The 115,343-nt window shown below is 37.3% G+C and carries 114 protein-coding genes, 4 tRNA genes and 1 pseudogene (1 of these 119 running past the window's edge); 61 read left to right on the forward strand and 58 right to left on the reverse strand.

From position 1 onward, the window contains the following. The 7 genes from ACXPAV_RS07815 to rppH all read right to left on the reverse strand — a co-directional run. On the reverse strand, nt 1-82 hold the 5' end (the start) of the coding sequence (locus tag ACXPAV_RS07815) for a heme ABC transporter permease (RefSeq protein WP_039160543.1). 656 nt of this gene lie to the left of the window's left edge; the window shows 82 of its 738 coding nt (coding positions 1-82); its start codon is at nt 80-82; its stop codon lies off the left edge, out of view. A 30-nt stretch (nt 83-112) separates the two neighbouring features. Next, the gene (ccmB, locus tag ACXPAV_RS07820) at nt 113-775 is read right to left on the reverse strand and encodes a heme exporter protein CcmB (RefSeq protein ID WP_458003160.1); all 663 of its coding nucleotides are present in this window, start codon (nt 773-775) and stop codon (nt 113-115) included. A gap of 2 nt (nt 776-777) precedes the next feature. Further along, complete coding sequence (gene ccmA, locus ACXPAV_RS07825) at nt 778-1,425, reverse strand: cytochrome c biogenesis heme-transporting ATPase CcmA (RefSeq protein ID WP_458003161.1); 648 nt, start codon at nt 1,423-1,425, stop codon at nt 778-780. Nucleotides 1,426-1,724: 299 nt separating this feature from the next. Continuing rightward, a complete protein-coding gene (locus tag ACXPAV_RS07830; RefSeq protein ID WP_458003162.1) occupies nt 1,725-2,576 on the reverse strand; it encodes a thymidylate synthase in 852 nt (283 codons plus the stop codon). Continuing rightward, nucleotides 2,560-3,375, reverse strand: coding sequence for a prolipoprotein diacylglyceryl transferase (gene lgt / locus ACXPAV_RS07835; RefSeq protein ID WP_018345561.1), 816 nt, complete (start codon nt 3,373-3,375; stop codon nt 2,560-2,562). Before lgt ends, ACXPAV_RS07830 begins: the two co-directional genes overlap by 17 nt. Nucleotides 3,376-3,382: 7 nt before the next feature. After that, nucleotides 3,383-4,171: a sulfite exporter TauE/SafE family protein gene (locus tag ACXPAV_RS07840; protein WP_039134181.1), complete on the reverse strand. Its 789-nt coding sequence runs from the start codon at nt 4,169-4,171 to the stop codon at nt 3,383-3,385. A gap of 2 nt (nt 4,172-4,173) precedes the next feature. After that, the gene (gene rppH, locus ACXPAV_RS07845) at nt 4,174-4,776 is read right to left on the reverse strand and encodes an RNA pyrophosphohydrolase (RefSeq protein WP_458003163.1); all 603 of its coding nucleotides are present in this window, start codon (nt 4,774-4,776) and stop codon (nt 4,174-4,176) included. A 186-nt stretch (nt 4,777-4,962) separates the two neighbouring features. On the opposite strand from rppH, the gene ACXPAV_RS07850 reads away from it, so the two are divergent. The 9 genes from ACXPAV_RS07850 (at nt 4,963) to ACXPAV_RS07890 (ending at nt 13,727) form a co-directional block, all read left to right on the forward strand. Continuing rightward, nucleotides 4,963-5,691 (forward strand): SanA/YdcF family protein, encoded by a 729-nt coding sequence (locus ACXPAV_RS07850; protein ID WP_458003164.1) that lies wholly within the window; start codon nt 4,963-4,965, stop codon nt 5,689-5,691. A 96-nt stretch (nt 5,692-5,787) separates the two neighbouring features. Further along, nucleotides 5,788-6,369, forward strand: a complete 582-nt coding sequence (rsxA, locus tag ACXPAV_RS07855; protein ID WP_039134177.1) for an electron transport complex subunit RsxA — start codon at nt 5,788-5,790, stop codon at nt 6,367-6,369. Further along, the gene (gene rsxB / locus ACXPAV_RS07860; protein WP_039173026.1) at nt 6,369-6,965 is read left to right on the forward strand and encodes an electron transport complex subunit RsxB; all 597 of its coding nucleotides are present in this window, start codon (nt 6,369-6,371) and stop codon (nt 6,963-6,965) included. The genes rsxA and rsxB overlap by 1 nt, the downstream gene beginning before the upstream one ends. 22 nt (nt 6,966-6,987) lie before the next feature. Continuing rightward, nucleotides 6,988-9,312, forward strand: a complete 2,325-nt coding sequence (rsxC, locus tag ACXPAV_RS07865; protein ID WP_458003165.1) for an electron transport complex subunit RsxC — start codon at nt 6,988-6,990, stop codon at nt 9,310-9,312. Continuing rightward, nucleotides 9,305-10,375, forward strand: coding sequence for an electron transport complex subunit RsxD (gene rsxD / locus ACXPAV_RS07870; protein WP_039173032.1), 1,071 nt, complete (start codon nt 9,305-9,307; stop codon nt 10,373-10,375). The genes rsxC and rsxD overlap by 8 nt, the downstream gene beginning before the upstream one ends. A 9-nt stretch (nt 10,376-10,384) precedes the next feature. Continuing rightward, nucleotides 10,385-11,017, forward strand: a complete 633-nt coding sequence (gene rsxG, locus ACXPAV_RS07875; RefSeq protein ID WP_039134168.1) for an electron transport complex subunit RsxG — start codon at nt 10,385-10,387, stop codon at nt 11,015-11,017. Between the two features lie 15 nt (nt 11,018-11,032). Then, nucleotides 11,033-11,710, forward strand: coding sequence for an electron transport complex subunit E (locus tag ACXPAV_RS07880; RefSeq protein WP_458003166.1), 678 nt, complete (start codon nt 11,033-11,035; stop codon nt 11,708-11,710). Further along, complete coding sequence (nth, locus tag ACXPAV_RS07885) at nt 11,710-12,345, forward strand: endonuclease III (RefSeq protein WP_065230648.1); 636 nt, start codon at nt 11,710-11,712, stop codon at nt 12,343-12,345. Before ACXPAV_RS07880 ends, nth begins: the two co-directional genes overlap by 1 nt. Nucleotides 12,346-12,362: 17 nt before the next feature. Beyond that, nucleotides 12,363-13,727: a sodium-dependent transporter gene (locus tag ACXPAV_RS07890; RefSeq protein WP_458003167.1), complete on the forward strand. Its 1,365-nt coding sequence runs from the start codon at nt 12,363-12,365 to the stop codon at nt 13,725-13,727. On the opposite strand, the gene priC is transcribed toward ACXPAV_RS07890, so the two are convergent. Together priC and argS are read right to left on the reverse strand one after the other, a co-directional pair. Continuing rightward, nucleotides 13,719-14,288, reverse strand: coding sequence for a primosomal replication protein PriC (gene priC, locus ACXPAV_RS07895; protein WP_458003168.1), 570 nt, complete (start codon nt 14,286-14,288; stop codon nt 13,719-13,721). The genes ACXPAV_RS07890 and priC overlap by 9 nt on opposite strands. A 54-nt stretch (nt 14,289-14,342) precedes the next feature. Then, nucleotides 14,343-16,070, reverse strand: a complete 1,728-nt coding sequence (argS, locus tag ACXPAV_RS07900) for an arginine--tRNA ligase (RefSeq protein ID WP_458003169.1) — start codon at nt 16,068-16,070, stop codon at nt 14,343-14,345. Between the two features lie 100 nt (nt 16,071-16,170). Between argS and ACXPAV_RS07905 the strand changes: the two genes are divergently transcribed. From ACXPAV_RS07905 to ndk, 4 genes are read left to right on the forward strand one after another with little or no spacing between them, the layout of a single operon-like run. Further along, nucleotides 16,171-16,749: a VOC family protein gene (locus ACXPAV_RS07905; RefSeq protein ID WP_458003170.1), complete on the forward strand. Its 579-nt coding sequence runs from the start codon at nt 16,171-16,173 to the stop codon at nt 16,747-16,749. 12 nt (nt 16,750-16,761) lie between these two features. Next, nucleotides 16,762-17,232: a glycine zipper 2TM domain-containing protein gene (locus ACXPAV_RS07910; protein WP_458003171.1), complete on the forward strand. Its 471-nt coding sequence runs from the start codon at nt 16,762-16,764 to the stop codon at nt 17,230-17,232. Nucleotides 17,233-17,290: 58 nt separating this feature from the next. Beyond that, entirely contained in the window at nt 17,291-18,592 is a 1,302-nt protein-coding gene (gene pepB / locus ACXPAV_RS07915; RefSeq protein ID WP_458003172.1) for an aminopeptidase PepB, read from the forward strand. A gap of 9 nt (nt 18,593-18,601) precedes the next feature. Then, entirely contained in the window at nt 18,602-19,021 is a 420-nt protein-coding gene (gene ndk / locus ACXPAV_RS07920; RefSeq protein WP_039168198.1) for a nucleoside-diphosphate kinase, read from the forward strand. A 60-nt stretch (nt 19,022-19,081) separates the two neighbouring features. Here the strand turns inward: ndk and ychF are convergent, their stop codons facing one another. The 3 genes from ychF to birA all read right to left on the reverse strand — a co-directional run bounded on the left by ychF (nt 19,082) and on the right by birA (nt 21,781). Further along, complete coding sequence (gene ychF, locus ACXPAV_RS07925; protein ID WP_458003173.1) at nt 19,082-20,173, reverse strand: redox-regulated ATPase YchF; 1,092 nt, start codon at nt 20,171-20,173, stop codon at nt 19,082-19,084. 9 nt (nt 20,174-20,182) lie between these two features. Beyond that, nucleotides 20,183-20,770 carry an aminoacyl-tRNA hydrolase gene (gene pth / locus ACXPAV_RS07930; protein WP_458003174.1) on the reverse strand — a complete coding sequence of 196 codons (588 nt, stop codon included), beginning with the start codon at nt 20,768-20,770 and terminating at the stop codon, nt 20,183-20,185. A 66-nt stretch (nt 20,771-20,836) separates the two neighbouring features. Beyond that, the gene (birA, locus tag ACXPAV_RS07935) at nt 20,837-21,781 is read right to left on the reverse strand and encodes a bifunctional biotin--[acetyl-CoA-carboxylase] ligase/biotin operon repressor BirA (RefSeq protein ID WP_458003175.1); all 945 of its coding nucleotides are present in this window, start codon (nt 21,779-21,781) and stop codon (nt 20,837-20,839) included. Between the two features lie 124 nt (nt 21,782-21,905). On the opposite strand from birA, the gene ACXPAV_RS07940 reads away from it, so the two are divergent. The 13 genes from ACXPAV_RS07940 to ACXPAV_RS08000 all read left to right on the forward strand — a co-directional run bounded on the left by ACXPAV_RS07940 (nt 21,906) and on the right by ACXPAV_RS08000 (nt 34,312). Beyond that, complete coding sequence (locus ACXPAV_RS07940) at nt 21,906-22,340, forward strand: type II toxin-antitoxin system RatA family toxin (protein ID WP_285097682.1); 435 nt, start codon at nt 21,906-21,908, stop codon at nt 22,338-22,340. After that, nucleotides 22,330-22,647, forward strand: a complete 318-nt coding sequence (locus tag ACXPAV_RS07945; RefSeq protein ID WP_432419502.1) for an RnfH family protein — start codon at nt 22,330-22,332, stop codon at nt 22,645-22,647. The genes ACXPAV_RS07940 and ACXPAV_RS07945 overlap by 11 nt, the downstream gene beginning before the upstream one ends. A 14-nt stretch (nt 22,648-22,661) precedes the next feature. Continuing rightward, a complete protein-coding gene (locus ACXPAV_RS07950; protein ID WP_458003176.1) occupies nt 22,662-23,867 on the forward strand; it encodes a JmjC domain-containing protein in 1,206 nt (401 codons plus the stop codon). After that, a complete protein-coding gene (gene xseA, locus ACXPAV_RS07955; protein ID WP_458003177.1) occupies nt 23,857-25,224 on the forward strand; it encodes an exodeoxyribonuclease VII large subunit in 1,368 nt (455 codons plus the stop codon). Before ACXPAV_RS07950 ends, xseA begins: the two co-directional genes overlap by 11 nt. A gap of 35 nt (nt 25,225-25,259) precedes the next feature. Continuing rightward, nucleotides 25,260-26,432 (forward strand): XylR family transcriptional regulator, encoded by a 1,173-nt coding sequence (locus ACXPAV_RS07960; RefSeq protein WP_458003178.1) that lies wholly within the window; start codon nt 25,260-25,262, stop codon nt 26,430-26,432. 283 nt (nt 26,433-26,715) lie between these two features. Beyond that, a complete protein-coding gene (gene nrfA, locus ACXPAV_RS07965) occupies nt 26,716-28,209 on the forward strand; it encodes an ammonia-forming nitrite reductase cytochrome c552 subunit (RefSeq protein WP_458003179.1) in 1,494 nt (497 codons plus the stop codon). Between the two features lie 63 nt (nt 28,210-28,272). Beyond that, on the forward strand, nt 28,273-28,863 hold the full coding sequence (gene nrfB / locus ACXPAV_RS07970; RefSeq protein WP_458003180.1) for a cytochrome c nitrite reductase pentaheme subunit: 591 nt from the start codon (nt 28,273-28,275) through the stop codon (nt 28,861-28,863). Beyond that, on the forward strand, nt 28,860-29,537 hold the full coding sequence (nrfC, locus tag ACXPAV_RS07975) for a cytochrome c nitrite reductase Fe-S protein (protein ID WP_026210921.1): 678 nt from the start codon (nt 28,860-28,862) through the stop codon (nt 29,535-29,537). Before nrfB ends, nrfC begins: the two co-directional genes overlap by 4 nt. Further along, a complete protein-coding gene (nrfD, locus tag ACXPAV_RS07980; protein WP_458003181.1) occupies nt 29,534-30,493 on the forward strand; it encodes a cytochrome c nitrite reductase subunit NrfD in 960 nt (319 codons plus the stop codon). Before nrfC ends, nrfD begins: the two co-directional genes overlap by 4 nt. Before the next feature lie 85 nt (nt 30,494-30,578). Then, the gene (locus tag ACXPAV_RS07985; RefSeq protein ID WP_458003182.1) at nt 30,579-32,486 is read left to right on the forward strand and encodes a heme lyase CcmF/NrfE family subunit; all 1,908 of its coding nucleotides are present in this window, start codon (nt 30,579-30,581) and stop codon (nt 32,484-32,486) included. Then, nucleotides 32,483-33,046, forward strand: coding sequence for a DsbE family thiol:disulfide interchange protein (locus ACXPAV_RS07990; RefSeq protein ID WP_458003183.1), 564 nt, complete (start codon nt 32,483-32,485; stop codon nt 33,044-33,046). The genes ACXPAV_RS07985 and ACXPAV_RS07990 overlap by 4 nt, the downstream gene beginning before the upstream one ends. Continuing rightward, the gene (nrfF, locus tag ACXPAV_RS07995) at nt 33,046-33,498 is read left to right on the forward strand and encodes a heme lyase NrfEFG subunit NrfF (RefSeq protein WP_458003184.1); all 453 of its coding nucleotides are present in this window, start codon (nt 33,046-33,048) and stop codon (nt 33,496-33,498) included. Before ACXPAV_RS07990 ends, nrfF begins: the two co-directional genes overlap by 1 nt. Beyond that, nucleotides 33,491-34,312: a TPR domain-containing protein gene (locus tag ACXPAV_RS08000; protein ID WP_458003185.1), complete on the forward strand. Its 822-nt coding sequence runs from the start codon at nt 33,491-33,493 to the stop codon at nt 34,310-34,312. The genes nrfF and ACXPAV_RS08000 overlap by 8 nt, the downstream gene beginning before the upstream one ends. Before the next feature lie 48 nt (nt 34,313-34,360). Here the strand turns inward: ACXPAV_RS08000 and metC are convergent, their stop codons facing one another. Then, nucleotides 34,361-35,554 (reverse strand): cystathionine beta-lyase, encoded by a 1,194-nt coding sequence (gene metC / locus ACXPAV_RS08005; protein ID WP_458003186.1) that lies wholly within the window; start codon nt 35,552-35,554, stop codon nt 34,361-34,363. Between the two features lie 172 nt (nt 35,555-35,726). Here metC and ACXPAV_RS08010 point away from each other — a divergent pair, with 172 nt between their 5' ends. The 4 genes from ACXPAV_RS08010 (at nt 35,727) to ACXPAV_RS08025 (ending at nt 40,494) form a co-directional block, all read left to right on the forward strand. Then, a complete protein-coding gene (locus tag ACXPAV_RS08010) occupies nt 35,727-36,329 on the forward strand; it encodes a peroxiredoxin C (RefSeq protein WP_039173097.1) in 603 nt (200 codons plus the stop codon). 261 nt (nt 36,330-36,590) lie between these two features. Continuing rightward, entirely contained in the window at nt 36,591-37,310 is a 720-nt protein-coding gene (gene cpxR / locus ACXPAV_RS08015) for an envelope stress response regulator transcription factor CpxR (protein ID WP_458003187.1), read from the forward strand. A gap of 216 nt (nt 37,311-37,526) precedes the next feature. Further along, on the forward strand, nt 37,527-38,936 hold the full coding sequence (cpxA, locus tag ACXPAV_RS08020; protein WP_039173107.1) for an envelope stress sensor histidine kinase CpxA: 1,410 nt from the start codon (nt 37,527-37,529) through the stop codon (nt 38,934-38,936). 145 nt (nt 38,937-39,081) lie between these two features. Beyond that, nucleotides 39,082-40,494, forward strand: coding sequence for an alanine/glycine:cation symporter family protein (locus ACXPAV_RS08025; RefSeq protein ID WP_458003188.1), 1,413 nt, complete (start codon nt 39,082-39,084; stop codon nt 40,492-40,494). Between the two features lie 66 nt (nt 40,495-40,560). Here the strand turns inward: ACXPAV_RS08025 and prlC are convergent, their stop codons facing one another. The 7 genes from prlC to ACXPAV_RS08060 form a co-directional block, all read right to left on the reverse strand. Then, nucleotides 40,561-42,603: an oligopeptidase A gene (gene prlC, locus ACXPAV_RS08030; RefSeq protein ID WP_458004406.1), complete on the reverse strand. Its 2,043-nt coding sequence runs from the start codon at nt 42,601-42,603 to the stop codon at nt 40,561-40,563. Nucleotides 42,604-42,716: 113 nt separating this feature from the next. Continuing rightward, entirely contained in the window at nt 42,717-43,694 is a 978-nt protein-coding gene (locus ACXPAV_RS08035; protein WP_458003189.1) for a 2-hydroxyacid dehydrogenase, read from the reverse strand. 12 nt (nt 43,695-43,706) lie between these two features. Then, a complete protein-coding gene (locus ACXPAV_RS08040; protein WP_458003190.1) occupies nt 43,707-44,651 on the reverse strand; it encodes a sugar kinase in 945 nt (314 codons plus the stop codon). 10 nt (nt 44,652-44,661) lie between these two features. Beyond that, on the reverse strand, nt 44,662-45,666 hold the full coding sequence (locus ACXPAV_RS08045; protein ID WP_458003191.1) for a LacI family DNA-binding transcriptional regulator: 1,005 nt from the start codon (nt 45,664-45,666) through the stop codon (nt 44,662-44,664). Nucleotides 45,667-45,680: 14 nt separating this feature from the next. Next, nucleotides 45,681-46,955 carry a TRAP transporter large permease gene (locus ACXPAV_RS08050; RefSeq protein WP_039086391.1) on the reverse strand — a complete coding sequence of 425 codons (1,275 nt, stop codon included), beginning with the start codon at nt 46,953-46,955 and terminating at the stop codon, nt 45,681-45,683. After that, nucleotides 46,955-47,434 (reverse strand): TRAP transporter small permease, encoded by a 480-nt coding sequence (locus ACXPAV_RS08055; RefSeq protein WP_065230626.1) that lies wholly within the window; start codon nt 47,432-47,434, stop codon nt 46,955-46,957. The genes ACXPAV_RS08050 and ACXPAV_RS08055 overlap by 1 nt, the downstream gene beginning before the upstream one ends. Nucleotides 47,435-47,436: 2 nt before the next feature. After that, the gene (locus ACXPAV_RS08060; protein ID WP_458003192.1) at nt 47,437-48,444 is read right to left on the reverse strand and encodes a TRAP transporter substrate-binding protein; all 1,008 of its coding nucleotides are present in this window, start codon (nt 48,442-48,444) and stop codon (nt 47,437-47,439) included. A 218-nt stretch (nt 48,445-48,662) separates the two neighbouring features. Here ACXPAV_RS08060 and ACXPAV_RS08065 point away from each other — a divergent pair, with 218 nt between their 5' ends. Beyond that, complete coding sequence (locus ACXPAV_RS08065; protein WP_458003193.1) at nt 48,663-49,490, forward strand: MurR/RpiR family transcriptional regulator; 828 nt, start codon at nt 48,663-48,665, stop codon at nt 49,488-49,490. 60 nt (nt 49,491-49,550) lie between these two features. On the opposite strand, the gene ACXPAV_RS08070 is transcribed toward ACXPAV_RS08065, so the two are convergent. Further along, the gene (locus tag ACXPAV_RS08070; protein WP_458003194.1) at nt 49,551-51,455 is read right to left on the reverse strand and encodes a bifunctional 5-dehydro-2-deoxygluconokinase/5-dehydro-2-deoxyphosphogluconate aldolase; all 1,905 of its coding nucleotides are present in this window, start codon (nt 51,453-51,455) and stop codon (nt 49,551-49,553) included. Nucleotides 51,456-51,797: 342 nt separating this feature from the next. On the opposite strand from ACXPAV_RS08070, the gene ACXPAV_RS08075 reads away from it, so the two are divergent. Genes ACXPAV_RS08075 through ACXPAV_RS08085 form a run of 3 tightly spaced genes read left to right on the forward strand, consistent with a single transcriptional unit; the run spans nt 51,798 to nt 54,575 of the window. Then, nucleotides 51,798-52,763: a TRAP transporter substrate-binding protein gene (locus ACXPAV_RS08075; protein WP_458003195.1), complete on the forward strand. Its 966-nt coding sequence runs from the start codon at nt 51,798-51,800 to the stop codon at nt 52,761-52,763. 22 nt (nt 52,764-52,785) lie between these two features. Continuing rightward, a complete protein-coding gene (locus ACXPAV_RS08080; protein ID WP_458003196.1) occupies nt 52,786-53,271 on the forward strand; it encodes a TRAP transporter small permease in 486 nt (161 codons plus the stop codon). A gap of 2 nt (nt 53,272-53,273) precedes the next feature. Continuing rightward, nucleotides 53,274-54,575 carry a TRAP transporter large permease gene (locus ACXPAV_RS08085; RefSeq protein ID WP_458003197.1) on the forward strand — a complete coding sequence of 434 codons (1,302 nt, stop codon included), beginning with the start codon at nt 53,274-53,276 and terminating at the stop codon, nt 54,573-54,575. Nucleotides 54,576-54,927: 352 nt separating this feature from the next. On the opposite strand, the gene iolB is transcribed toward ACXPAV_RS08085, so the two are convergent. Next, nucleotides 54,928-55,758 carry a 5-deoxy-glucuronate isomerase gene (iolB, locus tag ACXPAV_RS08090; RefSeq protein ID WP_458003198.1) on the reverse strand — a complete coding sequence of 277 codons (831 nt, stop codon included), beginning with the start codon at nt 55,756-55,758 and terminating at the stop codon, nt 54,928-54,930. 217 nt (nt 55,759-55,975) lie between these two features. On the opposite strand from iolB, the gene ACXPAV_RS08095 reads away from it, so the two are divergent. Next, entirely contained in the window at nt 55,976-57,490 is a 1,515-nt protein-coding gene (locus tag ACXPAV_RS08095) for a CoA-acylating methylmalonate-semialdehyde dehydrogenase (protein ID WP_458003199.1), read from the forward strand. Nucleotides 57,491-57,820: 330 nt separating this feature from the next. Here the strand turns inward: ACXPAV_RS08095 and ACXPAV_RS08100 are convergent, their stop codons facing one another. Next, nucleotides 57,821-59,485: a putative transporter gene (locus tag ACXPAV_RS08100; protein ID WP_039086192.1), complete on the reverse strand. Its 1,665-nt coding sequence runs from the start codon at nt 59,483-59,485 to the stop codon at nt 57,821-57,823. A 181-nt stretch (nt 59,486-59,666) separates the two neighbouring features. On the opposite strand from ACXPAV_RS08100, the gene ACXPAV_RS08105 reads away from it, so the two are divergent. Further along, nucleotides 59,667-61,445: an ABC transporter ATP-binding protein/permease gene (locus tag ACXPAV_RS08105; protein WP_458003200.1), complete on the forward strand. Its 1,779-nt coding sequence runs from the start codon at nt 59,667-59,669 to the stop codon at nt 61,443-61,445. Between the two features lie 18 nt (nt 61,446-61,463). Here ACXPAV_RS08105 and deoR read toward each other — a convergent pair whose 3' ends face one another. From deoR to ACXPAV_RS08125, 4 genes are all read right to left on the reverse strand, one after another. Beyond that, nucleotides 61,464-62,219 carry a DNA-binding transcriptional repressor DeoR gene (deoR, locus tag ACXPAV_RS08110; protein WP_065230707.1) on the reverse strand — a complete coding sequence of 252 codons (756 nt, stop codon included), beginning with the start codon at nt 62,217-62,219 and terminating at the stop codon, nt 61,464-61,466. Nucleotides 62,220-62,290: 71 nt separating this feature from the next. Next, nucleotides 62,291-63,739: an FGGY-family carbohydrate kinase gene (locus ACXPAV_RS08115; RefSeq protein ID WP_458003201.1), complete on the reverse strand. Its 1,449-nt coding sequence runs from the start codon at nt 63,737-63,739 to the stop codon at nt 62,291-62,293. Nucleotides 63,740-63,769: 30 nt separating this feature from the next. Beyond that, a complete protein-coding gene (locus ACXPAV_RS08120) occupies nt 63,770-64,795 on the reverse strand; it encodes an ABC transporter permease (protein ID WP_458003202.1) in 1,026 nt (341 codons plus the stop codon). A gap of 16 nt (nt 64,796-64,811) precedes the next feature. Next, on the reverse strand, nt 64,812-66,305 hold the full coding sequence (locus tag ACXPAV_RS08125) for a sugar ABC transporter ATP-binding protein (RefSeq protein WP_458003203.1): 1,494 nt from the start codon (nt 66,303-66,305) through the stop codon (nt 64,812-64,814). Nucleotides 66,306-66,546: 241 nt separating this feature from the next. Here ACXPAV_RS08125 and ACXPAV_RS08130 point away from each other — a divergent pair, with 241 nt between their 5' ends. Then, complete coding sequence (locus tag ACXPAV_RS08130; protein ID WP_458003204.1) at nt 66,547-67,488, forward strand: substrate-binding domain-containing protein; 942 nt, start codon at nt 66,547-66,549, stop codon at nt 67,486-67,488. A gap of 17 nt (nt 67,489-67,505) precedes the next feature. On the opposite strand, the gene hpaC is transcribed toward ACXPAV_RS08130, so the two are convergent. The 4 genes from hpaC to aroQ all read right to left on the reverse strand — a co-directional run bounded on the left by hpaC (nt 67,506) and on the right by aroQ (nt 70,488). Beyond that, on the reverse strand, nt 67,506-68,036 hold the full coding sequence (gene hpaC, locus ACXPAV_RS08135) for a 4-hydroxyphenylacetate 3-monooxygenase, reductase component (RefSeq protein ID WP_458003205.1): 531 nt from the start codon (nt 68,034-68,036) through the stop codon (nt 67,506-67,508). Between the two features lie 57 nt (nt 68,037-68,093). After that, nucleotides 68,094-69,440, reverse strand: coding sequence for an acetyl-CoA carboxylase biotin carboxylase subunit (accC, locus tag ACXPAV_RS08140; RefSeq protein WP_458003206.1), 1,347 nt, complete (start codon nt 69,438-69,440; stop codon nt 68,094-68,096). 63 nt (nt 69,441-69,503) lie between these two features. After that, nucleotides 69,504-69,971: an acetyl-CoA carboxylase biotin carboxyl carrier protein gene (gene accB, locus ACXPAV_RS08145; protein WP_039134069.1), complete on the reverse strand. Its 468-nt coding sequence runs from the start codon at nt 69,969-69,971 to the stop codon at nt 69,504-69,506. Between the two features lie 64 nt (nt 69,972-70,035). Further along, nucleotides 70,036-70,488 (reverse strand): type II 3-dehydroquinate dehydratase, encoded by a 453-nt coding sequence (gene aroQ, locus ACXPAV_RS08150; protein ID WP_013746257.1) that lies wholly within the window; start codon nt 70,486-70,488, stop codon nt 70,036-70,038. Between the two features lie 218 nt (nt 70,489-70,706). Between aroQ and ACXPAV_RS08155 the strand changes: the two genes are divergently transcribed. Then, nucleotides 70,707-71,693 (forward strand): 2-hydroxyacid dehydrogenase, encoded by a 987-nt coding sequence (locus tag ACXPAV_RS08155; protein WP_013746258.1) that lies wholly within the window; start codon nt 70,707-70,709, stop codon nt 71,691-71,693. Nucleotides 71,694-71,800: 107 nt separating this feature from the next. Then, a complete protein-coding gene (gene trxA, locus ACXPAV_RS08160) occupies nt 71,801-72,127 on the forward strand; it encodes a thioredoxin TrxA (RefSeq protein WP_302508244.1) in 327 nt (108 codons plus the stop codon). A 49-nt stretch (nt 72,128-72,176) separates the two neighbouring features. Here the strand turns inward: trxA and smpB are convergent, their stop codons facing one another. Continuing rightward, nucleotides 72,177-72,656 (reverse strand): SsrA-binding protein SmpB, encoded by a 480-nt coding sequence (smpB, locus tag ACXPAV_RS08165; protein WP_039093971.1) that lies wholly within the window; start codon nt 72,654-72,656, stop codon nt 72,177-72,179. Nucleotides 72,657-72,801: 145 nt separating this feature from the next. Between smpB and ACXPAV_RS08170 the strand changes: the two genes are divergently transcribed. The 3 genes from ACXPAV_RS08170 to ACXPAV_RS08180 are packed head-to-tail and all read left to right on the forward strand — an operon-like array spanning nt 72,802 to nt 76,897. Further along, on the forward strand, nt 72,802-74,109 hold the full coding sequence (locus ACXPAV_RS08170) for an acetyl-CoA C-acyltransferase (RefSeq protein WP_458003207.1): 1,308 nt from the start codon (nt 72,802-72,804) through the stop codon (nt 74,107-74,109). Next, entirely contained in the window at nt 74,109-76,259 is a 2,151-nt protein-coding gene (locus tag ACXPAV_RS08175; protein ID WP_458003208.1) for a 3-hydroxyacyl-CoA dehydrogenase NAD-binding domain-containing protein, read from the forward strand. Before ACXPAV_RS08170 ends, ACXPAV_RS08175 begins: the two co-directional genes overlap by 1 nt. 5 nt (nt 76,260-76,264) lie before the next feature. Then, nucleotides 76,265-76,897 (forward strand): class I SAM-dependent methyltransferase, encoded by a 633-nt coding sequence (locus tag ACXPAV_RS08180; protein ID WP_458003209.1) that lies wholly within the window; start codon nt 76,265-76,267, stop codon nt 76,895-76,897. Nucleotides 76,898-76,920: 23 nt separating this feature from the next. Here the strand turns inward: ACXPAV_RS08180 and cpdA are convergent, their stop codons facing one another. The 4 genes from cpdA to ACXPAV_RS08200 all read right to left on the reverse strand — a co-directional run bounded on the left by cpdA (nt 76,921) and on the right by ACXPAV_RS08200 (nt 79,620). Then, complete coding sequence (gene cpdA / locus ACXPAV_RS08185; RefSeq protein WP_458003210.1) at nt 76,921-77,748, reverse strand: 3',5'-cyclic-AMP phosphodiesterase; 828 nt, start codon at nt 77,746-77,748, stop codon at nt 76,921-76,923. A 141-nt stretch (nt 77,749-77,889) separates the two neighbouring features. Further along, nucleotides 77,890-78,522, reverse strand: coding sequence for an ADP-ribose diphosphatase (gene nudF / locus ACXPAV_RS08190; RefSeq protein ID WP_458003211.1), 633 nt, complete (start codon nt 78,520-78,522; stop codon nt 77,890-77,892). 10 nt (nt 78,523-78,532) lie between these two features. Then, on the reverse strand, nt 78,533-78,964 hold the full coding sequence (gene psiE / locus ACXPAV_RS08195; RefSeq protein WP_458003212.1) for a phosphate-starvation-inducible protein PsiE: 432 nt from the start codon (nt 78,962-78,964) through the stop codon (nt 78,533-78,535). After that, on the reverse strand, nt 78,964-79,620 hold the full coding sequence (locus ACXPAV_RS08200; protein WP_458004407.1) for a 4'-phosphopantetheinyl transferase family protein: 657 nt from the start codon (nt 79,618-79,620) through the stop codon (nt 78,964-78,966). Before ACXPAV_RS08200 ends, psiE begins: the two co-directional genes overlap by 1 nt. Nucleotides 79,621-79,837: 217 nt before the next feature. On the opposite strand from ACXPAV_RS08200, the gene leuS reads away from it, so the two are divergent. From leuS to holA, 3 genes are all read left to right on the forward strand, one after another. Then, nucleotides 79,838-82,420 carry a leucine--tRNA ligase gene (leuS, locus tag ACXPAV_RS08205; protein ID WP_458003213.1) on the forward strand — a complete coding sequence of 861 codons (2,583 nt, stop codon included), beginning with the start codon at nt 79,838-79,840 and terminating at the stop codon, nt 82,418-82,420. A 128-nt stretch (nt 82,421-82,548) separates the two neighbouring features. Continuing rightward, a complete protein-coding gene (locus ACXPAV_RS08210) occupies nt 82,549-83,040 on the forward strand; it encodes an LPS-assembly lipoprotein LptE (RefSeq protein ID WP_458003214.1) in 492 nt (163 codons plus the stop codon). An 11-nt stretch (nt 83,041-83,051) separates the two neighbouring features. Then, complete coding sequence (holA, locus tag ACXPAV_RS08215; RefSeq protein WP_367400868.1) at nt 83,052-84,089, forward strand: DNA polymerase III subunit delta; 1,038 nt, start codon at nt 83,052-83,054, stop codon at nt 84,087-84,089. Here the strand turns inward: holA and mutT are convergent. The 3 genes from mutT to secM form a co-directional block, all read right to left on the reverse strand. After that, nucleotides 84,086-84,493, reverse strand: coding sequence for an 8-oxo-dGTP diphosphatase MutT (gene mutT / locus ACXPAV_RS08220; protein WP_039088782.1), 408 nt, complete (start codon nt 84,491-84,493; stop codon nt 84,086-84,088). The two genes, holA and mutT, sit on opposite strands and share 4 nt — an antisense overlap. A 56-nt stretch (nt 84,494-84,549) precedes the next feature. Further along, complete coding sequence (gene secA / locus ACXPAV_RS08225; RefSeq protein WP_458003215.1) at nt 84,550-87,267, reverse strand: preprotein translocase subunit SecA; 2,718 nt, start codon at nt 87,265-87,267, stop codon at nt 84,550-84,552. A 68-nt stretch (nt 87,268-87,335) separates the two neighbouring features. Beyond that, nucleotides 87,336-87,668, reverse strand: a complete 333-nt coding sequence (secM, locus tag ACXPAV_RS08230; RefSeq protein ID WP_458003216.1) for a secA translation cis-regulator SecM — start codon at nt 87,666-87,668, stop codon at nt 87,336-87,338. A 90-nt stretch (nt 87,669-87,758) separates the two neighbouring features. On the opposite strand from secM, the gene ACXPAV_RS08235 reads away from it, so the two are divergent. Then, nucleotides 87,759-88,100: a DciA family protein gene (locus tag ACXPAV_RS08235; RefSeq protein WP_065230604.1), complete on the forward strand. Its 342-nt coding sequence runs from the start codon at nt 87,759-87,761 to the stop codon at nt 88,098-88,100. Here ACXPAV_RS08235 and ACXPAV_RS08240 read toward each other — a convergent pair. From ACXPAV_RS08240 to ACXPAV_RS08270, 7 genes are all read right to left on the reverse strand, one after another. After that, a complete protein-coding gene (locus tag ACXPAV_RS08240) occupies nt 88,060-88,959 on the reverse strand; it encodes a Dam family site-specific DNA-(adenine-N6)-methyltransferase (RefSeq protein ID WP_458003217.1) in 900 nt (299 codons plus the stop codon). The genes ACXPAV_RS08235 and ACXPAV_RS08240 overlap by 41 nt on opposite strands. A 3-nt stretch (nt 88,960-88,962) precedes the next feature. Next, complete coding sequence (gene aroB, locus ACXPAV_RS08245; protein WP_458003218.1) at nt 88,963-90,054, reverse strand: 3-dehydroquinate synthase; 1,092 nt, start codon at nt 90,052-90,054, stop codon at nt 88,963-88,965. A 33-nt stretch (nt 90,055-90,087) separates the two neighbouring features. Beyond that, entirely contained in the window at nt 90,088-90,615 is a 528-nt protein-coding gene (aroK, locus tag ACXPAV_RS08250; RefSeq protein WP_039093960.1) for a shikimate kinase AroK, read from the reverse strand. 219 nt (nt 90,616-90,834) lie between these two features. Then, on the reverse strand, nt 90,835-91,977 hold the full coding sequence (gene pilQ / locus ACXPAV_RS08255; RefSeq protein ID WP_458003219.1) for a type IV pilus secretin PilQ: 1,143 nt from the start codon (nt 91,975-91,977) through the stop codon (nt 90,835-90,837). After that, a complete protein-coding gene (locus ACXPAV_RS08260) occupies nt 91,977-92,507 on the reverse strand; it encodes a hypothetical protein (protein ID WP_458003220.1) in 531 nt (176 codons plus the stop codon). The genes pilQ and ACXPAV_RS08260 overlap by 1 nt, the downstream gene beginning before the upstream one ends. Beyond that, nucleotides 92,507-93,061, reverse strand: a complete 555-nt coding sequence (locus ACXPAV_RS08265) for a hypothetical protein (protein WP_458003221.1) — start codon at nt 93,059-93,061, stop codon at nt 92,507-92,509. Before ACXPAV_RS08265 ends, ACXPAV_RS08260 begins: the two co-directional genes overlap by 1 nt. Beyond that, the gene (locus ACXPAV_RS08270) at nt 93,051-93,725 is read right to left on the reverse strand and encodes a hypothetical protein (RefSeq protein WP_458003222.1); all 675 of its coding nucleotides are present in this window, start codon (nt 93,723-93,725) and stop codon (nt 93,051-93,053) included. Before ACXPAV_RS08270 ends, ACXPAV_RS08265 begins: the two co-directional genes overlap by 11 nt. Before the next feature lie 200 nt (nt 93,726-93,925). Between ACXPAV_RS08270 and ACXPAV_RS08275 the strand changes: the two genes are divergently transcribed. Then, nucleotides 93,926-96,487, forward strand: a complete 2,562-nt coding sequence (locus ACXPAV_RS08275) for a penicillin-binding protein 1A (protein WP_458003223.1) — start codon at nt 93,926-93,928, stop codon at nt 96,485-96,487. A 35-nt stretch (nt 96,488-96,522) separates the two neighbouring features. Here the strand turns inward: ACXPAV_RS08275 and ACXPAV_RS08280 are convergent, their stop codons facing one another. Continuing rightward, complete coding sequence (locus ACXPAV_RS08280; RefSeq protein WP_458003224.1) at nt 96,523-97,506, reverse strand: Asd/ArgC dimerization domain-containing protein; 984 nt, start codon at nt 97,504-97,506, stop codon at nt 96,523-96,525. A 66-nt stretch (nt 97,507-97,572) separates the two neighbouring features. On the opposite strand from ACXPAV_RS08280, the gene ybaK reads away from it, so the two are divergent. The 6 genes and pseudogenes from ybaK (at nt 97,573) to ACXPAV_RS08310 (ending at nt 99,583) form a co-directional block, all read left to right on the forward strand. Continuing rightward, a complete protein-coding gene (gene ybaK, locus ACXPAV_RS08285; RefSeq protein ID WP_458003225.1) occupies nt 97,573-98,049 on the forward strand; it encodes a Cys-tRNA(Pro)/Cys-tRNA(Cys) deacylase YbaK in 477 nt (158 codons plus the stop codon). Between the two features lie 147 nt (nt 98,050-98,196). Then, a tRNA-Lys gene (locus ACXPAV_RS08290) sits at nt 98,197-98,272 on the forward strand. Nucleotides 98,273-98,291: 19 nt separating this feature from the next. Further along, nucleotides 98,292-98,367, forward strand: a tRNA-Lys gene (locus ACXPAV_RS08295). 27 nt (nt 98,368-98,394) lie between these two features. Beyond that, nucleotides 98,395-98,470: transfer RNA gene (locus ACXPAV_RS08300), tRNA-Lys, on the forward strand. Between the two features lie 25 nt (nt 98,471-98,495). Continuing rightward, a tRNA-Lys gene (locus tag ACXPAV_RS08305) sits at nt 98,496-98,571 on the forward strand. A gap of 120 nt (nt 98,572-98,691) precedes the next feature. Beyond that, nucleotides 98,692-99,583, forward strand: a pseudogene (locus ACXPAV_RS08310) (PLP-dependent transferase). A gap of 208 nt (nt 99,584-99,791) precedes the next feature. Here the strand turns inward: ACXPAV_RS08310 and rplI are convergent. The 5 genes from rplI to ACXPAV_RS08335 form a co-directional block, all read right to left on the reverse strand. Further along, entirely contained in the window at nt 99,792-100,241 is a 450-nt protein-coding gene (rplI, locus tag ACXPAV_RS08315) for a 50S ribosomal protein L9 (RefSeq protein ID WP_039173213.1), read from the reverse strand. A 21-nt stretch (nt 100,242-100,262) separates the two neighbouring features. Continuing rightward, the gene (gene rpsR / locus ACXPAV_RS08320; protein ID WP_005759927.1) at nt 100,263-100,490 is read right to left on the reverse strand and encodes a 30S ribosomal protein S18; all 228 of its coding nucleotides are present in this window, start codon (nt 100,488-100,490) and stop codon (nt 100,263-100,265) included. 12 nt (nt 100,491-100,502) lie between these two features. Further along, nucleotides 100,503-100,829 (reverse strand): primosomal replication protein N, encoded by a 327-nt coding sequence (gene priB / locus ACXPAV_RS08325; RefSeq protein ID WP_458003226.1) that lies wholly within the window; start codon nt 100,827-100,829, stop codon nt 100,503-100,505. Then, nucleotides 100,816-101,193: a 30S ribosomal protein S6 gene (gene rpsF, locus ACXPAV_RS08330; protein WP_013746288.1), complete on the reverse strand. Its 378-nt coding sequence runs from the start codon at nt 101,191-101,193 to the stop codon at nt 100,816-100,818. Before rpsF ends, priB begins: the two co-directional genes overlap by 14 nt. Nucleotides 101,194-101,325: 132 nt before the next feature. After that, on the reverse strand, nt 101,326-102,372 hold the full coding sequence (locus tag ACXPAV_RS08335; RefSeq protein ID WP_458003227.1) for a glycosyltransferase family 9 protein: 1,047 nt from the start codon (nt 102,370-102,372) through the stop codon (nt 101,326-101,328). 79 nt (nt 102,373-102,451) lie between these two features. Between ACXPAV_RS08335 and ACXPAV_RS08340 the strand changes: the two genes are divergently transcribed. Continuing rightward, nucleotides 102,452-103,159 (forward strand): 3-deoxy-D-manno-octulosonic acid kinase, encoded by a 708-nt coding sequence (locus ACXPAV_RS08340; protein WP_458003228.1) that lies wholly within the window; start codon nt 102,452-102,454, stop codon nt 103,157-103,159. A 42-nt stretch (nt 103,160-103,201) separates the two neighbouring features. Here the strand turns inward: ACXPAV_RS08340 and coaD are convergent, their stop codons facing one another. The 4 genes from coaD to efp all read right to left on the reverse strand — a co-directional run bounded on the left by coaD (nt 103,202) and on the right by efp (nt 107,259). Beyond that, on the reverse strand, nt 103,202-103,672 hold the full coding sequence (gene coaD, locus ACXPAV_RS08345; protein WP_458003229.1) for a pantetheine-phosphate adenylyltransferase: 471 nt from the start codon (nt 103,670-103,672) through the stop codon (nt 103,202-103,204). Then, nucleotides 103,672-104,946 (reverse strand): lipid IV(A) 3-deoxy-D-manno-octulosonic acid transferase, encoded by a 1,275-nt coding sequence (waaA, locus tag ACXPAV_RS08350; protein WP_458003230.1) that lies wholly within the window; start codon nt 104,944-104,946, stop codon nt 103,672-103,674. Before waaA ends, coaD begins: the two co-directional genes overlap by 1 nt. 3 nt (nt 104,947-104,949) lie before the next feature. Further along, a complete protein-coding gene (locus ACXPAV_RS08355) occupies nt 104,950-106,521 on the reverse strand; it encodes a glycosyltransferase family 2 protein (protein WP_458003231.1) in 1,572 nt (523 codons plus the stop codon). Between the two features lie 171 nt (nt 106,522-106,692). Next, on the reverse strand, nt 106,693-107,259 hold the full coding sequence (gene efp / locus ACXPAV_RS08360; RefSeq protein WP_039088796.1) for an elongation factor P: 567 nt from the start codon (nt 107,257-107,259) through the stop codon (nt 106,693-106,695). A 176-nt stretch (nt 107,260-107,435) separates the two neighbouring features. Between efp and epmB the strand changes: the two genes are divergently transcribed. Together epmB and ACXPAV_RS08370 are read left to right on the forward strand one after the other, a co-directional pair. Then, entirely contained in the window at nt 107,436-108,440 is a 1,005-nt protein-coding gene (epmB, locus tag ACXPAV_RS08365; protein WP_458003232.1) for an EF-P beta-lysylation protein EpmB, read from the forward strand. Nucleotides 108,441-108,628: 188 nt separating this feature from the next. Continuing rightward, on the forward strand, nt 108,629-109,849 hold the full coding sequence (locus ACXPAV_RS08370; RefSeq protein WP_458003233.1) for a LysM-like peptidoglycan-binding domain-containing protein: 1,221 nt from the start codon (nt 108,629-108,631) through the stop codon (nt 109,847-109,849). Nucleotides 109,850-109,947: 98 nt separating this feature from the next. Here ACXPAV_RS08370 and raiA read toward each other — a convergent pair whose 3' ends face one another. After that, the gene (gene raiA / locus ACXPAV_RS08375; RefSeq protein WP_013746297.1) at nt 109,948-110,268 is read right to left on the reverse strand and encodes a ribosome-associated translation inhibitor RaiA; all 321 of its coding nucleotides are present in this window, start codon (nt 110,266-110,268) and stop codon (nt 109,948-109,950) included. Between the two features lie 236 nt (nt 110,269-110,504). Here raiA and trmA point away from each other — a divergent pair, with 236 nt between their 5' ends. Together trmA and ACXPAV_RS08385 are read left to right on the forward strand one after the other, a co-directional pair. Further along, nucleotides 110,505-111,602, forward strand: coding sequence for a tRNA (uridine(54)-C5)-methyltransferase TrmA (gene trmA / locus ACXPAV_RS08380; RefSeq protein ID WP_458003234.1), 1,098 nt, complete (start codon nt 110,505-110,507; stop codon nt 111,600-111,602). Continuing rightward, a complete protein-coding gene (locus tag ACXPAV_RS08385; protein ID WP_458003235.1) occupies nt 111,602-112,366 on the forward strand; it encodes a class I SAM-dependent methyltransferase in 765 nt (254 codons plus the stop codon). The genes trmA and ACXPAV_RS08385 overlap by 1 nt, the downstream gene beginning before the upstream one ends. Here the strand turns inward: ACXPAV_RS08385 and ACXPAV_RS08390 are convergent. After that, entirely contained in the window at nt 112,332-113,030 is a 699-nt protein-coding gene (locus tag ACXPAV_RS08390) for a 7-cyano-7-deazaguanine/7-aminomethyl-7-deazaguanine transporter (protein ID WP_458003236.1), read from the reverse strand. The two genes, ACXPAV_RS08385 and ACXPAV_RS08390, sit on opposite strands and share 35 nt — an antisense overlap. Before the next feature lie 145 nt (nt 113,031-113,175). Between ACXPAV_RS08390 and ACXPAV_RS08395 the strand changes: the two genes are divergently transcribed. From ACXPAV_RS08395 to ACXPAV_RS08405, 3 genes are read left to right on the forward strand one after another with little or no spacing between them, the layout of a single operon-like run. Then, complete coding sequence (locus ACXPAV_RS08395; RefSeq protein ID WP_458003237.1) at nt 113,176-113,724, forward strand: DJ-1 family glyoxalase III; 549 nt, start codon at nt 113,176-113,178, stop codon at nt 113,722-113,724. Nucleotides 113,725-113,737: 13 nt separating this feature from the next. After that, on the forward strand, nt 113,738-114,682 hold the full coding sequence (locus ACXPAV_RS08400) for an NADP-dependent oxidoreductase (RefSeq protein ID WP_458003238.1): 945 nt from the start codon (nt 113,738-113,740) through the stop codon (nt 114,680-114,682). Nucleotides 114,683-114,685: 3 nt separating this feature from the next. Continuing rightward, nucleotides 114,686-115,291, forward strand: a complete 606-nt coding sequence (locus ACXPAV_RS08405) for a sugar O-acetyltransferase (RefSeq protein WP_458003239.1) — start codon at nt 114,686-114,688, stop codon at nt 115,289-115,291. Nucleotides 115,292-115,343 lie beyond the last annotated feature (52 nt).

The following is a 115,343-nucleotide window of genomic DNA, read 5'->3' on the forward strand; positions in this document are numbered from 1 at the left end:
CAATGCCTAAAAACGGGATCAAACGCTGACAAATACGATATTGCGTTTCCGGTTTTGCGTATGGATGTAACCATTTCCACATAATTTTTCTACCCTTCTATTTATTTTATTGTTATTGCAAACTTACGCGTAATGCCGCCGCTACCGCAAAAGGACAACTGACCAAAGCTAACACTAACATTGCACCCAAAATAGCCAATTGTCCGCCGTACACCAGATGCAATGAAGCAGCATCTAATACGGCTGCTGTAAAAATAAGCACTGGAATAAATAACGGCACCACTAATAAACTTAATAACACACCGCCTTTTCTTAAGCCTACGGTCAATGCCACGCCTACTGCACCCAAACAACTTAAAATCGGTGTGCCGACAAATAAGGTTTGCACCAACGCCCACCATACGTCCACTTCAAGCGATAATAAAAGTGCGGCAATCGGTGATAACAGTATTAACGGGATACCGGTTAATAACCAATGCGAAAAAATCTTGGCAAGCGCCGTCATTGCTAACGGCATCGGCAATAAGATCAACTGTTCCAAAGAGCCGTCCAAATAATCATCTTTAAACAGACGCTCAAAAGAGAGTAATGCCGACAATAATGCCGCCACCCAAACAATACCGGGTGCAATACGGGATAACAATTGCGGTTCAGGCCCGACAACCAATGGGAACAGCGTAATGACAATTAAAAAAAACCACAGCGGATTTAAAATCTCACCGGGTTTTCGCATTGCAATTTGTAATTCTCGCTTAATTACTTCGTAAAAAATCATCTTTATTCGCTTTCAATAAATTTATATTTTTCCAACTGCACTTTTTGCACTATTCGACTCGGCACATCCTGATGACTGGTAATAATCACAATTCCGCCCTGACTGATGTGAAACTCAAATAAATTCGTTAAAACCTGCACACCACGTTTATCAATCGCATTAAACGGTTCATCCAAAATCCATAATGGCGCGGTTGATAACCATAATCTCGCCAATGCTACACGTTTTTGCTGCCCTGCTGACAGTTGATTTGCCGGAATATCTTCATACCCTAGCAATCCCACAACTTGTAAGGTTTCCCACAATATCTCCACCTGTTGACGGCTATTAGTTGTTTTTTGGAAAAAACGCAAATTTTCCCAAGCAGATAATTCCGGTTTCGTGCCGGAATGATGTCCTAAAAACAGTAAATTTTGATTAAATTCTTCCTGCTGTTGAAAAATCGATTCATTATTCCACAAAACCTGCCCTTCTCTTGGTCGAGAAAGCCCACTTAATGCACGTAACAGCGTTGTTTTACCCACTCCGTTATGCCCTTCAATCTGTACAAAATCACCACTCTGGAAACAGAGATTAACATCGTTAAACAAAATGCGTTCACCTCGTTGACAACTAAGGTGATTAACTTGTAACTGATTGATTAGATTCATATATTTATAAATACATTGTGAGATTAATTTAACGAGCGGAAATTCTAACACAAGCAGGCAATAGGTGGTATTTTTATCTGAATACGAATTATACCTCTTTGGTAGTAATTTTCGGTATAAAATAAGATTAAATGAATTTTAATTCATTGATATATAAGATTTTTTTGATATATTGGTATCACACTTTTTTTTGATCTACCGCAAAACTGCACCAATGCTGGATCTTTTTATGAAGCTACTTAAATAACCAAGATAGCACTGCTTAAAACATTGGGTACACAGCACTATCTTTTATTCAACTAAACAGAAAACGGGTATTTAATTGCCGGATGACACTGATAATTATGCACTTTGAAATCATCTAACGTGACCCAAGTTTCCAAATCTTCCAATGTCTTGATATCCGGATTAATCTCCAACTGCGGTAACGGATAAGGTTCTCGTTTTAATTGTTCATCACGCATTAATGGCAGTTGATCTTCATAAATATGTGCATTGATAATCTTATGGAACGCTTTGCCCGGCTTATGTCCGGTAATTTGTGCCATTAATGCCAAAAAGGTAAACACCTGAATTTGATTAAACGTCAATCCGAGCGGCACATCACAAGAACGTTGATAACTGGTTAAGTAGAGCGTATCACCCAATAGCGAAAATGTGTGTGTATGCATACAAGGGCGCAAGCAGCCTTGTTCAATCTCGCCCGGATTATAAAACGTTAAAATTTCGCCACGATCATCAATGCCCTTGCTTAAATCATTGACAATTTTGCGCAACTGATCGACCGTGTCGCCATTTGGTTTACGCCACGAACGCCCCTGCACGCCGTAGACGCGCCCCATATCATCCTCACCTTTGCGATACGGATTGGCAAGCCACGCCGCATTTTCATTGGCATTCGCATCCCACGTTTTGGTGCCCAATTTACGGAAATCAGCTGCATTGTCATAGCCACGAATATAGCCCAATAATTCAGCAATAGCCGCTTTCCAGAAACTCTTTCGCGTGGTAATCAATGGGAATTCATTATCAGCGACATTGTAAGTTAATGAGGCATCAATCACGGTCAAACAACGTTTTCCGGTTCTCTGATTTTCTACCCAAACGCCTTCATCAATAATACGTTGGCAAAGATCAAGATACTGTTTCATTGTTTTTCCCCTTACGCTGATATGCAAACCAAATAATGACAAGCCCGATAACAATCATCGGTGTCGAAAGAATCTGTCCCATTGAAATTTCGTGTCCGAAATAAAGCCCTAACTGTGGATCCGGTTCTCTGAAAAACTCAACAATAAAACGGAACACGCCATAACAGAACAAGAACAGACCTGAAACCGCGCCGGTTGGACGCGGTTTACGAATAAACAGATTTAAAATAGTAAACAACACCACGCCTTCCAAAAAGGCTTCATAGAGTTGTGACGGATGTCGCGGTAAATAGCCGCCGCTCGGAAACAGCACTGCCCAAGAAACATCTGTTACTCTGCCCCACAATTCATCATTAATGAAATTACCTATTCTCCCCATTCCCAAACCGAATGGAATGAGTGGTGCGATAAAATCAGCGACGGCAAAGAATTGCCGTTTTTGTGCCTTGGCGGTCAACCACATCGCCACGATTACACCGATTAGCCCACCGTGAAACGACATTCCGCCTTCCCACACCCGAATCAGATAAAGCGGATCCTGCAAGAAAAGATCAAATTGATAGAACAGAACATAGCCGATACGTCCGCCTAAAAAGACACCTAAAAATCCGTTAAAAAGCAAATTATCAAACTGATCGGCGCTCCAACCGCTGTTAGGGCGTTTTACTCGACGCATTCCCAACCAGCGCGCAAATAAAAAACCGATCAAATACATCAAGCCGTACCAACGCAGCGCAATCGGTCCGACAGCAAAAATGACAGGATCAAATTGAGGATAGGTAAAAAATTCGCTATTCATAACCACTCTATTTAATAAACATATCTATCGCAATGGCAATCAACATCAACGCAAAATAACGTTTTAAGGTAGGAATCGGCAATTTGGTTGTTGTTGTCGCACCCAATTTTGAAGTAAAGAATGAAGTTGCGGTAATGCCGACCACCGCCGGTAAATAGACGTAACCCAAAGAGTAATCCGGCATATCGGCATTCCAGCCACCAATAATAAAACTTAACATACCGGACAAACCAAGCAACATTCCACAGAAAGCGGACGACCCAATCGCTTTTTTCATATCGATACCGCGAGAATTTAAAAACGGCACAATAAAACCGCCGCCCCCAATTCCGGCAGCACTGGAAGCGATACCAATCAATATTCCACCAACTACCGAAGCCGTTTTAGTCAATGTTTTCACTGCCTGTTTTGGCTTAATCGACAACGCCATTTTCAATGCAAGATAGACGACTAAACAGGCAAAAATTTTACTGGCAATCGCTTTATCCAGTTTGCCAATAAACAGCCCTGAAATAAATGTAGTTACCATAATGACAGGTGCCAAAATTTTCACGGCATCCCAAACAATATTGCCCAATTTATGGTGGCGTTGTGCGGAAGAAAAACCAGTAACGACAATGGTAGCGAACGAAGTACCCAACGCTGATGACATCAATAAATTATCCGGAATGCCTGCCATCGGTAATAAATAGACCAGCACCGGCACAATAATTAAACCACCTCCTATACCGAACAAACCGGCAAGAAATCCGACAAGCGCACCAACCACTAAACAGATAAGAAAAAATGTGAGCATTACTAACTCCTTGTTTTATTAAACAAACGTTTTGAATATTTTGCGGAAAAAGAGCGTTTATTATTGGCGTAATTACGCTTATTTTGAACGTTCTGATAATTTACAGTAGATGCAGTAGCTTCATTTTCTCTTTGGCTAAATAGAATCGCTGAGAACTCTTTCATAATTTTGCGATAAACATCTCGTTTAAATGACACAACCTGTCTTACCGGATACCAAAAACTAACCCAGCGCCAACCATCAAATTCCGGCGATGAGCCAACATTCATATTAATATTTTTTTCCGAACTAACAAGTTGCAACAGAAACCAACGCTGTTTTTGTCCGATACAAACCGGACGAGAATCGTGGCGAATAAGACGTTTAGGTAATTTATAACGCAACCAGTGTTTTGAACTATAAATAATTTTGACATCATTGGCGGTTAAACCCACCTCTTCATAAAGCTCACGATACATCGCTTGTTCCGGCGTTTCTTTTGGATTAATGCCGCCTTGAGGGAATTGCCACGAATTTTGATTATATCGCTTCGCCCAAAAGACCTGTCCCTTTTGGTTACAAATAACAATACCGACGTTAGGACGATAACCGTCGAAATCGATCACTATCGACAACCTTAAACTAAAATTCAGATAAAAAAGATAATGTTGATTGTTTCATACTATTGTTTTTTTCTCAAGTTTCCGATTCGGCTCCATATACAAAATCATGTATTATCACGGATCTCATTCTGCTTTTATGATAGTATAAAATCTATTAATTATAATTGAAGCAAGAAAGAGTTTAAGCAAATGAGCAAATCACACGCATTACAGACATTGATACATAACGTGTTTGCTTACTGCAAACGTATCGCTGCTACACACTACAAAAAATGCCTTATGTTTATACTCTCACTGCTTTCACTTACTATCGTATTGTTGGTTACCGTTGATGTTGGCATCAGCTGGTGGGTAAAAGATCGTATCTATCGCAATATTGATCTTCTGCCTTATCGACCTTATGGATTGGTGCTGGGAACTTCAAAATATTTTAAAAACAATACGTTAAATCTATTTTATTATAATCGCCTATCTGCTGCTGAATCATTAATTAAACACCATAAAGTCAATTATCTGTTGCTCAGCGGTGATAATAGAACACTCCAATACAATGAACCACAAAGAATGTTTAAAGATTTATTAAAAATGGGGGTACCGTCACAAACTATGTTTTTTGACTATGCCGGCTTTCGCACGCTTGATTCAGTTGTTCGTGCTGATAAAGTTTTCAAAGCACAATCTTTAACCATTATCACCCAGCGCTTCCATTGTGAACGAGCCTTATTTATTGCCAAACATTATGATATTGATGCTATTTGCTATGAGGCGGATAATCCAGAAGGTTATACTTGGGTGCGTTTTCGTGAATTTTTTGCCCGTGTGCAAGCAGTTTTAGATATTATGCTCGGTAAACAGCCCTATTTTTTAGGCAAACCAGAACCGCTACCGCCACCAATTTTGCCGCCCCCTGAAAAGTAATTCTTACGATAAAAATCGAACAAATATTCGCTTTTGGCTATTGTTCTTGCTTCAAGAAAACACGATAATAGCCCTCTTATTTTTAGCGATAGATCAATGATGAGTTATATTCTTTTAATTATCAGTACTGCATTAATCAACAATTTTGTGTTAGTCAAATTCTTAGGTTTATGCCCATTTATGGGAGTTTCCAAAAAAGTGGATACTGCTGTTGGAATGGGGCTAGCAACAACTTTTGTTTTAACTGTTGCTTCATTAGTTGCCTATTTGGTTGATCACTATATTTTGTTGCCATTAAACGCTATCTATTTACGCACATTAGTCTTTATTTTAGTGATTGCCGTTGTCGTGCAATTTACAGAAATGGTTATTAATAAAACTAGCCCTACACTTTATCGCTTACTCGGTATCTTTTTACCGTTAATCACCACCAACTGTGCTGTGCTTGGTGTTGCTTTATTAAACGTTAATTTAGCACATAATTTTATCCAATCTGTTATTTACGGTTTTGGTGCTGCACTTGGTTTTTCTTTAGTACTGGTGCTGTTTGCTGCTATTCGTGAACGGATTGAAGCTGCCGATGTACCTTTTCCGTTTCGTGGTGCATCGATTGCTTTAATCACCGCCGGATTAATGTCTGTCGCCTTTATGGGTTTTAGTGGATTAGTGAGAGTCTGATGTCTTGGTTATTATCTCTATCCCCTTATATGTGGATTTTAATCAGTATTGCATTACTTGCTTTAATTTTCGGAGCCATTTTAGGTTTTTCCTCGATTAAGCTGAAAGTAGAAGCTGACCCAATTGTGGACAAAATTGATGCTTTATTACCACAAAGCCAGTGTGGACAATGTGGTTATCCGGGTTGTCGACCTTATGCAGAAGCGATTGCCAATGGCGATATCATCACTAAATGCGTTCCCGGCGGACAACCTTTAGTCGAAAAATTGGCAGATTTACTCGGTGTGGATGCACCGCAAGGCGTATTTGAAGAAGAACCTGTGCCTAAAGTTGCTTTTATCCACGAAGAAATGTGTATTGGATGCACAAAATGTATTCAAGCTTGCCCAGTTGATGCCATTATCGGTGCTAATAAAGCATTACACACTGTTATTCCTGAGCTATGTACCGGTTGTGAATTATGCGTTGCTCCTTGTCCGACTGATTGTATTACGATGGAAAAAGTCAAACCTTCCCTCGATTCTTGGAACTGGAAATATGATCAAAAATTAATTATTCCTGTCGTACAAGTACAAAATAAAAATGAGTCGGAATAAGTAAAATCATAGGAAAGTTAAGATGTTAGATGATGTATTAACCAGAATAAATAAAAATCGATTATGGGATTTTCCCGGCGGGATTCATCCACCGGAAATGAAACAGCAATCGAATGGCACTAGACTTTCCCGATTAAAACTACCTAATACTTACTACATTGCATTGAAACAGCACGCCGGTAAAGCTGGTCAGCTCTTAGTTCAAGTTGGTGATTATGTACTAAAAGGGCAAGCATTAACTCAAGGCGACGATTATCGTACGCTGCCGGTACACGCCCCCACTTCCGGCACCATAACCGCTATCGGCGGTTATGCCTCTTCGCATCCGTCTGGATTACCTGAAACCACCATCACCTTACAAGCTGACGGTAAAGATCAGTGGCGTGAACGCCAACCTATCGAAGATTTTCTTACTGTACCACCTGAACAATTGCTACAAAAAATCTATCAAGCCGGCATTGCCGGCTTAGGCGGAGCAGTATTCCCGACTGCATCTAAAATCGCCAGTGCGAAAAACAAAGTTAAATTATTAATTATTAACGGCGCAGAGTGCGAACCTTATATCACCTGTGATGATCGCTTAATGCGTGATCGCAGTCTTGATATTCTCGAAGGCATTCGGATCCTACGTTATATTTTACGTCCGCAAAAAGTGGTGTTGGCAATTGAAGATAATAAAGCAGAAGCCATTGAGGCTATACAACAAGCCTTATCCGGTGCTAACGATATTGAAATTCGCGTGATTCCAACCAAATACCCTTCCGGTGCGGCGAAACAATTAATTCAGGTTTTAACTGGTCTGGAAGTGCCAAATAATGGGCGCTCTTCACAAATTGGCGTGTTAATGAACAATGTTGCCACTGCCTTTGCGGTAAAAAAAGCGATTATTGATGACGAACCGCTCATTGAACGCGTGGTAACACTGACCGGTGATAAAATTCCGCAACCTCGTAATGTTTGGGCAAGAATAGGGACACCAATTTATCACCTGTTACAACAAGCCGGTTATCAATATGATGATCGTTTTCCTGTCTTTATGGGCGGACCGATGATGGGATTTATTTTACCAAATCTCAACTCACCGGTAACCAAAGTGACTAACTGCTTAATTGCGCCGGATCATTTTGAATATCAGCCGCCGCCGCAAGAGCGTAATTGTATTCGCTGTTCTGCCTGTTCCGATCACTGTCCAATTAAATTGATGCCACAGCAACTCTATTGGTTTGCGCGCAGTGAAGATCACGAAAAATCAGAACAGTACAACCTAAAAGATTGCATTGAATGTGGCGTTTGTGCCTATGTCTGCCCGAGCAATATTCCGCTGATCCAATATTTTCGCCAAGAAAAAGCCAAAATCGCAGAATTAAAATTAAAAGCAAAACTGGCGGAAGAGGCGAAAGTCCGTTTTGAAGCTAAACAGGCTCGAATGAAACGGGAAAAACAGGAGCGAGATCGCCGAACTCAATTAGCGGCGGAAGCTCGTCGAGCAGAGATGGCAAAACAACAAGGCGTTGATCCTGTACAAGCTGCATTGGAACGTGTTCGTCAAAAACAGGCAACTAATGCAACACCACAAATCAAAACTATCACCAACGATAAAGGTGAAATATTGCCTGATAACAGCGATATTATGGCAGCTCGTAAAGCGCGCCGTTTAGCCAAACAAGCACAAACACAAACCGGTCAACCGACATCATTGGCAACAACGGATAAAGAGAATAAACAAGCCGCTATTGCCGCTGCCATTGCCAGAGCTAAAGCGAAAAAAGCGCAGCAATCGGAAAACAGCAATAGTGCTGCCGAATCCTCTTCAGTGGCAACTGAAAGCAGCGAGGATACCGATCCGCGTAAAGCCGCTATTTCCGCCGCCATTGCCAGAGCTAAAGCGAAAAAAGCGCAGCAAGCGGAAAACAGCAATAGCGCCGCCGAATCTTCTTCGGTGGCTGCTGAAAGCAACACAGATGCTGATCCACGTAAAGCCGCTATCGCCGCCGCCATTGCCAGAGCTAAAGCAAAAAAAGCGCAACAAGCGGAAAACAGCAATAGCGCTTCCGAATCTTCTTCTGTAGCTGCTGAAAACAACACAGATACCGATCCGCGTAAAGCCGCTATCGCCGCCGCCATTGCCAGAGCTAAAGCGAAAAAAGCACAAACGCTTACGAAAACGGAAACAGTCATTTTAATAACAAAAGACGAATCATTAGATAATCAACAAAGCAATAATACCGATGATCATTCCATTGATAATCATCAGAATACAGATCCTAAAAAAGCGGCGATTGCAGCAGCAATAGCCAGAGCAAAGGCAAAAAAAGCAGTAAGAGAAGGAAATCAAGATAATGTTTAGAATGGCAAGTTCTCCTCACGTACATTCCCATAGCTTGACCGCAAAAGTAATGTTGTGGGTAATTGTAGCAATGATTCCAGCAATTATGGTACAAATCTACTACTTTGGTTTCGGTACTTTAATTCAGCTGTTATTAGCTGTGATTTTCGCTATTTTACTGGAGTGGATTGTAACTAGATTACGCACTAAGAAAAATTTTGCTGATTTATCGGATATGAGCGTCATCTTGACAGCTATTATTTTAGCAGTTGCCATTCCACCTTATGCTCCCTATTGGATAATTCTGCTTGGCATTTTTTGTGCTGTTATTTTAGGTAAGCAAGTTTATGGCGGACTTGGGCAAAATCCTTTTAATCCGGCAATGGTAGGGTACGCTATTCTGTTGGTATCTTTTCCGGCACAGATGACCGCTTGGGCATTGCCAAATCATTTATTAATTGAACCTACCGGATTTAAAGATGCTTATTTATTGATATTTCAAGGTGTTACCAGTGATGGCTACAGCCTACATCAACTTACTTCTACGATTGACGGCATCACTCAAGCAACTCCATTAGATAGCGTTAAAACCGGAATAAAAAATCATCTAACATTGGGTCATATCGCGGCTTCACCAATTTTTCAACACGACAATTTGCATGATATCCTTACTATCACGATGGGGATCGGTTGGTGGCAAGTTAATCTTGCATTTCTGGTCGGTGGGCTTTTCCTTATATGGAAAAAAGTGATTCACTGGCAAATTCCTTTTGCAATGTTGCTCACCTTAGCCATTTTGGCTACAGCAACTTGGTTGATCGCACCACAAACTTATCCATCACCGTTATGGCAACTTTTTTCCGGTGCAACGATGTTCGGTGCTTTTTTTATTGCCACCGATCCGGTAACGGCCTCTATCACACCGAAAGGGAAATTATTATTTGGTAGTTTAATCGGTCTCTTACTTTATGTTATCCGCTTCTATGGTGGTTATCCTGACGGCGTAGCATTTGCTGTTTTATTGAGCAACATTTGTGTCCCGTTAATCGATCATTACACTCGTCCCCGTCTTTATGGCCGCTAAGGAGAAAAAATGGCAACGCTAAAACGTACAACCATTAACTATGCTTTAATCTTAGCCTTTGTTGCTTTGGTTTGCACTTTAATCACATTGGCAATGTACTCATTAACACAAGATAAAATTCAACGAGTAATGGAAAATCAACAGAAACAACTTTTATCTGAAGTGCTACCACCAAATTTTGCTGATAATGATCTGTTAAAATCGTGCTACATTCCAAATAATAACAAGCAGTTAGCCGATATTTCTAAACTTTATTTGGCAAAAAAACAGAATAAAACCGTTGCTTATCTGTTTGAAACCACCGCACCGGATGGTTACTCAGGTAATATTCGTATTTTGGTGGCAGTAACACCAGAACGTGAAGTGTTAGGAGTCCGTGTCTTGGAACATCACGAAACACCTGGATTGGGTGATAAGATCGAAACACGGCTTTCCGACTGGATCTTAGCCTTCAGCAATAAACAATTTAATCTTAATGAGTTAGACAAATGGGCAGTAAAAAAAGATGGTGGTGAATTTGATCAATTTGCCGGCGCAACTATTACTCCACGAGCGGTTGTTAATGCAGTGAAAAAAGGGTTACTGCAATTACTCTCTCAACCATTTGCATTTAACCCTGAAGATTACAATCGTTGCAATTAAGTAAAGAGGTGTTGAATGAATCATAGTACTTCAGAAGTAACTACTCACACTGATAGCGCCAATTCCGTTTGGAAAACTTTGTTTATTCAAGGTGTATGGAAGAATAACGCCGCATTAGTACAATTATTAGGATTGTGTCCATTATTGGCAGTGTCCAATTCTGTTGCTAATGCGTTAGGGCTTGGTTTAGCAACAATGCTAGTGTTGATTTGTACTAACAGTATGGTTTCTCTATGCCGGCACCTTATTCCTAAAGCTATTCGTATTCCGATTTATGTGATGATTATTGCTTCAACTGTAACTATCGTGCAGCTAGCAATGAATGCATATACTTATTCTCTTTATCAATCATTAGGGATTTTTATTCCATTAATTGTAACCAACTGCATAGTAATTGGTCGTGCCGAAGCCTATGCTTCAAAAAACAGTTTATGGCATGCAATGTTCGATGGTTTCTCAATGGGATTGGGAATGACGCTAAGCTTGGTTGTGTTAGGGGCACTACGCGAAACTATCGGTAATGGCACACTGTTCAATGGTATGGAACAGCTGTTCGGCGAATCAGCAAAAGCCTTGAAAATCACACTATTTCACTCTGACAGCCATTTTCTACTTGCGATTTTACCTCCCGGTGCTTTCCTTGGCTTAGGAATACTTTTAGCATTAAAGAACATTATTGAACGGAAGAAATAATGAACCAACAAAAAAGAATAGAAATTCTCACTCGTTTGCGTGATGCCAATCCGCACCCTACAACAGAGTTAAAATATAATTCAGTTTTTGAATTGCTCATTGCTGTAATTTTATCGGCACAAGCGACAGATGTTGGCGTAAATAAAGCAACTGCAAAATTATTTCCGGTAGCAAATACACCACAGGCAATACTTGATTTAGGTGTAGATAGTTTAAAAAATTATATAAAAACTATCGGTTTATATAATAGTAAAGCAGAAAATATTATAAAAACTTGTCGAGTGTTAATTGAAAAGTATAATGGCGAGGTTCCGGAATCACGTGAAGCATTGGAATCTTTGCCGGGCGTTGGGCGTAAAACCGCAAATGTGGTGTTGAATACTGCTTTTGGTTGGCCAACGATTGCCGTTGACACCCATATTTTTCGTGTCGCCAATCGTACCGGTTTCGCACCTGGGAAAGATGTGCTCGCCGTTGAAAAAAAATTATTAAAAGTCGTTCCGGATGAATTTAAAGTCGATGTTCACCATTGGCTTATTTTGCACGGACGCTACACCTGTATCGCTCGTAAACCTCGTTGCGGTGCCTGTTTGATTGAAGATCTGTGTGAATTTAAAGATAAAACCGAATATTAAAAACTATTGGAGATAATATGACTACTCACACAGAAAGACAGACCTGGTCAAACCGACTGACTTATGTTTTAACCGTAGCCGGTGCAACTGTCGGTTTTGGTGCTACTTGGCGTTTTCCCTATCTGGTCGGTGAAAACGGTGGTGGCGCTTATGTATTACTATTCTGTATTGCAATGATTGTGATCGGCATTCCAATGATTCTAGTTGAAAATGTTATTGGTCGGCGTATTCGTGTTAATGCTATCGATTCGTTCAGCGGAAACATTCACCATAAACCTATTCCTCGTTATTGGAAAGTTGTCGGCTATCTCAGCGTACTCGGTGCATTCTGCATTATGGCGTACTATATGGTGCTCGGCGGTTGGGTGATTAATTATATCGTCAGTTTGCTCAGTGGCGCTTTGGACATCAGCGCACCGATTACTGCCGACACCACGAAAAATTTCTTCCAAGCTACCATTATGGATAATCCGGCAATGATTAGCCTGTACACCTTTTTGTTTGTCTTGGTTAACTATGTGATTCTGGTGAAAGGGGTGATTGACGGCATTGAAAAATCGGTGAAATATTTGATGCCGCTGTTATTTATCTTTTTAATCTGTATGGTGATTCGTAATGTTACGCTGCCGGGTGCTTGGCAAGGCATTGTGTTCTATCTCAAACCTGATTTCTCTAAGATCACACCGCAGCTTTTCGTTTTTGTCTTGGGGCAAGTCTTTTTCGCTTTAAGTTTAGGTTTCGGCGTTATCGTTACCCTCTCCAGTTATCTGAAAAAAGGAGAAAATTTGGTGCAAACTGCGGTCATAACCGGCTGCGTCAATACCATTATTGCGGTCTTGGCCGGCTTTATGATTTTCCCGTCACTGTTCACTTTCGGGATTGCACCAAATTCAGGGCCAACCTTAGTATTCCAAAGTTTACCGATCGTGTTTTCTCATATGTGGGCGGGTAAGTTTTTTGCGGTGATCTTTTTCAGTTTATTGCTGATTGCGGCATTAACCACCTCACTCACCATTTATGAAGTCTTGATTACCGCCTTGCAGGAAAAAACGAAAATTAATCGCCGTTTAGCGATTCTCTTCGTTCTCGGTGCGATCTTTCTTCTTGGCAATGTGCCATCAATTTTAAGTTACGGTCCTTGGCACGACGTTCATTTCTTCGGCAAAAATATTTTTGATGCCTTTGATTTTGTCAGCGGCAATATTCTCTTTATGCTCACCGCACTATTCTGTGCTGTTTTTGTCGGTTTTGTAATGAAAGATGAAGCTAAACGAGAATTGAGATTAGGCGAAAATTCTAAATTGGCACAATGGTGGTTCAGCTATGTTAAATATATCGTGCCACTTGTCATTATTGTAATCTTTATCAGTAACTTAATTTAATTCGCTTTTGGCTTGAGAAGTCTTAAATTCTAGGTATTCTTCCAATTGTTCAATGGCGGCAAGACAACGTTGTCGCCGTTGTTGCAATAGTGCAAGCTGTTGTTGAAAGAGAGGTTTCTGCTCTCTCGATGCCAGTTGTTGCTGCTGTTCCAAATCAGCGATGCGATCATTAAAACGCGTTAAAAATTCATAATATTTATGAATTCTCTCCTCTGCCGGTAGTTCAAAAACATCATACTGTTTTTTCTCTGTTTTTTGTGGCTGACCTGCTACCGTTTCCGCTTTTTTCGCTGATCTTTCAGTGCGTTGCAAAGCCTCCAGCAACACTCGGAACTGAATGCTGATTTGCTCCGCCAAATAAGCAACCACCTCAACCTTATCTAAGGTCGCCAAGCGAGCGATATTTTGTTCAATTTGCGCAATGTAGTAGCGTAACGGCTGTCCCGATTCCGCAAAAACGGTGCGCTCAAACTGCTGCTTAATAATCTGCTCACCGTCATAACGGCAGAAAAGCTGTAATTGTTGCTGTAATTGAGAGATGAGTTGTTGCTGATTTGTCATAATAGGATAAGCACAAGATCCGGTGCGGCATTGTCACCGCACCGATAACGGAAATTACATTTTTTCGACAGTTTTAATGCCTAACAGATCCAATCCCTGTTTTAACACTTTCGCCGTTAATGCTACCAATTTCAAACGACTTTGTTTGACCTCTTCCGCTTGATTTAAGATTGGGCAATGTTCATAGAAGGAAGAAAATGCCCCTGCTAAATCATAAAGATAAGCGCATAAAACGTGAGGCGTACCCTCTTTCACTACAGTGTTAATCGCTTCTTCAAATTTCAATAAAGTTAACGCTAACTGACGCTCTTTATCATCCTTAATTTGAATTTCACCTGCCAACTGCTGAGGATCAATGCCACTATTGGCAAAAATAGAACGGATACGCGTGTAAGCATACTGAATATAAGGTGCGGTATTGCCTTCAAACGTCAACATATTATCCCAATCAAACACATAATCGGTCGTGCGGTTTTTGGATAAGTCAGCATATTTCACCGCACCGATACCAACGACTTCCGCCACTTGACGCTGTTCTTCAGCGCTTAAATTGGTTGATTTCTCGCTAATCAATTTTTCTGCACGCTCTACCGCTTCATCCAACAGATCCGCCAATTTCACTGTGCCGCCAGTACGCGTTTTGAACGGCTTATTATCTTTACCCAACATCATTCCGAAATTGAAATGATCCCAAGTTACGCTTTCCGGCACATATCCTGCTTTACGCACAATTAACCAAACCTGTTGTAAATGTTGGCTTTGACGACTATCGGTAAAATAGAGAATACGGTCGGCGTGCAAAGTTTCATAACGATATTTTGCACAGGCGATATCGGTAGTCGCATAAAGATAACCGCCATCCTTCTTCTGAATAATAACGCCTAGCGGATCACCCTCTTTATTTTTAAACTCATTTAAAAACACCACTACTGCGCCATCATCTTTCACCGCTAATCCTTTTGCTTCCAAATCGGCAACAATGCCCGGCAACATTGGGTTATAAAGGCTTTCTCCCATAACATCCTTATCGGTAAGTGTTACATTTAAGCGATCATAATTGCGCTGATTCTGTTTCATTGTAATGTCAACTAACTTGCGCCACATCTTACGACAATACTCATCACCACCTTGCAACTTCACCACATAACCGCGCGCTTTTTCGGCAAAAACTTCATCTTCATCATAATGTTTTTTCGCTTCACGATAGAATGCTTCCAAATCGCTTAATTCCATATCGGATGCATTTTCATTCTGCATTTTTTCCAAATAGGCAATCAACATTCCAAATTGTGTTCCCCAATCACCTACGTGATTAGCTCGAATCACATTGTGTCCGACAAACTCCAAAGTACGCACTACCGCATCACCGATAATGGTTGAACGCAAATGCCCGACGTGCATCTCTTTTGCCACGTTCGGCGCTGAATAATCCGCCACAATAGTTTGCGCTTTTACCGGCGAAATTAAAAAATGGTGATCCAGCAACATTTTATTGGTTTGTACTGCCAACCAAGAAGAATTAAGAAAAATATTGATAAATCCCGGTCCGGCAATTTCCACTTTTTCAATCATTTCACCAAGATCAAGATTTTCCACTACTTTTTGTGCCAAATCACGCGGTGGCATTGCCAATTTTTTTGCTGCCGCCATCACGCCGTTTGCTTGATAATCGCCAAACTGTGCTTTGCTTGACGGACGAACCAAAGCTTCACTTTGTTGATCTGCTCCGGCGGCAATCATTGCTTGTTTAATTTTTTCAGATAGAATGGTTTGAATATTCACAAATATATGCCTTATTGAATTTAAACGATAAATTTAAACTCGTAATGATACTAGGCTTTCCACTATCAGAAAAGTATAAAAAACAAAATACCCTCGCATTATGACTGAAGCAAAATTATTACAACAATTTCCTGAATTATCAGCCCAATTAGTTGAAGCAGAAAAACTATTTGCGCAAATTCTCACACTGACACAATTAGATCGATTAAAGCTCTGTATCGATCATATTGCATTACGTGTGAATGAATTTGATACTGCCAAACTTTGGCAACAAGCACTTGCTGCTGATTCAGAACTGTTAAGCAATAACAAGATCAACGGTCGCCCGATTTATCTTTATCAACTGCCACAACCATTATTCATCCTGAATCAAGCAGTGAATATCATTGAATTACCGTTTCCAAATGAAAAAAGATATCCACAACAAGGTTGGGAACATATTGAATTAGTTTTACCTTTTTTAAAGAATGAATCAATTGAACAATGGTTTCATCGTGCAGAAAATATGCTTAATATCGAACCCCACAAAATTATTTTGAAAAAAAACTGTCATAAAGCAGATGGCGAAGGTTTACCAAATCCAGCACTTGCCATAAAATTAACGGATAAAAATAATTTTACAACAATTAAATTGCATCCTTTTTCTATTAAAGAAATTGTGATGTCGGAACAGATATAATAGGAGAAAAATATGAAAAAGATCACTTTAATTGCAAGTCTATTAACAGCAGTTACGTTGGCAGGTTGTTCTAATTCTGATCTCTATAGTGGCAACGTATACGGTGGCGGGCAAGCAAAAGAAGCTAGAGCTGTCAGCTATGGACGCATCATTTCTGTACGTCCAGTAACCATTCAAGGAGAAAGCAATTCTCAAGGTGTTATCGGTACTGTCGGTGGTGGTGCATTAGGCGGTATTGTTGGTTCAACCATCGGTGGTGGTAAGGGACAAGCTATCGCTACCGCTGTCGGTGCTATCGCCGGTGCGGTTGTTGGTAATAAAATTGAACAAAAATTGGATCAAACTAACGGTGTTGAACTTGTAATCCAAAAAGAAGATGGTCAACGTATTGCTGTGGTACAAAAAGCAGATCCTAGTTTTGTGCCGGGTGCCAGAGTGCAACTTGTCGGCAGCGGTGCGTCTTTAAACGTTTCCGTACTTTAATCCCTTTTTCAGCGAATTACCTCGGTAATTCGCTGTTTTCTATTTAAGGCAAATAATTATGACTATGAAAATTCAATTATCCTCACAGCCGGCATCTGAAGTTTGGGGAGAAAATGCATTAATCTCATTTCAAAACGATCAAACCATTATTCACTTTACTGAAAAACAGAACATTAATGATATACAAAAAGCAGCTCGTAAATTACGTAACCAAAATTTCAAAGAGGTAGAATTAATTGGCGATAACTGGCAATTAGAACATTGCTGGGCATTCTATCAAGGATTTTATACTGCAAAACAAAACTTCTCTATTGAATTTCCTTGTTTAGCTGAAGATGATGAAGCGGAGCTTTATGAACGTATTCGTTGTAGCGATTTTATTCGTGAAATCATCAATTTACCTGCAGAAATCATCACTCCAACTGAATTGGCAAGCAGAGCGGCAAAATTTATTAGTGAACAAGCAGATAATTATGCCGTAAAAGGTTGCGTCAGTTATCACATTATTAGTCGTGAAGAACTGAAAGAACGTGGTTACAATGGTATTTGGGAAGTTGGTAAAGGTTCTCATAATAAACCGGCGATGCTGCAATTAGATTTCAATCCTAGCGGCAATCCTAATGAACCCGTTTTCGCTTGTTTAGTCGGTAAGGGTATTACTTTCGATTCTGGCGGTTATAGCATTAAACCAAGTAACAGTATGGACTCTATGCGTTCAGATATGGGTGGTGCGGCACTATTAACCGGCGCACTCGGTTTTGCCATTGCTCGAGGATTAACAAAACGCGTAAAACTTTACTTATGCTGTGCTGAAAATTTAGTAAGTAGTAAAGCATTCAAATTAGGTGATATTATCAAATATCGCAACGGCGTTACTGTTGAAGTCTTAAATACTGATGCTGAGGGACGCTTAGTGTTAGCTGATGGTTTGATTGAAGCTTCTGCACAAAAACCGGATATTATTATTGATTGCGCAACCTTGACTGGTGCGGCCAAAGTAGCTGTCGGCAATGACTATCACTCCGTACTCTCAATGGATGAACAGTTAGTTTCTGCACTTTTCAATTCAGCTAAAGAAGAAAACGAACCTTTTTGGCGTTTGCCATTTGAGCCGTTCCATCGTGATCAAATTAGCTCATCCTTTGCTGATATTTCTAATACAGCGAGTGTAAATACACCAGCAGGTGCAAGCACCGCAACTGCATTTTTATCTCACTTTGTTGAAAATTATCAGCAAAATTGGTTACATATCGACTGTTCCGCCACTTTCCGTAAAGTAGCAAGCCCATTATGGTCGGTCGGTGCAACGGGAATCGGAATGAAAACTTTAGCTAACTTATTAATTTCTTTTGAAAAATAGGAAATCTTTATGGCTCTAGAACGTACACTTGCAATTATTAAACCGGATATTATCGAACGCCACTTAATCGGAGCAATTATTTCGCGTTTGGAGCAGGCTCAATTTTCCATTGTGGCTATGAAAATGGTTCACTTAAATCAACAGCAAGCTGCCGGTTTCTATGCTGAACACGAAGGTAAGCCATTTTTTGAAAATTTAATTGCCTTTATGACCTCTACACCAGTGGTTGTTCTAGTGTTGGAAAAAGAGAATGCTATTGCTGATTATAGGGAATTAATGGGCAAAACAAACCCTGTTGATGCTCATATGGGTACTCTACGCCGAGATTTTGCTTTAGACGGCAGCCGAAACAGCGTTCACGGTTCAGACTCCATCCAATCAGCCGAAAGAGAAATTGCCTATTTCTTTACTTCAAATGAACTATTTTAATCACAAAAAATGCGTGAGCTATGGCTCACGCATTCTGTTCATTTAAATATATTCCAAGCGTTACACATTAAATCTGAAGTGCATTACATCGCCATCCTGAACGATATAATCTTTTCCTTCCAAACGCCATTTGCCGGCTTCTTTCGCCCCATTTTCACCTTTATACTGCACGAAATCATCATAACTGATCACTTCTGCACGAATAAAGCCGCGTTCAAAATCGGTGTGAATCACTGCCGCTGCTTTTGGTGCGGTGGCGCCGATAGATACCGTCCAAGCACGCACTTCTTTAACGCCAGCAGTAAAATAAGTTTGTAAATTCAATAACTTATAACCTGCGCGAATCACTCGGTTTAATCCCGGCTCTTCCAAGCCAAGTTCTTGTAGGAATTCGATTTTTTCATCATCTTCCAATTCAGCAATTTCCGCCTCAATCGCCGCACAAACCGGCACCACTACTGCGCCCTCTTTTTCGGCAATTTCACGCACACGATCAAGATAAGGGTTATTTTCAAAACCATCTTCATTGACATTGGCAATATACATTGTCGGTTTCAAAGTTAAAAAGTTATAACTTTTAATCGCTTGCAACTCTTCCGCATCCAAGCCGATAGAACGTAACATTCCGGCATTTTCAAGCACCGGCAAGCATTTTTCCATCACCGATAACTCGAATTTTGCCTCTTTATCGCCGCCTTTAGCACGTTTTTGCAAACGCAAAATGGCTTTTTCACAGCTTTCTAAATCTGCCAATGCCAATTCGGTATTAATGACTTCAATATCATCCGCCGGATCAATTTTTCCTGAAACGTGTACAATATCATTGTTTTCAAAACAACGTACAACGTGTCCAATCGCATCGGTTTCTCGAATATTGGCTAAAAATTTATTACCTAAACCTTCCCCGTTAGAAGCACCTTTCACCAAACCAGCAATATCGACAAATTCCATAGTTGTCGGCAATATGCGCTGTGGATTCACAATTTTTGCCAATTCATCCAAACGAGGATCTGGCATTGGTACCACACCGGTATTCGGTTCAATTGTACAAAACGGATAGTTTGCCGCTTCAATTCCTGCTTTAGTCAATGCATTAAATAATGTTGATTTACCTACATTTGGTAACCCAACAATTCCACACTTAAATCCCATAATTTATCCTTATTCAGCTCGGAAGCCATTCAAGCGATTCATCGCTTTTTCGACTCCCTCTTTTATTAAAATATCAATACAACTTTCTGCTTCATCCAACGCTTTATCAATTAAGCGTTGATCCTGCGGAGCCGGTTTGCTCAACACATAACTCGCCACCAAATTTTTATCGCCGGGATGCCCGATACCGACACGAAGGCGGTAAAAGTTTTTATTATTCGCCAACTGCGCAATAATATCTTTCAAACCGTTATGACCGCCGTGTCCGCCACCAAGTTTCAACTTCACACTACCAGGAGGTAAATCCAGCTCATCGTGAATAACCAAAATTTCTTCCGGCAAAATACGATAAAAATTCGCCAATGCACCAACTGATTTTCCACTTAAGTTCATAAAAGTAGTCGGCACCAACAATCGAATATCCTTGCCTGAAACAGTTGTCATTGCAGTTTTACCGAAAAATTTATTCTCCTCTTTTAAGCTGACATTAAAACGGCGTGCCAAACGAGTAATCATCCATTCACCTGCATTATGCCGTGTATCTTGATATTTACTGCCTGGATTTCCCAACCCTACAATTAATTTTATTTTTGCCACAATTCTTACCCTGTCGCTAAAATGGGCTGCTATTTTATGCAAAAACCCCTTTTTCTACAATCACAATCACGATTGATCATTTATCGGACGCAGTGAAATTTCTCCAATAGAAAAACTAAGTTGTTGATTATCTTCCGTATTCAACAATAGTTCCCCTTTATCATTTATTCCCTGCTCTATCCCAATAATGAATTGATTTTCCAATAATAATTTCACTTTCTTTTGATAAAATGCATCATATTGTCGCCATTGCGAAATAAAAGCCGATAATCCTTCTTGTTCAAACAAGGCTAATGCCCGTGCTAGATGTTGAATTAATTTAACAATCAATAGGTTACGATTTATATTTCTCTGCTTACTAATCATTGCAATTGGTTGATCTACTACAAATTTTTTCGGCAAATTGACATTTAAACCTAAACCGATTACCACCTGATTTTGTGCTAAATGCGGATTATGTTTCATCTCAATCAAAATCCCACCCAACTTTTTGCCATCTAACCAAATATCATTCGGCCATTTTAACTGAACTGAATGTAAGTTAAGTTCGGTCAATGCTTGAGCTACCGCCATTCCAACCGCCAAACTCAAGCCAGAAATATCACAATTTGTTGAGAAAATACGGTAGTAACTCATTATCACCTGTCCGGCAAACGGCGATAACCACTGACGACCACGCCGACCACGTCCAGCAAATTGATATTCCGCCAAGCAGACACTGTTATTTGATAATTTAGATAAATTGTTTAATAAATATTGATTGGTAGAATCAATCACAGGTTGGATAAGCAACTGTTGTTGTGGCAAATTTTTTGTTAAAAACTCACTGTCCAGCACCTCTGCCGAAGCTAGCCAATAACAACCGTCCGCTTCACAACAAATTTCTATTCCTTGTTGTTCCAATTGCTGCAAATCTTCCGCAAGTTGTTGTTTTGTTATGGATAATTCTTGGCAAAGATCAGTATAAAAATGTTTTTTACCATCTGATAATGCGGACAATAACGCAATCATTCCTTTTCCTTCCAATGCAAAATGGCGACAAAACACGTATAATACACCGCATTTGTCTTTATCTCTATCGCTTATGCCATTAGATAAACCGCTATGCTGCGATAACCTTCACTAAGGAAAACGAATGAATCGTGTATCTCAAACAATGTTAGTGCCGCACAGTGCCGAACAGATGTATCAGCTTGTGAATAATTATCAACGTTATCCTGAATTTTTACCCGGCTGTATTTCAGGCAAAACCTTATATCAACAAGGAAATGAATTGGATGCAGAACTGATTGTCAGCAAAGCCGGCATTCGTTTAGCCTTTACCACGCATAACACAATGCAACTGAATCAGTCGATACAAATGAAATTAGTGGAAGGTCCATTTAAACATTTAAATGGAGAATGGCGTTTCCTTGAGTTGGATGAATACAGCTCACAAATCAGCCTACAATTACAATTTGCTTTTTCTAATGCGTTAGTGGAAAAAATGTTCGGTAAAATTTTTCAACAACTCACTTCACAAATGGTACAAGCCTTCAAACAACGTGCAAAGGAGATTTATCGTGTCTAACATTAATGTAGAAATTGCGTATGCTTTACCTGATCACCATTTTTTAAAAAAAATTCAAGTCACCGCAGGCAGCAATTTGCAAGCTGCGATTTTGCAATCAGGTGTTTTACAGATCTATCACGATATTGATCTTCGTAACAATAAAGTCGGTATCTTCGGGCGTTTAGCCAAGTTAACCGATATCATACAGGAGGGAGATCGGATTGAGATCTATCGTCCTTTATTGGCTGATCCGAAAGAGATTCGCCGCAAACGTGCCGCCGAACAAGCCGCGCAACAACAAGCCAAAAAAGCACAAACAAAATAATTAGGAATGCCGTTATGACACACGCTTTTTGTTTACCCACAACCATTAATGCCGAAACTTTTCTCCGTGATTATTGGCAGAAAAAACCGCTTTTAATCCGTCAAGGTTTGCCACAAATCATCGGAATGTTTGAACCGCAAGATATTATCGAATTGGCACAAGATCCGGATGCAACCGCGCGTCTTATCCGCACCGATATGGTACAGAATCAAGCGCAATGGCAACTGAAAACCAGTCCGCTATCAGCACAAGATTTTAGCAATCTGCCGGAGAAATGGTCGGTATTAGTGCAAAATTTGGAACAGTGGTCTCCGGAATTAGGCAAGTTATGGCAGGCTTTCGCTTTTATTCCTCAATGGCAACGGGATGATATTATGGTTTCTTTTGCGCCCAAAGGTGGCTCGGTCGGCAAGCATTATGATGAATATGATGTTTTTCTGGTGCAAGGCTATGGTGAACGCCGTTGGCAACTGGGCAAATGGTGTGATCCTTCAACTGAATTTAAAGCCAATCAACCGATTCGCATTTTTGATGATATGGGGGAGTTAATTTTTGATGAAGTGCTACATCCTGGTGATGTGCTTTATGTACCGTCTCGCCTTTCTCATTACGGTGTTGCCGAAAGTGATTGTTTGACTTTTTCTTTCGGGTTGCGTTATCCGAATGCTGCTGATTTGCTGGAAAATTTGTGCAAAACGATTGAACATCACAGCGAACAAATCAATAGCAGTGACTTTGCTATTCCCTTCCGTTTATCACCGAAACCACAGCCGAATGGCCAATTAAATAGTGAGTCTGTTGCCAACTTTAAACAGCATTTGTTGGATTTATTGGCTAATTCAAACCAATTTGATGCCTTATTACAACAGGCTGTAGCACAAACCGTCAGCGCGCGCCGTTATGATTTATTACCAACGAACGCAGAGTATTATCCAGATGAGCTGCTCGAAATGTTGCAAGCTGGCGACAGACTCAGTCAAGATGCGAACTGCAAAATTACCTATACCGATAACGGCAATATTTTCATTAATGGTGAATGGATTGATGAGTTAAGTGAAATAGAACAAACACTTTTGGCAGATTTTGCCAATGGTAAATCACTTGATTGGCAACGTTTACAAAAACTTTCCGCTGACATTTCTCTCGATTTATTATTAGACAGTCTATGCGATTGGCTCGACAGCGGTTGGCTTCTATTAGAGAGTGTTGATGATGTTTAACCGTGAAAGCCAACCAACAATTTATTCCATTAGCCAATTAAATCGCCTTGCAAAAGAGATCTTGGAACAAGAGTTGGGAAGCCTATGGCTGAGCGGTGAGATTTCTAATTTTACACAGCCAGTTTCTGGACATTGGTATTTTACACTGAAAGATAAAAATGCTCAGGTACGTGCGGCGATGTTTCGTATGCGTAATTTACGCGTTAATTTTAAACCACAAAATGGAATGCAAGTTGTAGTGCGTGCCAATATTAGTTTGTATGAACCGCGTGGTGATTATCAGATTATTGTGGAAAGTATGCAAACTGCCGGCGAAGGGCTGTTACAACAACAGTTTGAACAATTAAAAATGAAGTTGGCAGCTGAAGGTTTATTTGCTCAGCAATATAAAAAAGAGATTCCAGCACATTGTCGAAAAATAGGCGTTATTACCTCCGCTACTGGTGCAGCATTACACGATATTCTACAGATCCTACGTCGCCGAAATCCCGTGCTTGAAGTGATTATTTATCCAACTTTAGTTCAAGGAAAAGAAGCTGCTCAAGATATTGTCGCTAGTATCAAAATCGCCAACATCCGCCAAGAGTGTGATGTATTAATCGTAGGTCGTGGTGGCGGTTCACTTGAAGATCTCTGGTGCTTTAACGAAGAAATTGTTGCCCGAGCTATTTTTAGCTCACAAATTCCAATTATCAGTGCTGTCGGTCACGAAACCGATGTAACAATAGCAGATTTTGTTGCCGATTTACGTGCATCAACACCATCGGCTGCAGCCGAGTTATTAAGCCGAGATCAAAAAGAACTTTGGCAAAAAATTGATTATCTACAACAACGTTTAGAAATTGGTTTTACTTATAAACTCAATCACTCTATCCAACGATTAGAACGTTTACAATTACGATTAAAAAATCAACATCCACAAGCCAGATTACAACTGCAACAGCAACAATATCTCTATTTGCAACAGCGTTTAAAACAAGCGATTTCTAACTATTTACAACGCCGTCAACAATCACAAATATCATTATCTAAACGGATTTCACAGTTACCGTTAACATTAAAAATTGAAACGCAACAGCAAACGGTTAACCAATGGGAAGTTCGCTTACATACAGCAATAAACACATTTATACAGCAGAAAAAACATAAATTAGCCAATCTTGGTGGTCGTTTAGATAACATCAGTCCATTAAAGGTATTACAACGCGGTTATACTGTTACCACATCAATGAATACAGAGTTAATCGACAGTATTAAACAGGTAACAATCGGGCAAGAAATCATCACTCGAACTGTTGATGGCAAATTGATCAGTCAAATTACTCGAATTGAACCATTACCGGGCAGAAAAATCTAAAGACAAGTATTATTTCTGCCATAATAGGAAGCATTATGACAAAAGCCTATTACCAAATTGCCCTACTGTTTAATGCCAACAAAGTTTATGATCGTGAAGTGATGGCAGGTATCGGTGAATATATTCAAACCTCTAAAACAGCGTGGAATGTCTTTCTGGAGGATGATTTTATTCATCGAGAATTAAATCTAGATCAACGCCATTTGGACGGTATTATTGCAGATTTTGATAACCCGGAGTTAGTACAAAAATTACAGCATTGTCCTATACCGGTTGTAGCGGTTGGCAGTTCCTATCAAAATCCTCAACATTATCCGCAAAATGTTCCCTATATCGCCACTGATAACGACGCTATTTTACAAGTAGCATTTGAACATTTGCAACGAAAAGGCATCAATCATTTTGCTTTTTACGGCTTACCCAATCCTGGTTTTCAACACTGGTCAAATGAACGCCGAATGGCATTTGAACGCATAATGAAAAACAACAATTATCAACCGGAAATCTATCTTGGACAAGAAACACACGCTGATAATTGGCAACAAGCTCAACAACAACTTAGTGAATGGATTACTGCATTACCAAAACATACCGGAATCATTGCCGTAACCGATGCACGTGCTAGACATCTGTTACAAACTTGTGAGCTGCTGGATATTCCCGTACCTGATCAACTCTGTATTATCGGAATTGACAACGAAGAATTAATTCAAGCATTTTCTCGTGTTTCACTTTCATCAGTCGTACAAGGCACTAAAAATATGGGTTACCAAGCGGCAAAGTTGTTACACGCTCAATTAGAAAATCGCCCGATTAAACAATACCAATATTTAATTCCACCATTACGCATTGAATCTCGTACTTCAACTGACTATCGTTCAATTCAGGATCCTTTAGTCATTCAGGCGTTGCATTACATCCGTGTTAATGCTTGTTCTGGCATTAAAGTCGAGCAAGTTTTGGATTATGTTAAGGCTTCTCGTTCTAACCTAGAAAACCGTTTTCGTATTGAAACTGGCAAAACAATTCATCAAATATTGCATAATGAAAAAATGAACAAAGCCAAGCAGCTACTGACAGATACGGATATTGCTATCCAAGAAATTGCAGAAGTATGTGGCTATCCTTCCGTACAATATTTCTATTTTGTATTCAAAAAAGAGTTCAACCAAACGCCAAATGAATATAGATTGCAAAAATCACGCTAAATACCTCTAAATAAGTAGAAAAATAAATTGTATAACTTATTGATTAATATAATTTAATTACCTATAAATAGGTATTAATAATAACTTACCTCCTATTTTTGCCACAATCGTGTAAAACTTTTTGATTAATCTCAAAAAAACAGCATAAAACCTTAGAAATTATAGCATTATTTGATAAAGTAACTTTTATTTACGGCTTATTTTGTCTTTCTCTTTTCTGTATAAAGTATAGACAATTGTTAGCTTTTTGTTATGTGAATAACTTTATGTTGGGGTAATTATCGTGAGAACTTTAAAACAAGCATTGTTTGTAATGCTAGCTGGAATAGCAACTATAAGTGCTATGTCCGCTTCTGCTGAAGATAAAACAGCTAATCCGGTACCGGATCAGAATCAACTGAATAATGACAAATTCAAAGATATGAAATTTGACATTGATAAAGTTGCCGTTCGCAATGACCTTTTTGCAGAAAAATATCCACTTCAATATCAATCTTGGTTAGGTACCAGCCAATCTGAAGAAATTGGTGATGCATTAGCTGAAGATCCTCGATTAGTAGTGCTTTGGGGAGGTTATCTGTTTTCATCAGAATATAATCATCCCCGCGGTCACTATTATGCGGTAACCGATGTACGTAATATCTTGCGTACAGGTGCTCCAAAAGATGAAAACAGTGGACCTCAACCAGCTGCTTGTTGGACTTGTAAAAGCCCGGATGTTGCTCGTTTAATTACTGAAAAAGGCGAAGATGGCTATTTCGGTGCAAAATGGGCAAAATGGGGTAACGAAATTGTTAATCCTATTGGTTGTGCCGACTGCCACGATACTAATTCAAAAGAGTTCGCTGAAGGTCAACCAGCTTTACGCATTGCTCGTCCACACGTTTTACGCGCTTTAGATAAGATTGATTGGAATTTTGAACGTTCCGATAAAACCGATAAACGCGCTGCCATTTGTGCTAACTGCCATGTTGAATATTTCTTCGCCGGCGACAAAAAAATCGTTACTTTCCCTTGGCAGAACGGTGTAAGCGTTGAACAGATGGAAAAATATTATGATGATCTCCAATTTAAAGATTGGACACACTCTCTATCCAAAGCACCAATGCTAAAAGCCCAGCATCCTGATTTTGAAACTTGGACGATGGGAATGCACGGTAAAAATGGAGTGACTTGTGTTGATTGCCATATGGCAAAACAACAAACCGCAGATGGACGAGTATTTACTAACCACAACATTGGCAATCCGTTCGATAACTTCCAAAATACCTGTGCCAATTGCCACGATCAAAGCAAAGAAAAACTACAAAGTATCGTTAATTCACGCAAAGAACGTGTACAATCTACAATGATCAAACTTGAAGATCAACTTGTTCACGCTCACTTTGAAGCAAAAGCTGCTTGGGATGCTGGTGCAACTGAAGCAGAAATGAAAGATGCTTTACAAGATATCCGTCACGCACAATGGCGCTGGGATTACACCTCAGCCAGCCACGGATTCTATATGCACGCTCCTGAAGTGGCTTTGGAAGTATTAAGTTCCGGTTTGGATAAAGCAGCAGATGCTCGTCGTAAATTGGCAGTTATTCTGACCAAACATAACGTAAAACAACCGGTTGCTATTCCTGATATTTCTACTAAAGAAAAAGCACAGGCTGCAATGGGCATTGATATTGAAAAACAGAAACGTGAAAAAGAAGAGTTCTTAAAAACGGTTGTACCTCAATGGGATAAAGAAGCTAAAGAGAAAGGTTTATTACCTGCTGATGCAAAATAAATTTTGGTCCGGTTGCTCATTATGAGCAACCGCTTAAATCAGGATTTCCTTGAGGATAAGAAAATGAGTTTTTATATGTCTTTTAAAAAAGTGCTGTTTGTTACGGCTTCTCTGCTGCTTGCCGTTAATGTTTCGGCACAGGAAACAAGTAACACAAAGGGTGCAAATACGTTAAGTTACCAACCGCAGTTGGAAAATCAACGTGATCCGAATCAATACTGTGCGAAATGTCATAAATTTAATGATCAACAATTTCACGGCACCCACTTGAGCAAGTTAAACCCGAATAACGGCAAGCCGATTAATTGTGTCAGCTGTCACGGTAAAATTTCCGAAGATCACCGTCGTGGCGTGAAAGATGTGATGCGTTTCCACGGCGATATTTTTGACGGCAAAACACCGATGTACACCGTTCAGGAACAGAACCAAGTCTGTTTCGCTTGTCATCAACCGGAAAAATTACGGGAAAAATTCTGGGTTCACGATGTTCACGCAATGAAATTGCCTTGTGCAAGCTGCCATACATTACACCCGGAACACGACGCAATGAAAGGTATCGAACCGAAACAACGCGTTAAATTATGTGTCGATTGCCACGGTAAACAACAGGCGCTTCGTGAAGAAAAACAGAATCAAGCGAATAAGGAAAAATGATGAATTGTTCACGCCGTAACTTTGTTTCGGGTATGAGTGCATTGATGTTGGTTGCCGGTACCAGCAATAAAACCTTGGCGGTTGCACTCTCCGAAGAAAAAAATAAACGCTACGGAATGCTGCACGATGAACGCAGCTGTATCGGTTGTACCGCCTGTATGGATGCTTGTCGTGAAGTCAATCAAGTTCCTGAAGGCGTTTCCCGCTTACAAATTATTCGTAGCGAACCTTATGGGGAATTTCCGGATGTGGAATATGAATTTTTCCGCCATTCGTGCCAACACTGCAGCAATGCCCCTTGCGTTCACGTCTGCCCGACCGGTGCTTCATTCATTGATGCCAAAACCGGTATTGTCGATGTGAATAAAGATTTATGCGTAGGTTGTCAGTACTGTATTGCCGTCTGTCCTTATCGCGTTCGTTATATCAATCCGATTACCAAGGCAGCGGATAAATGTAACTTCTGTCGCGATACCAATTTGGCAAAAGGTAAACTGCCTGCTTGTGTGGAATCTTGTCCAACGAAAGCGTTAACCTTTGGTGATTTGAATGATCCTCATAGTGAAATCAATAAAAAAATTCACCAACAGCAGGTTTATCGCACCAAAGTGGAATTAGGCACGGAACCTAACTTGTATCACATTCCAAGTAAACACGGGGAGATCAGACGATGAACAGTCCTTTTCATTTTCCATCCCTCGTGTGGGATGAAATTATTGCGATTTACCTTTTCTTATTAGGTATTTCCGCCGGTGCAACAATGATTGCGGTATTGCTCAAACGCAGCGGTATCGCCGGCAATCATCCCAGTGAAAATAATATTATTCGCTGTGCCGCCATTATTGCACCGACAACATTGCTGTTAGGTTTAACCATTTTGATTTTCCATTTAACTAAACCTTGGACTTTCTGGTATTTGATGTTCAACTACCACCACACTTCTATTATGTCGATGGGGGTAATGCTGTTCCAAGTTTATATGGTATTTCTGCTTTTATGGTTAGCCTTTATCTTTAAAACATTAGTGGCTCAACTTATTAACCGCTTTTTGCCGAAACTCGCTTTTATCAATAATATTATTGAGAAATTAGAGCGTTTCTGTTCGCCGGTGGAGATTATCCTAATTTTCCTTTCCGTGTTATTAGGTGCTTATACCGGTTTCTTGTTATCGGCATTAATCAGTTATCCGATGTTGAATAATCCGGTTCTGCCGGCGCTATTCTTGGCTTCCGGCACCTCTTCCGGTATTGCGGCATTAATGATTACTTCATTGCTCTTTACCAAAGAAAGCACCCATTCACCGGCCTTGAATTTCGTCCATAAGTTTGAATTACCGGTGGTATTAATTGAAGCATTTCTACTTTTTGCATTCTGTATCGGATTATTCCTTGGAGGCGGTCAAAAAACGGTTGCACTTTATAATGCAATCGGCGGTGGTTTTTGGTCTTATATTTTCTGGATAGGTTTAGTTGGAATTGGCTTAATTGCCCCATTATTCCTTAATGCAGTCGCACCAGAAACAGTAAAACATCGCAAAGGGTTTATACTCTTTGTTGCCGGACTAAGTTTATTCGGCGTACTTTGTTTACGTTTTTGGGCATTATATGCAGGACAAATGACACTTGCCTAAAATGCAAAAGCCTATAAGCTTCGACCTACTTCCGTTACAAGAAGTAGGTCATATTTTAATACTTATTTTCTGCCAATAATTAAAAATGTTGCCTGAACTTGGATTTTTAAGTTTACTCATTGTTGTTGCTTTAACCTTTTGTTTAGCTTTTATACCAGCTTACGGTCTATGGCGAAACAAACACGCTTTCGCACAATTGGCTTATCCGTTAAGCATTCTCTATGCTATTTTCTGTACGATAACGCTGATGGCGTTAGCCTATGCCTTTGCGACTAATGATTTTTCACTTGAATATGTCGCGCAACATTCTAATTCCAACCTGCCCTTATTTTATAAGATTGCTGCAACTTGGGGTGGGCACGAAGGTTCAATGCTGTTTTGGCTCTTTTCACTTTCGCTCTGGACAGCACTGTTTGCCCGTTATAACCGTCACAACGATCAGCGTCTTGTTATCTCAACGCTGGTGTTAATGGGAATGATCAGCTTTTGTTTTGCGGTTTTTATTCTATTTTTATCTAATCCTTTCAATAGGTTATATCCAATTCCACTTGAAGGACGTGATCTCAATCCAATGCTGCAAGATATTGGTTTGATCATTCATCCGCCATTGCTTTATCTTGGTTATGTCGGTTTAGCGATCAATTTCTCATTGGTTATTACTGCTTTAATTTATCAAAAATTTAATGCCGCATTCGCACGATTATGCCGTCCTTGGGTTCTAGCGTCTTGGGCATTTTTAACTATTGGCATTGTATTAGGTTCTTGGTGGGCTTACTATGAACTCGGTTGGGGTGGCTGGTGGTTTTGGGATCCGGTAGAAAATGCTTCATTGATGCCGTGGTTAATCGCCACTGCACTGTTACATTCACTTATTATCTATGAGAAACGAGGAATTTTACTCTATTGGGTGGTATTGCTCTCAATTTTTGCCTTTTCCTTGAGTTTATTGGGGACATTTATTGTTCGTTCAGGCGTCTTAGCATCGGTACACGCATTTAGCATTGATCCGCAACGCGGACACGCTTTATTAACAATCTTTCTGCTGTTCACTTTATGTGGACTATTATTATTTGCTTTACGTATCAAAGAGTTACATTCAATAGCCAGATTTGAGTTATTCTCCAAAGAATCTGCATTTTTATTCGCCAATATTTTATTCAGCCTTGCAACATTTATTGTTTTCATCGGCACATTTTATCCAATGATCTACCATATGTTAGGTTGGGGAACAATTTCTGTCGGTACGCCTTATTTTAACCGGCTCATCGTGCCATTAATTTTTATCCTTATGATATTAATGCTATTTTCGCCATATTTACACTGGCAAAAACTCCCATTTTCGTCAATTAAAAAAGTCACTTTATATCTGTTTCCAGCAGTAGTCATTACATCCTTTCAAATACTGGTAGAGCAGAATTTCAACTTCTCTTTACCTTCAATTTGGGCATTTATTAGTCTAAGTTTGGCTTGGTGGTTGCTACTCAATACTCTCTGTTCTTCGCAATGGAAAAATAAAAAACAATGGTCAATGCGCTTGGCACACTTAGGCATTGCTATCAGTATTATCGGTGGCACAATGAGTAACTATTATGCCAAAGAAATTAGCGTTAAAATGTCTCCCGGCGACACACAAACATTGCATAATTATCAATTCACTTATCTTGGTTTCCGCAATGAAATTGGTCCAAACTATACCGCAGAACGAACGTTTTTCGTGATTAGTCAACAGGACAGTCTCATTGCTGAGATAAGTGCTGAACGTCGCTATTATGATGTGCGTACAATGAATATGAGTGAAGTGGGGATAAAATGGGGATGGTTATCCGATCTTTACATCGTAATGGGAAATAAAATTTCAGCAAATGAATTTGCATTCCGCTTGCACTACAAGCCCTATATCCGTTGGTTATGGTTTGGCGGATTATTAGCAATGTTGGGAGGTTTTATTGCCGTTTGGAACGCTAGAAAACCAAAACTAAAAGGTGAAAAATGAAACGTTGGTTACTCTTTACTCCAGCACTTTTTATTTTAGCATTAGCTCTCACCCTATTTTTAGGAATCAGCCAAGATCCATTGCAAAAAATGAAATCACACCTCAATAAGCCGTTGCCGCCATTTTCCTTGCTTGATTTACACGATCATCATCGCTATTGGCAGAATCAAGATCTGCCACAAAATCAAGTTTTCCTGATCAATATTTGGGGTAGCTGGTGTCAATTTTGCAAACAGGAGTTCCCTTTATTGAAGAAAATAGCGCAACAACATCAACTACCGATTGTTGGTATTAATTATTTAGATAAGCAAGAAAATGCGGTGCAAACATTACAGCAGCTTGGCAATCCATTCACTATCAATGCCTTCGATAATAAAGGAATGTTTGCAGCAGAATTGGGTATCAACGGTGCGCCTTATACCTTTATTATCGATAAAAATGGGAAAATACGTTATTTTTTTGAAGGTGGTGCGATTAATGAAACGATTTGGCAGCAACAAATGTTACCGTTAATTCAACAATTACAAGCGGAAAAAGGATCATCTTTGAGGAGTTTTTAATGAAAAAATTACTATTTTTATTGCTCTGCTTTACTGCTTTTACACACGCTGAAATCGTTGAAACTTTTCAATTTAATTCGGAAGAAACGCAACAACGAGCTATTTCGTTAGCAAAAACATTACGCTGCCCACAGTGCCAAAATCAGAATTTAGTTGAATCCAATGCTGATGTCGCTACTGAATTGCGCTTGGAAGTTTACACGATGGTCAATCAAGGAAAAAGCAATGATGAAATCATCCAAATAATGACACAACGCTTCGGTGATTTTGTGCGTTATGATCCGCCTTTTACATCAAATACTTTTTTGCTTTGGTTGATTCCATTTGTTGCTGGCATTATTGCCTTGTTATCTTCACTGTTTTATTTAAAAAAGAGAAGAGAAACCATATTAGATCCACAACAAAAAAAGAGTATAGAGACTTTTCTACAACAACGGGAACAGAATGGCTAATTTAGTTTTTTTCGCAGGTGTAGTCGTTTATCTACTGATTTTAGTCGTTATTTTTTATTTACATTCTCCGACCGAGAGTGAGGATCGACATAATCAAAAACTAAATAATCAATTATTACAACAACAATTACAACAATATAAATTTAAGGAAAATGAAGCACTTGCCAATGAAATTGTCTATCGATTTATGCAAGATCAGAAAGATGAAGAAATTGCTAACAGTATGGCTGACTATTCTAAAAAAATTGCTTGCGGTATTGGTGTGATTATTCTAGTTGTAATGGTTGGCTATTATTTATATAGCGGTAGACTACAAACACTTAATCAGCAACAGAATACACAACAAACAGAAAATAGAGAAACAACTACAGTAAGCCTTAATGAAGACAATATTATTGCTATTCAGAATAAAATTCGTACTGATCCAAATAATGGTGAAAATTGGTATGAATTAGGTTTAGCTTATGCACAAAATAATGAATTTAGCAATGCTATCGAATCGTACTCTCGTGCAACCGTATTATTGGGTAGAAAACCTTATATTTTAGGTGCTGCTGCTACTGCACTTTATTATAAAGATCAACAACATATATCATCTCAAGCACAACAATGGCTAGATGAAGCATTACAGCTTGATGCAGAAGATACCGCTTCTTTATTATTATTGGCAAATGATGCTTTTAGGCAGGCTCATTATGATTTAGCGATTAATTACTGGCAAAAAGTGTTAGACAGTCATCGAAAAGTGGATCGTAAACTATTGATCAACCTTATACAAATCGCCCAAGAGAAACAAAAATTAATAAAAAAATAGTTGCAGTCGAAAAACTGCAACTATGCCAAAATTTATGAAGAACATTTACTAACTGATGCGTTGTAATCCTGCTGCCAAATCATCAATCAGATCATCACTTGATTCCAAACCAACGTGAACTCTAACTAAGCTGCCACTCAATTTACGTTCAATATTCGGGCGAATTTTCGCAATTTCTTCCGGTTGATTGACCAAAATTAATGATTCATACCCTCCCCAAGAATAAGCCATACTAAATAAACTAAAATGGTCAAGAAATTTCGACATTTCCTGATCATTCAACCGCTTATTTAATTCAAAAGAGAATAATCCACTTGCTCCGCTAAAATCTCGCATAAAAAACTCGTGTCCGAGACAGCTTGGCAGTGCCGGATGATATACGCTTTTCACCTGCGGTTGTTGTGCAAGCCATTGTGCAATTTTAATGCTGCTTTCACCTTGTTGTTGCAAACGTAATGCTAAGGTTCTGATCCCTCTTGCTGTTACATAAGCAGTATCCGCATCCACCATTTGCCCCATCAAATAAGACTGTTCTCTTAATTGCTCCCAAGTTCGTGCATTAGCCACAGCAGTACCAATCATCGCATCAGAATGCCCCACTAAATATTTAGTACCTGCTTGAATTGAAATATCAATATCGTGCTGCAATGCAGGAAATAACAGTCCTCCTGACCAAGTATTATCGATCATAATTACAATATCAGGCTTTTTTGCTCTCACAGCTTGAACAATAGCTGGAATATCAGCTACTTCCATTGTTAAAGAACTAGGAGCTTCTAAAAATAACACTTTTGTATTATCTTCAACTAAATCAGCAATTTTCGCTCCCGTCATTGGATCATAAAAAGTAGTACTGATCCCCATTTTTTTCAAAATGATATTACAGAATTCTTGAGTAGGCTCATATGCCGCGCCAGTTACCAAAATATGATCTCCTTGCTGTACAAACGCCAACAGACTGTTACTAATCGCTGCTGCTCCGCAAGGATAAAGATAACAACCGGCCCCTCCCTCCAATTCGCACATCAGATCTTGTAAAGCGAAATGTGTTAATGTACCTCTACGACCATAAAATAGTGCCTGTTTTGCTCTTTCTTGAGTTGCTTTTTTCTTATCTGCCACTGAATCAAACACTAATGAAGATGCTCTCTGAATAACAGGGTTAACACTCCCTTGCGTAACTCTTTTTCCTCTACCAGCGTGAATCAAATGAGTGTTTTTTTGTTGTATTTGCGTTACCATAATTAAACCTCTTTTTGGTACATAAATCGATTAAACATTAATTGATTTGATAGATAAAAACAACTGTATATTTAGAGGTAAAAGCGGTATCTTTTACCGCGTTAAAACAATGATGGTTTTAAAAATATTGTTTTAGTTTTATGATTAATTAGATATTCTCAAGGAGATAATTATGGTATTAGTAGCTCGTCAAGCACCTGATTTCACAGCTTCAGCAGTTTTAGGTAACGGTGAAATCGTTGACAATTTTAACTTTAAAAAACACGTTGAAGGCAAAGCAGCAGTAATTTTCTTCTGGCCATTAGACTTTACTTTCGTTTGTCCATCAGAAATCATTGCTTTCGACCATCGTTATCAAGAATTCAAAAAACGTGGCGTTGAAGTTATCGGTGTTTCTATTGATTCTCAATTTACTCACAATGCATGGCGTAAAACTCCTGTAGATAAAGGTGGTATCGGCGAAGTTCAATTCGCAATGGTAGCTGACGTTAAACACGCTATCGCTCAAGCATACGGTATTGAACACCCTGAAGCTGGTGTTGCATTACGTGCATCATTCTTAATTGACAAAAACGGTGTTGTTCGTCACCAAGTTGTGAATGATCTTCCATTAGGACGTAATATTGATGAAATGCTTCGTATGGTTGATGCGCTTGCATTCCACGAAGAACACGGCGAAGTTTGCCCTGCACAATGGTCAAAAGGTAAAGAAGGTATGAAAGACAACCCTGAAGGTGTTGCAGCATACTTGAAGAAAAATGCAGATCAACTTTAATCTGTTATTCTAATTTAAATAACCCCACTTAGGTGGGGTTTTTACGTTCTTCCTTTACTTAAATGCCACCAATAATTAAAAATAGCTTAAATAAATTATCATTAAATATATAATTAATATCAAATTAATCGCAATTAACCTATAAATTCATCAAAATTACACTACATCAATAAACTTTTCTTTATTTATATCTTTAATAAACTATTATTACATCCAATATTGCTATACAATAATCCAATTTATTAGTTAGGGGACGATTTTATGCCTAAAATACTTCTGGTCGATGATGATGTCGAATTTACAAGTTTACTTGCTGAAGTTTTAGCAATGGAGAGCTTTGAAGTTGAAGTAGTACACAACGGAGAAGACGCATTACATACTTTAGATCTCAGTTATGATCTTATTCTATTGGATATTATGATGCCTAAACTTGGCGGTATCGAAACATTAAAGCAGATTCGTCAAAAATACAATACACCAGTGTTAATGCTAACCGCACGTGGTGATGATGTTGATAGAATTTTAGGATTGGAACTCGGTGCGGATGATTACCTATCAAAACCATTTAATGACCGCGAACTTGTTGCTCGTATTAAAGCGATTCTTCGTCGAGCAACGAAATTGCCGACATCACCTAATATCAGCAATATTGAATTAAACAACACTGATGATCAAAGAACATTATATTTTGATGACATCGTGCTATTTCCCGGTCGTCAGCAGGTAATGTATCAAGGTAAAGATTTAGAATTAACTGGTACAGAATTCGCTTTATTATCAATGCTTATCCGTAACCCAGGACATATTCTATCTCGCGAATTACTTTCAATTGAAATTTTAGGTAAGCGCTTAACCCCTTTTGATCGGGCAATTGATATGCATATGTCCAATTTACGTAAGAAATTACCACCAAGAAAAGATAATTTACCTTGGTTCAAAACATTAAGAGGAAGAGGTTATCTTCTTGTTACTGAACAATAATCATCTTTGATTTTGGTAAAAGCCCTCAACAATGAGGGCTTTATCTTATTATACGTATACGATAATTGATTTTATCAACTTCTCGCTCTGTTTCTCCTCGCAGAGCAACTATACAACACTACTTTATGAATTGAGCTAGTGTAAAAGAAGTGATACTTTCAAAATTCAATAATTCTATCATCGCAAATAACAGCATTTTAAACTAAGGAGTTTTTGATGAAAAATGCAATATTACGACCATTTACTTCCCTGACCGGTCAAATATATCTCTTTTTTATATTAATTTTCTGCATTGCATTTACCATCGCTGTTATTTTACCTTCTTTTGATTCCCGAAATTACTCCTTAATCGAATCAAGAGAATTAAATGATTACAATAGTATCGTTTTTTCTATAATGGAAAAGATGAGTTCTACAGATGTGTTAAATATAAAAAATACCGATAATTTTTTGGAAAAAAAGTATAACTTAAATTTTGCTTTTATTAACAATAATGATGTTATTTTTAGTAAAAATTATAAAGATCTAGTAAATTTAAGGGATTTTATCTACCACTCAAATAGCCCACTAATTCCACAAAAAAAGCAATTTGATGACACTCAGATTATAGGACCATTTCAAATTAAATTAGATAATAGTGCAAATAACTTAGATAAATTAGATACTTATCGCATTTATTTTATAAAACCAACTAAGCCTCTTTCTCCAATTATCCAAGCATTTTTTGACAAACCAGTCTTAATGCTGATCATTATTGTGATTTTAACTGCACCGTTATTATTAATCCTATCTTATCGAATTACTAAACCAATTATTGAATTACGTAAAGCGGTAAATAATGTTGCTGTCGGTAATTTTTCAATTAATACTGATCTTGAAAAAAATGGACCTAAAGAAATTCGAGCAGTAGGCAAAAGTTTTAATCAAATGGTAACGGCAATAGATAATCTATTAAACTCGCAAAAAAGAATGTTATCCGATATTTCACACGAATTAAGAACACCTCTAGCACGCTTAAAATTATCAGCCGCAATTTTGCGTCGCAAAAATGGCGAAACACCCGAATTAACCAGAATCGAAACAGAAGCAGAACGTTTAGAGCAGATGATTAACGATATTTTAAATATTTCCCGTCAACAAATTAACACACATCTTGAACACGAGATATTTCCTATTGAGGAAATTTGGGACGACGTTCTCGAAAATGCACGTTTTGAAACGGAACAATCAAAACAACAGCTCATTATTAATAATCAAATAAAACACCCCCATCGTTATCGTATTAATGGTAATCCAAACGCACTGGCTGGAGCATTAGAAAATATTATCCGTAATGCAGAAAAATATGGTAACAATACGATTAAAGTCTCTTTCTCTATTAACAAAAATGAACTGATTATGATAGTAGAAGATGATGGTAATGGTATCGATGAAAGTGAGTATCAGAATATATTCCAACCATTTTATCGTATTGATACCGCACGTACACGTGAGAGCGGCGGCATTGGATTAGGATTAGCCATTGTATTTAATACCGTACAACAGCATCAAGGATATATTTCTGCACAAAAAAGTGAACTTGGAGGTTTATCTATCGAAATTCGATTACCTTTATGGTTTGATTAAAAATTAAGGTATTTTTATCCATTAAATGCTAAAAAATCGATAAAATTCTATATAAATTAAATTTTTATTTTTTTTATAACAAGCTTATGTTATCGTGCACGATAAATATAAAAAGAGATAAAACATTACAACACGGAGAACAATAATGGAAGTTTTACACCAATTAATTAAAAACATTAATGATCCTCTGTGGAATATCGTCACAATTATGTTGTTAGGTACAGGGCTTTATTTCACATTATCAATGTTTTTTGTCCAAATCCGCTTACTGCCACAAAGTATTCGCGAAATGCTTGGAGCCCGTAGTGTTGATAGAAAGCACGCCATCAGCCCGTTTCAAGCTTTTGTAACCGGATTAGCGAGTCGAGTCGGAGTTGGCAACATTGCAGGTGTATCATTAGCAATCACTTATGGTGGTCCTGGTGCAGTATTTTGGATGTGGATGACGGCTCTGCTTGGAATGAGCAGTGCATTTGCTGAATCCTCTTTAGCGCAATTATTCAAAGTAAAAGATCTTGCCGGACATTTTCGTGGTGGCCCAGCTTATTATATTACTTCCGGCTTAAAACAGCGTTGGTTCGGCTGGCTATTTGCGATCTGTCTGATTATTACTTATGGTTTTGTATTTAACGCTGTACAATCAAACACCATTGCTGAAGCAGGAAACGGGGCTTGGGGATGGACACCGGAAGCAACTGGTGTTGCACTAGTCATTCTCACTGCACCAATGATTTTTGGTGGAATTCGTAGAATTTCTAAAATTGCAGAAGTCTTAGTGCCTTTGATGGCATTGCTCTATATTGCTATGGCTGTTTTTATTTTATGCAAAAATTTTTCGTTATTACCAACTACCATTCATCTCATTATTTCTTCCGCATTCAATTTTGATGCTGCCGCTAGTGGTTTTTTCGGTGCAATATTTTCACAAGCTATGATGTATGGCATCAAACGCGGTCTATACTCCAATGAAGCAGGAATGGGATCTGCACCTAATGCGGCTGCAACTGCAGATGTTGATCACCCTGTCAGCCAAGGCCTCATTCAAATGTTGGGCGTTTTTGTTGATACTATTGTTATCTGTACCGCAACTGCCGTTATTGTTTTACTTTCTGGTGAATCCATCTCTTCTGAAATTACTGGGGCTCAATTAACTCAACTTGCTATTGAGCATCAAGTTGGTGCTTGGGGAAAAGATTTCCTTGCTTTAATTTTATTTATGTTTGCCTTCTCAACCATTATCGGTAATTACGCTTATGCAGAAGGAAACATTAAATTTATTAAAAATAATCCAACAATGATTATGTTATTTAGAATGTTAGTGCTAGCAATGGTTTATTTTGGTGCAGTTCAAAAAATGCAATTAGTTTGGGATATGGCGGACACTTTTATGGGATTAATGGCAATGATTAACTTAATTGCAATTCTATTACTTTCGCCAATCGTCTGGCTACTTTTAAGAGATTACCAACAACAATTAAAAACAACTAAATCGCCTATATTTAAGGTTGAAAAATATCCTCATTTAGCCTCTCGAGTTAAATCGAATATTTGGCGTTAATCAAAATAAAAATGGCAGGGTTAATCTCATTATTAAACCTGCCATTTTATGATTAGTTTACAGCAACTACTTAATTCCCTTATGCCTTAACAACGCGTCCAACTTAGGTTCGCGTCCTCTAAAACGTTTAAACAATGTCATCGGTTCTTCTGATCCACCCTGCGTCAAAATATTATCTAAAAATGATTTCCCTGTTTCTGCATTAAAAATACCTTCTTCTTCAAAACGAGAAAACGCATCTGCCGATAATACCTCTGCCCAAAGATAACTGTAATAACCAGCGGAATAACCACCTGCAAAAATATGACTGAAGCTATGAGGTGTGCGTACCCAATCAGGAGTTTGGAATACTGCCACGTCTTTTTTCACCTCTTTTGCAATCTGCTTCAATTGATCTTTTTTATTCGGATCAAATTCATAATGCAAACGGAAATCAAATAAACCAAATTCCAACTGGCGCAATACAAACATCGCTGCGTGGAAATTCTTCGCTTTAATCAATTGCGATAATTTCTCTTTTGGCAATGGCTCGTGAACTTGATAATGACCAGAAATAAAGTTTAGAGCCTCTTCTTCCCAACACCAATTTTCCATAAATTGACTTGGCAATTCGACTGCATCCCAAGGCACACCATTAATCCCAGAAACATCACCAGTTTCAATTTTCGTCAACATATGATGAATACCGTGACCAAATTCATGGAATAAAGTTGTTACTTCATCGTGTGTAAACAATGCCAGTTTATCTCCTACCGGACGATTAAAATTACACACTAAATACGCTACCGGTTTTTGCAATGAACCATCCAATTTCCGTTTGCGACTAATGCAATCATCCATCCAAGCGCCACCACGTTTATGTTCTCGAGCGTAAAGATCCAAATAAAAACTTCCTCTGATTTCCCCAGTTTCATCAACCAAATCGAAAAAACGAACATCAGGATGGTAAGTATCCACATCAAAACGTTCTACTGCATTAATCTTAAAAATCCGTGAAACCACCTCAAATAAACCAGATAATACGCGATTTTCTGGGAAATATGGTCTAAGTTCTTCATCATTAATGGCAAAAAGTGCCTGTTTTTGTTTTTCACTGTAGAAGGTAATATCCCAAGGCTCTAAATGCTCAATACCAAAATTGTTTTCACAAAATTGCTGTAATTCAGCAAACTCTCTATCCCCTTGTGCTTTCGAACGATGGGCAAGATCCGTTAAGAAATCCAACACCTGTTTTGGACTTTCCGCCATTTTAGTTGCTAAAGATAGATCAGCATAAGTTTTGAAACCTAACAATTTTGCCAACTCATATCTAAGCGTCAAAATTTCTTGCATAATCGCAGAATTATCCCATTTACCAGCATTCGGACCTTGATCTGACGCTCTAGTGGTAAATGCTCTATACATCTCTTCACGCAATGCTCTATTTTCACAATAAGTCATTACCGGCAAATAGCTAGGAAATTCTAACGTAAAACGATAGCCTTCCACTCCTTTGCTCTCTGCCGATGCTTTTGCAGCCAGCAACGCACTCTCAGGCAAACCGGACAATGCTTGCTCATCAGTAATAACTTTATCCCACCCCATTGTGGCATCCAGTACATTATTGCTAAATTGCGAACTTAATTCCGATAAACGCGCAACAATTTCTGCATAACGTTGCTGCTGTTCAGCCGGCAATGAAATCCCGGATAATTCAAAATCACGCAGACTATTTTCAATTGCCTTCTTCTGATCTTTCGCTAAGGTTTCAAATTCGGCGCTATTTTTTAACTGTAAATAAGCTTGATACAAACCTTGATGTTGCCCAATCCAAGTGCTGTATTCAGAAAGCAACGGTAAACACGCTTGATACGCTTCTCTTAACTCTGCGCTATTCTTAACCGCATTTAAATGCGCTACCGGCGACCAAGCTTTGCTTAAACGATCATTCACTTCTGACAGTGGAAGATAAAAATCGTGCCAAGTAAATTTGCCCTGTTTTAACACTTTCTCAACCGTATCCCGACACGCTTGAATTAACTTCGTAATCGCTGGCTGAATATGTTGCACTTCTATCTTAGAAAATTGAGGTAACCCTTGAAAATCAAGTAATGGATTTGACATTGTTATTATCCTTTTTCATACAAACGTAATTGTTGTAATTGGGGAAAGTTTGAGGGATTTCAAGGGGAGTGAGAAAAAACAAAACCTCCTAAATCTAACGATCTAGGAGGTTTCACTTATTAATTTACATCGCTATTCACTAAATTCTTCTTTGGTTTTGCTACTTTGAATGCCTCAATTAAATTATAAACTGCTTCCTTTGCCATATTATATCTTGTTTCATAAGTCGCCGATCCTATATGTGGAGTGATTACCACATTATCTAATTTCAATAATTCCGAATCTAATGGTAAAGGTTCTTGTTCAAACACATCTAAACCAGCAGCTAAAATCCTTTTTTCTTTTAATACTTCTATTAAAGCATTTTGATCAATTATCTTACCGCGACCACCATTAATCAAAATAGAAGAAGGCTTCATTAATAACAATTTTTCTTTATTAATCAATTTTTCTGTTTCTTTTGTTAATGGCAAAGTAATACAAACAAAATCAGATAACTTCAATAGTTCATCTAAACTATACCATTTAGCCTTATAATCATTTTCTACATCAAATTTTCTACTTCTATTTGTATATAAAACTTCCATATCAAACCCTAAGTAAGCCCTTTTTGCCACAGCTGCACCAATTTTTCCCATCCCAATAATACCTATTTTTTTATGGTGTACATCTGTTCCAAATAAGGATTCATCAATACCCTTTTTCCATTTTCCTTGATATATAAAATTTGATGTTTCCACTACTCGTCTAGCTGTTGACAATAATAATGTAAAAACTAGATCTGCTGTGGTATCAGTCAAAACATCAGGTGTATGCATTAATCTTATACCTTTTTCTGTTAATTGATTAACATCAAAATTATCATAACCTGCTGAAATAGTAGAAATAACTTTTAAATTATCGGCGCTATCTAAGATATCTCCTTTTAAATCAAAACTAGAACCGATTAACCCTTCGGCAGAAGGTAATTGCTTAATAAATTCAGAATAATTCTCCTTATTAATTTTATTAAAAAATACTATATCAAAATTATCTTTCAAAATATTTAGTAAATCATCCGGAATTTTTTTATATAAAATAACTTTTTTCTTTTTCATAATTCATAAATCCTATATATCATATTTTGACAATTGTTCTTTATTCGGTAAACCGTCATTATCTCCGGGAAATTGAACAGCCAAAGCACCAAAAAAATTTCCTCTTTTAGCAGCTTGCTCCAATGTCTTATTTTCTAATAAAGCACTAATTACTCCCACAGCAAAAGCATCGCCAGCACCGACAGTGTCAATAATATTATCAACTTTAACCGCCGGAACAGTACCCTCATTCCCAATTGAGTCTCTAAAATAAGCACCTTTTTTTCCTAATTTTATAATGACCTTTTTGGCTCCATTTTTTATATAAAAATCAGCAATGTCTTCATTAGAATCATATCCTGTTAATATCTTTCCCTCATTAATTCCTGGTAAAACAATATCTGCCTTAGAAGCTAAATAATTAATCTTTTCCCTCATAACATTTTCGTTTTTCCACAGAACAGGACGAAGATTAGGGTCAAATGTGATTATTCCGGATTTACTACGAACTTGATTTATCAAATATTCTGCCACATCAAAACAATTATCCGATAAAGCCGGAGCAATCCCTGTAATATGCAAGAATTTAGTATTTATTACTTTATCCAGATCTGCAATAGATAAATAACTAGCAGCAGATCCTCTTCTAAAGTATTCAACTTCAGGATCACCGTTCATATTTTTTAATTTAGATTTTAATTGAAATCCGGTTCTATGCGTAGAATCTATTTTAACAAAATCACTATTAATATTTTCCTTATTTAAATAATTTAATATTGTTCTACCAAAAGAATCCTTTCCTATTTTACTAATCCAACTTACATTAAAACCTAATCTGGCTATGCCCGTAGCAACATTCAATTCTGCTCCTGCAACTCCTTTACTAAAATAACTAACATCATCTAAAGGTTTTTCTTCCCCTGCAATAAACATTATCATTGCCTCACCAAAAGTCACTACATCAAAAATATTTTTCATATTTTATCCTCTATAATATTGTAGAACCTCGTTCAATTAACCTTCCGGAATAAGCAATATTATTTCTTTCTACAACTGATTTATTAATCCTATTTATTAGTAATTTACAAGCCATATAACCAATATCGTAAGTAGGTTGCTCTAATACAGATATTCCTCCTGGTATAATATTACTCCAATTAGGATTATCAAATGTAATAAATCCAATATCCTTACCCACCTTTATCTCTATTTTTTCAAGTATAGATAATAAATTCAATGCTACCTTTCCATTTACAGAGATAATAGCTATTTTTTTATCTTTATTCTTGATAAAGAAATTTAAAATTTCATTTTTTAAAAAAGAAGAATTTTCTGAATCATTTACTTCTAAAACTTTCCCTATCACATTAATATTACTTACAATATATTCTTTAAATGTTTGTACTCTGATTGATCTCGCTTGACTTAACTGCACATTTTCTGTCACGAATAGTAATGCATTAAATTTCTTATTTAATAAATAATCAATCATCATTCTAGTAGATTTTTTATTATCCAATCCCACTAGATCACATTTGTAATTAGATATCTCTCTATCTACAGAAACAACAGGAATACTATAAGAAGAAAGAACATAATTTTCTATCTGTAAACTTTGAATAATTACTCCCTCAACCTGATAACTAGATAATGATTTTAAAATTTTTGTTTCTCTTTCAAAACTATCATTTGTACTAAATAATAATAGTGCATGGTCATTCTCAAAAGCATACTTTTCTGCGCCTTGAAATAATTCAATTGAATAAGAGTTATTTATATCAGAGACAATGAGAGCAATCAGTTTAGTATTTCCTCTTTTTACTCCTTGTGCAATTTGGCTAGGGAAGTAATTTAATTTTTCAACTGCCTTTTCTATCCTAGCTACAGTATCTGGAGCTATTAAATTAAATTTTTTATTTAAAAATCTTGATACTGTAGCTTTACTTACTTTCGCTAATTTTGCTACATCATTTATCGTTGCTTTTTTTTGCATATCTCATAACATAATTAACTAATTATAATATCACTTAATAGAATACTCGGAATAAATATAACAACAGCCAGCACTACTAAAATAATTGCTATATACGGTAAAACAGCTTTAAATGATCTATCTATAGACAATCCACCAATTACACTAGAAATTAACAAACACAATCCATAAGGAGGTGTAATTAATCCTATAGATAATGTAATAATAATTACAATTCCTAATTGGACAGGATCAACACCTATAGATTGTGCTACAGGATAAATGACAGGAACAAATAATACCATTGCTGGAATAGCATCCATAAATGTTCCGATAAATAGGAAAAATAAAATAATTAATAAGAAAAATAAGTATTCTCCACTATATAAATTGCTAAAAAATCCAGCAACAATATGGTTGATTTTCATATATCCTAGAAACTCTCCCAATGCTGAGGCAGCTGCCAGTGCAAATAAAGATAAACAACTTAGCTCCAATGTTTCTATTAATATTTTAGGAATATCTCTATAACTAATAGTTTTATAATAATATGCACTCACTAAATATGCATAAATCGCAGAAAATGCCGCCGCTTCAGTTGCAGTAAAGATACCAAATACGATACCTAAAATAATAATTAATGGGGTTAATAATGCTGGCAATGACTGCTTAAAAAGTTGCCAAAATAGAGATAATGTTATCGGTTTTTCTTTTGGTAAATGTTCTTTTATCGCAACATAATAAACAAAAGCCATCATTCCCAAACCAATTAATATTCCTGGCAATAACCCTCCAATAAATAACTTACCAACAGAGGTATTCGTTAATCCAGCGTAAATAACCATAGTAATACTTGGTGGAATAATACTACCTATTGTCGAGGATGCTGCTGTAACGCCTACAGCCATTTCTTTACTATAGCCTTTATCTATCATATTCGGGATCAATATTTTTCCTATTCCTGCTGTATCTGCTTGAGATGAACCGCTTACTCCAGCAAATAACATAGAAACTAAAATATTTGCATGCCCTAAACCACCAGGATAACGTCCTACAATTCCTAATGAAAAGTTGATTAATTTCTTTGAAATATTTCCTCTATTCATAATAGAAGCAGTTAAAATAAATAAAGGAACAGCTAATAAAACATAGGAATTTAAGCCATAAAACATTTTCATTGGAATAACTGTATATGGAACATTACCAATAAAAGCAATCCCAAGTAAAGCAGAAATAGCAATAGAATATGCAATAGGAATTCCAATAAATATAAACAATATAAATAATATAGTAATAGCTAAAAGTGTCATTATTTTTTCCTTATCAGCAAACTAATTTTATCAAAGCAGTCTTCTAATAAAAATAGGATAATACTTGAAAAAGTAATTGGTAAAATCAACCAAACATATCCCTGTCTAAAAATAGGTATAGTAACCCATTTAGAATTCCAAAATGATGAAGTAATTTCAGCTGAGTAGACTAGACATATTATAGAAAAACATAATATTATCCCATTCTGAATAAGAGATAATATACATTTATATTGTTCTGATTCTATTTTGTTTTTTAAGAAAGAAAAGCTGAAATGTCTTTTTTTTCTTGTCATTACTGCCGCGCCTAATAATATCGACCAAATAAAAGCATTTACTGAAAGCTCTTCTGTCCAAATAACACTGATATGAAAATAGCGACTAATAACTTGTATAAATGTTGTCATCACAAATATTGAAAGGAAACAGGCGCTAATTATTAGCTCCAATTTAGCTATGATATCAATCACCTTACGCATAATTAATCCTTAGCCAGTTCTCTAATTTGCTCTATGACATCTATCATAGTATGTTCTTTACCCCATTTATCCTGGATTTCAACTGCTTTTATGACAAATGGTGTAGTATCAAGACTATTAACTTTTGCTCCATCAGCAATAGCTTTTTCTTTGTAATTTTTTTCTTCTGCATAAACTGCATTTCTTTCAGCATCTGTCGCTGCTTTCATTGCATTTTCAAATACTTCCTTATGTTTATCATCTAATTTATCCCATAATCCTGAACGTACTAATAAAAATCTTGTTGTATAATCGTGACCAGTTTCAGAAATATATTTACCATTACTTGTTTTGTGGTGTTCCATTGGAACTAAATAAGGATAGGCGTTTTCAGCACCATCAACAACATTACTGCTTAATGCTTGGTACAACTCCGCCCAAGCAACTGATGTAGGAATTGCCCCAACACTTAGCCAATAATCAGAAACAACACCGGATGTTTGAGTTCTAATTTTAAGCCCTTTTAAATCTTCCGGTTTAAATACTGGTTTCTTACCGTACCAATGACGAACACCGGCAGTCCAATAACTTTTCACATAATATTTCTTACCTGATTTTTCATAGATAATATCTGCAATTTTCTTACCGATATCTCCATCAACAACTTTTTCCCAATGTTTATAATCATTGAAAAGATAGAGTAGAGAAAATATATCTACCTCATCAATTCCTAATGAAGTCATAAATCCTGGTGAAACTAAAACAACATCAGCACCACCTAAAATAAGTTTTTCAACTAATTCATTTTCATTTGTACCAATAGTTCCGGCATGCACCTCAATATTAAATAGTTGAGATTGTTCCGCATCATCTTTAAGTTTTAACATTCCTGTCTGATAAGGACTATCTAAATTTGTCTGATTATGTGCAGCAACAACATTTACTTTTCCTGTATCAGAAGTATTTTTATCATCACATCCATTGAGTAATACTAAAGAAGATAACAGCAATGCTAAAATTGATTTTTTCATAAGGAACTCCCGTTAACATAATGACTAAATTTATACTTAAACCTATTATGAAACCGGTTTCACAACAATAAGGAAAGTAAAGAAAGGTGATCACTATCACAAAAAATTTACGCTTTTTATTTATTAATCTATATCAAATATCCAAAACACCTTTCCAATTTTGATCTAGATACTTTAGAATATTGCTTACATTTCCATCATTACCGATTCCTTTTACTATGAATACATCAATGAAAGTTGAAGAATTAGAAAATAAAATTAGAGAACGTTATGACAACTTAAGTAAACGACTAAAACAAGTTGCCAAATATATTTTAGATAATCCAAATAGTGTTGTTTTTGATACTGTTGCTATAATTGCAGAGCGAGCAGATGTTCCCCCCTCTACATTAATCCGTTTTGCAAATGTATTTGGTTTCAAAGGCTTTAATGAAATGAAACAAATTTTCAAAGAAAGCTTAATAGAATCAACAGCAGATTACCAAGAACGTGCAGAATTATTCTATAAAATAGGTGAAAAAAGAAATGAACAAAGTAGCCCTGAAAATATTCTCGCCGTTTTTTCTCATGCCAATGCGGCAGCTCTCACACAATTATCTAATAGCATTGACCCAAAACAACTAAATGAAGCAGTACAATTACTTGATTCTGCTAATACTATATTCATTATTGGATTAAGACGTTCATATAGTGTAGCCTGTTATTTAAATTATGCTTTACATCATCTTAATCGTCGCTCCTTTATTATTGATGGTTTAGGTGGGATGTTTGAAGAACAATTAAATATTATAAAACCAGGCGATGTTGTCGTTGCAATCAGTTTTTCGCCTTATGCCAAAGAAACACTTAATATTTTGGACTCTGTAGCTAAAGCTGGAATTAGACAAATCGCAATTACAGACAGTCAGTTAAGTCCTTTAGTCAGTTTTAGTGATATCGCGTTCATTATAAAAGAAGCTCATATCAATGGATTTCGCTCACAATGTTCAACAATGAATCTTGTGCAGAGTTTGGCAATTTCACTTGCTTTCAAACAAAAATCATAATAAAAACGGCTAATTTCCCAACAAAATTAGCCGTTTAACACATATAATGATAACTAATCTTTACCCTTTATACTTTTTCCATAAATGAATCAACCGCTGATATTTTTCACGAACAGACTTCATTAACACATCATCATTAATTTCATTTGCTAACCATTTGGCTGACGCTTCTGCAAAAATAGTTCTTCCAACTGCAAATCCTTTGACGATATCTGCATTAGCGGCTTCTTTAAAAGTTTCATCAAAGACACTTTCCGGCGCATCTAGACCTAAGATCAAGACGCCACGACAATAAGGATCATTGGCTGAAATCACCGCTGTAAGCTGCTGCCAAGTGACTGCTTTTAACCCCGGCAATTTCCACCAATCCGGTTTTATACCTAATTGATACAAATGACGAACAACATCAAGATAATAGCTCTCTTTTTGTTCCATTATTGATGGTAAAATGATCTCTAACAATAATTCGTGACCTGTACGACAACAAGCCTGATACACCTCAAGCAATTTTTTATCCTGAGCTTGTTTCATTCCTTCATTATCATTTGGATGATAAAAAACCAAACATTTCACAATATGCTCTTTAGGCCAGGATATTAATTGACTACCTAAATCACCGTGCTCCAACGCCAATGGTCGTGAGGCAGGTTGTTCTATCGGACGACCAATCCACCATTTCTTTCCGGTGATTGCATTTAATACATCTTGTCCATATGTAGTATCTGCCAAAATCCCTGCCTGACCATTTGCAATTCCCTCTTCCGCTGCTGTTTGCTCTGCGGCTTTCAACAATAATTTTTTCAGCTCAGGGATTCGATGAAGATCCGCCCCACATTTCTTCGCCATTTCCTCAAGTTGTAAACGATGATCGAAAGCAAAAATACAGACATTATCCCATTGTTGCTTTCTAGTGGTAACACGATGTAGATGATTCAATCTACTATCAAGATCCGGTCTAGGAACACACTCAGCTCGAGATAAATAATCATCTAACTCAGTTTTTGTTGGCATTGCCGGAGCACAACCATGACGAGATACCACTAAAGCCCCACACGCATTAGCATAACGGCACGCCTGTTCCCATCCTTCTCCATTAACATAACCACGCAATAGCCCGGACATAAACGCATCGCCAGCACCCAACACGTTCAAAACAGCAACACGAACGCCATAAACATTTAAGCCACCATCCAGATCATTAGGAATATCCCCCTCAAAGACAGAACACCCTGATGCACCTCGTTTACACACTAAAGTCGCCTGACTATATTTACGGATATTCTTCAATGCTGTCAAAGTATCCGTTGATCCTCCTGCAATATGAAATTCTTCTTCTGTTCCAACCAATACATCAAAATGATGTAATACTTCTTGTAAAGATTTCGTTACCGCTTCAGAATCAATATAACGGGTTTCGCCATCACCTAGAGAAGTCAATCCCCAAAGCACTGGCCGATAATCAATATCTAATAAACGTTTTGTTCCATTTCGTCCTGCATATTCTAAAGCGGTTAAAACCGCTTGACGTGTTTTAGGATGAGAAAGATGCGTACCTGTAATGGCTAATGCTTTTGCCGAAGCAATATATTTTTCATCAAAATCATCTGATGTGATCGCCATATCTGCACAGTTATCACGATAAAAAATAAGAGGAAATGTTTCCTTATCTTTAATTCCTAAAATAACTAATGCAGTAAGACGCTCTTTATCAGTAATTAAATGACTGGTGTCCACACCAACACTTTGCAACTCTTCTCGCAAAAAACGCCCCATATGTTCATCGCCAACTCTTGCCAACATCGACGACTTCAGACCTTGAATCGCCGTTCCATAAGCAACATTTCCTGATGATCCCCCTAAATATTTCGCAAAACTACTCGCATCCTCCAAACGAGAACCAATTTGTTGTGCATAAAGATCTACCGCAACACGGCCTAAACAAATCACATCTAATGTTTTAGACATTTTGTGCCTCCTAAAGCCTCTCTTAAATAAAAAATAAATTCCAACAATAAAATTTTAGAATAAAAATTTCATATTATCAATGATTTATTATACTAATATAGTATAGCCAAATAAGTTGTTCTTATATTTATCTATTTAATCAAACAATTATCTATATTGATAGGCGAAAAAAAAACGAAATAAAAATTAGATATACGTCACAAAATGAAATATTCATTCTTTACAAGCCTGGACAAAAATGCAATTCTTTATACAAAGGTGCTATGTGATGTGTAGTGTATCACCACAGTGTACCTCTCTTTTATTAACTGAATCTTTTTCACCTCACACTAGGAGATCATTATGACTAAACTACTATCAATAGCTATTTTATTAGGATTCTCTATAAATTCTGCCTTTGCTGCACCAATTACCTTAAAGTTAGCTCATGATTTAGATAGAAATCATTCTGTCAGTAAAGCTTTTGAATATTTTGCTAAGGATGTAGCTACATTATCAAATAATGAAATAAAAATTCGTATATACGGCAATGGACAAATGGGCAGTGCACGAGAAACAATGGAACTATTGCTTGAGGGTGGCTTAGATATGACAAAAGGTTCCAGTAATTTAGAATCTTTTGCTGATATTTATAAAGTTTTTAGCCTACCTTATCTATTCAAAGATAAAAAACATCATGACGCAGTGGTTTATGGTCCTATTGGTAGGGATATTATGAATTCGACAAAAGATAAAAGTTTTTTTGCACTGTCTGCCTATGATACAGGTACAAGAAGTTTTTACTCAAATAAAGAAATTATAAATCCTAAAGATTTAAAAGGAATCAAAGTTCGTGTTCAACCATCACAAACAAGCATTAAAATGGTGGAATTAATGGGTGGTTCTCCTACACCTGTTTCATTCAGCGAAATCTATACTGCATTACAGCAGGGGATCATAGATGGAGCAGAAAATAATATTCCAACATGGGTCAATGCTCGTCATATTGAGTTGGTTAAAGTATATTCTGAAGATCAACATACCTCTGTACCTGATTTTTTAGTCATTTCTACAAAAAGGTGGAATAGCTTAACACCACAACAACAAGAAATTATTACTAAAGCAGCAAGGGATTCTGAATTATGGCACGGTAAATTATGGGCACAAGAAATGGAACAAGCTAGAAAGGATGCCGTAAAACTTGGGGGGAAAATTGTTAAAAGCAATAAAGAAGAGTTCAAAAAATTAGTAAAACCTATATACGATGAATATAGGAAAAACCCTGAGAATGCCAAATTATTAGATGAAATAGAAAACGCTAGTAAATGATATAATATGAGGTAAGACCATCATGTTTAAAATTAATCAATACCTAAATAAAATTCTTGAAATAATATTAATCATATTGATGGTCTTTTTAACTCTTTGCATTATTTGGCAAGTAATTAGTAGATACATACTAAATGAACCAAGTACTATTACAGAAGAGTTATCAAGATTTCTGATGATTTATACTTGTTTATTGGGCTCAAGTTATGCTTTAGGCAAAAAAAAACATCTTTCTATAGATTTAATTTTTTCATATATCTCTTTAGAAAATAGAAAAAAATTGCACACATTATTAAATGTGATAATGGTTATTTTTTCTATTGTTATTATATATGGTGGAACCAAATTAACCATCAATACGTTTGAAAGCCTTCAAACTTCTCCTGCACTACAAATAAAAATGGGATATATCTATATGATCATTCCTATTAGCTTTATGATCATTCTTTACTATTCTATTCAAGAAATAATTACTCAATTTTCTAGTATGAAAAATAATAAGGAGTAACTATGGAAAGTTATATTGCTTTAATATTATTTTCAAGTTTTTTTATCTTAGTATTTATAGGGATTCCAATATCCTTTGCTATTGGGATTGCAACTACTTTATCTATGATATATATGCTTCCTATCGAAACTGCTATTTCTATAGTTTCCCAAAGACTTGCCAATGGAATAGATAATTTTGCTCTATTAGCTATTCCATTTTTTATTTTGTCTGGCAACTTAATGAATCACGGAGGAATAGCAATTAGATTAATAGATTTTGCTAAAATATTAATTGGTAATAAACCAAATTCTTTATATCATGTAAATGTCCTAGCAAATATGATGTTTGGATCAATATCTGGCTCTGCCACTGCTTCTGCAGCTGCAGTAGGAGGCACCCTTGTAAAAATACAACAAAAAGAAAAATATGATCCTAATATATCTGCAGCAGTTAATATTTCATCATGTATTTCTGGATTATTAATTCCTCCTTCTAATGTATTAATTGTATATTCTTTGACGGCTGGAGGTATCTCCGTCGGAGCTTTATTTGTTGCTGGTTATATACCTGGTATTCTAATGGGATTATCCATTATGGTTGCTGCTACATTTTTATCTAAAAATAAGTTTAATGATAAAAGAGTAAAAATAACCTTTGTAGAATTTATATTCTATTTATGGAGAGCTTTACCTAGCTTATTATTAGTATTTATTGTAGTAGGTGGAATAGTTATAGGTGCTTTTACTGCAACCGAAGCATCTGCTATAGCTGTTCTATACACTTTTATATTATCCGTATTTATTTATAGAACGATTTCATTCAAACAATTACCACAATTAATACTAGAATCAGTAATAATGACTAGTGTAATTATGTTGTTAGTTGGTTTTTCTGTTGGAATGTCTTGGGCAATGACCAATGCTGACATACCTTTTTGGATTAGTGAATCTCTATTAAATATTTCAGATAATCCTATCATCATTCTATTTATAATAAATATTATATTGTTAATAATTGGTATATTTATGGATATGACTCCTGCTGTTCTCATATTCGCTCCAATATTTTTACCTATAGTACAAGATCTTGGCGTAGATTTAGTTCATTTTGGTATTATTATGGCAGCAAATTTATGTATTGGATTATGTACTCCTCCTGTTGGAACAGCGCTTTTTGTAGGATGTTCTGTAGGCGAAGTAAAAGTATACACTGTTATTAAACCTTTATTACCAATGTATCTAGCATTATTTATTATAGTTATGTTAATTACTTATATTCCTAGTATTTCATTATTTCTTCCAAGGACTCTAGGTCTAATATAAATTCTTATAGCTAGGTTTTTACCTAGCTATAAATTATTAGATAAGGTAGTATAATAATAGATCAAAATGAAGATATCTTATAGTAATTTAAAAAATATTACCATAAGAATTTTTTAATTTTCATAAAAGAGCAATTCTAATCAAAGGTATTATTTTATTCAAAACTTAAGAAAATAAGTTATTATATTAGTTTAGTATCAATTAAATTTCCTAAAATTAAAGATACTTTCATAAAAATTTTAAAATCAAGAAAATAAAATTTTCAAAAATAACGAAATCGACAAAAATCTTTTTCGTTATTTTTAATAAGGATATAAATGTATATTTAGTTTCGCAACAACTAAAAGAATAATTATTCTATTTTGCTAAATTTATCTGTATATTCTTCCGTATTGATCCACTGATGATCTTTTTCCCAAGTAAAACGCCATTTTCTGATAGGACCCGCCATTACATTTAAATAATAGTTATTATACCCTGCTATCGTTGCTACTGGGTGGTATCCTTTCGGTACTTGTACAACATCACCATCATATACTGCCATACATTCATCTAAACTACGATCATCCGTATAAACTCGTTGTAGGCAAAAACCTTGAGTAGGCTCAAAACGGTGATAATAAGTTTCTTCTAAATAGGTTTCCTCTTCACTATTTTTTTGATCGTGTTTATGACTCGGGTATGAGCTAGTGTTACCTTCATCTGTAAAAACCTCAACAACCAATAATGCATCTGCTGGCTCAGTTTCTGGCAAGATATTGTGAACTAAACGTTTATTATTGCCATAACCTCGTTTTTCTACGCCCACTTGCTCGGGAGTAATTATTCTCACTGGTAAATTACCTTGGCTTGGGGCTCGACAAATTGCAATTTCTGTTTCGCTTTCAGCTTTAATTTGAACATTTTTATGATGAGGAACATAAAGTGAATATGGTGGAATACGTTCAAAAGGTGAGTTGCGATTGCCTAAATGAGAAAATTCTTTTCCATCCACATCAAATGTTACATAACCTGAGACCATTACGAAACAAACTTCTGTATTTTCTGTAGAAATAGAATAAACTTTTCCTTCTGAAAGATGCAGTAATTCAAAGCCAACATACTCCCATCCAGCACTTTTGGGTGTAATTTTCTGACGTAACCCATCTACAATGTTCTTTGATTTTGATAATAATCTACTCATTAAAACTCTCCTTATATTCTATTTTATCAAGATACTAATCATTGAAAGTATAGGATATAAATTAAAATAAATGAATGCTGATCTTTCTAAGATCCAACATAGATCACAAAATAAAATAAAAAATTAATTTTAAATAATATTAAATTGAAATTTTTATTTCAAAATAGTATGTTATTCCTATCATCAACCTAAAGAATGTAAAACAGAGAGGATTACTATGAAACCCATTATTCCAAATTTTATTAATGGTAAACTTGTTGAAAGCAATAGCCAACGTATCGCCTTTGTCTATAATCCGGCAACTGGAGAACAAACAAAACAAGTTAAACTCAGTACCACTACAGAAATGGAACAAGCAATCAATGTAGCACAAAATGCTTTTCCTGCTTGGTCTCAACAATCTCCATTACGTCGAGCGAGAATTTTATTTAAGTTCAAATCATTATTAGAAGAAAACTTCGATGAATTAGCTCGTCTTATCAGTAATGAACACGGAAAAATTTACTCTGACTCCATTGGAGAATTGACTAGAGGGTTAGAAGTAGTCGAGTTTGCAACTGGTATTCCACATCTATTGAAAGGAGAATATTCAGCTAATGTAGGACGCGGTATTGATAGTTTTTCACTAATGCAGCCTTTAGGTGTTGTTGCAGGCATCACCCCATTTAATTTTCCTGCAATGGTGCCAATGTGGATGTTTCCTATTGCATTAGCTTGTGGTAATACCTTTGTATTGAAACCTTCTGAAAAAGATCCTTCATTATCGATTCGTTTAGCAGAATTATTAAAAGAAGCTGGATTACCGGATGGGGTATTTAATGTAGTTCAAGGAGATAAAGAGGTTGTTGATGTATTATTAAAAGATCCTCGTATTCAAGCTGTAAGTTTTGTTGGTTCAACGCCAATTGCACAATATATTTATGAAACCGGTTCTAAATATGGAAAACGTGTGCAAGCATTAGGTGGAGCAAAAAATCACGTATTGATTATGCCTGATGCAGATATTGAAACTACGGCTAACTCACTATTAGGAGCAGCTTTCGGCGCCGCTGGCGAACGTTGTATGGCGCTTTCTGTAGCAGTTACAATTGATGATGATTATGCCGATGCGCTTGTCCAACATTTAATACCAAAAATAAAAGGATTGCGCATTGGTCCTGGAGTTTTACCTGAAGGTAAACCAGAAAATGAAATGGGACCATTAATTTCTAAAGCACACTTAGAAAAAGTATCAAGTTATATCGATCAGGGAGTAAATGAAGGCGCAAAATTAGTGGTTGATGGACGAAATTATAAAGTTAAAGGATATGAAAATGGTTATTTCATTGGTGGTAGTTTATTTGACCATGTCACACCTGAAATGACTATTTATAAAGAAGAAATTTTTGGACCTGTTCTCGCAATTATCCGTGCCAAAAATTATCAGGAAGCTATTCACCTTATTAATATACATCAGTACGGCAACGGTAGTGCAATTTTTACCAGTGATGGTGATGCTGCACGCCAATACAGTCACGATGTAAAAGCAGGTATGGTTGGTATCAATATTCCAATTCCTGTGCCAATGGCATTCCATTGCTTTGGCGGTTGGAAAGATTCTATCTTTGGGGCGCTTAATGTTTATGGTCCTGATGGGGTTCGTTTTTATACTAGAATGAAAACGGTCACAAGTCGTTGGCCGAATCATCAAATGAGAGAACAAGGTACTGCATTCAGTATGCCAACGTTATAATCTAAATAATTTTAAATAAAAATTTTGATCTGTACCCCTAAAGTTCAACTTATTATCCAACCACAGGGGTGCAGATTTTTTATGAGCAAATATAACCAAATTTTCAAACAGCGCCATTTATTTTTATATTCAACATCAGCAAAGTCTTCCTTTAATCTGTTGTACGTTTGCCATTCTCCATACCAAGCGACGCCATATTCGAATTGACAGATGAAAGTAGAATATTTTATGGAAAATCTTTTGAAAACATTGAAGAGCTTGAAAGAAAAACCAACCCGACTTAAGTCGGGCTGAGAAAATATTATATAAATATTTTTTGATTAATAATCGCTAAGCTGAAAACCACAACAGTAGAATTGCCAACAATTGCGGTGTTATGATCCTGAGGAACATTACTAACGGGTACACTGTCGCATAAGAGAGCGATGCTGCGCCACTTTCTTCCTTTAATGCATTGGCAAACGCTAATGCCGGAGGATCAGTCATTGATCCTGCAAGTAGCCCACAGATAGTGAGGTAATTCAACTTACCATAAATTCTCGCCACAATTCCAGTAATAAATAATGGAATAAAGGTGATAACAGCACCATAAAGCACCCATTCACCGCCATCACCATCAATTAATGATTCAAGGAAATTACCGCCTGATTTCAACCCAACAACGGAGAGAAACAACACAATGCCAATTTCACGCAATGCTAAGTTAGCACTTGGTGGCATAAACCAATAGAGTTTTCCAATACTACCAATTCTAGCTAAAATTAATGCAACCACTAACGGGCCACCTGCAAGCCCAAGTTTCAATGCCACGGGGAAACCTGGAATTTGTACCGGAATAGAACCCAATAACACCCCAAGACCGATACCGATAAAGACCGGCAACATCTGAACTTGTTGCAATTTTTGCTGCGCATTTCCGATAATGGCGGTAACTGCTTCAATGGCATCCAAACGACCAACAAGATTCAATACGTCCCCAAACTGTAAGCTAGTATTCTGGCTAGGAACCAATTCAACCCCGGCACGGTTCAAACGAGAAATAACTACTTCATATTTTTGGTGGATATTTAAATCACGAATTTTTTTACCAAGAACCTGTTCATTGGTCACAACAACACGAACAGTACGCAAATCCGTACCTCGTGTCGTTAATAGTTCATTTGCTGCCAACTCACCAACAACTAATTGAACACGATGAAGTACTGCAGGTTCTCCAACTAAATGCAAATAATCGTTTAAATTTACGATAGTGTCATCCTTCGGTACCAATAACAAATCACCACGTTTTAAACGTGAACAAATTACATCTTTCAGTTCTAAACCTGGGATTTCAGACATCCGCAATCCGGCCAAATTAGGGTTAGTAACACGTACATTAATTGCACTAAGTGTTTCTTTATCGTGATTCATTTCGCGTTCAAAGGCTGCCGCTTCTTGATCTACTTTAATTTTAAAGAATAAGCGAATTAACCACATTGTTAATAAAATACCGCAAATACCGAACGGATAAGCCATTGCATAAGCTGTACCCATTGTTTCTGTAATATTGGTAAAACCAAGTTCTGCTAGGATTTGCTGTCCTGCACCTAAAGACGGAGTATTAGTAATTGCACCGGAGAAGATCCCTAAAATAACCGGAAGTTCCAATCCAAACAATTTATACATTACGATAACAATTAATGCGCCTAAAAAAACGATCATCATTGCAAATAAATTCAGTTTTAGACCGGATGATCTTAAAGAAGAGAAGAAGCCCGGGCCAACTTGAATTCCGATAGTATAAACAAACAGAATCAAACCGAATTCTTGCACAAAGTGCATGGTGTGAGCATCTAATGTAATACCATACTGCGTTGTGAAATGTGAAACCAATATTCCACCAAACAGCACACCGCCGATCCCTAAACCGACGCCCCTAATTTTCCAGTGTCCTATCCATAATCCAAGTACAGCAACTAATGATAGGAGACTGATAGTGATAGCAATATCACTCATACAACTACTCCTTAATAGTTAAAAAATAAAACTGCGCAAGATTATATTGCTTTCTAAGATGAAAAAAACTGAGGAAAGGCAAATTTTATTGAATTTTTTACAAAAATTTTTGCCTAAACGACTTTATCTAGGCAAAATAGCCCACAGTTTTTTTAAAAAATAAAATATCTCGGATTTTTCAATGGATTTAGTCTCTGAAGCAATTAATTCTTTTTGGTGGATTGCCAAAAGTTTTATTATCAGCTCAATTTGTTTTGCAATCGCACTGTTTTTACTGATCAAATCAACTCGATGGGGACATCAATTTTGGCAACTGGCTAAACATTATTTTGTCGGCAAACAAGGCATTGCCCCGATTGCTACCTTTTGTGTAATTGTCCTGCTGACTCTACTTTCTGTTAGAATCGATGTAATTTTCTCGCAATGGTACAACAATATGTACAAAGCATTGCAGGAACTAGATGAAACAGCATTCTGGCAACAAATGATTTTTTTCGGTGTTATCGTCAGTATTAACTTACTAAATGCGCTTATTATCTACTACATCAAAAATCGTTTTAATATTCATTGGCGAGAATGGCTCAACCAACATTTTTTAGATCGTTGGCTATCAGATCAAACCTTTTATAAAACACAATTCAGCTATAACCAATTAGATAATCCTGATCAACGTATTCAACAGGACATTACCTCTTATATTGAAAACTCTCTCAATTTTGCTACCGGCGTGATCAGTGCCTGTGTTTCGATTGTCGCCTTCACCATTATCCTTTGGAATCTATCCGGTCCAATGACTATCGCCGGAGTAGAAATCCCACATATGATGGTTTATCTTGTCTTTATTTATGTTTTAATTACCAGCGTTTTTGCTTTCAAACTTGGTCGACCATTAATCAAGCTAAACTTTGCTAATGAAAAATTAAACGCTGACTATCGTTATTCACTGATCCGCTTAAAAGAATATGCGGAAAGTATCGCTTTTTATGCAGGTGAAAAAATAGAGCGAATTCTGTTAAATCAACAATTTAAATGCATTATTGATAATGTCTGGAAACTTGTTTTCCGTACACTGAAACTTTCGGGATTTAATATCGTCGTTAGCCAAATTTCTGTGGTATTTCCGTTTATTATTCAAGCACAACGTTTTTTCTCTAAACAAATTACATTGGGAGATATGGTACAGACTGCACAAGCATTCGGGCAAGTTCACAATTCGCTTTCATTTTTTCGTAACAGTTATGACACTTTCACCGAATATCGCGCCACATTAGACCGTTTAAGCGGATTTACTGCCGCAATGCAAAGTTGCCAATCACATTCCACTGCCAATATTCTGCCGTCGCAAAGCAATGTTGTTTTTGAAAACCTCTCAATTTATAACGCAGACGGGAAAGCATTGCTCAAACAACTCAATCTAACTTTAACTGGCGGACAACGTTTATTAATCCAAGGCCCATCCGGTATTGGTAAAACCACCTTATTACGCACAATTGCCGGCTTATGGCTTTACTCAGATGGGAAAATTTATTGTCCGCAACAAACGCTGTTTCTATCGCAAAAAAGCTACCTGCCACAAGGCAGTTTACGCGCAACATTGTATTATCCGAACCCTATTCCACAACAGGATGAACAAAATGCAGTTGATGTGTTGAAATCCGTTCAATTAGCACATTTGGTTGATAAATTAGACGAAGAACGTGACTGGACACGCATTCTCTCACTGGGTGAACAACAGCGACTTGCAATTGCTCGCTTACTTTTAGCTAAACCTAAAGTGGCTTTCTTAGACGAAGCCACATCCAGTATGGATGAAGGGTTGGAATTTGCGATGTATCAATTAATTCTCGACCAGCTTCCTGACACCATTTTAATTAGTGTCGGACATCGTTCAACCTTAAAACAGCATCACAATATTTCACTAATGTTGACAGGGAATGGGGAGTGGAATACTTTTCAATAAACTTATCAAGAAAATATCTTAGATAAGATTAACAAATTTCTTTCTATCAAATTGAAACTGGGGTGGCAATGGTTGATCACATATTATTATATTAAATTCATCTAATTCTCCTATATATGCTGGGTAAACAAAATTAAATTTTGAATGATCAAAAACCAATATTTTTTCTTTTGCTCTCATCATTGCCTGTTGCTTAACTTGTGCTTCATTAAAATGAAAACAAGTAAGCCCATTATTTACATCTACTCCTGAAGTAGCTATAAAAGCTTTTGTAGTGCAAATAGAATCCAAAATATCTTTGGCTTGTATAGAAGTTACTAATTCATTATCTCTACAGTAATTTCCTCCACATAAAATAATTTCACAATTCCTTTTTTCTCGTAATACCATAAATACATTTATTGAACAACATACTGCAGTAAAATTTATATTATCAGGTATATGAGATGCAATAAAAGGGATTGTAGTACCACAATCAAAAAAAACAATATCTCCATTTTCAACAAGTTTTGAAGCAACTTTTCCTAGTAGCATTTTTTCCACAATATTCTTATCTTGTTGATCAGATAAAAAATAATTACTCTTATGATTAATTTTTTTTACCAAATACCCTCCTAATAAAACTATAGAGCCGTCGCTATTGCTAATATCTCTTCTAATTGTCATTTCGGAAACATTTAAAATTTCTGATGCATCTCTTAAATGAAGTTTTTCCACTTGATTTAATAGAACTTTTAATTGTTGAATTCTACTTTTGTTTTTTTTATCATACATAAAAACACCCATATCTTTATAATATAAATAATTCTATAATATAAACTGCTATAATTAATATTACATTAAAATTATTTCTTATCCAAAGATTTTAATAAATCAATATACAAGTTATATTTTTTATAATAATCATCAAATTTATCAACCCTAGGATAAACAATTTTCTTAGGCAAATTATTATAAACTTTATCTATATCAATTCCCATGGTTTTCATTGATAATAAAGAGACCCCAAAACACCCTGCCTCTTCAATCTCAATAATCTCTAATTTTATTCCTGTAATATCAGCTAACATTTGTAGCCAAACTGGAGAATGAGTAATTCCACCCATTATTCTTAATGTTGATACTTGAGGAAAAACGTCTAACATTCTATCTAAATGGTATTTAAAACTAAAAATAACTCCTTCATAGATAGCCTGAAATAGATGTGCTGTTGTATGATACATTTGTAAATTATAAATTCCACCAGAAATATTATTTCCAAAATTAGATCCATATAAAAATGGAATAAATAAGATGGATGAAGAACATTCTGGTATAGATTCAACTAATTTATTAATCCTTGAATAGTCTAATTCATCAAAATTATTAATAAACCATTCTAAATTTCCTATTGATGTAGGACTATCATCGTGAATAACAATCTTATCACTAATATACTTACCTTGAATAAGGTTAAAATTAGTTTCTTTAATATTATTTGTTACCCCACTAATAATATTCCAAGTACCTAAAATACCATTTAATACGTATTCATTTTCTAGATGAGCACTATAAGTCGCAGCAACAACATCAAATAATCCTGCTATTACTGGAGTTCCAATTGCTAACCCGGTTACTACCGCTGCCTCTTTTGTCACATATCCAGCTATCTGTTCAGAATCAATGACAGGAGCTAATTTCCCAAACATTTCATAAATATCAAATAATTTAAATAATTCTTCATCATATTGTTTTAGATTAATATTATATAAATTAGATTCTGATATATTAGTAACTTCACAATATAGATTGCCAGTCAAACAGAATCTTAAATAATCATGTGTCATTAAAACATATTCTATCTTACTATATCTATCAATATCGTTATCTTTTATCCATTTTAAAATAGAGACCGGATGTCCACTCCATATGTTTTGTTTGGTTATAGGATATATTATTTTATCAACATCATGCTCTTTCCACATAGATACAATTTTTTCCGCTCGTCTATCTGATGAAAGTATGGCATTCCCCAAACTATTATAATTTTTATCTAATAGATGTACTCCTTTCCCTTGTGCTGATATACCTATTCTCACAATCATTCTGTTATCAACACCTGAATATTCAATTACTTTTTTAATAATATTAGCACATGAACTCCAAAGAGCATTCATATTTCTTTCTGCATAACCTGGTTCATTACTAATAATCCCTATATTATCTTTAGCACATTTTATAATATTACCTAATTCATCTATAATTTGAGCCTTAACAAAAGTTCCACCACAATCAATTCCTAGATAATACTTCATATATTTTCTCCATATAAAAGTAAAAATAAACTATTCTCTAAAAAATAATCTTTTTATTTTTGTTGTAGATACTTCTCCTCTCCTGATTTGATCTAGGAATACTGCTAATATTATTACTAATCCTATAATAAGTCTTTGCAAATAAGACGTAACATTTAATAACGTCAATCCATTTTGCAAAACTCCCATAATTAAGGCACCAATAGAAGTTCCTATAACTGAACCAACACCGCCAATTAAACTCGTTCCTCCAATTACAGTTGCTGCAATAGCATCCAGCTCATATCCCATTCCAGCTATAGGTTGTGCAGCATTTAATCTACCAACTAAAATAACAGCACCTATAGCGGCTAAAGATCCATTAATAACATAAGTTTTAATTTCTAATTTTGCAACATTAATACCAGACAATCTAACTGCCTCTCTATTTCCACCCAAAGCATATATCTGTCTTCCAAAAATAGTTTGAGTTAAAACGTAATAACTTACTAATACAACAATTAAGGCAATGATAACTGGTATTGGTATATTGACTCCTCCTAAAGAAATCGAACCATTACCTAAAAAACGTAATTCATTCGGAAAATTATAGATTGTCTTTCCATTAGATATTGTTAATGCCAATCCTCTTGCTATTCCCATCATCCCTAATGTTGTTATAAAAGAAGTAACCTTCCCATAGACAATAACTAATCCATTAACATAACCACATAAGGCTCCTACTAAAATTGTTCCTAATATAGAAAACAATATAACTAACATTATTTCTATTGAAGATGGATCATCTCCTATCCATGCTAATCCTGAATGAACAAAAACCCCCAGACATACCGCAGATAATGCAACTATAGAACCTACCGATAAATCTATTCCACCTGTTAATATGACATAAGTCATTCCGACTGATATAATACAAATTACCGATACTTGTAATAATATATTTAAAATATTATTTGTAGATAAAAATACGTCTGAACTAATTGACATACCTAATATCATAAGGAAAAGAACAATACCAATACCTAGCTTAGATATTACTTTTCTTATATTTAACATATATACCCCCAATAAATTAAACACCGATCATTAAATGCATTAAATTTTCTTCATTAATTTCATCTTTTTCTGCTATTTCTTTAATCTTTTCACCATTTCTCATTACAATTACTCTATCCGACATTGTAATTAATTCCGGCAAATCAGATGAAACCATAATAATACTGCCACCATTAATAACAAATTCCCTCATTAAATCATATATTTCTGTTTTTGCACCAACATCAATCCCTCGAGTAGGTTCATCAAATAGTAAAATATTGACTCCACTTTCTAACCATCTTGCAATAATGACTTTTTGTTGATTTCCTCCTGAAAGTGTTTTTACTTCTTGATCCTGATCTTTAGATACAATACGTAATTTTTTTCTATCTTTTTCTACTAGCTCTTTTTCTAATTTCTTATCTAAATAAAATTTATTCCAAAAATTTTTTAAAATAGGAAGAGTAATGTTGTCTCTAATACTTAATCCTAATATTAATCCTTGTATTTTCCTATCCTCTGTAATAAATCCTATTTTTTGTTTTACAGCATCTTCAGGTGTATATATATTTATTTTTTTGTTATCAATAAATATATTTCCCACATACTCATCTGCCCCATATATTGCTCTTAGGATTTCTGTTCTTCCAGCTCCCACTAACCCAGCGAATCCTAATATTTCGCCTTTATATAAAGTAAAATTAATATTTTTAATTTTTTTATTATTTAAATTCTCTACTCTTAACTTTTCATCTGTTCCTTTAAATTCTCTATAATAATGTGAAAAATCAATATTTCTTCCTACCATTAATTTCACAATTTCTTTTGATGATGTATCTTTATAATTTAATGTTCCCGTAATCTCACCATCTCTCAATACTGTAATTTTATCCGCTATATGTTTAAACTCTTCTAAACGATGTGATATATATATCATTGCAACATTTTTTTCTTTTAGTTGATGAATAATCCTAAACAAGGTTTCCGTATTTTTTCTTGAAATAGATGCTGTTGGCTCATCAAAAATAATAACTTTATATCCACCAAACACAGCCTTAGCAATTTCTACCATCTGTTGCTGCGCAACAGATAGATTAATTACTAAATCATCAGGACTTATATCAAGTTCCAAATCATCAATAATCTTTTGTGTTTTTTCCCTCATACTTTTCCAATTCATCCTATTACAAAATGACTTTTCTTCTGATCCTAAAAAAATATTCTCTAACACTGTTAGGTGAGGAACTAACATTAATTCTTGATGGATAAACCCTATACCTAGCAATTGAGCATCTTTCACTGTTTTAGGTAAATAATATGTATTTTGGAATAAAATTTTTCCATTATCTCTGGGGTATATTCCTGCAATAATTTTACATAATGTTGATTTTCCAGCACCATTTTCTCCTACTAAGCAATGAACTTCACCGGAGTAAATCTTTAGATTTACATTCTTAAGAATACTCACCCCAAAAAAACTCTTATTAATATTTTGTAATTCCAATATAAGTTGCTTATCTTTGGACATGACTTTTACTCCATTTAATGATTTATCATTGTTGTAAGCATATGATATTCACTTAAAAATAAATGTGATTAAAATCACATAAATAACAATTATTGTGTAAAAATTTTAACAAATTATCAAAACAAGTAAGTTTTAGATCGTTTTTGTGACTAAAATCACATTAAAAATTTATTGAAGTGTTAAAATAAAAACAATGATTACATCAGTGATCAGAATAGTAGCTTAATTAAAGGAGAATCCTATGAAAAAAAATTTCCTTTCTAACTCCATAAAAGCTGGATTACTTGCCTTTGTCATATCCGGATCTTTATATGCTGCAGAAAAACCACAAATTGCACTACTTATGAAAACATTAAGTAATGAATACTTTATTTCTATGCAACAAGGTGCTGAAGAAGCAGCTAAAAAAATGGACGTTGACTTAATTATTCAAGTTGCAGAAAAAGAAGATTCAACAGAACAACTCGTTGGCCTTGTTGAAAATATGATTGCTAAAAAAGTAGATGCCATCATTGTAACTCCAAATGACTCTATAGCATTTATTCCAGCTTTCCAAAAAGCAGAAAAAGCAGGTATTCCGATTATTGATTTAGATGTTCGCTTAGATGCCGAAGCTGCTAAAAAAGCAAACTTAAAATTTAATTATGTTGGCGTAGATAACTTTTTAGGAGGATATTTAGCAGCTAAAAATTTAGTCGATGCTTTAGGAGGTAAGGGGGATATCGCTATATTAGAAGGCATACCTGGAGTTGATAATGGTGAACAACGGAAAGCTGGAGCATTAAAAGCATTTAATGAAGCACCCGGAATAAAAATTGTGGCATCACAATCAGCAAATTGGGAAACCGAACAAGCATTAAACGTTGTTAGCAATATTCTGACCGCCAATCCAAATATAAATGGCATTTTTGCAGCGAATGATAATATGGCTATTGGTGCAGTAACAGCTGTTGAAAATGCAGGATTGGCAGGAAAAGTGCTTATCACTGGTTATGATGGAATTCCTTTGGCTATTGAATATGTAAAACAAGGAAAACTCCAAAATACTATTGACCAGTTGCCAAAAAAACAGGTAACTATAGCTATTGAAAATGCATTAAAGCAAATTCATAAACAGCCTATTCCTGATATATTCTATGTAGATCCGATTGTCGTAGATAAAGAGCAATCTAAAAACTATTAATCAATAATGTTCAGAGCCTATAATGATAATAGGCTCTTTTCTTTTACAACCTGAAAACCTCGGTTAAAATACACCAAACCTTTGCCCTCATTCACATCGATTGTCTCTAGTGTCACGAAAAATAACGAGTGCGTGCCAACTTCGTGAATCATAGTGATTGTACCGTGCAGATTAGCCAATGAACCAATTAATGCCGGAGCGTGATAAAGTTCGTGTTTTTCTTTCCAGATGTCCATATTAAAACGATCTTCCATTGAACTTTCACGCATACCTGCAAAATGACAAGCAAGCTCTTGCTGCTCTGCAGATAGAATATTAATACAAACCTGTTTATTCTGTTTAAATACAGCATTCATTTGACTATTACGATTCACACAAACTAAAACTGTTGGTGGTGTATCTGTGATAGAACAAACCGCCGTCGCCGTAATTCCACAAGTTCCTGCCTCACCTTGTGTTGTAATAATATTCACTGCCGCTGCTAATTTAGACATCGCATTACGAAAGTTTTGTTGTTCGAGTGTTAATATTTCTGCTTTTTTTGCCATATTTTTATATCATTTTAAGAGCAAAACGCCGGTGAATTACCGGCGTTTAATAACTAACTAATCATTCAATCCTAATTTTTTCTCAAGGTAATGAATATTAGTGCCGCCTTTTTGGAAATTTTTATCTTCCAAAATTGATTCGTGAAGTGGGATATTGGTTTTAATACCATCAATAATCGTTTCAGCTAAAGCATTCTGCATTCTACGAATAGCTACTTGACGATCTTCACCATACGCAATCAATTTACCAATCATTGAATCGTAATTTGGTGGTACAGTATAACCACCATAAATGTGAGAATCCCAACGAATACCGAACCCACCCGGTGAGTGAAGATGTTCGATTTTACCCGGAGATGGTAAGAATGTAGTTGGATCTTCTGCATTAATACGACATTCAATTGCGTGCCCGCGTACTTGAATATCTTCCTGTTTGAAAGATAGCGGCAAACCTGATGCAATGCGTAACTGCTCTTTGACTAAATCAACGCCGGTGATCATTTCAGTAACCGGATGTTCCACTTGGATTCGAGTGTTCATTTCAATGAAATAGAATTCACCGTTTTCATATAAAAACTCAAACGTGCCTGCACCACGATAACCGATCTCTTTACACGCATTAGCACAACGCTCGCCGATATGACGGCGCATCTCTTCAGTAATGCCCGGTGCCGGGGCTTCTTCCACCACTTTTTGGTGACGACGTTGCATTGAACAGTCACGTTCAGCTAGATAAATTGCATTACCGTGTGTATCTGCCAACACTTGAATTTCGATATGGCGTGGATTTTCCAAATATTTTTCCATATAAACCATATCATTATTAAACGCAGCTTTCGCTTCCGCTTTTGTCATTGCAATCGCTTCTTCCAAAGCACTTTCTTGGCGAACAACGCGCATTCCTCGACCGCCGCCACCGCCAGACGCTTTTATAATAATTGGGTAGCCAATACGCTTAGCGATCTCTTTATTCTTATTGATATCTCTACCCAATGGTCCATCAGAACCCGGTACACAAGGTACACCAGCCTTTTTCATTGCATTAATCGCCGAAACTTTATCTCCCATTAAACGGATAACATCTGCTGTAGGCCCAATAAATACAAAACCCGAACGTTCTACTTGTTCTGCAAAATCAGCATTTTCTGATAAAAATCCGTATCCTGGATGAATTGCATCTGCACCTGTCACTTCTGCGGCTGCAATAATTGCCGGAATATTTAAATAACTTTTGGCAGATGGTGCCGGCCCAATACAAACAGTTTCATCCGCAAGCAAAACGTGTTTTAACATACGATCCGCTATTGAATGTACCGCCACAGTGGCAATACCTAACTCTTTGCACGCTCGTAAGATACGCAATGCTATTTCACCACGATTAGCGATAACTACTTTTTCTAACATAGTTCTATCCATAAAAATCGACACAATTTGATATGATGGTTATCAAATTATGTCATAGTAAATTTATTCAATTACGATTAATGGTTCATCAAATTCAACCGCATCACCGTCATTAACTAGAATAGCTTTTACTACACCAGCTTTATCAGATTCAATACGATTCATCATTTTCATTGCTTCGACAATACAAAGCGTATCACCGACTTTCACGCTCTTACCAACTTCAACAAATGGTGCAGCTTCGGGACTTGGACTACGATAGAATGTCCCCACCATCGGTGAGCGAACGGTATGACCGGAAATTGCATCCGCTTCTGCTGCCGGAGCTGCCACCGGTGCTGCTGTGGGTGCTGCAACCGCTGCCGGAGCAGCTGGTGGTACGATGATCGGTTGTGGCGCAACCGGTGCCGACGCCACTACTGCACTACCACGACTAATACGCACAGATTCTTCACCTTCGGAAATCTCAATTTCCATAATACCTGATTCTTCAACTAATTCGATGAGTTTTTTAATTTTACGAATATCCATAGTTTGATCCGCTATTTAGTTAATGTTTAATCGACAAATCGCTACAAAAAACCGGTAGCGATGATTAATTTGCTTGTTGCTGTTGCAAATGGGCAACGGCAAACTGTAACGCATATTGATACCCAGCCGCGCCTAATCCGCAAATTACGCCCACAGCAATATCGCTTAGATAGGAATGATGGCGAAAAGGTTCACGACGATGAATATTTGAAAGATGAATTTCAACGAAAGGAATTTCTACTGATAATAACGCATCCCGCAAGGCCACACTGGTGTGAGTAAACGCCGCCGGATTAATCAAAATAAAATCCACTTTTCCCAAACTTTCGTGAATTTTATTAATCAGTTTTTCTTCGCTATTGGATTGGAAACAACTCAATTCAATGCCATACTTTCCGGCACTTTCTTGCAACGCCGTTTCAATATCTTGTAAGGTCTGTCTACCGTAATGCTTCGGCTCCCGTTTCCCCAACATATTCAAATTAGGGCCATTTAATAACAAAATATGAAATGACATAGTTTCCTCTCACTTCTCGTCTATAAAAATTCAACATTATAACGATTTTATCGAAAATCACAGCATTTATCTGCTCTTACCACTCATTTTCTTTAAAATTAACCTAAATTACCCTTTCAGAACTGCTGACTTCGGCACAACCAAAAGCGCCTAACTTGGTCTTGATATGTTACACTATCAACAGGAAAGCAAAATTTAAATTTAATAGGAGTATTACGATGAAAATCGCTGTTTATAGTACAAAAAGTTATGACCGAAAATATTTGGAACTGGTCAATGTCAAATACAATTTTGATCTCGAATTTTTTGACTTTATGCTCAGTAAGCGTACTGCAAAAATGGCGGAAGGTTGCCAAGCGGTCTGTATTTTTGTAAACGATAATGCCGATCGGGAAGTGCTCACCGAACTTGCGCAAATCGGTGTCAAAATTATTGCTTTACGTTGTGCCGGTTTCAACAATGTCGATTTAGAAGCGGCAAAAGAATTGGGATTAAGTGTGGTTAGAGTGCCGGCATATTCTCCGGAAGCGGTCGCCGAACATACGGTCGGCTTAATGTTGACATTAAATCGTCGCATTCACCGCGCTTATCAACGCACCCGTGAAGCCAATTTTTCGCTTGAAGGCTTAATCGGTTTCAATATGCACGGACGCACTGTTGGCGTTATCGGAACCGGGAAAATCGGTTTAGCCGTAATGCGAATTCTAAAAGGCTTTGGTATGCATATTCTCTGTTATGATCCATTTAAAAATCCGGCAGCAGAAGAACTTGGCGCCACTTATGTTTCTTTAGATGAACTCTATGCCCATTCGCACGTCATTACGCTTCATTGTCCGGCAACCCCGGAAAACTATCATCTGTTAAATGCCGAAGCATTCAAAAAAATGAAAGATGGTGTAATGATCATTAACACCAGTCGTGGCACATTGATTGATACCCAAGCGGCGATTGAAGCTTTAAAATCCCGTAAAATTGGCGCATTAGGTATGGATGTTTATGAAAATGAACGAGATCTCTTCTTCGAAGATAAATCGAATGAAGTAATTTTAGATGACGTATTCCGTCGTTTATCTTCTTGCCATAACGTGTTACTGACAGGGCATCAGGCATTTTTAACAGAAGAGGCATTAACCAGTATCTCGGATGTGACACTTAGCAATATCCACGCACTGGTTACAAATCAACCTTGCGCAAATCTACTTTAAGTTTTGGCTATTGCTGGAATTGTATTTTGTGCAACAAATTAGTGTTATACTACCGTAACATTTTTAACATTGATGAAAAAATAAACTTCAATTAAGGATTAAACTTTATGAGCGATAAAATTGTTTATTCAAGCGATGCATCTTTCGAAGCGGACGTTTTAAAATCGGATGTCCCTGTTTTACTTGACCTTTGGGCACCTTGGTGCGGACCTTGCAAAATGATTGCACCGGTTTTGGATGATCTTGCAGAAGAATTTGACGGCAAAGTAAAAATCGTCAAAATTAACATTGATGAAAATCAACAAACCCCTGCACAATTAGGTGTGCGCAGCATCCCAACATTGATTATCTTTAAAAACGGTCAACCTGTTGCCACCCAAGTTGGTGCGATTCCAAAAGCACAATTGGCTGCGTTTATTAACAACTCAATCTAAACTCTAAACTCCAAAATCCCTAATTAATTGATTAGGGATTTTTTATTCTCTACCTTCCCGCATTTTTCATAATACGATCTTTAGTGAGCTTCCATTCTCTCTCTTTGATGTCTTGGCGTTTATCGTGTTGTTTTTTACCTTTTGCAATACCAATTTTGACTTTTGCCCACGCACTTTTCCAATAAAGTGACAACGCTACAATCGTATATCCATCACGATTTGATTTACCAAATAAGGAGTCAATTTCTCGCTTGCTTAAAAGTAATTTACGTGTGCGAGTCGGATCGCAAACTATATGGGAAGAGGCTACATTTAACGGCGTAATATTTGCCCCGAATAAAAAGGCTTCTCCGTTCTGGAAAATAACATAACTATCACCAATATTGGCTTTGCCTGCTCGTAGTGATTTAACTTCCCAGCCTTGCAATGCCAAACCTGCTTCTATTTCATCTTCAATAAAATAATCGTGTCTTGCTCTTTTATTTAAGGCAATCGTATTGTCTTTTTTAGTTAATTTCTTTTTTGTCATCATTAAAATCCTTCAAAATTTGCAATTATTCTACCTAATCACTATTTGAAAAACAAAGACAAAGTGTCCCTATTCCCAGTTATCGCGCTCTGGTATAGAATGCGTTACAATTCTACGTTATTTTTATTCATCAGCTGGTATTCCTATGTCTGAACAACCTGTTTTAACCACATCCAAAGGTGCTAGAGTCGCCGTTGTTGATGGTATTCGTACTCCCTTTATTAAGAAAAATACACTTTTCAAAGAGGCAAGAGCAAAAGATCTCGGAGCAATGGTCGCTAATGAATTATTAAGTCGTTTAGCCGTTCCAAAAGATAAAATTGAGCAAGTCGTATTTGGACAAGTAATCCAAGATCCTGATATTCCTAATCTATCTCGAGAAATATCGCTCTTGTTAAATATGCCAAAAGCGCAATCTTACACTGTTAGCAGCTCTTGTCCAACCGGATTACAGGTGCTAATCAATTTAAGTAACAGTATTTTGATGGGAAATGTTAATTATGCATTAGCAGGTGGCGCTGACTCTTTATCCAATGCACCAATTCGCCTTAACTCTCATTTAATTCAATTGTTTAGAGATGTGATGGCAGCAAAAAGCTATGAAGAAAAATATCGTCTGTTACGTCAAATCACTTGGCAAGATTTCAAATTGCAGGCATTGAATTTAAAAGATCCATTAACACAGCTTTCTCTTTCCGCTGTATCTGAACAGATGGCTCAAGATTTTCATCTCAGTCGTCAAGAATTAGACGAGTATGCGGCACGCTCCCATCGTTTAGCTTATCAAGCTTGGCAAAGTGGTGAATTACGCCAACAGGTAATGGTTTCTTTTCCACCTCCTTATAAAGAGTTCGTGGTTTCCGATAACCAAATTGAGAAACACGTTAAACCGGAGTTTTACCAAAAATTTAAACCTTTTAATGGAAAAAATTACGGTACGGCAACTGATTGGAACACTTCTCATTCGTGCGATGGCGCAGCGGCTGTATTGCTGATGAATGAACACACTGCAAAGGCTGAAGGATTGAATATTCTTGGTTATATCCGCCACTATACAATGACAGCAAATGATGTTTGGAAAAATATGTTTGTTGGCGTAACCTATTCTATTGCAAAAGTGTTGCAAAACGCTAATATGCGCCTTTCCGATCTAGATTTAATTGATATTCACGAAACCTCTTCAGCTCAAATTTTATCCAATTTAAAACTGATTGAATCGGAGACCTTCGCTCGGCAGCATCTTAATCGTTCAACTGCAATTGGCAATATTGATATGAGTAAATTAAATATTTTAGGAGGTTCTCTTGCTTATGGTAATCCACGTGCAGTCAGCAGTTTACGTTTGATTATCCAATCATTATATGCTTTGAAACAACGTGGCGGTGGGCGTTCTCTTATTGCGTCAAGCGGTTTAGGAGGCATCGGTGGGGCTATGATTTTGGAGAGCGAATAATGAACAATTTGCAGCAAAATACTCAACATTCTCCATTTACACTATCAATTGATGATCAACAGATTGCATCATTGATCGTGAATGTAACTGATAAAAAACGTAACATCTTGTCAGCAGAATTTGTCGATCAGATGTTGCAACTGTTAAACAATCTGCCTAAACAAACAAAAGGTTTAATTTTTTATTCCAGCAAGAAAAATAATTTTATTCAGGGCTTTGATCTCAATAGTTTAATGGGAAAATCTGATAATGAATTGGAAGCCTTTTTGGATAAAATTCATCGATTAATGGAAACCATTCGTCAATTACCATTTCCAACAGTAGCAGCAATTCACGGCTCCTGTTTCGGTCTTGGCTTAGAATTAGCTCTAGCATTTCAATATCGCATTGCTTCTGATGATATTAATACACAATTTGCAATGCCGCAGGTTCGTTCCGGTATTGTGCCTTTCGCCGATGCAATTTCTGCGTTAGTTGCTCACGTTGGTTTAAAGAAAGCCCTCTCTATTTTGCTTTCCGGTGACAAATTTGATGTGCATACAATGCAATCATTAAATTGTATCGATGACGTTGTGCCACAAAGCTTATTGTTACCTACCGCCTTTGAATTTTTCAGCAAAAAAACATTAGTTGCAAAAACGCTTTCAAAAACCGCAAAATTTTGGCAAAAAATTCAAGGATATTGGCATAACAATCCAATATTCCGCCATATTTTGTTTGATGCAGCAGAAAATAAAGAATGGTTGGGGCCGATTGATAACTATCCTGCAATGGCAAAAATTATCGAAATTTTAAAACAGCCAACCCATCCATTGCGTTTAGAAGTTGAACGCCAAGCTTTTATCAGTTTGTTCAACAGCGATAACTCCAAAGTGTTGCGCAACCTTGAACAGACTAAACGAGCAATGCGTTTGCAATATGAAGCTAGAGGAAATAATGTACGCGATGTAAATAAACTCGCTATTATTGGTGGTGGTTTTATGGGGGCTGGAATTGCTTACATCACAGTAAGAAATGCTAAAATTCCATTAAGAATCAAAGATATACACCCATCTGGCATTGCTAAAGCATTGCATTTAACACATTCATTATTGCAACAAGAAGTCGGGAAAAAACTGTTATCTTCTGGTGAAATGCAGCAATTAATGTATCTGATTTCCGGTGGTGAACGCTTTTTAGCTGCACCTGATGCTGATTTTGTGATTGAAGCAGTTTATGAGGATCTAACCACTAAACAACAAGTTTTAGAAGAAAGTGAAGTATTCTATAGTGAACATACTATTTTCGCCACTAACACCTCAACCTTATCGATTGCAGACATTGCCAGTGTTGCCAATCGTCCAGAAAACGTTATTGGCTTCCACTATTTTTCCCCGATTTCCAATCGCAAAATGTTGGAAATTATTCCTCACCCTAAAACATCAGAAAAAACAATTGCGACAGCTATCCACTTTGCTATTCAGCAAGGTAAAATTCCGCTTTTGGTTTCCGATAAACCAGGATTTTTTGTAAATCGTATTCTTATTCCTTACCTGTTAGAAGCCTTTTACTGCTTGTGCGACGGTGAAGCGGTTGATTTCATCGATCGTGCTTTGCAGGAATTCGGTTTTGAAATTGGCCCATTGGCTATGTTGGATGATTTTGGTCTGGATCTTTTTGCTAAAATGTTGCCAAGTTTGGAAAGACACCACGGAATGCGCTTTGCTGTGCCTGCAAAATTAGGCAATTTAATTCGTGATCAACGTAAAGGTAGTAAAAATCGTCGTGGTTTTTATCTTTATCACTCACAGAATGGTCAGCGCTCTATGGTCGATAAAAGTATCTATTATGTGATGGAAACTATTTCCGAAAATAATTTGGAATCGGAACAAGTAGTTCGCCGTTGTATTCTGATGATGATCAATGAGGCAGCACGCTGTTTGGAAGAAGGGGTCATTAACGATCCAAATGAAGGCAATATGGCTTCAGTGCTAGGCGTATTTTTCCCTGAGTTTCGTGGAGGCATTTATGCCTATATTGAACATATCGGTGCTATTTCAATTGTTAAAGCATTGAATGATCACGTAAAACTTTACGGTGAACGATTCCTTCCTTGTGATTGGCTAATTAATAAAGCCGAACAGGAACAGCAACAATTTGTGCGGAGGTAACACTGATGGCTTCTGCGCAACGTTGGGATATTTACAGCAAGATTTATAATTTCTTTTTACAGGCTGCTAATCGAATGCGTAGAAGCCAGTTTTCCCTTTTGGATCAACACAAAGTTTGGTCTCCTACACCACAATCCATTTATATTGCCGGTGCTGGAACTGGATTAGATTTACCGTATTTAGCCACAAGATTATCTGAAAAAAGTTGCTTAACCTTGGTGGATTTCTCGCCATCAATGCTGCAAAAAGCGGAAATATTAATCCAAAAGCAAAATTACCCTTGGCAGATTGAAACCAAAGTTGGTCGTGCGGAACAAAGTGGATTGCCGGATCAAAGTTGCGATTTAGTGATAATGCACCTGATTTTAGCGGTAACTTCAACGCCAGAACAATTGCTAGCAGAAGCAGTTCGAGTATTAAAACCGAATGGAGTGATCTCACTTTGGGATAAGTTTCTAGCCGATAATCAACAACCGTCCTGTGTTCGTAACGGCTTTGATCGGATTACAACTGCGTTAGGGACTACCATTAATTTACGCCTGAATGATCTAATTGCTACTTTACCGCTTGAAATCGAACAGCGTAATTTTTGTCATTGGGGATTAATGCAACAAGTGGTATTACGAAAAACAGAGTAATACCACCTGATCGCCCATCAATGTTAATAGCCATTCATATTATCTTTCGGCAAAAAGACTTTATCTTTTATCCGATGAACTTGTGTTTCCAAACGTCCATCAGGATATAAACTGATTTCACGCCAGCCCGGTTGTAAATTATCCAACGTAAAATAAGCACAATCCGGTTTAAACTGGATACAGGTGGACGGCGTTGCAAACACAGGAATTCCTTGCCAAACCGCATTTACTTCTTGATGAATATGCCCATAAACAATCGCTTTAATTTTCTGATGTTTTGCCAACACTTCAGAAAAATCATATGGATTACGTAAATTATGCTGATCTAACCAAGCAGAATTTGTCGGCAAAAGATGGTGATGCAATACAATAAGTGTATTCCGATCTGGATAAAGAGATAATCTTTGTTCCAACCATTTTAACTCTTCTTCGCTCAACATTCCGTGCGGCACACCATATAATTGGCTATCCAACAGAATGACTTGCCAATGTTCTCCCAACAATAAATGTTTTTCCGACTGTATAACAGCTTTATAAAGCTCAAACACCGCTTCCATTTTTGGTTGGAAATCGTGATTACCGGGAATCCAAAAAACCTTTTTGCCCAACTGTACAATTTCTTTTACAAAGCGATGATAACCTGCCTCACTGTTATCCTGAACAAAATCTCCTGTTGCAAGAATATAATTACTCTCAAATTCGGATGTCTTTATTTCTCTCAAAACCTGACGAAAACTATCGAATGTATTAATACCTAATAATTCACCATTTTCATCTGCAAACAGGTGAGGATCCGTTATCTGGAGCAATTTTATGACACCAGTCGATTCATCACGAAATAGATCTGACATAATGTCTCCTTTTATTAATTCAAATTACTATCTCTACTTTAGACAATTCCATAAAAAAGTCAGTAACCAAATTACAAAAGTGTTAGTTTACGCACATTTTTTATTGTTTTTTATTCAGAAAATGCTCACTTGCTCACAAATTTAACACCATTTCTGTTGTAATTTTTTATAGTTCAACTGCAACCACTGTATTCCAATCACAGCAACACCGTTATCAATTCTGCCTTGCTCCAACCATTGGTAAGCAGTGGCTCGGCTGACAACGTGTACGCGAATATCCTCATTCTCTTCCGCTAAACCGTGAATACCGCCCACTTTGGTTGAATCTACTTTGCCGACAAAAAGATGAATGCGCTCCGCCATTCCACCCGGACTATCCCAAAATTGCATAATCGGCATTACTTCGGTTAAATGTACACCTGCTTCTTCTTCACTTTCACGAACGGCAACGCCTGCCGGCTGTTCCCCTGTTTCGATCATTCCCGCAACTAATTCCAACAGCCAAGGTGATGAAGGCGATTTCGGATCAATCGCACCAATCCGAACTTGCTCGACTAAAACAACATTATCCAGTTGTGGATCATAAAGTACAACTGCTGTTGCTTCATTTTTAGCAAGTAACTCTCGCGTTACAATGCCGCTCATTTCTCCGGAAAAAAGTTTGTGGCGAAATTTAACCCGTTTCATCGTATAAAAGCCTTTAAATACGACCTCATCACTGACAATTTCAATATCTTTTTGCCCATATTGTTGAATAAATTTATCGTCTGACATTATAGATCTCCTAATTTTTCTTTTCGGCAACATTGGCTAAAAATAATGCAATCACCATTAATAAAATTGCCGCAGCCACCGATAATGTGCCTAGTGAACTTGAATGATCGACAATAATCAATCTGATCATTGCAGTAATGCCAATATATAAAAAATAACGCAATGGAAAATGAAATCCTGCGGTAAAATATTTCACGATTAATGCTAAAAACTCAAAATAGAGAAAATAGACCACGATTCGTTCCGCCAACACATAGGCAATCGTGGTGTCACTTGCCTTCAACACAATAATCTGCCCCAATTCAAATGTCTGTTTGCCCAGTAAAATCACCAAAATTACCGACAATACCACCAAAGCAATATTTAAAATCCACTGCAATACGCCGGCAAATTTTCGCCCGAAAGAGTGCGGGTCTAATTTATCTACTTGTTCTTCCGTCACTATGACTCCCTATTAATTACTTGATAAATATTAAACTGAACTGTTTGTTTAACTAATGATGCTGTTTTTTCTTGCCAATAAAAACACTGCGCTACTTTTTCATTTCCCTCCACAAAACAAGCTAAATAAAAAGGAAGATCATTTGTAAAAAAAAGCTGCCCATTGGGCGCATCTTGTGAAAAAAAACAACCATTTACAGTGTCAAATCGCACTTTGGAAATTGCACCGATTCCTCTACCTTTCGCTTTTAAAATCGCTTCACGCGCACACCAAGTCAAATAAAAAGCTTCATCTTGTTTTTGTTGCGATTTCCACCAGTTTATCTCTGTTTCTGTTGCATAATAACTCAATAAACGGGCAAAATTTCTTGATCTAGGATGCTCAATATCAATAGCAACAACCTCTTGTTTTTCTCTTTTCCTTAATATCATTGCCACCCAATCACCGGAGTGGCTTATATTGAAATCAAATTGTTGCGCCTTTAAATATGGTCTTCCTTGTTGATCCTTTTCAATTCCCTGAAAAAAAATCGACTCTTGTCCAAGCTGTTGCAATAATTTCCATAATAAAAAATAGCCTACTTTGCGCTGTTTCTTTTTATCAACTAATAATGTGGTACGCTGAAAAATCGTGTTTACATATGATATTGATGGCAAAAGATGAAAAGGATAAGATTGATTAATATTTCCCCAAACAACGAAAACCTGCGACATAATGAAAAAAATATGCGAAAAACATAAATGCAAGTGTACTCAAATTCAACGCCAATACCAATAATATTTCTATTAATTACCTAGATTTTAAGCTATCCTATACCACATTTTTAATATCATCTTTCATTTCAAATTTCAGTACTAATAGGACAATCTTATTATGCAAGAACAATATCGTCCCGACCTAGTCGAGAGTCGTATTCAGAAATACTGGCAAGATAATAAAACCTTTAAAGTTCAACAGGATCCAAGCAAAGAAAAATATTACTGCTTATCAATGTTTCCCTATCCGTCTGGTCGCTTACATATGGGACACGTTCGTAATTATACTATCGGCGATGTTATCTCCCGTTATCAACGAATGAATGGCAAAAATGTATTACAGCCTATCGGTTGGGATGCTTTCGGGTTACCTGCGGAAAATGCAGCAATTAAGAATAAAGCTGCGCCGGCAGCTTGGACTTACGATAATATCGAATATATGAAAAACCAACTTAAAATGTTGGGATTCAGTTATGATTGGGATCGCGAGATCGCCACCTGCAAACCACAATATTACAAATGGGAACAATGGTTTTTCACCGAATTATATAAAAAAGGATTAATTTATAAGAAAACCTCTACCGTTAACTGGTGTCCGAATGATCAAACCGTGTTGGCAAATGAGCAGGTAAACGACGGTTGCTGCTGGCGTTGTGATACGCCAGTGGAACAAAAAGAGATCCCACAATGGTTCGTAAAAATTACCGATTATGCTGAACAACTGTTGCAAGGATTGGATCAATTGCCTGAATGGCCGGATCAAGTAAAAGCGATGCAACGCAACTGGATTGGTCGCTCCGAAGGAGTTGAAATTACTTTCAAAATTCAAGATAGCGACGAAACAGTAACCGTTTATACCACTCGTCCAGACACCTTCTACGGCGTATCTTACCTTGCAATTGCCGCAGGGCATCCACTCGCAGAACAAGCAGCCAAAAACAACCCTGAATTAGCACAATTTATTCAAGAATGTCGCAATACTAAAGTGGCAGAAGCTGAATTGGCAACAATGGAGAAAAAAGGGATGTTTACCGGCTTTTATGCTCTGCACCCGATTACCGGTGAAGCTGTACCAGTATGGATTGCTAATTTCGTCTTAATGCATTACGGAACCGGTGCGGTAATGGCAGTGCCGGCACACGATCAACGTGACTATGAATTTGCCAAAAAATATAACTTGCCATTAAAGCCAGTTATTGCCCCACTTGACGGCTCACAATTGGATTTATCCAAAGCCGCTTACACCGAACACGGTATTGCGATTAATTCCGCTGAATTTAATGGCTTAGATTTTGAAGACGCTTTCAATGGCATTGCCGATAAATTAGAAGCGATGGGCGTGGGTAAACGTCAAGTGAACTATCGTTTACGCGATTGGGGGGTATCTCGCCAACGCTATTGGGGAACACCAATTCCAATGCTTACCTTAGAAAATGGTGATGTTGTGCCTGTGCCATTAGAAGATTTGCCGGTTGAATTGCCAGAAGATGTGGTAATGGATGGCGTTCAAAGTCCGATTAAAGCCGATCCGAACTGGGCAAAAACCACTTACAAAGGACAACCTGCATTACGTGAAACCGATACTTTCGATACCTTTATGGAGTCATCTTGGTATTATGCACGTTATACTTGTCCGCAATATCAACAAGGTATGTTAAACAGCGAAGAAGCGAATTATTGGTTGCCGGTGGATCAGTATATCGGAGGTATTGAACACGCCACAATGCACCTGCTTTATTTCCGCTTCTATCATGAATTATTGCGTGATGCCGGTTTACTTGCTTGTGATGAACCTGCAACTAAACTTTTATGTCAAGGAATGGTGTTGGCGGATGCCTTCTATTACACTTCAGAAACAAACGAACGTATTTGGGTATCACCAACCAAAGTGACTATTACTCGCGATGAAAAAGGTCGTATTATCAAAGCGGTTGATCCTGAAGGTCACGAATTGGTTCACGCCGGTATGACCAAAATGTCGAAATCGAAAAATAACGGTATCGATCCGCAAGAAATGGTCGAAAAATATGGTGCGGATACGGTTCGTCTATTTATGATGTTCGCCTCTCCGGCAGAAATGACTTTGGAATGGCAAGAATCCGGAGTCGAAGGCGCTAACCGCTTCTTACGCCGTTTGTGGAAATTAACTTATGATTATTTACAACAGCCGGCCACTGTTGAACTTGATCCGAAAGCGTTAAGCGCTGATCAAAAAGCATTACGTCGTGATCTACATAAAACCATTGCTAAAGTGAGCGATGATATTGGTCGTCGTCAAACTTTCAACACCGCCATTGCTGCCATTATGGAGTTAATGAATAAACTCACTAAAGCACCATTGGTGCAAGAGCAAGATCGTGCGGTAATGAAAGAGGCGTTAAATGCGGTGATTAAGATGCTTTATCCAATCACGCCGCATATCTGCTTCCAATTATGGCAAGATCTCGGCAATCAAGATGATATTGATTTTGCGCCGTGGGTTGTTGCCGATCAGCAGGCGATGGTCGATGAAGAAAAATTGGTTGTAGTTCAGGTTAATGGTAAAGTTCGCGGAAAAATCACTGTTGCGGCAAGTGCTTCCGAAGAAGAGATCAAAACTACAGCAATGGCGGATGAAAATGTACAAAAACACTTAGACGGTTTAAATATCGTTAAAGTGATTTATGTGCCTGGCAAATTGCTCAGTTTCGTTGCTAAATAAAAGCAATCATCAACGTGCCACCGCATTAAACGGCGGTGGCACATTACAGTAATCTTAATACTTTAGTTGGAAGTTATTATTTAACCTCACTTGCAACGATTATTAAGATGTCAATGAATAAGGAGATTTTGATGCATAAACTAAAATATATTTTCGCCTTGTCTGCGACATTGTTACTCTCTTCTTGCGGTTTCCACTTTGCTAATGACCAACTTTCACAAAAACTTTTTAAAGAAGTCAAACTCAGCAGTGGCGACAAATACAGCGATATTGCCATTGCAATGCGCAAAGAATTGCGTACCCACGGTGTTACTTTGGTCGAAGAAGGAAATGTTCCGACATTAAAATTAAACGGTTCTACCAGCAGTGATGAAGTGGTGTCTGTCTTTAAACAAGGCCGTGAAGCGGAATCCTTACTTTCTTTATCCGTAAGTGCATCTTTGCAAATGCCGGATAAAAAGCAATATCCAATAGAAGTGCAAGTTTCGCGTACATTTTTTGACAACTCTCGTGCCGCATTAGCAAAAAATGCGGAACAGCAACTAATCCATAATGATATGTACAAGCAGGCGGCACAACAAATTTTAATCAAAATGATCAGTATCCAACAACAATACTAATCTCAATTATGATAATACGGATCTTTGCCAACCAACTTGTCCACACATTGCAACAAAAAACCTATCCTGCATATTTGTTGGTTGGGCAAGATCCACTATTGATTGAAGAAAGCAAATATCACCTTTTTCAATTCGGCAAACAGCAAGGCGCAACACAAAAACAGGAAATCGTTATCGATAGTAATACTGATTGGGCAACACTCTTTACCGATCTACAAACTTTCGGTTTATTTTCACAACAACAGATTTTCCTTTTCACTTTGCCAGATAATATTAACGCCCAGTTACAACAGCAATTACAACAGCTAGTTTCTTTGTTGCATTCCGACATCATCGCTATTTTTCAAATCGCAAAACTGACCACTACCATTGAAAAGCAAGTGTGGTTCAAAACATTAGAACAGATCAAAACATTGCAGATTAATTGCCAAACACCCACTTTAGAACAGTTACCGCAATGGATTCAGCAACGTGCCAAGATGATGGAGTTAAGCATTGATAATGAGGCAATAGAACTTTTAGCTTATAATTATGAAAATAATTTAGCAGCATTAAAACAAACGTTACAGCTAATGCAACTACTTTATCCACAACAAAAAATTACACTAATAAATGCTGGGCAATGTATTGAACAATCTTCTGTTTTTACGCCGTTTCAATGGATTGATGCTATTTTGCAAGGCAAAAAATATCGCTGTATCCGCATTTTAGAACAGCTACAAAATGAAGGCGATATTCAGCCAGTAATGTTATTGCGTATTTTGCAAAAGGAATTACTCCTTTTATTACGGCTTGGCAGTGATGACAACATAAAAATTAAAAATACGCAACAAATGTTAAACTCCCAGTTGTTACGTCAAAAATTTGATCAATACAAAATTTGGAAAAACAGACGACCACTTTATAGTGCAGCCATCCAACGCTTAAATTATCATCGCTTATACGATGCCATTCAGCATTTAGCTGCCATCGAAAAAGCAATCAAACAACAGGGTGATGAAAACAGTTGGCAAGCATTACAACAACTTACCGTAAAACTTGCCGCCTAATCAGCTTCTGTTTCAGCCAACAATCGTTGAATAATTTTCACATTTGCCGGCGGGAATTGCCCGACATCCAACTCTTTCTGTTCCAACCAAAAACCCTCTTGCCCTTCCCGACCAAAAGGCTCGCCAACCCATTCATCCACTAAATAGAAATAGAACGAAATTCTTTTACTCGGATACTCAAACTCGAAATGCTCGTATAATTTTGCGTGCAATACAAAAATACCGATTTCCTCTTCCAGTTCTCGTTTTAATGCCTGTTCCGGTGTTTCACCTTTATCCACTTTACCGCCGGGGAACTCCCAAGACTGCGCAAAATCCTTTCCCTCTAATCGTTGAGTTAAATAGATCTGTTTGAATTCATTACGAATAATGCCTGCCGACACTTTTACCAATGGCTTCTTCACATTCAATTACCTCTTATAAGAATAAGGCTTCACGCTAAGTGAAGCCTCACAATTATTTACTGGATACGTCCGTGACAATGTTTATATTTTTTGCCCGAACCGCAAGGGCAAGGTTCATTTCTGCCGATTTTACGTTTTGGATGAGAAAAATCCTCATCTCCGGCTGTACTGTTCTCTGCCGCATCCTCGCCACTGTGATACTGAATATGTGCCTGTTCGGCAGCACGCTGCGCAGCATCCATTCTGGCTTTTTCAGCCGCCTCAATTTCCTCTTGAGTACGTACCTGAACTTTGGTCAAAATGCTAACCACATTAAACTTCAATGTTTCCAACATTTCCGTAAACATTTGGAAAGATTCTTTCTTGTATTCCTGTTTCGGATCTTTTTGTGCATAACCGCGTAAATGAATGCTCTTACGCAAATAGTCCATTGCGGCAAGATGTTCTTTCCATAGTTCATCTAGGGTTTGTAACATTACGCCTTTCTCAAAATTGCGCATCGTTTCTGCGCCGACCAACGATTCTTTATTTTTATACTCGTCCACTGCAATTTGAATAATGCGTTCACGTAAAGTCTCTTCGTGCAGATTGTGATCTTCATCCAACCATTTCGAGATTGGTAAATCCATATTGAAATCAGCTTTCAAACGTTTTTCCAACCCTTCTACATCCCACAGCTCTTCCAAAGATTGCGGTGGAATATATTGATCGATAACGTGATTGAAAACATCTTCACGAATCACATCAATCGTTTCGGAAATATCATCATTTTCCAACAATTCATTACGCTGTGCATAAATGGCGTGGCGTTGATCGTTGGCAACATCATCAAACTCAAGCAGATTTTTACGACCGTCAAAGTTATGCGCTTCCACTTTTGCTTGGGCAGAAGCAATCACTTTGGTCAACATTTTAGATTCCATCGCCTCACCCGGTTCGGAAAATGCTTTGCGCATTAAGTTCAACTTACCTTCATTCAAGTAAATCCGCATTAATGCATCATCCAAAGAGAGATAGAAACGAGAAGAACCCGGATCGCCTTGTCGTCCGGAACGACCGCGCAACTGGTTGTCAATTCGACGAGATTCGTGGCGTTCCGTACCAATAATATGCAAACCACCCGCTTTCATCACAATATCGTGACGTTCCTGCCACGCTTTTTTAATCGCTTCGATCTGTTCTTCAGTCGGATTTTCCAATTTTGCCACTTCTGCTTTCCAGTTACCGCCTAACACAATGTCAGTACCACGACCTGCCATATTGGTAGCAATAGTCACCGCTCCCGGATAACCAGCATCCGCAACAATTTCCGCTTCTTGGGCGTGGAATTTTGCATTCAACACATTATGTTTAATGCCCTCTTTTTTCAAAATATCAGATAACAATTCTGATTTTTCGATAGATACTGTCCCAACCAAAACTGGCTGCTGGCGAGCAACACAATCTTTAATATCTTCCACAATAGCTTGGAATTTATCCGCTTCATTTTTGAACATTAAATCTGTTCTATCATCACGAATCATTGGCTTATTTGTTGGAATAACAATGGTTTCCAAACCATAAATTTGTTGGAATTCAAAGGCTTCGGTGTCAGCTGTACCAGTCATTCCTGCCAATTTTTCATATAAACGGAAGTAGTTTTGGTAAGTAATGGATGCAACTGTTTGATTTTCACTTTGAATCTGAACCCCCTCTTTCGCTTCAATGGCTTGGTGCAAACCATCAGACCAACGGCGTCCAGCCATTGTGCGTCCAGTGTGTTCATCAACAATGATCACTTCTCCATCTTTCACAATATAATCCACATCACGCTCGAATAAAGCGTGAGCACGCAACGCAGCATAAACGTGATGTAAAAGGGTAATTTTTGAAGGTGAATAGAGAGACTCGTCCTCTTTCATCAAACCGGCCTGTACCAGTAATTTTTCGATTTTAATTTGACCTCGTTCGGTCAAATAGGCCTGTTTATTTTTCAAATCAACGGTAAAATCACCATCGCCTTGGTACTCATCGCTATCCTCTTTATCCTGTTTAATTAATTGAGGGATTAATTTATTGATCGCGATATAGAGATCGGAACTGTCTTCTGCCTGTCCGGAAATAATTAATGGCGTACGTGCTTCATCAATCAAAATTGAGTCAACTTCATCGACCAACGCATAATATAGTGGACGTTGAAAACGTTCGTGCATTGTATGTGCCAGATTATCTCTTAAATAATCAAAACCTAATTCACTATTAGTCGCATAAGTAATATCCGCCGCATAAGCCGCTCGTTTTTCTTCGGGCAATAAACCTGGTACATTGACCGCTACTGTCATTCCTAAAAACTCAAAAAGTGGGCGGTTAGTTTCCGCATCACGTCGTGCAAGGTAATCATTAACGGTTACCACGTGTACGCCTTTACCAGTTAACGCATTAAGATAACAAGGTAATGTTGCAGTTAACGTTTTACCTTCACCTGTACGCATTTCTGCAATACAACGATTATTCAACACCATTCCGCCGATTAACTGAACATCAAACGGACGTAACCCCAAAACACGTTTACTCGCTTCACGCACGGTAGCAAAAGCTTCCGGCAGCAATTGTTCCAATGTTTCACCTTTTTCCAAACGATCACGAAACTCTGCTGTTTTTGCTTTTAGCTGCTCATCGGAAAGAGCTTCAAATTCAGGTTCTAATTTATTGATTAAACTCACACGCTTATTTAAGCGACGTAAAATACGGTCATTACGACTTCCAAAAAGTTTTCTTGCAATAGCTGATAACATAATAATTTCTTTTTCAAAATAGAATAAATACCTTACCGGTTACCTTTCACCGATACCTACATCATAAACTAAACTATTGGTTTAGGCCCGGCACGAATAAGAATTTGGTAACGATTAAGATGCTGAGGACGATTCTGCACCACCGAATATTGAACCGGTTGCATTCTGCTTTTTTGCCGGATAACTTCTATTTGCTGCAACTGTTTTTTTAATGCAACAAACTGCAAATTTATCTGCTGTGATTCAATGCTAATAACAGATTGATTCGCTTCCGGTTGCAATGGAATAACCTGATTAGGCTGCTCGCTGTGAATCGGCAAAAACAGTAACGTTAGCAAACTTAGAATCAAGCGAGGCCAGGCTGTTTTTTTCCCGATTTTCAATGAAAAAAGATAATTCACTACAATACCTAATAAAACTGGTTAAAATGGAAAAGATTATAAAATAGTTGCGTTATAATAGCATAAAATTCACTGACGGAAGGGACGGAAATGTCATTAAATGATAAGAAACAGATTAGAAATCAAAAAACATTGAATGTGAATGAAATTTTACAACACTCCTCGCTTTCTGGGCTGTTAGAGCAACACCAAAAACGTCAACAATTTTATCGCAATATTGAACAATGCATTCCAACTCAATTCCGAGGACAGATCCGCATTGCTCAATATAATGAAGAAAAAATTTTATTTCACGTTGCCAATGGTAGTGTACGACAAGCATTATTACTTCAACAGGCTCAATTACTCCGCAATATCAACACTATTTGTCCTACCATCAATCAACTCGAATTCAAGGTAATTCCAACGATGCCAATCTCATCTGCTGTTTAGCTTGCCATTTTTGCAACGCTTTTTGCTCAAAAACAGCGATCAACTCTTTTACTTTAATTCGTTTTTCTACAGAATGACTAATCGAACGTTGCACATTAACACGCTTAAACCTTGCCCCTTGATAAATACGGCGTGTAAAAACGGTATCGTGATTGGATATCATCACCAACGCATTATGCTGCTGAGCAGTCTTTTTAGATAACTCTGCCAACTCTTTTTGCTGAGTTAAACCGAAATCATTGCCGGCATAACGGGTAAAATTGCTTTCCTGCTTTATCGGTGCATAAGGCGGATCACAATAAATCACGCTATTTTCACTTGCTGCAGCAAATGTTTGCTGAAAAGAGGCACAAATAAACTCTGCTTTCTGTGCTTTTTCTGCAAAATAGTGCAATTCCTTCTCCGGAAAATAGTGCTGGCTGTAACTGCCAAAGGGTACATTGAACTCATTTTCGCTGTTATAACGACATAGTCCGTTAAAACCAAAACGATTTAAATAAAGGAAAATTATTGCTCGTAACCAACGGTCTTCACTTTGATTAAAAAGTGTTCTTAACTGATAATAACGTGTTGCCGTATTTGCTTCGGGATGTATAAAAAGCGAACGACTCTCTTTGATATAAGTATTAACGTCCGCCTTCACAATATTAAAGAGATTGATCAAATCGGGATTAATATCCGCCAGTAAATAATGATCAAAATCACTATTTAAAAAGACGGTTCCTGCCCCGACAAAAGGTTCTATTAATTGCGTCTTTCCTTTCGGATAAAGACGCTTAATATCATCAATAACGCGATATTTACCACCTGCCCACTTCAGAAAAGAGCGGTATTTTGGCATCAGGATCTTTGACGGCATAAATTAATGCGGTTTAATGCAGTCTTGGATTGATTGCAACACCAACGCTTTATCCACATCCGATGTTACATAAGCACTTCCCAGTGATTTTAATAAAATCAAACGAAGTTTTCCTGCCAACACTTTTTTGTCGCGCATCATATGCGGCAAATAGTCATCTGCCGTCATTTTATCCGGAGAGTGTACCGGCAAATCAACCTGTTGCAACAGATGTTGTAAGCGAGCAATATCTCCAGAGGATATATCGCCCAAATGATGAGAAAGATACGCCGCCATCACCATTCCAACAGCAACAGCTTCACCATGAAGCCATTTACCGTAACCAAGATGGGTTTCAATCGCGTGACCAAAAGTATGACCTAAATTAAGCAACGCTCTTTCACCTTGCTCAGTTTCATCTTTTGCTACGGTTAACGCTTTTAACTCACAGCAACGTTGAATGCAGTACTGCAAAGCACTCGGCTGCAACTGAATTAATTCATCAATATGCTGCTCCAACCAAACAAAGAAATCATAATCTAGAATCGCACCATATTTAATCACTTCTGCCAATCCGGCACTCACTTCTCTGCTCGGCAAAGTACTCAACGTATCTGTATCAATAATAACTTTACTTGGTTGATAAAATGCACCAATCATATTTTTACCAAGCTCGTGATTGACCGCTGTTTTGCCGCCAACAGAGGAATCCACCTGCGCCAATAGTGTGGTTGGAACCTGAATAAAACGAACACCACGTTGATACGAAGCAGCTGCATAACCGGCAATATCACCAATCACGCCACCGCCTAGCGCCAATATGGTAGTATCACGACCGTGTTTTGCTTCCAACAAAGCCGAGAAAATCTGATTTAAGGATGACAATGTTTTATACTGCTCACCATCATTTAATAGCACTTCATCAACTACGCACCCTAGCTGTTGCAACGCCTTTTTCACCGTAGTCAAATAAAATTTTGCGACTGTCGGATTGCTGACAATCATTACCTTATCGCCTGCTTTCAAAGGAGAATAATGGCTAGGATCGGATAATAATCCACTACCAATCGCAATCGGATAACGACGCTCTTTAAGTTCTACATATACATTGACCATTTTTCTATCCTTATTCAAGCTGCAAGCTATTGATTAGCCGGAAAAATTTTCTAATAAATCAATAATATTATTTGCCATTAATTTAGCACTTTGATCATCTGTCTGCAGTGTAATGTCTGCAATTTCTTCATACAACGGCGTACGAATTTTAGCCAAATCTTCCAATACTTTACGCGGATCTTCCACCCCCTGTAATAGAGGACGTTTTTTATCACGCAAAGTGCGTTGATGTTGTTTTTCCACTGTGGTTTCTAAATAAATCACAATACCACGCGCTGAAAGATGGTTGCGGTTTTCTTTAGACATCACTGCACCGCCGCCGGTCGATAAAACAATGCCTTGACGTTGAGTCAATTCATTAATGATGCGTTCTTCTCTTTTTCTGAACCCTTCTTCGCCCTCAACATCAAAAATCCAACCGATATCAGCACCTGCTCGCTGTTCAATTTCGGTATCAGAATCCACAAAATCCATACTTAGCAGTTGGGCAAGTTGACGACCAATCGTACTTTTCCCTGCTCCCATCGGGCCAATTAAAAAAATATTTCTTTTTTCCGCCATTTTTATCGTTCTTAAGGTTTAAAAATTATGAATAGTTTGATCTTTGAATATTGTAACACTCACACACAATGTTGTTTTTATTACAAAAGAAAAAGAATACCGAAGTATTCTTCATAATTACAACACTCAAAAGATCCCCTAGACCTCGAATGTTTATTGAGATAGCTCAATATTATCTCAAGAAATGGGATTATATTTCAACCTTGCATTGTATTTTTATCAAAGATTGTTTCCTTGTATAAAATCCTGTTTCCGCTTTTGATAATTTTCTATCGTTTCTTGGGAATTATGAATAATTCTTGGCGTAATAAAAATCACCAGTTCACGTTTCTGATGACGCTCCGATTTGCTACTGAATAACTTGCCTAATCCGGGAATATCCCCCAACAACGGCACTTTATTTTCACCTTTTCCGATCAGATCGTGAAAAATACCGCCCAACACCACCGTTTCTCCATCTCTCACCAACACTTGCGATTGCACTTCCTGTTTATCAATCGTTACCACTTGCCCGGCACCATAAGGAATACTCGCACCGGCTGAATTCTGTGTTACCACCAAATCCAGTGAGATCACGCCTTGATGCAGAACTTGAGGGGTCACTTCCAAACCCAATACTGCCTCTTTAAATTCAATATGAGTACGGCTGCTGCGTTCTGTATCATCTTCGATAACATAAGGAATTTCAGAGCCTTGCTTAATCGATGCCTTTCTTTGGTTAGATGTTAATAAATGTGGGCTGGCAATAATTTCCACATTATTTTCCTGTTCCAACGCTTTTAACTCTAAATCCAGCAACCGCCCGTGAATTTTTGCCACCTGTAATGCAATAGATGCAGCCTCCGAACTCGTGGAAAAATTAACATTTAAGTGAGAACTTAAATTTTCTAAACCAAAACTATCAAATTTAGCTGCCACTTTGTGAAAATTATCCGCATCACTGAACATTCCCCAACGAACGCCAAGCTCATTTAGACTTTCATTATTAATCGTCACTATGCGTGCTTCTATGGCAATCTGCTTACCCGGTTTATCCAGTTGAGAAATTAACTGTTTAAATTTTTGTATCTGTTGCTTATCCCCTTTCACCAACAATAAATTGTTGCTCGGTTCGACACTAAATCCGCTCAGTCCGGACAAAAGCCCATTACCGTTTTCATTAAAAATTTTATACAATTCATTCACTTGTATATATTTCACAGCAATTGCTTCAAATTCATCTGTCGGAGCCAAATTTTTATCCTCTATTAAGTCAGGCATTATATTCGCCTCTTCCGCAAAAAAAGGATCTAATATCACTTTTTTGCTCCAACCGCTCAAGGAAATCATCATACAAACCACCAGTATTATGCCTTTCTTCATTAATGGAACTCCTCTGCAAATAACTGAATAGAAATATGTAATACACGCGGTAACATCGGATCACGCTCCAGCTTCACTGAAGAAACTGCCCATTCCGCCAAAATAGATTGAAACAACAAATCAAGATTCATAATAAATTGTTGAAATTCCATATAAATTTGTAATTCTACTTTCACTGTTTCATTGTTATTAACCTGCATTTCAAAAGGAATATTTCCCATATCAGATGCGAACTGTGATAATTGCTGATGAAGATCGGATAATTTTTGCGTATTTTGTTTAGAACTTAAACGTTCACTCACACGTTTTTGCAATACTGTAAGTATCTGTTGCTGCTGATCTGTTTTTAAACGTAAATTAGTAATCTGTTGTGAAAAATCAGCTATCTGCTGCGAACGTTGCCAACTTTGCCACAAAGGATAAGCACAAATAAAAATAAAAAGAAACAGCCATCCACAAGCTAACCAATAATGCGGCAAATTTAAGCAATACCAATACACACCTTTTGGATATTTCGTACCAAGTTCCATCACTCCTCCTTGCTTTTGCTAAAATCCAATTTGAAGCGATATAACTTCTGTTCGTCCGGTATCAATTCATTGCTTAAAAAAGTTATCGGATAAAGCCACTTTGCAAGCAGATATTGTTGCAATGCATAAAATGATTGCTGCTCTATTTTTTCTCCGCTTAACATAAAAACAGTGTTGTTCCGCTGTTCTTGACTAAAAGGGTTAATCTCAATTCGTACCAAATTTAACAACGCACCGTTAAGTGGTAAATGCGACAAATTTGTCATAAAGAAGTTGATATCATCCAATGACAACTTCTCTAGTTTGACCTGATTACTGAGTATTTTTCGCTGGTGTAGCTGTTTATTTTCTATTTGTTGTAATTGTCGACTTAATTCCTGATATGAACTTTTTAATTGATTCAGTGAAAGCCGTTGTTGCCGTTCATATTGCAAACCAAAATACCAAATCGTTGCTGACAAGATAATTAACAACAACACTAATAGTAAAAGCCGGCGTAATCTTTGCCGATACAATGGAGAGCGCCAATCTAATAAATTAATCTCATTTCGCACTGATATCTTCTCCCCATAATGCACATCCCAAACTTAAAAAAGCATACTGCGCTTTTGGCTCTAATAGTATGTAATTTTTAGGCAACTCAATTTGAGATAAGTTACTCTCTTTGGACTGTTCTTGATAAATCACCATTTTGGAAAAGCGATTAGCAAAACGTTCCTGAAAACGGCTCCAACTCTGAGCCAACGAAGATTGACTGACCACGATTTCTGTTTTTAACGACGAATACAGGATAAATATCGTCTGCTCGGCGCAATAACAATATAACAATGTTTCTGTCTTATCCGGTTGAATTTCATAATAAAATGCCCGAAACAACACTCTAGGCAATACATCCAAAATATTCAGATCAAATTGTCGATACTTAGCCAGTTCCGCTTCTGCATTTTTTTGTTTAACCACATAAAGATCTATCTGTTGTCCTTGATACACATAATCAAACCAGATCGGCATTCCATCGTTAGGTACGTCATTCTCCAACATTGAATAAACCTGTTGTGCAACCTCGTATTGCGTTAAGGATTGCGGGCAGAGATAACGCTTATGCCAAACTAAATGTATCGGCAACACGGAAATATAAAGTAAATGTTTCGCTTCAAGTTGGAACTGTTGGGAAAGCTGTTTCTCCAACTGCATACGATCTTCAACTTTCCCACACACAAGTTCACCATCTTGCTTAAAAAAAGAGTAGAAAAAACAATTATCTATAAAAACGATTCCGACTTTAACCAATTTTGAGGATACTTTTTTTCGTGGAGCAAAAGGAACTTTCATCGTATAATCAACATCCAATTTTACAAACATAAGCTCAATTTACTTTTTTTCACTTATATCACATCAATACAGAGAGTCATTTTTCGATGAAGATCGCAAAATTAATATTTAGTTCTATTTTAACTGTATTTGTACTGGGCTGCGTTACTTGCGGCTTATTTTACTTTCACATCAAATCACAGCTTCCTGATGTCAGCGAATTAAAAAATGTTGAATTACAGCAACCTATGCAAATTTTTACTGCTGACGGTAAACTGATTGGCGAAATTGGTGAACAACGCCGCATTCCAGTAACATTGGATAAGATCCCCCAGCAGATGATTAATGCAGTTATCGCTACCGAAGATAGCCGTTTCTATGAGCATCACGGTTTAGACCCTATTGGAATTGCACGTGCACTTAAAGTGGCCATTACCTCCGGTGGTGCTTCACAAGGTGCTAGCACTATTACACAACAAGTAGCACGAAATTTTTTCCTTACTCCGGAAAAAAAATTAATACGCAAAATCAAAGAAGCAGTGCTTGCTATAGATATTGAAAATAATCTAAGCAAAGATGAAATTTTAGAACTCTATCTCAACAAAATTTATTTAGGTTATCGTGCTTATGGTGTTGCTGCTGCGGCTCAAACCTATTTTGGCAAGCACTTAGATCAACTTACGCTTAGCGAAATGGCTGTGCTTGCAGGTTTGCCAAAAGCGCCATCAACAATGAACCCACTTTACTCCTTAAAACGAGCAACTGATCGTAGAAATGTTGTACTGGCACGAATGCTAGATGAAAAATATATTACTGAAGAACAGTACCAACAGGCACTCAAGGAACCGATTATCGCTAACTATCACGGTTCAAAACTTGAATTACACGCTGATTATGTGGTGGAAGCTGTACGTCAAGAAATGGTGAAATTATATGGTGAAGAGCAAGCTTATACTAAAGGATATCAAGTATTTACGACCATTAACTCACAAGATCAAATAAATGCACAAAATGCATTGCGGAATAATCTTCTTGCCTATGATATGCGACACGGTTATCGCAAAAATGTAACTTTATGGAAAGCAAACGAAACAGCGTGGGATAAAGAACATATTATCGGTTTTTTGAATCAACAACCAAATGTGAAACCGTTACAGCCAGCAGCAGTTTTAGAAGTGAAAAACAATAAAGCACAGGTCTTACTTGCTAACGGCGAAAACATTACATTAGATCAAAATGCAGTTAAGTGGGCAGGATCACTCAATAAAATTCTACATAGTGGTGATATGATCTGGTTAATGCAAAACGACAAACAGCAATGGTTATTACGCCAAATTCCTTTGGCTAATTCCGGAATGGTTTCTTTAAATAGCACCAATGGTGCTATAGAAGCAATGGTTGGTGGTTTTAGTTTCGCAATCAGCAAATTTAATCGTGCCACTCAATCGATGGTTCAAGTTGGCTCTTCAATTAAACCCTTTATTTATGCTGCTGCTTTAGACAAAGGACTGACTTTGGCAACAATTCTAAACGATGCTCCTATTACCTTACGAAAAGCAGGACAAGCACCTTGGCAACCAAAAAACTCACCGAATGTATTTAATGGCCCATTGCGTTTGCGTGTCGGGCTAGGCTTATCTAAAAATGTAATGATGGTTCGTGCCGTTAATATGGTCGGAATTGATTACATTGCTGATTATTTACAGCGTTTCGGCTTTCAAAAAAATCAATATGCTGCTACCGAAGCTTTAGCACTAGGTGCGGCTTCGTTCACTCCTTTAGAAATGGCTCGTGGTTACGCTGTTTTTGATAATGGTGGTTTCTTAATCGATCCTTATTTAATCCAATCGATTAAAGACAATAACGGTCAAGAAATTTTTACAGCGAAACCGAAAATTGCCTGTTTCCAATGTAGCGATAAACAAATCCCAGTCATCTATGGTGATGTTAAACCAATAGATTTTCTCTCCGTTAAAGTGGATAACTCGGCAACAGAAAATACTCCGCTCGATACTTCACTATCTAACCTTTCTGTTGATGAGGATAATAGCGAAGCCGTTCCAGATGTACCGGAATTAAATACTAACAATGTGCAATTAGAAAATGCACCAAGTTTATTGGGTAAAAATGAGTCTAAAGACAACCCTGCTCAAACAGAATATGCACCTCGTGTATTAAGCGGTAAATTAACCTTTTTAATTCGCAGTGCGTTAAATTCCGGCATTTACGGTGAGCCTAGTGGCGGTTGGGTTGGTACCAGTTGGCGTGCAAAGTCGATTGGACGTCCTGATATAGGTGGGAAAACTGGAACTACCAACAACTCAAAAGTGGCTTGGTATGTCGGTTTTGGTGCAGATTTAGTCACTTCCGTTTATATCGGTTTTGATGACAATAAATTTGACTTAGGGCGTGGCGAATCCGGCGGTAAATCAGCAATGCCAGCTTGGGTTGATTATATGACTAATGCACTAAAACCGTTACCAGTGCGTGAAGATCCTATGCCTGAAGGGATAATTCAAAAACGGATTTCAATGGAGAATGGCTTGCTAACTAACTCGGGCGGTAGAATGGAATATTTCATTGAAGGCACTGAACCGACACAATATTACGTGCCGGAACAAGGCAATAAAATCATCAATAGCAAAGGTGAAGTGAAAGAGTTGTTCTAAAGAGATAAGAGGGCTATCACTGATAGCCCTATTTTTTAATCATTTTCAAGCAAAAGTTGTAATAGCTCAATCGCCAATCTTGCCCGACTAAAACCGCGTTCATCACTCACCAACCAAAAACTTAATTTCTCTTGTTCTGTATTGACTTGACTAATATGCAATAATGGCAACGCTTCATCATTTTCCTCAATTTCACCGTTTAAAACCGGTGTTATCAACTGTTCGGCGTGATAGCGTAATAAATCATCCTGTTGCCAAACTAAAGGAATATCAACCTCATTAAACTCATAGCCGACAACTGTTACCATCTGAGATAAGCCATAAAAAACGGGTACTTGAATACTATGTTCAATAAATTGTCCATTAAATTCTGGTAAAATTTTCTGTAATAACAGTTGATCTTTAATGCTCTCCTCCTGGTTATCAATCGGACTAACATTAAACGCTAACCGTTGTTGATCTTCATTTAGCGGAATGCCGTTTAACAATTGTGCGGTTTGTCCAACCAACTCTCTTACTTTTTCCTCGCCTTTATAGGTCATTGGCAATAAAGAAGTTACCATTATCTGAACTAACTGATATTGCTGCAAAATCGGTTTTAACGCCAATGCTAATTGAGAAATCTGCGGATTAGGCAATGAAACAATATTGCGCTGTCTAACCGCCTGCAACGCTTCATTATTCACTCCTGGAACAACCGCCGGAATATCATTTAGATAAGCACAAATTCCCAACACATCAATCACTATACAACCGGCTTCTGCTGCAGTTGCCACATAAGTTACCTGAGGCAAAGAACCGGCAAATAATAAATAATCATAATCTGCCCAATCGGCATCATCAAAACCAAGCTGTTCAATATATTTGCCGTTGAAGCGAATATTCTGTTCCTCTGAAAATTTTTCCGCTTCAATAACTGTGATTGACAAATTGGATAAAGCACTTTGCTCCAAAATCGTTACTAATTTCTCTGCCAACGAAAAATCAGCCGCAATAGCAATATTTAAACTTGAATTCATTTTCTTCTCCGTGATACGCTGATGCACCTATTTTAACAATTAAAAATTATCACGGGAACGTTTTCAATGACTCCGGCAATCAATCTACTAAAAAAGAAAAAAATTCCATTTACACTTCACCAATATGAACACGATGCCAACAACACCCATTTTGGGCAAGAAGCCGTAGAAAAACTGAATCTCTCTCCGCTACAAACCTTCAAAACATTGCTTGTTTCGATTAATAATGATGAAAAACATCTCGCTGTAATGGTTGTACCAATTGCTTATAACTTAAGTCTCAAAAAAGGTGCAAAAGCCTTAGGCGTTAAGAAAATCGAGATGGCGGATAAACATATTGCAGAAAAAAGCACAGGATATCTTGTCGGCGGTATTAGCCCATTAGGACAAAAAAAAGTACTACCTACCATCATTTCCACTACTGCACAGCAATTTAAAACGATTTTTGTATCGGGCGGCAAACGTGGCATTGATATTGAAATTAATCCTTCCGATTTAGCCGCCTTGCTACGTGCTGATTTTGCAGATATCAACGATGAATAAAACTTTTTAGGCTAATCTTATATTTTTAGATTATTTTTCAACCACATTGTTTCTGATTAAAGCAAATAAAGAAAAAACTAAAAATTTTTATTGATTAGTTTCATAAAATCAGTATTATAAGCACCCGTTGCAATGTGGTGACACGTTGGGTCGTTAGCTCAGTCGGTAGAGCAGCGGACTTTTAATCCGTTGGTCGAAGGTTCGAATCCTTCACGACCCACCATTTATTTTAATACCCTTATGGGTCGTTAGCTCAGTCGGTAGAGCAGCGGACTTTTAATCCGTTGGTCGAAGGTTCGAATCCTTCACGACCCACCACTTACAATATCAAAGAGATGATTAAGTGGGTTATTAGCTCAGTTGGTAGAGCAGCGGACTCTTAATCCGTCGGTCGAAGGTTCGAGTCCTTCATGACCCACCACTATAAAGCACAATCTAATTATTCTGGGTCGTTAGCTCAGTCGGTAGAGCAGCGGACTTTTAATCCGTTGGTCGAAGGTTCGAATCCTTCACGACCCACCATTTCAAATAATTACTTCATAAATTTTCCTAAATGCTTTTATATTAAAAATCAATTATCATTTTTTACAATCTGCATATAATCCTTATTGAAATAAAAATAATCTTAATAAGGAGAATTTTATGCAATTTGAAACACAATGTTTGCACGCAGGTTGTCTGCCTAAATCCGGAGAACCGAGAGTTCAACCAATTGTACAAAGTACAACTTTTACCTATGACAGCGCAGAAGATATCGGTGATCTGTTCGATTTGAAAAAAGCCGGTTTCTTTTATACCCGTTTAGCTAATCCAACCACAAATGCCGCCGAAGAGAAACTCAAGGCGGTGTCGGCGCATTGTTGTCCATAGCACTACTAAATATCTTGATGGGCACGCCGTTGCTATGGGAGGTGTCATTATTGATGGTGGAAATTTTAATTGGAACAACGGCAAGTTCCCTGCATTTACCCAGCCAGATGATTCTTATCACGGCTTAATTTATACAGAAACCTTCGGTGCTGCCGCTTATATCATAAAAGCAAGAGTACAGCTAATGCGTGATCTAGGTGCAACTCCTGCTCCACAAAACAGTTTTTTACTCAATTTAGGAATGGAAACTTTGCCTCTACATATGCAGGCGCACTACAATAATGCGCTACAAGTAGCCCAATATTTGGAAAAACAACCTTTGGTTAATTCTGTCAATTACCCTGCTTTAGCCAGCTCTCCTGATTATGCACTCAAACAAAAATATGTACCGAACGGTCTATGTGGCGTTATCTCCTTTGAATTAAAAGGTGGTAGGGAAGCAGCAGCGAAATGGTTAAATGCTCTAAAATTGGTTTCTCGTGAAGTACACGTTGCCGATATTAGAACTTGTGCATTACACCCAGCGACTTCAACGCATCGACAATTAAGTGAAGAAGAACTAGATAAAATTAATATTTCTGCTGGACTAATCCGAATCTCTGTCGGAATTGAAAATATACAAGATATTTTGATGGATATTGAGCAAGCCTTTAGTGCGCTATAGCTTAATCTATAGTGGATAATATCCTCACTCTATACTTTCAGTGCTTATAAGAAATGTTCATTATTTAATCTTTATTGTATAGAAATTTAAGAATAGATGAAATTAATGAACATTTCTTTTTTTATATGTTGCAGTTAGATTGTAAATTAAAAGGAAAACAAAACCCCAACCATTTGGTCGGGGTTTAATCTGAATAATATTTTGAAAATTATTCTGCAACGATGATTACGTTTAATGACGCAAATACTTCACCGTGGAATTGGAAACGAACTTCGTGTTCACCTAAAGTACGTAGTGCACCATTTGGTAAACGCACTTCGCTTTTCGCGACCTCAACACCTTTTGCAGTGATTGCATCAGCGATATCACGAGTACCGATAGAACCGAATAAACGCCCTTCATCACCAGCTTTAGAAGCGATTGTTACTGAACCTAGTGCTTCAAGTTTTTCAGCACGATCCATTGCAGCAGTTAACGCTTTAGCTGCTTTCTCTTCTAATTCTGCACGACGACTTTCAAAATATTCAATATTTGCTTTAGTTGCCATAACTGCTTTTCCTTGTGGGATTAAGAAGTTACGAGCATAACCAGATTTTACATTTACTTGATCACCAACATTGCCTAGGTGAACAATTTTATCTAAAAGAATTACTTGCATTACCGTATCCTCTCTAATTGATTACTGATGATTGTCAGTGTACGGTAACAACGCTAAATAACGCGCACGTTTGATTGCACGAGCTAATTGACGTTGGTACTTCGCACGAGTACCGGTAATACGGCTAGGGACAATTTTGCCGCTCTCTGTAATGTAGTTCTTTAATGTAGCAATATCTTTATAATCGATTTCTACTACATTCTCCGCTGTGAAACGGCAGAACTTACGACGACGGAAATAACGTGCCATATGGCTATTCTCCTAATCTATAAATTCGATTTGCTCAGCGTGTAAGACTAATTGGCTAAGCCCATTATTCGTTTTGTGTGAGTGGATAAATCCTGCTACACACACCTTACTGCCGACCGTAATGCTTTGAGCTTGATTTGTTAATTGATTGCCGCTAAGTTGAACCGGTATTTTACACCACGCTTGTCTGGCTAATCCGGCTTCTTGTTGCCGCGAACGATGTTCAAGCCAAAATTGACAATGCGGAATTCCACTCGGGCTTTGATGTCGTTTTGGTTGAGAAACAACAGTGCCTATCAACGAAAAACGATTTTCAATTGTCAAATTACTCTTCAGCATCCTCATAATCGTTGTTATCAACATCAGCTAAAGCTTTACGTTCATCTTTTGCTTTAACCATTGGGGACGCTTCGGTTACGGCGTGCTTAGTACGAATAATTACGTTACGAAGAATTGCATCGTTGTAACGGAAAGTTGTTTCAAGCTCGTCGATGACTTCTTGCGGTGCTTCTACATTCATTAACACATAATGTGCTTTGTGTAGTTTGTTAATTGGGTAAGCCAATTGGCGACGACCCCAATCTTCTAAGCGATGAATTTGACCGCCAGCTTCTTTAACAGAACCTGTATAGCGTTCAATCATGCCTGGTACTTGTTCACTTTGATCTGGATGAACCATAAACACTATTTCGTAGTGACGCATTGCTGCTCCTTACGGGTTAATCAGCCTCCGACTATAGACCAGTCGCCAATCTGCGGAAGCAAGGAACGAAAAACGGAACGACTGTAAGGTCGCAAATTTTACTCAAATTGACTCAAAAAGCAAGTTAAAAAACTAATTTAACGCTAAAAGATGTAACATTTTCTCTGCCACCTGATCAACTGTAATTTGCGACATTAAATCTTTACCATAAACCTTTGTTCCCCAAGGTAAATCTTGCCACGACTTACCATACTGTTTTAATACATTCTCCTCATATACCGACACTACATCATCTTTGCTGTAATAAGGTCCTGTACGTTGCGGATTATGGTAAGCATATAATCCTAGCACTTTTGTACCTACCATTGTTGCCATATGTGCTGGCCCTGAATCTGGTGAAATCACCAAATCCACTCGTGATAATAATGCAATAAGTTGTTGTAGAGAGGTTTTTCCTGCCAGATTTACCACAGGCAAACGACATAATCGACAAATTTCTGTGGCACAGTTCATTTCATATTCACTTGGCGATCCCGTTATAATCACCTGTACGCCTATTTCCGTCACAATATCCGCCAGTTGAGCATAACGATCTAATAACCAATCTTTCTCTTTTTTACTTGAACAAGGAGAAATAACCACGTTTTTTCTAGCCGGGTCAATAAATTGTCTCACATATTGATGATCTTCTTCCGCTATCGGAAACTGCCAATGCGGTGCTGTAATCGGCACGCCAATATATTCAGCAAAACTCAAAAAACCATCCAAAACGTGATAACCTTTCGCTGCCCCAACTTGATGATTAATAAACCATTTTTGCCCCTCTTTTGTCCGTTGTGCATTAAAACCAACCCGATATTTCGCCTTAATCCCTAAAGAGAGAATAGAGGCTCGAATCGCTACCTGCATATCCAACAAAGCATCGAATTTACGCGAATGCAACCTTTTCCATAACGAAAAAATGCCTCGCCACCCCTGTTTTTTATCAAAAATAATAAATTCAATATTAGGGATATTTTTTAATAATTGTGCTTCGACCTTGCCAATGATCCAAGTAATTTTGGTCTGCGGATAATAAGCTTGAATCTGCTGTACTGCTGCCAAAGCGTTGCAAACATCACCAATGGCAGAAAGGCGCAAAATACAAATAGATTGTGGAGGTTGAGGAAATAACAGCATAGATTTAACTCTTAATATGTTAGAATTGCGCCCTATTTTAATCAAAAACGCAGAAATCCGCAGTAAAACAGGTATCAAAATGTCGAAAACTTACTATCTCTTTGTCGAAAATATTCAGACCGACTCGCCAGAATCTTTATTCGATCCTGTTTTTTGGCAGACACAACAGTTAGTTTTAGGTTCAGCCAAAGGACGCGGCATTACCTATTTTTTAAACACTAAAGATCGTTGGGGAGTAAATTGCGCCTTACGTCATTATTATCGTGGCGGACTGTTCGGCAAATTAGTGAAGGATCATTTTCTGTTTAGCGGAATAAATCAATGTCGTAGCATTAAAGAATTTAACTTACTGCAGCAACTTAAACAGAAAAATTTACCTGTTCCTAAACCTATTGCAGCAAGGGTTATTCGCTCCGGATGCTGTTATCAAGCAGACATTTTGATCGAACTGATTGAAAACGGTCAGGATCTGGTGGCTATTTTGCAAAAACACTCATTACATCACGAAATTTGGTACCATATCGGAAAATTAATTCGTCAATTACATAATGAACAAGTTTGTCACAGCGATTTAAACGCACATAATATTCTGCTACAACGCCTTGAAAATCATCAATATAAATTATGGTTACTTGATTTCGATAAATGCGGTTTTAAAACGGGCGACAACTGGAAACAAGAAAATCTACAACGACTTTACCGCTCATTTCAAAAAGAGGTGAAGCGTTACCATATTCATTTTAACGAAAACAACTGGCAACAATTATTAAATGGCTATAAAGAATAAAAAATTAATGTGGCAGATTTTCATAACCTATTGATAAATATTTTATTTTTCCAAAATAGCTTTAAAAACACCTGCCGGCACTAATTTCGCAATATCACCGCCGTGTAATAAAATTTCACGCACCATTGTGGAGGAAACATAAGACCACTTTTCTGATGGTGGGAAAAATAAACTTTCAACACCATTGGTTAACAAACGATTTAAATGGGCAAGCTGCAACTCATAGTCGAAATCACTGGACGTTCTCGCACCACGAATAATGCCTTGAACATTACGTTCTAAAATCAGCTGCGCTAATAAACCATCAAACGACAGCACTTCAACATTATTTAATTCTGCAGTGGCAATTTTGACGAAGGCTAACCGTTGCTGCAAACTGAACATCGGCTTTTTACTCGGACTTGCTGCTACCGCCACAATCAACCTTGGAAACAATCTCGCTGCACGTGTAATAATATCCAGATGCCCGTTGGTGATAGGATCGAATGTTCCAGGATAAATCATTGTTATCATTATTTTTTCTCGCTTAAATAAGGTAATAAAATGGTTAGCGTGCGTTGTAAAGCACCTCGATTCTGCTGCAATATGCGATAACCGTTTTGCCCATATTGCTCGGCTTTTTGCGGCTCTGCCAACAGTTCACTAATCTGCTGAACTAGTGCAGATACACTATTTTCGATCACCATCACGCCGCCAACTTCACGCAAGTTTTGATAAATCTGTCGAAAATTAAACAAATATTGCCCGGTGATTACCGGCAGTTTAAACAACAACGGCTCAAGTGGATTATGTCCGCCACGCGCAATAAAACTGCCACCGACAACAGCAATATCCGCCAACGCATATAATTTTAGTAATTCGCCCATTGTATCGCCCAACAATACTGTTGTTTGTGGATCTATCGGCGCTCCAATGCTCCTTTTTTGATAACAAAATTGCTGTTGTCGCAACAATTTTTCCACTTCGGTAAAACGTGCGGAATGGCGTGGCACAAGAATCAATAATAAATTCGGATATTGTTGCAGTAATTGTTGATGTGCCTTCAATACCATTGTTTCTTCGCCTTCGTGGGTGCTGGCCGCAATCCACACCGGACGCTGCTGCAACATCACGGTTTTCTGCCGGCGATAATCAGCAATTTCCTCATCAGAAACAGTTAAATCAAACTTTAAATTACCACTGCAACTGATTTTGTTTTTGTCAACGCCTAAACGTTGGTAACGCTCTACACTTAATTCATCCTGTGCGGCAATATGGGTAAACGCCTGCCAAATCGGCATAAGAGAATGCCGTAAATAGGCATAATGTTTAGCGGATTTATCTGATAAACGCGCATTGATTAAAAACAGTGGGATATGACGAGTCTTAATTTGTTGCAACAGATTAAACCACAACTCTGTTTCAACAATAATAAAACATCGAGGCTGTAACTGTTGCAAAAAACGGTTCATTAAAAGCGGCAGGTCAAACGGCAGATAACAATGTTGAACAAGGTTGCCAAACAAAGCCTGTACACGTTCCGAGCCGCCCGGCGTAAAGGTGGTAATGGTTATCGGCACATTCGGAAACTGCGCCAATAGTTGTTTCACTAACGGCGCAACCAACAGCACCTCACCAACTGAAGCGGCGTGAATCACAACACTCTGTTTTTGCAAAGGTTTTGTTAAAGCAAAGCGCTCACGCCACCGTTGACGATACCCGATCTCTTTGCGGCTTTTGTACAAAAAAGTGAGCAGAATAAAGGGCAAAGCGATAATAAAAAGTGCATTATAGATGAAAAATAACATTATTTACTTCTCTTTCAAAAATCGATCTACTCCATTTTCACAATCGACAATTTTTTGCTGTATTGTTTTTTCCAATAACTGATCATTCTGTGGTAATGCATCTCTGGCTTCTTCGTTATGCCACAAATGATAAGCGATAGCCGCAAAACGAATATCTTTTCGTTTCATTCCCGCATTATAAAAACGAGCAACAAACTCGCTATCTTCTCGTCCCCAACCAACAAAGTCATTATTAAAACCATTGATTTTTAAAGCATCTTCACGGAAAAATGCCATATTACATCCTCTAACACCTTTATAATATTGGCTACGCTCCTTATGCAAAATTCTATTTAACCAATATAAATGGCACGCAGATAAACGTTTTTCAAAACGAGTTTCAATGCCAGGTTGATACCATTTAATGATCGGATAACGTTCAGGATGTTGTAGAATATGCTCCGTTTTTTCTTTGGGCAAAGACACTCTACTACCTTGAATAAAAACACCTTTTTTCGCATAACGGATATGATCCTGAATAAATAAAGGATGCAAAACCATATCGCCATCAATAACGATAATATAATCTCCCGTTGCTTTTGCTAACGCCCTATTTCTAGATTCTGCCAATCGAAACCCATCATCCGGTTGCCAACAATGAATTAAAGGAATAGGGAACTTCTGTTGATATCGTGAAATTAATTGCGCGGTTTCTTGACGAGAGCCATCATCCGCCACTAATACTTCCATTGGTAATACTTTTTGTTGCAATACCGAATTTAAGACCGCTTCTAACGCATCAGGACGATTATAAGTTGTAATAATCAAAGAACTACTCAGTTTTTGATTATATTCCATTAATTTCACATATTTATAATAAGCTCCCATTGCATTGGCGCAAGAAATCACAAAACCGTCTTGTCCATCTAAAAATCCTTTTTTCAAAACATAATGCTTAAAAAATGAAGATATTCCGTGACTGATAGCTGAAAAAACAGAGGCTTTTTTTCTCCCTTGTTGCTGCTCTGCGAACAAGGTTGTGTACTGCTGCATTTTCTGAATTAAATCGGCGGCACCATCAAATGAGTAGTGCAAGAAAGGTTGTTTTAATTTTATGACTTGGATATTTTTAGGAATTTCAAGTGCCTCGTGTACTAATTTTTGATTAAATTGCACTTGTTGACGGTGATATAAGCGAGGAACATAATTTGGATACCAACCGCAGGTTTTAATAACTCGACCTCGATAATGATTTAATCTAGATAAAGAATATACAAAATTTGTTTTTGTTAAATCTATCTGCTTTAATTCTTCAATAAGTGATTTAGGTAAAATCTCATCACTATCAATATTTAAAATCCAATTATGTTTTGCATATTCAGCAGCTAAATTTTTTAAAGGTCCAAATCCAATAAAAGGTGAATATTTAATAACAACATTAGGGAATTGCTTAGCAATTTCGATTGTTCGATCTGTAGATCCATTATCCAATACAATAATTTCATCAAAATCTGCTAATGCTTTTAATACTTTTTCTAAATATTTTTCTGAATTTTTCACTAACATAGTGATACTAATAGCAAGATTTGAACTCATATTTTCCTCTTTTTAAAAAATCTACATTCTAAATGTAAAACTACCCGTTAATAAAATACGATAATTTATAATAACTATCTATTTTATAATAGATAGTTATGCAATCCCATATAAACAAAAATCCTCTTCCTTGACGGTAAGAGGATTCTTTTCACCACATAATATAATATATTACTTCACACGAGCCACATACTCGCCAGAACGAGTATCTACACGGATAACTTCACCAATTTGAATAAATAATGGTACACGCACTACCGCACCGGTGCTTAAAGTTGCCGGTTTACCACCTGTTCCTGCTGTATCGCCTTTCAAACCGGGATCAGTATCAACCACTTCCAACTCTACAAAGTTTGGTGGAGTAACAGTAATCGGAGAACCGTTCCATAACGTTACGATACATTCTGCCTGATCCAACAACCATTTATCATTATCACCAATCGCTTTCGCATCTGCAGCAAGTTGTTCAAAAGTTTCATTGTTCATAAAATACCAAAATTCTTCATCTTTATATAAGAAAGTAAGATTAGTATCAACAACATCTGCCGCTTCGACAGTTGAACCTGATTTAAAGTTCACATCTAATACTTTGCCTGAAATCAATTTACGAATACGAGTACGAGTAAACGCTTGTCCTTTCCCCGGTTTCACAAACTCATTTTCTACGATTACGCAAGGTTCGCCATCTTGCATAAATTTAAGACCTGGTTTGAAATCGCTGGTAGAATAGCTTGCCATAATATCCTCATTAATATTTGATTGTCTGTTCAATTCACCGCACAATTCACAAAAAATTGTGCTACTTTAGAAAAGTTGGAAGTATATATCTCTAACGGTTGAATTTTCAACTTTTTAAGAAGTTTTTGATAAAAATAATGTCATTTAATGGAAGACATAGGTACAAAAATCATCATATGATAAAGCAAAACATTAAATTTGGAGAAGATTCTGATTGGACTAAATACTTAGCGACTGCAGTTTCCGATCCGATTCAACTTGTAAAATTATTAAATTTACCACCCGAACCTTATCAACAACATTTTGCTGCTCGCCGCTTATTTGCAATGCGTGTACCAATGCCATTTATAGATAAAATGGAAAAAGGTAATGCGAACGATCCCCTTTTCCTACAAGTGATGACCGATGCGGCGGAGTTCCTGCAAACAGCAGGATTTGTTAAAGATCCACTGCAAGAGCAAGACAATACCATCCCAAATTTGTTACATAAATATCATAACCGTGTATTGCTGATGGTAAAAGGAGGCTGTGCTGTTAACTGTCGTTATTGTTTTCGACGTCATTTCCCTTACGAAAATAATCCCGGAAATAAAACGAATTGGCGTAAAGCATTGGATTATATTGCTCAACATTCCGAAATTGAGGAAGTGATCTTTTCTGGTGGCGATCCATTAATGGCGAAAGATCGCGAATTAGCGTGGTTACTTGAGCAGTTAAATCAAATTCCACACTTGAAAACTGTGCGGATTCACTCTCGATTACCAGTGGTCATTCCACAACGTATTACGCTCGAATTGTGTCGATTATTGGCAGACTTACCGCTTAACAAAGTGCTGGTGTTACATATTAATCACGCAAATGAAATTGATGCACTATTAATCAACCGCCTACAGCAATTAAAGCAATCGGGAGTAACGCTACTGAATCAATCAGTGCTTTTAAAAGGGATTAATGATGATGCACACACTCTCAAAACACTGAATAATAAACTATTTGCTGCCGGTATTTTACCCTATTATCTTCATCTGTTGGATAAAGTGGAAGGAGCAAGCCATTTTTGGATTGATGATGAACGTGCTTTAGCTATTTATCGACAATTAATTGCTTCATCTTCCGGTTATCTTGTACCGAAACTTGCGCGTGAAATTGCTGGAGAAAAAAGTAAAACTTGGTATAGCTAAAAATATTTAAATAAATCGTGATTAGCCTTAGTCATTGCCTATTTTTTCCTTTAAAATAGCCAACGAAAATATGGTAGACACTTCTGTCTGCCAAGAAAGAATTTTTTTATCATTCAAAGTTATCATATTACTTTGAATCAACAGCATTGTTGCAATAATGATTTTTAACCAAAATTTGAGGTATAACCGTGAGTAACACAGACAAGGAACAGCAAAGCGAACAACAGGACGCTAAACAGAACGAATTAAATTTAGAATTTAATGAATTTGAGCCTATCACACCTAAAAGACCAGCAGTTGAAACTGCACCTTCTTTTATCGATAAACTAAAAGGTATCTTTCATAAAAAAACGACACAAGCGGAAACCTTTCAGCAAGCAGAAGTTGGGCAAACTGTTGAGAATACAGAAAGCAACGACTTTACCGCTGAACCGGTTACTACACACAAAACATCACCATTAGCCAATTTGTCAACACGTTCTCGCCGTTTGCTTATTAGTGCCGCTGTGTTGGTTATCATCATTGTGTTATTTCTTTGGTTAAAACCTAACAGCCAACCGGTAGATAGCCTACAATCTCAGGATAATAATTTGCCTATTGAATTTCAGCCAATTGATCCGAATGCTACTAATGCCAACAATGAAGGTGTGCCAACAATGCAAACCGAAGAGCAAGTAATGGATAATGCCAATGACAACATAACAGATTCGACTACAGCCAATAATAATGCTACCGTTACTGCTGAAACACTCACACAAAACAGTACCGCATCGGCTCCATCAGTGGATAATACCCCAATTACGACTGATGAAAACAATGCAGCTGCGACTAATCAAGCACAAACTCCGTCTATCACTCCTGCTCCAGTTACCCCTACGCCAGGATCAGAGCAGAAACCTGCTCTTAGTCAGGCTGAAATTGATAAAATTGAAAAACAAGCGTATGAAGCTGAACAAGCTCGTTTAATTGCAAAAGCAAAAGCCCGTGCTGAACAGCGAGCTAGAGAAGAGTTTAAAGCAAAACAGCAGAAACAAAAAGAGCAAGAACAGCGTAAAGCACAAGCCATTCTTGACGGCAAAAATGTTCCTGTTGTTGATGCCAAACCTGTCACTAGAAGTAGCTCAAAATCCACTTCATCTACAACAAACGTTTCAAGTGGTGGGCAAGCTAAAACATTAACTATTCCGGCAGGTACTTCTTTGATGCAGGTGTTCCGTGATAACAATCTGAACATTGCCGATGTAAATGCAATGACTAAAGCAAATGGTGCCGGTAATGCATTAAGTAGCTTCAAACCAGGAGACAAAGTTGCCATCAAAGTAAACGGTGGTCGCGTTTCAGAACTCCAATTACCTAATGGAGCAAAATTTATTCGTCAAAGCAATGGTTCTTATATTTATCAAAAATAGTCATAAAACCATCTGTAACTAGGTGGTTTTGACCTAACAAAAAAGGTTCAACCTCTCGGTTGAACCTTCTACAATTTGATTATTCAGAAAATACTTTTTTACTCAAAAGAATCTTTCAAACGTTCACTGGCACGTCTTGCCTCTCCTTTATGTTGCAATTTATTGAGCTGACGTTCTAATTTTTCTTGTACATCATTAATGGCTGCATACATATCTTCGTGTTCCGCTTTCGCAACAAGGTTACCGAAAGGTGTACCAATCATAGCTTCCACTCCAAATCCTTTTGGCAGTTTTTGTAAAATAAAATGAGGATTTATTAACTGGGTTTGCCATTTGCCTAATTTTGCTAAACGTTCTTCAATGTGGGAACGAATTGCTGGGGTAATTTCCATTTGTTTGCTTGTAATATTTAGGGTCATAACATTTACCTCTCATAGTAATAAGACTGTTGCCAGTCAAGAAAAAATCTTGTTCTTGATTAAGAACATAATGCCGTATGATCAGCTTTTCAAGCCTTTTATCGTTTATTTTTCAGAATAGTGAAGTAGGTCAAATTTCTAAAATAATCTGCTTTACATTTTTAGATCGTGCTTTTTCGTCCATACTGATTTTTATGTTAGAATGCGCCCCATTCTTTGACTCAAACGATAATATTATGCAGACTGACTTTTCCGAATCACATTACAATCAACAGTTAGAAGATAAAGTTTATTATCTAACTCAACTACTTAAACCTTTTTTTCAGGGTGAAATTAAGGTTCATCGTTCCGCATTAAAACATTATCGAATGCGTGCTGAATTTCGGGTTTGGCACGATGGTGATGATCTTTATCACATTATGTTTGATCCGCAAAGTAAGCGGCGCTATCGCATTGATCAATTTCCAATTGCTTCAACATTAATCAATGCAACAATGAGCGCATTATTACCATTGCTTAAACAACAACCTATTTTGCGTAATCAATTATTCCAGATTGATTACCTCAGTACCGTCAGCAATAAAATTATCATCAGTTTGCTTTACCATAAAAAGTTAGATGAAACTTGGATTACCGCCGCAAAACAACTGAAACAGCAACTTGAACGGCAACAATTTGATGTGCAAGTTATCGGGCGAGCCAATAAACAGAAAATTTGCTTGGATCAAGATTTTATTGATGAAGTATTGCCAATCAACGGCAAAAATTATATCTATCGCCAAGTTGAAAACAGTTTTACCCAGCCGAATGCCGGTATTAACTGCCAAATGATTGAATGGGCATTATCCTGCACAGAAAATGCTAAAGGTGATTTGTTAGAACTTTATTGTGGTAATGGCAATTTTTCAGTGGCTTTAGCACAACATTTTAGAAAAGTGTTGGCGACTGAAATTGCCAAACCTTCGGTACAGGCGGCACAATTCAATATCGCTGCCAATCATATTGATAATTTACAAATTATTCGAATGTCAGCAGAAGAGTTTACGCAAGCATTGCAAGGCGTGCGCGAATTTTATCGTCTAAAGGGAATTGATCTTAAACAATACCAATGCAACACTATTTTTGTTGATCCGCCTCGAGCTGGGTTAGACGCAGAAACTTTAAAAATGGTGCAACAATATGACCATATTCTTTATATTTCCTGTAATCCGCAAACTTTAGCAGAAAATTTAACCGTTTTAAGTCAAACTCATCATATTGAGAACGCAGCACTTTTTGACCAATTTCCTTACACACGCCATATCGAAAGCGGTGTCTATTTGGTGAGGAAATAATGCAGATTCAGCTTATTAATCAATCCGGTGATGATGAAAAATTTGGTCAAATTATCGAAAAATGGCAGTTGGAAAATGATCCAAAATCACCATTTGCCTTAGTTTTAGAGCCGGAACGCTTGGTACTTTATAAGACAGATGAAACTAAACTCGGAGCTATTTGTGTGGACTTCGTCTCTGGCGCAATGGCTTATCGACGTAAATTCGGTGGTGGCCGTGGTGAAGCAGTGGCTAAAGCTGTTGGTGTAAAAAAAGGAAAATTACCAAAAGTTCTTGATGCAACTGCAGGTTTAGGGCGAGATGCTTTTGTGTTGGCATCAATCGGATGTGAAATGTCATTGGTAGAACGCAATCCGATAGTAGCTGCTTTATTAGAAAATGGCTTACAACGTGCTTATAGCGATGCTGAAATCGGTGAGTTTATGAAACAACGAATGAAATTATTACCAGCTAAAACAATAGCTGAACTTGATCCGAACACTGAAAAATTTGATGTTGTTTATCTTGATCCTATGTTTCCGCATAAAAATAAAAGTGCGTTAGTTAAGAAAGAGATGCGTGTTTTTCAGTCGTTGGTCGGAGAGGACTCAGATGCCGATCAATTATTAACAACAGCGTTGAAACTAGCTCATCGGGTAGTGGTGAAACGCCCTGATTATGCTGGTTATTTGGCGGAATGCAAACCGCACTTCAGCCAAACAACCAAAAATCACCGTTTTGATATTTACATCAACCACGAGCCTGCTGCATTTGCGCAAGATTAAGTAGTGCCAATTTACGCATAATGGCTTTTAAAACTACACCATAAACCGGAACGAAAAATAACAAACCAATCAGAAGTTTAAATAAATAATCAACAAAGCCAATTTCTACCCAGTTCTCTGCCATAAATGCATCGCTACTACGATAAAACGCAATCGCAAAAAAGGCAAATGTATCGCATAAACTACCGAAAATCATTGAACTGCTCGGAGCAATCCACCACGTTTTTAACTGTCTTAAACGGTTAAACACCAACACGTCCAATAATTGACCGAACACATACGCGGCAAAACTGGCGATAGAAATACGAAAAACGAACAGATTAAACGTTGCCAACGCGGCTAAACCTTGATATTGCGTATCAGAAAAGAGCGTAGAGATAACATAACTGACAATCAGTGCCGGAAACATTACCCAGAAAATAATCCAGCGAGCCTCTTTTGCACCGAAAACACGCACGGTTAAATCAGTGGCTAAAAAGATAAGTGGAAAAGTTAGTGTTCCCCAAGTACTATGAAAGCTAAAGTCTAGCCACGATAAATCAATAGTAAATGGAATTTGAACCAGGTAATTGCTAATTGCAATGATAAAAATATGGAAAAAAGTTAATAAAATTAGTGCGCGACGTTTTTCACGATCGCTAAATAGCGTTTGTGCTGAAATCATTTTGTAGTCCTTTTTATTACATTAACATCATTTGGGGTGAGGGAACCCAACCTAAAAATAAGGTGTTGCATCATACGCCGATCACAAAAATTTTCAATAAAAAAGCGTATAATGTGATCCGTTTAACTAAAAAAGGAGAAAGCTTATGACACTAAAAATCGCATTACTTTTAGCTCAAGGTTTTGAAGAAGCAGAAGCATTAGTACCTACTGATGTATTTAGACGTGTTGGGTTACAAATCGATTTAATCTCTCTAGATAATACAGAAATTGTGACTTCAGCCCATAACGTTAAAGTGGTTACAGATCGCTTATTACAACAAACAAATTTGAACCATTACGATATGCTCTTTTTACCAGGTGGACATGAAAGTCTTGACAGTAAATACAGCAAATTAAACTCAATATATCAACAATTTATCGCAGAGAATAAACGTATTGCCGCAATTTGTGCCGCACCAACCTCATTAGCAAAATTAGGCTTATTAACTGATAAAAATGCGGTTTGTTATCCAACGATGCGTCAGATTTTTACCGACAATCAAGTTCATTATCACCATATCCCCGCAGTAGTTGATGCGCCATTTATCACAGGTCGAGGTCCAGGTGCTGCGTTTGATTTTGCATTAACTATTGTGAGTGAGTTACTCGGTGTAGAAGCTGCTGAACAAGTAAAACAACAATTATTTTATTAAACAGGAGGTGCTTATGCGCAATTATGGTGCAACTATTAGCGAATTTGGTGAAGCCGATGTATTGGTATTCCAACCAGAATTACCTATGCCCACCATTTCAGAACAACAAGTTCTGATCGAAAATCATTTTGCTGGAATTAACCCCGTTGATTTCAAAACACGTAAAGGTTTAGGTTGGGGAGCAGAAAAATTCAAATCTCAATTTCCAGCTGTATTAGGTTTCGATGTTGCTGGTATTGTTGCCAAAGCTGGTAAAAATAGTGGTTTCCAAGTTGGTGATCGTGTTGCAGCTTTAACCTTTGAAGGAGGTTGTTATGCTCGCTATGTTGCTGTGAATGCCGATTTAGTAACGAAAGTACCGGAATCCGTTTCATTAACTGAAGCAGGCGCAATGCCGACCGTTGCCGTTACCGCATTGCAAATTCTGAAACAGGCAAACGTTTCTGCCGGACAGAAAATAGTAATGTCTGCACCGTTAGGCGGTGTCGGGCATTTATTATTACAGCTTTTAGCCAAAGAGAATGTCGATATTACCGTTATCTGTTCCGAAGCTAAACAGCAACAAGCATTGGCTTTAGGTGCAAATCACACCGTTGATTATCATCATCCGCACGCTTATCCCGATCTCAATGCCGATCTTTTTATTGATTTAGTAGGTGGTGAGAGCGGTGTCGCTGCATTGAAAATGGTGAAAAAAGGAGGACGTGTTATCTGCATTCCTACCATTCACGTGCCGTTATTACAACAGGCTGGGGCTGAACAGCAACTGCTGGTGGAAAAGATGTTGGCGGTGCCAAATCGTCAGGATCTGGAAACAATGCTGAATGATTTAGCAGAAAACCGTTTGTACTTAAAGATTGCGCAAGTATTGCCGATAACCGATATTCAACAGGCACATCGTCAACTCGAAAGCGGACGAACCAGTGGTAAAATTGTGTTGGATTTACAGCTAGGGTAACTTATGTCATTGACTGAAAAAGAAAAAATGCTGGCAGAATTGCCGCATTTCCCCTATGATCCAGAATTAATTCGACTTAGACAACAAGCGAAGCAGATTTTATTTCAGCTCAATTATCAGCTTTCTCCTATCGATCCCCAACGTAAAATATTACTAAAGCGTCTGCTAGGTAAAAGCGGAGATAATTTGCACATAAATTCACCGTTTTTCTGTGATTACGGCTTTAATATTGAAGTCGGTAATAATTTTTTCGCCAATTATCAATGTACTATTTTGGACAGTGGCAAGGTTTCAATTGGGGATAATGTGATGTTTGCACCTAATGTCAGTCTTTATACAGTTGGGCATCCATTACATTACCAACAAAGAAATCAAGGCTATGAACAAGCAAAGGCAATTATTATTAAAGATAATGTCTGGATTGGAGGCAATTGTGTGATTTTAGGTGGTGTTACCATCGGTGAAAACAGCGTTATCGGTGCCGGCAGCGTAGTAACAAAATCGATTCCGGCAAACAGTTTAGCGTTCGGCAACCCTTGTCGGGTGATTCGAGAAATCAACGATCAGGATCGTAAACAGTATCAACAACTGCTGGATCGCACTGTTTAAAGCCACTAATTCAAGCTACAATTAACGCAAATAACAGAGATAAAAAAAGCCG

The organism is Gallibacterium sp. ZY190522 (assembly GCF_054166015.1).

Coding starts and splice junctions, on each gene's coding strand:
- ccmB (WP_458003160.1), bottom strand. CDS start 775: ATGATTTTTTACGAAGTAATTAAGCGAGAATTACAAATTGCAATGCGA.
- ccmA (WP_458003161.1), bottom strand. CDS start 1,425: ATGAATCTAATCAATCAGTTACAAGTTAATCACCTTAGTTGTCAACGA.
- ACXPAV_RS07830 (WP_458003162.1), bottom strand. CDS start 2,576: ATGAAACAGTATCTTGATCTTTGCCAACGTATTATTGATGAAGGCGTT.
- lgt (WP_018345561.1), bottom strand. CDS start 3,375: ATGAATAGCGAATTTTTTACCTATCCTCAATTTGATCCTGTCATTTTT.
- ACXPAV_RS07840 (WP_039134181.1), bottom strand. CDS start 4,171: ATGCTCACATTTTTTCTTATCTGTTTAGTGGTTGGTGCGCTTGTCGGA.
- ACXPAV_RS07850 (WP_458003164.1), top strand. CDS start 4,963: ATGAGCAAATCACACGCATTACAGACATTGATACATAACGTGTTTGCT.
- rsxA (WP_039134177.1), top strand. CDS start 5,788: ATGATGAGTTATATTCTTTTAATTATCAGTACTGCATTAATCAACAAT.
- rsxB (WP_039173026.1), top strand. CDS start 6,369: ATGTCTTGGTTATTATCTCTATCCCCTTATATGTGGATTTTAATCAGT.
- rsxC (WP_458003165.1), top strand. CDS start 6,988: ATGTTAGATGATGTATTAACCAGAATAAATAAAAATCGATTATGGGAT.
- rsxD (WP_039173032.1), top strand. CDS start 9,305: ATGTTTAGAATGGCAAGTTCTCCTCACGTACATTCCCATAGCTTGACC.
- rsxG (WP_039134168.1), top strand. CDS start 10,385: ATGGCAACGCTAAAACGTACAACCATTAACTATGCTTTAATCTTAGCC.
- ACXPAV_RS07880 (WP_458003166.1), top strand. CDS start 11,033: ATGAATCATAGTACTTCAGAAGTAACTACTCACACTGATAGCGCCAAT.
- nth (WP_065230648.1), top strand. CDS start 11,710: ATGAACCAACAAAAAAGAATAGAAATTCTCACTCGTTTGCGTGATGCC.
- ACXPAV_RS07890 (WP_458003167.1), top strand. CDS start 12,363: ATGACTACTCACACAGAAAGACAGACCTGGTCAAACCGACTGACTTAT.
- priC (WP_458003168.1), bottom strand. CDS start 14,288: ATGACAAATCAGCAACAACTCATCTCTCAATTACAGCAACAATTACAG.
- ACXPAV_RS07905 (WP_458003170.1), top strand. CDS start 16,171: ATGACTGAAGCAAAATTATTACAACAATTTCCTGAATTATCAGCCCAA.
- ACXPAV_RS07910 (WP_458003171.1), top strand. CDS start 16,762: ATGAAAAAGATCACTTTAATTGCAAGTCTATTAACAGCAGTTACGTTG.
- pepB (WP_458003172.1), top strand. CDS start 17,291: ATGACTATGAAAATTCAATTATCCTCACAGCCGGCATCTGAAGTTTGG.
- ndk (WP_039168198.1), top strand. CDS start 18,602: ATGGCTCTAGAACGTACACTTGCAATTATTAAACCGGATATTATCGAA.
- ychF (WP_458003173.1), bottom strand. CDS start 20,173: ATGGGATTTAAGTGTGGAATTGTTGGGTTACCAAATGTAGGTAAATCA.
- birA (WP_458003175.1), bottom strand. CDS start 21,781: ATGATTGCGTTATTGTCCGCATTATCAGATGGTAAAAAACATTTTTAT.
- ACXPAV_RS07940 (WP_285097682.1), top strand. CDS start 21,906: ATGAATCGTGTATCTCAAACAATGTTAGTGCCGCACAGTGCCGAACAG.
- ACXPAV_RS07950 (WP_458003176.1), top strand. CDS start 22,662: ATGACACACGCTTTTTGTTTACCCACAACCATTAATGCCGAAACTTTT.
- xseA (WP_458003177.1), top strand. CDS start 23,857: ATGATGTTTAACCGTGAAAGCCAACCAACAATTTATTCCATTAGCCAA.
- ACXPAV_RS07960 (WP_458003178.1), top strand. CDS start 25,260: ATGACAAAAGCCTATTACCAAATTGCCCTACTGTTTAATGCCAACAAA.
- nrfB (WP_458003180.1), top strand. CDS start 28,273: ATGAGTTTTTATATGTCTTTTAAAAAAGTGCTGTTTGTTACGGCTTCT.
- nrfC (WP_026210921.1), top strand. CDS start 28,860: ATGATGAATTGTTCACGCCGTAACTTTGTTTCGGGTATGAGTGCATTG.
- nrfD (WP_458003181.1), top strand. CDS start 29,534: ATGAACAGTCCTTTTCATTTTCCATCCCTCGTGTGGGATGAAATTATT.
- ACXPAV_RS07985 (WP_458003182.1), top strand. CDS start 30,579: ATGTTGCCTGAACTTGGATTTTTAAGTTTACTCATTGTTGTTGCTTTA.
- ACXPAV_RS07990 (WP_458003183.1), top strand. CDS start 32,483: ATGAAACGTTGGTTACTCTTTACTCCAGCACTTTTTATTTTAGCATTA.
- nrfF (WP_458003184.1), top strand. CDS start 33,046: ATGAAAAAATTACTATTTTTATTGCTCTGCTTTACTGCTTTTACACAC.
- ACXPAV_RS08000 (WP_458003185.1), top strand. CDS start 33,491: ATGGCTAATTTAGTTTTTTTCGCAGGTGTAGTCGTTTATCTACTGATT.
- metC (WP_458003186.1), bottom strand. CDS start 35,554: ATGGTAACGCAAATACAACAAAAAAACACTCATTTGATTCACGCTGGT.
- ACXPAV_RS08010 (WP_039173097.1), top strand. CDS start 35,727: ATGGTATTAGTAGCTCGTCAAGCACCTGATTTCACAGCTTCAGCAGTT.
- cpxR (WP_458003187.1), top strand. CDS start 36,591: ATGCCTAAAATACTTCTGGTCGATGATGATGTCGAATTTACAAGTTTA.
- cpxA (WP_039173107.1), top strand. CDS start 37,527: ATGAAAAATGCAATATTACGACCATTTACTTCCCTGACCGGTCAAATA.
- ACXPAV_RS08025 (WP_458003188.1), top strand. CDS start 39,082: ATGGAAGTTTTACACCAATTAATTAAAAACATTAATGATCCTCTGTGG.
- ACXPAV_RS08035 (WP_458003189.1), bottom strand. CDS start 43,694: ATGAAAAAGAAAAAAGTTATTTTATATAAAAAAATTCCGGATGATTTA.
- ACXPAV_RS08040 (WP_458003190.1), bottom strand. CDS start 44,651: ATGAAAAATATTTTTGATGTAGTGACTTTTGGTGAGGCAATGATAATG.
- ACXPAV_RS08045 (WP_458003191.1), bottom strand. CDS start 45,666: ATGCAAAAAAAAGCAACGATAAATGATGTAGCAAAATTAGCGAAAGTA.
- ACXPAV_RS08050 (WP_039086391.1), bottom strand. CDS start 46,955: ATGACACTTTTAGCTATTACTATATTATTTATATTGTTTATATTTATT.
- ACXPAV_RS08055 (WP_065230626.1), bottom strand. CDS start 47,434: ATGCGTAAGGTGATTGATATCATAGCTAAATTGGAGCTAATAATTAGC.
- ACXPAV_RS08060 (WP_458003192.1), bottom strand. CDS start 48,444: ATGAAAAAATCAATTTTAGCATTGCTGTTATCTTCTTTAGTATTACTC.
- ACXPAV_RS08065 (WP_458003193.1), top strand. CDS start 48,663: ATGAATACATCAATGAAAGTTGAAGAATTAGAAAATAAAATTAGAGAA.
- ACXPAV_RS08070 (WP_458003194.1), bottom strand. CDS start 51,455: ATGTCTAAAACATTAGATGTGATTTGTTTAGGCCGTGTTGCGGTAGAT.
- ACXPAV_RS08075 (WP_458003195.1), top strand. CDS start 51,798: ATGACTAAACTACTATCAATAGCTATTTTATTAGGATTCTCTATAAAT.
- ACXPAV_RS08080 (WP_458003196.1), top strand. CDS start 52,786: ATGTTTAAAATTAATCAATACCTAAATAAAATTCTTGAAATAATATTA.
- ACXPAV_RS08085 (WP_458003197.1), top strand. CDS start 53,274: ATGGAAAGTTATATTGCTTTAATATTATTTTCAAGTTTTTTTATCTTA.
- iolB (WP_458003198.1), bottom strand. CDS start 55,758: ATGAGTAGATTATTATCAAAATCAAAGAACATTGTAGATGGGTTACGT.
- ACXPAV_RS08095 (WP_458003199.1), top strand. CDS start 55,976: ATGAAACCCATTATTCCAAATTTTATTAATGGTAAACTTGTTGAAAGC.
- ACXPAV_RS08100 (WP_039086192.1), bottom strand. CDS start 59,485: ATGAGTGATATTGCTATCACTATCAGTCTCCTATCATTAGTTGCTGTA.
- ACXPAV_RS08105 (WP_458003200.1), top strand. CDS start 59,667: ATGGATTTAGTCTCTGAAGCAATTAATTCTTTTTGGTGGATTGCCAAA.
- deoR (WP_065230707.1), bottom strand. CDS start 62,219: ATGTATGATAAAAAAAACAAAAGTAGAATTCAACAATTAAAAGTTCTA.
- ACXPAV_RS08115 (WP_458003201.1), bottom strand. CDS start 63,739: ATGAAGTATTATCTAGGAATTGATTGTGGTGGAACTTTTGTTAAGGCT.
- ACXPAV_RS08120 (WP_458003202.1), bottom strand. CDS start 64,795: ATGTTAAATATAAGAAAAGTAATATCTAAGCTAGGTATTGGTATTGTT.
- ACXPAV_RS08125 (WP_458003203.1), bottom strand. CDS start 66,305: ATGTCCAAAGATAAGCAACTTATATTGGAATTACAAAATATTAATAAG.
- ACXPAV_RS08130 (WP_458003204.1), top strand. CDS start 66,547: ATGAAAAAAAATTTCCTTTCTAACTCCATAAAAGCTGGATTACTTGCC.
- hpaC (WP_458003205.1), bottom strand. CDS start 68,036: ATGGCAAAAAAAGCAGAAATATTAACACTCGAACAACAAAACTTTCGT.
- accC (WP_458003206.1), bottom strand. CDS start 69,440: ATGTTAGAAAAAGTAGTTATCGCTAATCGTGGTGAAATAGCATTGCGT.
- accB (WP_039134069.1), bottom strand. CDS start 69,971: ATGGATATTCGTAAAATTAAAAAACTCATCGAATTAGTTGAAGAATCA.
- aroQ (WP_013746257.1), bottom strand. CDS start 70,488: ATGTCATTTCATATTTTGTTATTAAATGGCCCTAATTTGAATATGTTG.
- ACXPAV_RS08155 (WP_013746258.1), top strand. CDS start 70,707: ATGAAAATCGCTGTTTATAGTACAAAAAGTTATGACCGAAAATATTTG.
- trxA (WP_302508244.1), top strand. CDS start 71,801: ATGAGCGATAAAATTGTTTATTCAAGCGATGCATCTTTCGAAGCGGAC.
- smpB (WP_039093971.1), bottom strand. CDS start 72,656: ATGACAAAAAAGAAATTAACTAAAAAAGACAATACGATTGCCTTAAAT.
- ACXPAV_RS08170 (WP_458003207.1), top strand. CDS start 72,802: ATGTCTGAACAACCTGTTTTAACCACATCCAAAGGTGCTAGAGTCGCC.
- ACXPAV_RS08175 (WP_458003208.1), top strand. CDS start 74,109: ATGAACAATTTGCAGCAAAATACTCAACATTCTCCATTTACACTATCA.
- ACXPAV_RS08180 (WP_458003209.1), top strand. CDS start 76,265: ATGGCTTCTGCGCAACGTTGGGATATTTACAGCAAGATTTATAATTTC.
- cpdA (WP_458003210.1), bottom strand. CDS start 77,748: ATGTCAGATCTATTTCGTGATGAATCGACTGGTGTCATAAAATTGCTC.
- nudF (WP_458003211.1), bottom strand. CDS start 78,522: ATGTCAGACGATAAATTTATTCAACAATATGGGCAAAAAGATATTGAA.
- leuS (WP_458003213.1), top strand. CDS start 79,838: ATGCAAGAACAATATCGTCCCGACCTAGTCGAGAGTCGTATTCAGAAA.
- secA (WP_458003215.1), bottom strand. CDS start 87,267: ATGTTATCAGCTATTGCAAGAAAACTTTTTGGAAGTCGTAATGACCGT.
- ACXPAV_RS08235 (WP_065230604.1), top strand. CDS start 87,759: ATGTCATTAAATGATAAGAAACAGATTAGAAATCAAAAAACATTGAAT.
- ACXPAV_RS08240 (WP_458003217.1), bottom strand. CDS start 88,959: ATGCCGTCAAAGATCCTGATGCCAAAATACCGCTCTTTTCTGAAGTGG.
- aroB (WP_458003218.1), bottom strand. CDS start 90,054: ATGGTCAATGTATATGTAGAACTTAAAGAGCGTCGTTATCCGATTGCG.
- aroK (WP_039093960.1), bottom strand. CDS start 90,615: ATGGCGGAAAAAAGAAATATTTTTTTAATTGGCCCGATGGGAGCAGGG.
- pilQ (WP_458003219.1), bottom strand. CDS start 91,977: ATGAAGAAAGGCATAATACTGGTGGTTTGTATGATGATTTCCTTGAGC.
- ACXPAV_RS08260 (WP_458003220.1), bottom strand. CDS start 92,507: ATGGAACTTGGTACGAAATATCCAAAAGGTGTGTATTGGTATTGCTTA.
- ACXPAV_RS08275 (WP_458003223.1), top strand. CDS start 93,926: ATGAAGATCGCAAAATTAATATTTAGTTCTATTTTAACTGTATTTGTA.
- ACXPAV_RS08280 (WP_458003224.1), bottom strand. CDS start 97,506: ATGAATTCAAGTTTAAATATTGCTATTGCGGCTGATTTTTCGTTGGCA.
- ybaK (WP_458003225.1), top strand. CDS start 97,573: ATGACTCCGGCAATCAATCTACTAAAAAAGAAAAAAATTCCATTTACA.
- rplI (WP_039173213.1), bottom strand. CDS start 100,241: ATGCAAGTAATTCTTTTAGATAAAATTGTTCACCTAGGCAATGTTGGT.
- rpsR (WP_005759927.1), bottom strand. CDS start 100,490: ATGGCACGTTATTTCCGTCGTCGTAAGTTCTGCCGTTTCACAGCGGAG.
- priB (WP_458003226.1), bottom strand. CDS start 100,829: ATGCTGAAGAGTAATTTGACAATTGAAAATCGTTTTTCGTTGATAGGC.
- rpsF (WP_013746288.1), bottom strand. CDS start 101,193: ATGCGTCACTACGAAATAGTGTTTATGGTTCATCCAGATCAAAGTGAA.
- ACXPAV_RS08335 (WP_458003227.1), bottom strand. CDS start 102,372: ATGCTGTTATTTCCTCAACCTCCACAATCTATTTGTATTTTGCGCCTT.
- ACXPAV_RS08340 (WP_458003228.1), top strand. CDS start 102,452: ATGTCGAAAACTTACTATCTCTTTGTCGAAAATATTCAGACCGACTCG.
- coaD (WP_458003229.1), bottom strand. CDS start 103,672: ATGATAACAATGATTTATCCTGGAACATTCGATCCTATCACCAACGGG.
- waaA (WP_458003230.1), bottom strand. CDS start 104,946: ATGTTATTTTTCATCTATAATGCACTTTTTATTATCGCTTTGCCCTTT.
- ACXPAV_RS08355 (WP_458003231.1), bottom strand. CDS start 106,521: ATGAGTTCAAATCTTGCTATTAGTATCACTATGTTAGTGAAAAATTCA.
- efp (WP_039088796.1), bottom strand. CDS start 107,259: ATGGCAAGCTATTCTACCAGCGATTTCAAACCAGGTCTTAAATTTATG.
- epmB (WP_458003232.1), top strand. CDS start 107,436: ATGATAAAGCAAAACATTAAATTTGGAGAAGATTCTGATTGGACTAAA.
- raiA (WP_013746297.1), bottom strand. CDS start 110,268: ATGACCCTAAATATTACAAGCAAACAAATGGAAATTACCCCAGCAATT.
- trmA (WP_458003234.1), top strand. CDS start 110,505: ATGCAGACTGACTTTTCCGAATCACATTACAATCAACAGTTAGAAGAT.
- ACXPAV_RS08385 (WP_458003235.1), top strand. CDS start 111,602: ATGCAGATTCAGCTTATTAATCAATCCGGTGATGATGAAAAATTTGGT.
- ACXPAV_RS08390 (WP_458003236.1), bottom strand. CDS start 113,030: ATGATTTCAGCACAAACGCTATTTAGCGATCGTGAAAAACGTCGCGCA.
- ACXPAV_RS08395 (WP_458003237.1), top strand. CDS start 113,176: ATGACACTAAAAATCGCATTACTTTTAGCTCAAGGTTTTGAAGAAGCA.
- ACXPAV_RS08400 (WP_458003238.1), top strand. CDS start 113,738: ATGCGCAATTATGGTGCAACTATTAGCGAATTTGGTGAAGCCGATGTA.
- ACXPAV_RS08405 (WP_458003239.1), top strand. CDS start 114,686: ATGTCATTGACTGAAAAAGAAAAAATGCTGGCAGAATTGCCGCATTTC.